The sequence below is a fragment of the Methylomagnum ishizawai genome (assembly GCF_900155475.1).
In the GTDB taxonomy this organism is placed as follows: Bacteria; Pseudomonadota; Gammaproteobacteria; order Methylococcales; family Methylococcaceae; genus Methylomagnum; species Methylomagnum ishizawai_A.
Map to the genome: position 1 here is coordinate 56,623 of NZ_FXAM01000003.1, position 115,343 is coordinate 171,965.

100 protein-coding genes and 2 pseudogenes (2 of these 102 only partly in view) are annotated in these 115,343 nt (G+C 64.0%); 72 read left to right on the forward strand and 30 right to left on the reverse strand.

The window, feature by feature from the left end; translation table 11 throughout:
- The 19 genes from B9N93_RS22320 to B9N93_RS22410 form a co-directional block, all read left to right on the forward strand.
- Positions 1–723 carry the end of a non-ribosomal peptide synthetase gene (locus B9N93_RS22320; RefSeq protein ID WP_125469173.1) on the forward strand. 7,851 nt of this gene lie to the left of the window's left edge, so 723 of the gene's 8,574 nt are visible here — the last part of the coding sequence; its start codon lies beyond the left edge, outside the window; its stop codon occupies positions 721–723.
- A gap of 123 nt (positions 724–846) precedes the next feature.
- Positions 847–1,308: a TonB-dependent receptor gene (locus B9N93_RS22325; protein ID WP_085216592.1), complete on the forward strand. Its 462-nt coding sequence runs from the start codon at positions 847–849 to the stop codon at positions 1,306–1,308.
- A gap of 20 nt (positions 1,309–1,328) precedes the next feature.
- A complete protein-coding gene (locus B9N93_RS22330) occupies positions 1,329–2,594 on the forward strand; it encodes a PepSY-associated TM helix domain-containing protein (RefSeq protein WP_254899510.1) in 1,266 nt (421 codons plus the stop codon).
- A gap of 158 nt (positions 2,595–2,752) precedes the next feature.
- Entirely contained in the window at positions 2,753–5,011 is a 2,259-nt protein-coding gene (locus tag B9N93_RS22335) for a TonB-dependent siderophore receptor (protein ID WP_085216594.1), read from the forward strand.
- Between the two features lie 29 nt (positions 5,012–5,040).
- Positions 5,041–6,249, forward strand: a complete 1,209-nt coding sequence (locus tag B9N93_RS22340; RefSeq protein WP_085216595.1) for a sulfotransferase — start codon at positions 5,041–5,043, stop codon at positions 6,247–6,249.
- Positions 6,250–6,254: 5 nt separating this feature from the next.
- The gene (locus B9N93_RS22345; protein ID WP_176225402.1) at positions 6,255–7,436 is read left to right on the forward strand and encodes a PepSY-associated TM helix domain-containing protein; all 1,182 of its coding nucleotides are present in this window, start codon (positions 6,255–6,257) and stop codon (positions 7,434–7,436) included.
- Entirely contained in the window at positions 7,436–11,857 is a 4,422-nt protein-coding gene (locus tag B9N93_RS22350) for a non-ribosomal peptide synthetase (protein WP_085216597.1), read from the forward strand. Before B9N93_RS22345 ends, B9N93_RS22350 begins: the two co-directional genes overlap by 1 nt.
- Positions 11,854–14,073, forward strand: a complete 2,220-nt coding sequence (locus B9N93_RS22355; protein WP_085216598.1) for an aminotransferase class III-fold pyridoxal phosphate-dependent enzyme — start codon at positions 11,854–11,856, stop codon at positions 14,071–14,073. Before B9N93_RS22350 ends, B9N93_RS22355 begins: the two co-directional genes overlap by 4 nt.
- 46 nt (positions 14,074–14,119) lie before the next feature.
- A complete protein-coding gene (locus tag B9N93_RS22360) occupies positions 14,120–15,451 on the forward strand; it encodes a nucleotide disphospho-sugar-binding domain-containing protein (protein WP_085216599.1) in 1,332 nt (443 codons plus the stop codon).
- Between the two features lies 1 nt (position 15,452).
- Positions 15,453–17,807, forward strand: coding sequence for a penicillin acylase family protein (locus tag B9N93_RS22365; protein WP_085216600.1), 2,355 nt, complete (start codon positions 15,453–15,455; stop codon positions 17,805–17,807).
- Between the two features lie 4 nt (positions 17,808–17,811).
- The gene (locus B9N93_RS22370; RefSeq protein ID WP_085216601.1) at positions 17,812–18,696 is read left to right on the forward strand and encodes a sulfotransferase family protein; all 885 of its coding nucleotides are present in this window, start codon (positions 17,812–17,814) and stop codon (positions 18,694–18,696) included.
- Positions 18,693–20,375 carry a cyclic peptide export ABC transporter gene (locus tag B9N93_RS22375; RefSeq protein WP_085216602.1) on the forward strand — a complete coding sequence of 561 codons (1,683 nt, stop codon included), beginning with the start codon at positions 18,693–18,695 and terminating at the stop codon, positions 20,373–20,375. The genes B9N93_RS22370 and B9N93_RS22375 overlap by 4 nt, the downstream gene beginning before the upstream one ends.
- Positions 20,372–21,772: a diaminobutyrate--2-oxoglutarate transaminase gene (locus B9N93_RS22380; protein ID WP_085216603.1), complete on the forward strand. Its 1,401-nt coding sequence runs from the start codon at positions 20,372–20,374 to the stop codon at positions 21,770–21,772. Before B9N93_RS22375 ends, B9N93_RS22380 begins: the two co-directional genes overlap by 4 nt.
- Positions 21,773–21,790: 18 nt before the next feature.
- Positions 21,791–23,170 carry an efflux transporter outer membrane subunit gene (locus tag B9N93_RS22385; protein WP_085216604.1) on the forward strand — a complete coding sequence of 460 codons (1,380 nt, stop codon included), beginning with the start codon at positions 21,791–21,793 and terminating at the stop codon, positions 23,168–23,170.
- Between the two features lie 157 nt (positions 23,171–23,327).
- Positions 23,328–24,503, forward strand: coding sequence for an efflux RND transporter periplasmic adaptor subunit (locus B9N93_RS22390; RefSeq protein ID WP_085216605.1), 1,176 nt, complete (start codon positions 23,328–23,330; stop codon positions 24,501–24,503).
- Positions 24,504–24,585: 82 nt separating this feature from the next.
- Positions 24,586–27,693, forward strand: a complete 3,108-nt coding sequence (locus B9N93_RS22395) for an efflux RND transporter permease subunit (RefSeq protein ID WP_085216606.1) — start codon at positions 24,586–24,588, stop codon at positions 27,691–27,693.
- A 781-nt stretch (positions 27,694–28,474) separates the two neighbouring features.
- On the forward strand, positions 28,475–29,287 hold the full coding sequence (locus B9N93_RS22400) for a molybdate ABC transporter substrate-binding protein (RefSeq protein ID WP_085216607.1): 813 nt from the start codon (positions 28,475–28,477) through the stop codon (positions 29,285–29,287).
- Positions 29,288–29,342: 55 nt separating this feature from the next.
- Positions 29,343–30,173, forward strand: coding sequence for a substrate-binding domain-containing protein (locus tag B9N93_RS22405; RefSeq protein ID WP_085216608.1), 831 nt, complete (start codon positions 29,343–29,345; stop codon positions 30,171–30,173).
- Positions 30,174–30,322: 149 nt separating this feature from the next.
- Positions 30,323–31,207, forward strand: a complete 885-nt coding sequence (locus B9N93_RS22410) for a molybdate ABC transporter substrate-binding protein (RefSeq protein WP_125469174.1) — start codon at positions 30,323–30,325, stop codon at positions 31,205–31,207.
- Between the two features lie 79 nt (positions 31,208–31,286).
- On the opposite strand, the gene B9N93_RS22415 is transcribed toward B9N93_RS22410, so the two are convergent.
- Complete coding sequence (locus B9N93_RS22415; protein ID WP_085216610.1) at positions 31,287–32,111, reverse strand: TOBE domain-containing protein; 825 nt, start codon at positions 32,109–32,111, stop codon at positions 31,287–31,289.
- A 795-nt stretch (positions 32,112–32,906) separates the two neighbouring features.
- Between B9N93_RS22415 and B9N93_RS22420 the strand changes: the two genes are divergently transcribed.
- Entirely contained in the window at positions 32,907–33,719 is an 813-nt protein-coding gene (locus B9N93_RS22420; RefSeq protein ID WP_085216611.1) for an amino acid kinase family protein, read from the forward strand.
- 11 nt (positions 33,720–33,730) lie between these two features.
- Complete coding sequence (locus B9N93_RS22425; protein WP_085216612.1) at positions 33,731–34,564, forward strand: amino acid kinase family protein; 834 nt, start codon at positions 33,731–33,733, stop codon at positions 34,562–34,564.
- Between the two features lie 24 nt (positions 34,565–34,588).
- Here B9N93_RS22425 and B9N93_RS22430 read toward each other — a convergent pair whose 3' ends face one another.
- The 5 genes from B9N93_RS22430 to B9N93_RS22450 all read right to left on the reverse strand — a co-directional run bounded on the left by B9N93_RS22430 (position 34,589) and on the right by B9N93_RS22450 (position 39,932).
- Entirely contained in the window at positions 34,589–34,996 is a 408-nt protein-coding gene (locus B9N93_RS22430; protein WP_085216613.1) for a group III truncated hemoglobin, read from the reverse strand.
- Between the two features lie 31 nt (positions 34,997–35,027).
- Positions 35,028–36,200: a molybdenum ABC transporter ATP-binding protein gene (locus tag B9N93_RS26745; RefSeq protein WP_085216614.1), complete on the reverse strand. Its 1,173-nt coding sequence runs from the start codon at positions 36,198–36,200 to the stop codon at positions 35,028–35,030.
- A 193-nt stretch (positions 36,201–36,393) separates the two neighbouring features.
- The gene (locus B9N93_RS22440; protein ID WP_217807384.1) at positions 36,394–37,218 is read right to left on the reverse strand and encodes a TOBE domain-containing protein; all 825 of its coding nucleotides are present in this window, start codon (positions 37,216–37,218) and stop codon (positions 36,394–36,396) included.
- 155 nt (positions 37,219–37,373) lie between these two features.
- Positions 37,374–37,715 carry a hypothetical protein gene (locus B9N93_RS22445; protein WP_085216616.1) on the reverse strand — a complete coding sequence of 114 codons (342 nt, stop codon included), beginning with the start codon at positions 37,713–37,715 and terminating at the stop codon, positions 37,374–37,376.
- Between the two features lie 1,086 nt (positions 37,716–38,801).
- Positions 38,802–39,932 carry an ISAs1 family transposase gene (locus tag B9N93_RS22450; RefSeq protein WP_085211327.1) on the reverse strand — a complete coding sequence of 377 codons (1,131 nt, stop codon included), beginning with the start codon at positions 39,930–39,932 and terminating at the stop codon, positions 38,802–38,804.
- A 307-nt stretch (positions 39,933–40,239) separates the two neighbouring features.
- Between B9N93_RS22450 and B9N93_RS22455 the strand changes: the two genes are divergently transcribed.
- Positions 40,240–41,372 (forward strand): IS630 family transposase gene (locus B9N93_RS22455; RefSeq protein ID WP_125468899.1). Its coding sequence is split into 2 segments (ribosomal slippage): positions 40,240–40,672 and positions 40,672–41,372, totalling 1,134 coding nucleotides; the frame shifts between segments, so codons are not numbered across the junction.
- 7 nt (positions 41,373–41,379) lie between these two features.
- Here the strand turns inward: B9N93_RS22455 and B9N93_RS22460 are convergent.
- The 18 genes from B9N93_RS22460 to B9N93_RS22545 form a co-directional block, all read right to left on the reverse strand.
- Entirely contained in the window at positions 41,380–41,571 is a 192-nt protein-coding gene (locus tag B9N93_RS22460) for a hypothetical protein (protein WP_085216617.1), read from the reverse strand.
- Between the two features lie 94 nt (positions 41,572–41,665).
- Positions 41,666–42,343 (reverse strand): fumarylacetoacetate hydrolase family protein, encoded by a 678-nt coding sequence (locus tag B9N93_RS22465; protein ID WP_085216618.1) that lies wholly within the window; start codon positions 42,341–42,343, stop codon positions 41,666–41,668.
- 91 nt (positions 42,344–42,434) lie between these two features.
- Positions 42,435–42,743: a hypothetical protein gene (locus B9N93_RS22470; protein ID WP_085216619.1), complete on the reverse strand. Its 309-nt coding sequence runs from the start codon at positions 42,741–42,743 to the stop codon at positions 42,435–42,437.
- Between the two features lie 39 nt (positions 42,744–42,782).
- Complete coding sequence (locus B9N93_RS22475) at positions 42,783–43,019, reverse strand: FmdB family zinc ribbon protein (RefSeq protein ID WP_085216620.1); 237 nt, start codon at positions 43,017–43,019, stop codon at positions 42,783–42,785.
- Between the two features lie 108 nt (positions 43,020–43,127).
- On the reverse strand, positions 43,128–43,388 hold the full coding sequence (locus B9N93_RS22480) for a BolA family protein (protein WP_085216621.1): 261 nt from the start codon (positions 43,386–43,388) through the stop codon (positions 43,128–43,130).
- A 4-nt stretch (positions 43,389–43,392) separates the two neighbouring features.
- Positions 43,393–43,740, reverse strand: coding sequence for a Grx4 family monothiol glutaredoxin (gene grxD, locus B9N93_RS22485; protein WP_085216622.1), 348 nt, complete (start codon positions 43,738–43,740; stop codon positions 43,393–43,395).
- Between the two features lie 131 nt (positions 43,741–43,871).
- A complete protein-coding gene (locus B9N93_RS22490) occupies positions 43,872–44,171 on the reverse strand; it encodes a 2Fe-2S iron-sulfur cluster-binding protein (RefSeq protein ID WP_085216623.1) in 300 nt (99 codons plus the stop codon).
- A 147-nt stretch (positions 44,172–44,318) separates the two neighbouring features.
- Positions 44,319–44,813 carry a hypothetical protein gene (locus tag B9N93_RS22495; RefSeq protein WP_085216624.1) on the reverse strand — a complete coding sequence of 165 codons (495 nt, stop codon included), beginning with the start codon at positions 44,811–44,813 and terminating at the stop codon, positions 44,319–44,321.
- Between the two features lie 2 nt (positions 44,814–44,815).
- Positions 44,816–45,142, reverse strand: coding sequence for a (2Fe-2S) ferredoxin domain-containing protein (locus tag B9N93_RS22500; protein ID WP_085216625.1), 327 nt, complete (start codon positions 45,140–45,142; stop codon positions 44,816–44,818).
- A gap of 148 nt (positions 45,143–45,290) precedes the next feature.
- Positions 45,291–45,635, reverse strand: a complete 345-nt coding sequence (gene nifW, locus B9N93_RS22505; RefSeq protein WP_085216626.1) for a nitrogenase-stabilizing/protective protein NifW — start codon at positions 45,633–45,635, stop codon at positions 45,291–45,293.
- Positions 45,632–46,822 carry a homocitrate synthase gene (nifV, locus tag B9N93_RS22510; protein ID WP_085216627.1) on the reverse strand — a complete coding sequence of 397 codons (1,191 nt, stop codon included), beginning with the start codon at positions 46,820–46,822 and terminating at the stop codon, positions 45,632–45,634. Before nifV ends, nifW begins: the two co-directional genes overlap by 4 nt.
- A 2-nt stretch (positions 46,823–46,824) precedes the next feature.
- On the reverse strand, positions 46,825–47,166 hold the full coding sequence (gene fdx, locus B9N93_RS22515; protein WP_085216628.1) for an ISC system 2Fe-2S type ferredoxin: 342 nt from the start codon (positions 47,164–47,166) through the stop codon (positions 46,825–46,827).
- A 1-nt stretch (position 47,167) separates the two neighbouring features.
- Positions 47,168–49,036 (reverse strand): Fe-S protein assembly chaperone HscA, encoded by a 1,869-nt coding sequence (gene hscA / locus B9N93_RS22520; RefSeq protein WP_085216629.1) that lies wholly within the window; start codon positions 49,034–49,036, stop codon positions 47,168–47,170.
- Complete coding sequence (hscB, locus tag B9N93_RS22525; protein ID WP_085216630.1) at positions 49,036–49,569, reverse strand: Fe-S protein assembly co-chaperone HscB; 534 nt, start codon at positions 49,567–49,569, stop codon at positions 49,036–49,038. The genes hscA and hscB overlap by 1 nt, the downstream gene beginning before the upstream one ends.
- 248 nt (positions 49,570–49,817) lie before the next feature.
- A complete protein-coding gene (iscA, locus tag B9N93_RS22530) occupies positions 49,818–50,141 on the reverse strand; it encodes an iron-sulfur cluster assembly protein IscA (protein WP_085216631.1) in 324 nt (107 codons plus the stop codon).
- 14 nt (positions 50,142–50,155) lie between these two features.
- Entirely contained in the window at positions 50,156–50,566 is a 411-nt protein-coding gene (gene erpA / locus B9N93_RS22535) for an iron-sulfur cluster insertion protein ErpA (RefSeq protein ID WP_085216632.1), read from the reverse strand.
- A 25-nt stretch (positions 50,567–50,591) separates the two neighbouring features.
- The gene (iscU, locus tag B9N93_RS22540) at positions 50,592–51,011 is read right to left on the reverse strand and encodes a Fe-S cluster assembly scaffold IscU (RefSeq protein ID WP_085216633.1); all 420 of its coding nucleotides are present in this window, start codon (positions 51,009–51,011) and stop codon (positions 50,592–50,594) included.
- 38 nt (positions 51,012–51,049) lie between these two features.
- A complete protein-coding gene (locus tag B9N93_RS22545; RefSeq protein WP_085216634.1) occupies positions 51,050–52,261 on the reverse strand; it encodes an IscS subfamily cysteine desulfurase in 1,212 nt (403 codons plus the stop codon).
- Positions 52,262–52,873: 612 nt separating this feature from the next.
- Here B9N93_RS22545 and B9N93_RS22550 point away from each other — a divergent pair.
- Complete coding sequence (locus tag B9N93_RS22550) at positions 52,874–53,548, forward strand: PEP-CTERM sorting domain-containing protein (protein WP_085216635.1); 675 nt, start codon at positions 52,874–52,876, stop codon at positions 53,546–53,548.
- Positions 53,549–53,884: 336 nt separating this feature from the next.
- Positions 53,885–54,136, forward strand: a complete 252-nt coding sequence (locus tag B9N93_RS22555) for a (2Fe-2S)-binding protein (RefSeq protein ID WP_085216636.1) — start codon at positions 53,885–53,887, stop codon at positions 54,134–54,136.
- Between the two features lie 242 nt (positions 54,137–54,378).
- On the opposite strand, the gene B9N93_RS22560 is transcribed toward B9N93_RS22555, so the two are convergent.
- On the reverse strand, positions 54,379–54,684 hold the full coding sequence (locus tag B9N93_RS22560) for a hypothetical protein (protein WP_085216637.1): 306 nt from the start codon (positions 54,682–54,684) through the stop codon (positions 54,379–54,381).
- Between the two features lie 664 nt (positions 54,685–55,348).
- Here B9N93_RS22560 and B9N93_RS22565 point away from each other — a divergent pair.
- The 18 genes from B9N93_RS22565 to B9N93_RS22650 all read left to right on the forward strand — a co-directional run bounded on the left by B9N93_RS22565 (position 55,349) and on the right by B9N93_RS22650 (position 67,545).
- The gene (locus B9N93_RS22565) at positions 55,349–56,689 is read left to right on the forward strand and encodes a (Fe-S)-binding protein (RefSeq protein WP_085216638.1); all 1,341 of its coding nucleotides are present in this window, start codon (positions 55,349–55,351) and stop codon (positions 56,687–56,689) included.
- Between the two features lie 29 nt (positions 56,690–56,718).
- On the forward strand, positions 56,719–56,943 hold the full coding sequence (locus B9N93_RS22570) for a hypothetical protein (protein WP_085216639.1): 225 nt from the start codon (positions 56,719–56,721) through the stop codon (positions 56,941–56,943).
- Positions 56,944–56,950: 7 nt separating this feature from the next.
- The gene (locus tag B9N93_RS22575) at positions 56,951–57,274 is read left to right on the forward strand and encodes a Rieske 2Fe-2S domain-containing protein (protein ID WP_085216640.1); all 324 of its coding nucleotides are present in this window, start codon (positions 56,951–56,953) and stop codon (positions 57,272–57,274) included.
- Between the two features lie 46 nt (positions 57,275–57,320).
- Entirely contained in the window at positions 57,321–57,602 is a 282-nt protein-coding gene (locus B9N93_RS22580) for a hypothetical protein (protein ID WP_085216641.1), read from the forward strand.
- A 33-nt stretch (positions 57,603–57,635) separates the two neighbouring features.
- The gene (rsxA, locus tag B9N93_RS22585) at positions 57,636–58,217 is read left to right on the forward strand and encodes an electron transport complex subunit RsxA (RefSeq protein ID WP_085216642.1); all 582 of its coding nucleotides are present in this window, start codon (positions 57,636–57,638) and stop codon (positions 58,215–58,217) included.
- A gap of 22 nt (positions 58,218–58,239) precedes the next feature.
- Positions 58,240–58,791 (forward strand): RnfABCDGE type electron transport complex subunit B, encoded by a 552-nt coding sequence (locus B9N93_RS22590; RefSeq protein WP_085216643.1) that lies wholly within the window; start codon positions 58,240–58,242, stop codon positions 58,789–58,791.
- A gap of 2 nt (positions 58,792–58,793) precedes the next feature.
- On the forward strand, positions 58,794–60,245 hold the full coding sequence (rsxC, locus tag B9N93_RS22595; protein ID WP_085216644.1) for an electron transport complex subunit RsxC: 1,452 nt from the start codon (positions 58,794–58,796) through the stop codon (positions 60,243–60,245).
- A gap of 3 nt (positions 60,246–60,248) precedes the next feature.
- Positions 60,249–61,331, forward strand: a complete 1,083-nt coding sequence (locus B9N93_RS22600) for an RnfABCDGE type electron transport complex subunit D (RefSeq protein ID WP_085216645.1) — start codon at positions 60,249–60,251, stop codon at positions 61,329–61,331.
- Entirely contained in the window at positions 61,328–62,047 is a 720-nt protein-coding gene (rsxG, locus tag B9N93_RS22605) for an electron transport complex subunit RsxG (protein ID WP_085216646.1), read from the forward strand. Before B9N93_RS22600 ends, rsxG begins: the two co-directional genes overlap by 4 nt.
- Entirely contained in the window at positions 62,044–62,733 is a 690-nt protein-coding gene (locus B9N93_RS22610) for an electron transport complex subunit E (RefSeq protein ID WP_085216647.1), read from the forward strand. Before rsxG ends, B9N93_RS22610 begins: the two co-directional genes overlap by 4 nt.
- A gap of 23 nt (positions 62,734–62,756) precedes the next feature.
- Complete coding sequence (locus tag B9N93_RS22615; RefSeq protein WP_085216648.1) at positions 62,757–63,044, forward strand: RnfH family protein; 288 nt, start codon at positions 62,757–62,759, stop codon at positions 63,042–63,044.
- Positions 63,045–63,094: 50 nt separating this feature from the next.
- Complete coding sequence (bfr, locus tag B9N93_RS22620) at positions 63,095–63,559, forward strand: bacterioferritin (RefSeq protein ID WP_085216649.1); 465 nt, start codon at positions 63,095–63,097, stop codon at positions 63,557–63,559.
- Between the two features lie 390 nt (positions 63,560–63,949).
- On the forward strand, positions 63,950–64,222 hold the full coding sequence (locus B9N93_RS22625; protein WP_085216650.1) for a BufA1 family periplasmic bufferin-type metallophore: 273 nt from the start codon (positions 63,950–63,952) through the stop codon (positions 64,220–64,222).
- Positions 64,222–65,106 carry an MNIO family bufferin maturase gene (gene bufB / locus B9N93_RS22630; protein WP_085216651.1) on the forward strand — a complete coding sequence of 295 codons (885 nt, stop codon included), beginning with the start codon at positions 64,222–64,224 and terminating at the stop codon, positions 65,104–65,106. The genes B9N93_RS22625 and bufB overlap by 1 nt, the downstream gene beginning before the upstream one ends.
- On the forward strand, positions 65,090–65,881 hold the full coding sequence (locus B9N93_RS22635) for an HvfC/BufC N-terminal domain-containing protein (RefSeq protein WP_176225404.1): 792 nt from the start codon (positions 65,090–65,092) through the stop codon (positions 65,879–65,881). Before bufB ends, B9N93_RS22635 begins: the two co-directional genes overlap by 17 nt.
- Positions 65,878–66,354, forward strand: a complete 477-nt coding sequence (locus B9N93_RS22640; RefSeq protein WP_085216652.1) for a DoxX family protein — start codon at positions 65,878–65,880, stop codon at positions 66,352–66,354. The genes B9N93_RS22635 and B9N93_RS22640 overlap by 4 nt, the downstream gene beginning before the upstream one ends.
- A gap of 19 nt (positions 66,355–66,373) precedes the next feature.
- Positions 66,374–66,895: a DUF1003 domain-containing protein gene (locus B9N93_RS22645; protein WP_085216653.1), complete on the forward strand. Its 522-nt coding sequence runs from the start codon at positions 66,374–66,376 to the stop codon at positions 66,893–66,895.
- Positions 66,892–67,545, forward strand: coding sequence for a protein-methionine-sulfoxide reductase heme-binding subunit MsrQ (locus B9N93_RS22650; protein WP_085216654.1), 654 nt, complete (start codon positions 66,892–66,894; stop codon positions 67,543–67,545). Before B9N93_RS22645 ends, B9N93_RS22650 begins: the two co-directional genes overlap by 4 nt.
- Positions 67,546–67,578: 33 nt before the next feature.
- Here B9N93_RS22650 and B9N93_RS22655 read toward each other — a convergent pair whose 3' ends face one another.
- From B9N93_RS22655 to nhaR, 3 genes are all read right to left on the reverse strand, one after another.
- Positions 67,579–68,550: a ParB/RepB/Spo0J family partition protein gene (locus tag B9N93_RS22655; protein ID WP_217807385.1), complete on the reverse strand. Its 972-nt coding sequence runs from the start codon at positions 68,548–68,550 to the stop codon at positions 67,579–67,581.
- Positions 68,547–69,251, reverse strand: coding sequence for a ParA family protein (locus tag B9N93_RS22660; protein WP_085216655.1), 705 nt, complete (start codon positions 69,249–69,251; stop codon positions 68,547–68,549). The genes B9N93_RS22655 and B9N93_RS22660 overlap by 4 nt, the downstream gene beginning before the upstream one ends.
- Before the next feature lie 236 nt (positions 69,252–69,487).
- Positions 69,488–70,384 (reverse strand): transcriptional activator NhaR, encoded by an 897-nt coding sequence (nhaR, locus tag B9N93_RS22665; protein ID WP_085216656.1) that lies wholly within the window; start codon positions 70,382–70,384, stop codon positions 69,488–69,490.
- 334 nt (positions 70,385–70,718) lie between these two features.
- Here nhaR and B9N93_RS22670 point away from each other — a divergent pair, with 334 nt between their 5' ends.
- The 8 genes from B9N93_RS22670 to B9N93_RS22705 are packed head-to-tail and all read left to right on the forward strand — an operon-like array spanning position 70,719 to position 81,558.
- Positions 70,719–71,381 (forward strand): carbonic anhydrase, encoded by a 663-nt coding sequence (locus B9N93_RS22670; protein ID WP_085216657.1) that lies wholly within the window; start codon positions 70,719–70,721, stop codon positions 71,379–71,381.
- A 13-nt stretch (positions 71,382–71,394) separates the two neighbouring features.
- The gene (ppc, locus tag B9N93_RS22675; protein WP_085216658.1) at positions 71,395–74,235 is read left to right on the forward strand and encodes a phosphoenolpyruvate carboxylase; all 2,841 of its coding nucleotides are present in this window, start codon (positions 71,395–71,397) and stop codon (positions 74,233–74,235) included.
- A 37-nt stretch (positions 74,236–74,272) separates the two neighbouring features.
- Positions 74,273–75,232 (forward strand): sulfate adenylyltransferase subunit CysD, encoded by a 960-nt coding sequence (gene cysD / locus B9N93_RS22680; RefSeq protein ID WP_085216659.1) that lies wholly within the window; start codon positions 74,273–74,275, stop codon positions 75,230–75,232.
- Positions 75,232–76,566, forward strand: a complete 1,335-nt coding sequence (locus B9N93_RS22685; RefSeq protein ID WP_085216660.1) for a sulfate adenylyltransferase subunit 1 — start codon at positions 75,232–75,234, stop codon at positions 76,564–76,566. Before cysD ends, B9N93_RS22685 begins: the two co-directional genes overlap by 1 nt.
- A gap of 42 nt (positions 76,567–76,608) precedes the next feature.
- Positions 76,609–76,983 (forward strand): hypothetical protein, encoded by a 375-nt coding sequence (locus tag B9N93_RS22690; RefSeq protein ID WP_125469175.1) that lies wholly within the window; start codon positions 76,609–76,611, stop codon positions 76,981–76,983.
- Positions 76,984–77,033: 50 nt separating this feature from the next.
- On the forward strand, positions 77,034–78,740 hold the full coding sequence (locus tag B9N93_RS22695; protein WP_085216662.1) for a peptidase domain-containing ABC transporter: 1,707 nt from the start codon (positions 77,034–77,036) through the stop codon (positions 78,738–78,740).
- The gene (locus tag B9N93_RS22700; protein ID WP_085216663.1) at positions 78,737–80,089 is read left to right on the forward strand and encodes an HlyD family secretion protein; all 1,353 of its coding nucleotides are present in this window, start codon (positions 78,737–78,739) and stop codon (positions 80,087–80,089) included. The genes B9N93_RS22695 and B9N93_RS22700 overlap by 4 nt, the downstream gene beginning before the upstream one ends.
- On the forward strand, positions 80,086–81,558 hold the full coding sequence (locus B9N93_RS22705) for a TolC family protein (RefSeq protein ID WP_085216664.1): 1,473 nt from the start codon (positions 80,086–80,088) through the stop codon (positions 81,556–81,558). The genes B9N93_RS22700 and B9N93_RS22705 overlap by 4 nt, the downstream gene beginning before the upstream one ends.
- A 23-nt stretch (positions 81,559–81,581) precedes the next feature.
- On the opposite strand, the gene B9N93_RS22710 is transcribed toward B9N93_RS22705, so the two are convergent.
- Both B9N93_RS22710 and B9N93_RS22715 read right to left on the reverse strand, forming a co-directional pair.
- Positions 81,582–82,331 (reverse strand): CpsD/CapB family tyrosine-protein kinase, encoded by a 750-nt coding sequence (locus tag B9N93_RS22710; protein WP_085216665.1) that lies wholly within the window; start codon positions 82,329–82,331, stop codon positions 81,582–81,584.
- A 27-nt stretch (positions 82,332–82,358) separates the two neighbouring features.
- Entirely contained in the window at positions 82,359–84,095 is a 1,737-nt protein-coding gene (locus B9N93_RS22715) for a hypothetical protein (protein WP_085216666.1), read from the reverse strand.
- 446 nt (positions 84,096–84,541) lie between these two features.
- Between B9N93_RS22715 and lhgO the strand changes: the two genes are divergently transcribed.
- The 22 genes and pseudogenes from lhgO to B9N93_RS22815 all read left to right on the forward strand — a co-directional run.
- Complete coding sequence (gene lhgO / locus B9N93_RS22720; protein ID WP_085216667.1) at positions 84,542–85,735, forward strand: L-2-hydroxyglutarate oxidase; 1,194 nt, start codon at positions 84,542–84,544, stop codon at positions 85,733–85,735.
- Between the two features lie 23 nt (positions 85,736–85,758).
- Positions 85,759–87,495, forward strand: coding sequence for an O-antigen translocase (locus B9N93_RS22725; protein WP_085216668.1), 1,737 nt, complete (start codon positions 85,759–85,761; stop codon positions 87,493–87,495).
- A gap of 70 nt (positions 87,496–87,565) precedes the next feature.
- The gene (locus B9N93_RS22730) at positions 87,566–88,087 is read left to right on the forward strand and encodes a polysaccharide biosynthesis/export family protein (RefSeq protein ID WP_254899511.1); all 522 of its coding nucleotides are present in this window, start codon (positions 87,566–87,568) and stop codon (positions 88,085–88,087) included.
- A gap of 86 nt (positions 88,088–88,173) precedes the next feature.
- The gene (locus tag B9N93_RS22735; RefSeq protein WP_085216670.1) at positions 88,174–89,421 is read left to right on the forward strand and encodes a TonB-dependent receptor; all 1,248 of its coding nucleotides are present in this window, start codon (positions 88,174–88,176) and stop codon (positions 89,419–89,421) included.
- Between the two features lie 233 nt (positions 89,422–89,654).
- Entirely contained in the window at positions 89,655–90,776 is a 1,122-nt protein-coding gene (gene wecB, locus B9N93_RS22740) for a non-hydrolyzing UDP-N-acetylglucosamine 2-epimerase (protein ID WP_085216671.1), read from the forward strand.
- A complete protein-coding gene (locus B9N93_RS22745; RefSeq protein ID WP_217807387.1) occupies positions 90,773–91,510 on the forward strand; it encodes a WecB/TagA/CpsF family glycosyltransferase in 738 nt (245 codons plus the stop codon). The genes wecB and B9N93_RS22745 overlap by 4 nt, the downstream gene beginning before the upstream one ends.
- Positions 91,511–91,575: 65 nt before the next feature.
- The gene (locus B9N93_RS25810) at positions 91,576–92,712 is read left to right on the forward strand and encodes a hypothetical protein (protein WP_176225405.1); all 1,137 of its coding nucleotides are present in this window, start codon (positions 91,576–91,578) and stop codon (positions 92,710–92,712) included.
- A 35-nt stretch (positions 92,713–92,747) separates the two neighbouring features.
- Complete coding sequence (locus tag B9N93_RS22750) at positions 92,748–93,614, forward strand: FkbM family methyltransferase (RefSeq protein ID WP_176225406.1); 867 nt, start codon at positions 92,748–92,750, stop codon at positions 93,612–93,614.
- The gene (locus tag B9N93_RS22755) at positions 93,611–94,684 is read left to right on the forward strand and encodes a glycosyltransferase family 2 protein (RefSeq protein ID WP_085216673.1); all 1,074 of its coding nucleotides are present in this window, start codon (positions 93,611–93,613) and stop codon (positions 94,682–94,684) included. Before B9N93_RS22750 ends, B9N93_RS22755 begins: the two co-directional genes overlap by 4 nt.
- 8 nt (positions 94,685–94,692) lie before the next feature.
- Positions 94,693–95,739, forward strand: coding sequence for a glycosyltransferase (locus B9N93_RS22760; RefSeq protein ID WP_085216674.1), 1,047 nt, complete (start codon positions 94,693–94,695; stop codon positions 95,737–95,739).
- A gap of 75 nt (positions 95,740–95,814) precedes the next feature.
- Positions 95,815–96,984, forward strand: coding sequence for a glycosyltransferase family 4 protein (locus B9N93_RS22765; RefSeq protein ID WP_085216675.1), 1,170 nt, complete (start codon positions 95,815–95,817; stop codon positions 96,982–96,984).
- 542 nt (positions 96,985–97,526) lie between these two features.
- Complete coding sequence (locus B9N93_RS22770) at positions 97,527–98,966, forward strand: undecaprenyl-phosphate glucose phosphotransferase (protein ID WP_085216676.1); 1,440 nt, start codon at positions 97,527–97,529, stop codon at positions 98,964–98,966.
- 248 nt (positions 98,967–99,214) lie between these two features.
- Positions 99,215–105,244, forward strand: coding sequence for a DUF4082 domain-containing protein (locus B9N93_RS22775; protein ID WP_085216677.1), 6,030 nt, complete (start codon positions 99,215–99,217; stop codon positions 105,242–105,244).
- A gap of 112 nt (positions 105,245–105,356) precedes the next feature.
- Complete coding sequence (locus B9N93_RS22780) at positions 105,357–108,554, forward strand: DUF4082 domain-containing protein (protein ID WP_085216678.1); 3,198 nt, start codon at positions 105,357–105,359, stop codon at positions 108,552–108,554.
- A gap of 23 nt (positions 108,555–108,577) precedes the next feature.
- Positions 108,578–109,117: an acyltransferase gene (locus B9N93_RS22785; RefSeq protein ID WP_085216679.1), complete on the forward strand. Its 540-nt coding sequence runs from the start codon at positions 108,578–108,580 to the stop codon at positions 109,115–109,117.
- Between the two features lie 163 nt (positions 109,118–109,280).
- Positions 109,281–110,309: a Gfo/Idh/MocA family protein gene (locus B9N93_RS22790; protein ID WP_085216680.1), complete on the forward strand. Its 1,029-nt coding sequence runs from the start codon at positions 109,281–109,283 to the stop codon at positions 110,307–110,309.
- Positions 110,310–110,313: 4 nt separating this feature from the next.
- Entirely contained in the window at positions 110,314–111,417 is a 1,104-nt protein-coding gene (locus tag B9N93_RS22795; RefSeq protein ID WP_085216681.1) for a DegT/DnrJ/EryC1/StrS family aminotransferase, read from the forward strand.
- 166 nt (positions 111,418–111,583) lie between these two features.
- Positions 111,584–111,997, forward strand: a pseudogene (locus tag B9N93_RS27020) (acyltransferase); the annotation flags it as partial.
- Positions 111,974–112,072: pseudogene (locus tag B9N93_RS27025) on the forward strand (N-acetyltransferase); the annotation flags it as partial. The pseudogenes B9N93_RS27020 and B9N93_RS27025, both read left to right, overlap by 24 nt.
- A 178-nt stretch (positions 112,073–112,250) precedes the next feature.
- Positions 112,251–112,874, forward strand: a complete 624-nt coding sequence (locus B9N93_RS26750; protein WP_085216683.1) for an acyltransferase — start codon at positions 112,251–112,253, stop codon at positions 112,872–112,874.
- Positions 112,875–112,908: 34 nt separating this feature from the next.
- Positions 112,909–113,871, forward strand: coding sequence for an NAD-dependent epimerase/dehydratase family protein (locus B9N93_RS22810; RefSeq protein ID WP_085216684.1), 963 nt, complete (start codon positions 112,909–112,911; stop codon positions 113,869–113,871).
- Between the two features lie 179 nt (positions 113,872–114,050).
- A protein-coding gene (locus B9N93_RS22815; RefSeq protein WP_085216685.1) for a flavin reductase crosses the window boundary here: on the forward strand, positions 114,051–115,343 show its 5' portion. It continues 105 nt past the right edge of the window; the window shows 1,293 of its 1,398 coding nt (coding positions 1–1,293); it begins with the start codon at positions 114,051–114,053; its stop codon lies beyond the right edge, outside the window.

A 115,343-nucleotide genomic window follows, 5' to 3' on the forward strand; every position in this document is an offset into this window, starting at 1 on the left:
CCCGATCCCTTCGGCCCGCCGGGCGGACGCCTCTACCGTACCGGCGACCTGGGCCGCTACCGGGCCGACGGCAATATCGAATTCCTGGGGCGGATCGACCACCAGCTCAAGCTGCGCGGTTTCCGCATCGAACCCGACGAGATCGAAGCCCAATTGCTGCGGCATCCCCGTGTGGCCCAAGCCCTGGTGATGGCGCGGGAGGATGGCCGGAGCGGGCGGCGCTTGGTGGCGTACGTGGTGAGTCCCGGCACCGATCCCGGAGCGGATTTGGCCCTGGCCGACGAACTCCGTGCCTGGCTGGGCGAGCGGCTGCCCAACTACATGGTGCCGGCCGCCTTCGTCCGGCTGGACGCCATGCCCTTGGGCGGCACCGGCAAGGTGGACCGCAAGGCCCTGCCCGCGCCCGACATCGCCGCCCAGCAGGAAGACCGCTATGTGGCTCCCAACACGCCCGCCGAAGAGACCTTGGTGGCCATCTGGCAGGAAGTGCTGGGCGTCGAGCGGGTCGGTATCCACGACAACTTCTTCGACCTGGGCGGGCATTCGCTGCTGGCGGTCCGGGTGCTATCCAGGGTACGCGCCGCCTTCGGCGTCGAGGTGCCGCTACGGGCGTTGTTCGAGGCGACCGATATCGAACAACTCGCCGTCGTGGTCGAGGAATACCTGATGGGGGAACTGGCCGGGCTGTCGGAAGAGGAGGCTCTGGCCTTATTGGCGTCGTAAACCTATCTCGGCTTTGAGCCTGCCAAGCCGGAGACCAATTCATAACAGGCGATAGCGATAGGTAATGAACAATAAAACAATTCGAAAAAACGCTTTCCAGGCTTGGCCTGCAATGGCTATTTAATGGGGATTAAAGCGTCCACCGCCGCAGTCGTACTGGACCCGATCACCGTGACCGGCGACACCGGAGATTCCGCGGACAGCAGGACTGCGGCCGAACAGTCGCTGCGGAAAAACTTCGCCGTCAAGCAGAGTTTCGCCGTCACCAAATCCAATGCGCCGGTCATGGAAATTCCGGTATCGGTCCAGGTCGTGCCCAGGGCGATATTGGACGACCGCAAGGCCAACTCCCTGAGCGATGCGGTACAGATCGTCAGCGGCGTGGGGTTCATGCTGGTGGACGGGGCGCTCGCCTATCGGTTCAAGCTGGCGGATTCGACTCTGACCGCGCAGCTCAACATGCAGAACCTCCTGGGCAAGACCTATTACGCGGGCGGCGACCTGGTCGATTCGGCAGACCCGCGCTTCGACATCATCCCCGGCGCGCCACGCAGCTTTCTGGGTTCGGTGCGGGTGGAGTTTTAAGCGGGCGCATAGGAAAAGTGATGGCAAGCACGATGCTGGACAAGGCCCCGAAGCGGTTCGACGGGATCGGCCCGTTGGACGCCAGGGCGCGGAGGCTGGCCCGCCTCAAGGCCCGCCGCAAGCTGTGGTTGAAAGTCCATCTCTGGCTGGGGCTGGGGTTGGGCCTGTTCCTGGCGTTGATCGGCTTGACCGGCGCGGTGTTGGTGTTCGCCCACGAGTTGGACGTGTGGCTGAATCCCGGCCTGTACGAAGCCGTGATGCCACCTGGGGCGGTACCGCAACCGCTGGCGGCGATCTTGACCGCCGCCGAGCGGGCCGCCCCACCGGGCTGGGAATCGGGCGGGGTGGAAATGCCGGACGCAGCCGGGATGAACTACGTGGTTGGCTTTTCCTATCCGCAACCTACGCCGCCGCCCGAAGAAGCCGTTTCGCTGAATATCGCCGTCAATCCCTATACGGCGGAAGTGGTGGGGCGGCGGGTTTTCTACCACGCCTGGAATCCGTTCCGGCATTGCTTCATCGGGTTCTTTTTCAAACTCCATTATTCCCTGCTGCTGTGGGATGCCGGAGTGGTCCTGGTCGGTGCCATGGCCGTGCTGTTCGTGGTTTCCGCCCTGACCGGACTCATTCTCTGGTGGCCGCTGGATGGCAAATGGCGACGGGTACTCACCCTTAAGCGCCGTGCCGGTCCCGTGCGTTTCAACCACGACCTCCATCAGACCGCGGGGTTTTACAGCCTGATCGTCCTCCTGGCGCTGCTGGTATCGGGCTTGTATTTCAACCTGCCCGGCCAGTTCGCCTGGTTGGTGGAACGCTTTTCGCCGCTGACGCCGGAACCCACGGTATCGGCACCCGCGCCGTATGCGCCCCAGGTCGATCTGGACACGGCCTTGGCCCAGGCCAGGGTCGGCTATCCCGGCGGCGTGCCGCAGTTCTATATGTTCTCCGCCCATACCAAGGGCTTGTTCAGAGCCTGTTATCGGGACGTTCCCGATCTCGGTCCCTATGTGCTGGATAGCCGTTGCTTGGTCATCGACCGCCACCGCGGACAACTCTTGCAAGTGCAAGACCCTGCCCATGGCAGCGGCGGCGACGTTTTTATGCAATGGCAATGGCCGGTGCATTCGGGGCAGGTGTTCGGCTGGACCGGTCGCATCCTGGTCTGCCTGACCGGCCTCGCCTGCCCGCTGCTGTTCGCGACCGGCCTGGTCCGCTGGCAACAAAAACGGCGGGCCGCGCATGGCAAAACACAACGGACCCGCCCCTCCTTTCATACGAGCTTATGAGATATCCCAATATGCCCATCATATAGAAACCCTTACCGCCATGGTCGATGAACGCTTCATCGGAGTATTGAAGGGGATTTCTGAAGAAGCCCCGGCGCTCCTGGTGCCATGAACCCGGATATTTTATTTTCTTAATATAAATAAACCCGTGATGAACGATGCAAGATAAAATAATTCGAAAAAACGCTTTTCCAGGCTTGGCCTGCAATGGTTATCTAGTGGGGATTTTGGCGTCCGCCGCCGCAGTCGCCGACACCACGGCGCAGGGGAGCGGCACCGCGGTCGTGCTGGACCCGGTCACCGTGACCGGGGAGTCCGAAGACGCCCGCCGCAACCAAATCGTGGAACAGGAAACCCGGCGCTATTACGTACCCGACGCGACCAGCGCCACCAAGACCGACACGCCGATCATGGATACTCCGGCGGCGATCCAGGTGGTGCCGCAAGCGGTGCTACGCGACCAGCAAGCCTGGCGGGTCGAGGACGCGGTCAAGAATGTCAGCGGCGTCCAACAGGTTTGGCAGGCGGGCGGGCAGCAACAGGATTTCGTCATCCGCGGTTTCGGCACCCAATACGCACGCTTCCGCAATGGCGTCAGGCTGTCGACCCTCACCTTCGACATGGCCAATGTCGAGCAGGTGGAAGTGTTGAAAGGCCCGGCTTCCATGCTCTACGGGCGGATACAGCCGGGCGGGCTGGTGAACACCGTCACCCGGAAGCCGCTGGATATCCCGTTCTATTCCATCCAGCAGCAGTTCGGTTCCTATGATTTCTACCGCACCACGCTGGACGCCACCGGCCCCATCACCCAGGATGGCTCGCTAGCCTACCGCTTCGATTTCGGCTACACCGACCGCAACTCGTTCCGCGATTTCGTCAGCCAGGACCAAAAGTTCGTCGCCCCGACCCTGCGCTGGCGGGCTTCGCCCGACACCGAGTTCAACCTCAGCGTGGAATATCTGGACCGCACCCTGCCCTACGACACCGGCCTGCCGGCGGTCGGCAAGCGCGTGGCCAATGTCCCCATCAGCAACAACTACGGCCAGCCCGGCTCGAAATTCAACAGCGACCCGGTCAATAGCGGCCTGGTGGATTTCAATTGGTCGCATAGCTTCAATGCCGACTGGAAACTGCAAAACGGCGTGGTCGCCAACTGGCAGGACACCCAATACCGGGAAATCCTGGTCGCCGTATTCCAGCCCAAGCTGGAAACCACATCCAATCCCCAGCAGGTGCGGCGCGGCGTCCAATTCGAGGACCAAAACCAGGATACCTACACCACTTATTTCAACCTGAACGGGAAATTCGAAACTTGGGGCTTGAAGCACACGCTCCTGGTGGGCGGCGATTATTTCAGCCAGAAAACCAACCAGAGCGGGTTTTTCGGTTTGAGCGCGCTGCTCGACCCGGTCAATCCGGTCGATTATTTCACCTACGTCAACCTCAACAACCCCCAATATCCAAATTTAAGCTACCAGTTTTTCGACAACCTGCGGAAAAACTCCCCGAACGACTTCAATACCCAAATGACCTCCTGGTACGGGTTGTATTTCCAAGACCAGATTGCCCTGCTCGACAATAAGGTTCAGATCATGGGTGGCGGGCGCTACGACTGGGCGAGGCAATACCAGGGAACGTCCAGCGAATCGTTCGACGACATCGTCCACAACCACCAAAGCGAGGGGCATTTCAGCCCACGGGTGGGTTTGCTTTACCGGCCTTGGTCGTGGTTGTCACTGTACGGCAATTATGTCGAGGGTTTTGGCGTCAACAACGGGCGTTCCGCGGATAACCAACCGCTTGCCCCGGAAACCGCCGAGCAATTCGAGGCCGGTCTCAAAACCGAAACCTTGGACGGGCGCTTAATGGCCAGCATGGCGTATTTCCACATCGACAAGACCAACGTCCTCGCCCTGGTCGGCGAGAACGTATTCAGCACCATCGGCGCCGCCCGCAGCCAGGGTATCGAGTTCGACAGCACCGGCCGGCTCACCGACGAACTCAGCCTGACCGCCAGCTACGCCTATACCGATGCGCGCATCACCCACGACGGCGAGGGCACCAACCAGGGCAACCGCCTGCCGAACGTGCCCGAACACTCCGGTAGCGTCTGGCTGAAATACGCCTTTTCCGACCCGGTCCTGCACGGGCTGAGCCTGGGCGTCGGTTCCTATATCTCGGGGCCGCGCCAGGGGGACAACGAGAACAGCTACACGCTGCCGGGCTATGTGCGGGCCGATACCTACGCGGCCTACACCCTGCCGGTCGGCCCGACCCGCCTGACCGCCCAACTCAATGTCAACAACGTTTTCGATAAGCGGTATTTCTACGCTGGCCAGCCCTATAACGCCAGCCGGGCTTGGAACGCGCCCGCCGACCCGTTGACGGTATTGGGATCGCTGCGCCTGGAATATTGAATCTAAGCCGAATATTAGGAAAATTAATTATGCGCCCTACGGAAAACCATCCAGCGACAGCACCGGTATTCATATTATCTTGCCCGCGCTCCGGCTCCACCTTATTGAGATGTATCGTCGATACCCACCCCGAATTCTGTAGCCCGGCCCAACTGGGCCTGGGTCCGGTCTGCGCGGGTTTGTTCAACGCGGCCTATTACTCGCTGGGGCAATTACCGGGGGTGGCCAACGAGGCCGAGCGGGAACGGATTGCCCTGGTCGAGGTCCGCCAAGCGCTGAGTTCCCTGATGGACCGCTATACCCTCGGCAAGGGCAAACGCCGTTGGTGCGAGAAAAGCACGGTGAATATCGACCATCTGGCCTTGCTGGACAAGGTATTCCCAGAAGCCCGCTATATCTGCCTTTACCGCAATAGCATGGACGTGGTCCATTCCTGTCTCAAATTCAGTCCCTTGGGGTTCATGCCGGAATTGATGCCCTATGTGGCGCGACGACCGGATAACTTGGTTGCGGCGCTGGCGGAACATTGGCTGGATCAGACCGGAAAACTATTAGCCTTCGAGGCGGAAACCCCCTCCCGTTGTTTCCGCATCGGCTACGAAGCGCTGGTAAGCGATCCGGGCCGGGTGTTGCCCGGTTTGTTCGCGTTCCTCGGTTCCGAGTGGGACGCGGGTTTGCTGGACTCGATATTCACCAGCCATCACGACCAGGGTGGCGGGGATATCAAGGTATGGTTATCGCGGGAAATCAGCCAGGATTCCCTAGGCCGGGGCGCTTCGATTCCCTCGGTGCATATCCCGGACAGCCTGCGCGGCACCATTGATGCGCTGCACGCCAAACTCGGCTATCCCACGCTGGCGGAGTATTACTCCGCGCCCTGCTGGGGTAGCCCTGCGGCGGGCGATATAGCGGCCCGGATCGACCAGTTCATGAGCCATGAACTGGGGGCGTTGCTGGCGCGGCAACGGGAAACCCAAACCTTGCCGAAAGGGGTTTGCCAACTCATTGTCCAAGGCGCGGCGGGCGGGGTTTGGTCCCTCGACCTGACCGGGCCGGAATCCCGGATCGGGATCGGCGAACGGCAGTCCGCCGATTGCACTCTCGCCTTGGCCGACACCACGCTGTGTCAAATCCTCGCGGGGGAAAAAACCGTGGCCGCAGCCTACGAGCAGGGCGAGATCGATGCTGGCGGGGATTTGGGTTTGGCGATCCAGTTCGGTCGCCTACTGCTGGGATGAGGCGGATGCGCTACGCCATTTCCAACCGTGGCAGGGCCGAACGCCGCAAAATGTGGCTGAACCTGCATGGTTGCTTGGGGCTGACCGCCGGGGCGGTGCTGGCCCTGGTTGGATTGACCGGCGGCGTCCTGGTGTTTTGGCAGGAACTTGACGAAGGTTTGAATCCAGGGCTGCGCAGGGTTGAGGCCACGCCCGGCGGCGGTTTCGCACCACTGGAGCGCATCCAGGCGGCGGCGGAACGGGCCTTGCCCGAGGGCGCGGTCTTTGGTTTCGCCTACTATCCCCGCCATGAACGGGCGACGTTCCAATTGTTCTATGACCGGCCCGCCGCTGCGGGCGGTGTCGATCACTACCGGGTGTTCGTGGACCCTTATACCGCCAGGACGACCGGTACCCGGCTGGTCCAGGCCGCCACCGATCCTTTCCCCAGGTCGTTCCTGCCCTTCCTGTTCCAGTTGCATTATGCCTTGTTGTTCCGCGGCGGGGCGGTGGTGGTCGCCGTGTTCGCGATATGCCTGCTGGTCGCGGTGCCCGTGGGGTTGTGGTTGTGGTGGCCATCCGCCGGGAAATGGCGTCCGGCCTTGACCTTCAAACGGGGGGCCGGCCCGGAGCGGCGCAACTTCGACCTGCACAAATTGGCCGGCGTGTATACCGCCATTCCGTTGGTGGTGGTGTTGGTATCCGGGGTATCCATGAACCTGCCGGGATATTTCCGGATGCTGGTGGCCTGTTTCTCGCCGCCGGTCGCGTTGGAACCCAGCCTAGCCCGGAGCGATGGTCCACCCATCGGCTGGGGCCGGGCGGCGGCGATCTTTGACGCCGACGCCCCGACAGGCCGTTTGATCTGGATACAAGCGCCCGAGGATGGTGCTTATCAGGCATGCAAACGCCTGGACGGCTGGCAAGGCTACCGCTGTGTTTGGGTGGACTCCGCCACCGGGGTCGTCCTCAAGCGGGTCGACGCGGTCGAGGGCAGTGCGGGCGACCGCTTTCTGCAATGGCAATGGCCTTTGCATTCCGGCCAGGCTTTCGGTTGGCCCGGACGGATTTTGGTCGGCCTGACTGGCTTGGCCTGCCCGGTGCTGTATGTCACTGGCTTCGCCCACTGGCGGCGGAAGCGCCACGCAATCCGGCGCAAACTGCCGGTTTCACAACGGTTTCCTTTCCCCAAGCATAGGACTCACTGATGCGGACCTTCCCGGATTCCATCCCGACAGGGCTGTCCCCGGCCAAACGGGCCTTGCTCGAAAAACGCCTGCGGGGGGGTGGCGGCCTCCCGGCCCAACACGGAACCATCGCCCGGCGCCCCCCCGGCGACCCGCCCTTGTCGTTCTCCCAACAACGCCTTTGGTTCCTGGACCAACTGGAGCGGGGCCAGGTCGCCTACAACATCCCGACGGCACTGCGGCTGGAAGGCCGTTTGGATGTCCCGGCCCTGGAGCGGGCCATCAACGAAATCGTCCGCCGCCACGAGGTCTTGCGCACCCAATTCGCCGACCACGACGGCCAGCCGGTACAGCGCGTGCGCCCAGACTTGCGGATCGCCATCGACCGGGCCGACCTGTCCGGCCTGCCCGAGGCCGAGCGCGAGGCGGAAGTCCTCCGCCGCGCCCGCGAGCAGGGCGGCAAGCCCTTCGCCCTGGAGCGGGAAGCCCTGTTGCGGGCCGAACTGCTCTATCTGGGGGAACGGGCGGACGGCGGCGAATATGTGCTGCTGTTCACCCTGCACCATATCGTTTCGGATGGCTGGTCGGCGGGCGTCCTGTTCGGGGAGTTCGCCGCCTTGTACCGGGCTTTCCGGGAAGGCCGGCCTTCGCCCTTGGCGGAATTGCCGATCCAGTACGGCGATTTCGCCCACTGGCAGCGGTGCTGGCTGAGCGGCGAGCGGCTGGAACGGCAATTGGCCTATTGGCGGCGGCGGTTGGCGGGTGCCCCGCCCTTGCTGGACCTGCCCACCGACCATCCCCGTCCCGCCGTGCAGAGCGGGCGCGGCGCGATCCATCTGTTCCGCCTGCCGCCGGGGCCGACGGAGCGCCTGCGCGGACTGTGCCGCGAGCGGGGCGCGACCCTGTTCGCGGCCTTGGTCGCCGCTTTCGACACCCTGCTCCACCGCTACAGCGGCCAGACCGACCTGTGCCTGGGTGTCGCGGTGGCCAACCGCATCCGCCCGGAACTCGATGGCCTGATCGGCTTGTTCGTCAATATGCTGGTGTTGCGGGCCGACCTGTCCGGCGACCCTCCCTTCACCGGGTTGTTGGCCCAGGTGCAGGCGCTGTCCTTGGCGGCCCAGGAACATCAAGACCTGCCCTTCGAGAAACTGGTCGAGGAACTGAACCCGGTGCGCGACCGTGGCTATACCCCGTTCTTCCAGGTCGTGCTGGTCCTGCACAACCTGCCGGCGCGGAGCTTCGCCATCCCGGAATTGACCGTGCGGCGGATGGAGGTCGATTTCGGGACGGCCAAATCGGACCTGACCTTGCACGTCACCGAGGACGACGGCTTGGAACTGGCGTTGGAATACAGTACCGACCTGTTCGAGCCGGACCGCATCGCCCGCATGGCCGGGCACTTCCAGTCTTTGCTGGTCGGGATCGCCGGACACCCCGACGCCCGGCTGGGCGAACTGCCGCTGCTGACCGCCGAGGAGCGCCGGTGTTTCGACGCCTGGAACGCCACCGACCGGGAACTTCACGCCCCGGCTGGGCTGCACGCGCTGCTGGAACGGCAAGCTGCGGCCCGGCCGGAACGGATCGCCGTGGTGTGCGGGGAACGTTCGCTGGGCTATGGTGCGCTGGAGCGGCAAGCCGCGGCCCTGGCGGGCCATCTGCGCGGACGCGGCGTAGGCCCGGAAAGCCGGGTCGGTCTGTGCCTGGAGCGCTCGGTGGAAGCCATCGTCGGCATCTTCGCCATCCTCAAGGCCGGGGGCGCTTATGTGCCGTTCGATCCCGCCACCCCCGCGGAGCGTATCGCCGAATTGCTGGCCGACAGCGGCGCGGCCTGGGTGCTGACCCTGGAACGGTGGGCGGGCCGGTTTCCCGCCGGGGTGGAGGCGATCTCCCTGGACCGGGAATTCCCGCCCGCGCCCGTGGCCGCATCCGCGCCGGTCCATCCCGGCCAGGCCGCCTATCTGATCTATACCTCCGGTTCCACCGGCCGCCCCAAGGGTGTGGTGGTCGACCATCGCAACGCCCTGGCCTCGACCCTGGCCCGCCGGGATTTCTATCCCGAACCGCCCGGCGTGTTCCTGATGGTGTCGCCCTTCGCCTTCGATAGCTCGGTCGCAGGGATTTTCTGGACCCTGGCCGAAGGGGGGCGGCTCTGCCTGCCTTCCGAGGCGGTCCACCGCGACCCCTTGGCCTGGGTCGATCTCATCCAGCGCGAAGGCGCGACCCATCTCCTCTGCCTGCCATCCCTGTACGGGCTGCTATTGGATTGCGCCGCGCCGGGACAACTCGACAGCCTGCGGGCGGTGATCGTCGCGGGCGAAACCTGCCCCGAGGGCTTGGCGGCGCGGCACCATGCCCGGTTGCCCACCGCCCGGCTTTACAACGAATACGGTCCCACCGAGGCCACGGTGTGGTGCAGCGCCCATGAAATCCCCCCGGTAATCCAGGGCGCGGTGCCTATCGGCGGTCCCATCGCCAACACCCGGCTCCATATCCTCGACGCCCGGTTGAATCCGGTTCCGGTCGGCGTGCCGGGGGAGTTGTATATCGGCGGGGCGGGCGTGGCGCGGGGCTATCATGCCCATCCGGGAGCGACCGCCGAACGTTTCCTCCCCGATCCCCACGCCCCGGCACAGGGTGCCCGACTCTACCGTAGCGGCGATTTGGCGCGGTTCCGCGCCGACGGGGCCGTCGAGTTCCTGGGCCGGGCCGACCATCAAGTCAAAATCCGCGGCCTGCGCATCGAACCGGGCGAAATCGAGGCGCGGCTACTCGGGCATCCGGCGGTCAAGGCCGCTGCGGTCGTCGCCCGCGAGGACCAACCCGGCCATCCGCGCTTGGTGGCCTATGTGGTCCCGGACCGGGCCGACGCCCCGGAAGCCGAACTGCGCCGTTTCCTAAAGGCGTGCCTGCCCGAACACATGGTGCCGGGCGCCTTCGTGATACTGGAATGCTTGCCATCGACACCGAACGGCAAGCTGGACCGTTCCGCCCTGCCCGCACCCGGCGGGAACGCCACGGTGGCCCCGCCGGTCGCCCCCCGCGATCCTTGGGAGCGGCAATTGGCCGGGTTGTGGCGCGAAGTGCTGGGCGGCGGACCCATCGGCATCCACGATAATTTCTTCGACCTGGGCGGTCACTCGCTGGCGGCCATGCGCCTGGTAGCCCGGCTGCGGGAACGGCTGGGCATCGCACTGCCGGTGGCGCGTTTGTTTGAGGCGCCCACCGTGGCCGAACTCGCCGCGTGGCTGCGGCAGGACACGCCGGAAGCCCCTCAGGCCGCCATCGATTGGCAACGGGAAGCCACGCTCGACGCCGCCATCGCGCCCGACCTCGCCGGTTGGACTTATCCCCAATCGCAACGGGCGGTGTTCGTGACCGGAGCCACTGGCTTCCTGGGCGCCTTCCTGGTGGATGCGCTGGTCCGGCGCACCCAGGCCCGCATCTATTGCCTGGTCCGCTCCCCCGGCAAGCTGGAGCAAACCTTCGCGGCCTATGGACTGGCCCTGGATGAGCGGATCGTTCCGGTCCTGGGGGATTTGGCCCTGCCCAGCCTGGGGATCGACGCCGTCCAATACCAGGAACTCGGCACCACCCTGGACACGATTTACCATAGCGGGGCGCTGGCCAATTTCGTCTATCCCTATTCCTTGTTGAAACCGGCCAATGTCGCGGGAACGGAGGCCATCCTCCGCTTAGCCTGTATAGGCAGGCCCAAGTCGGTCCATTATGTTTCCACATTGTCCATCCTAGGCGACGATCCAAGTCTTGACGAGGATGATTTCCCGCCTTCCGCCGCGCATTTGGCCGATGGCTACGCCCAGAGCAAATGGGTTGCGGAAAGCCTGGTCAGAACGGCTGCGGCACGCGGCCTGCCGGTCTGCATCTATCGGCCAGGCCAGATCGCCGGACACCGCCATAGCGGGGTTTGGAATACCGGGGATTACCTCTGCCGCATGTTGAAAGCCTATGTCGAGGCCGGTAGCGCCCCCCTGGAAGCGATGGCGCTCGACCTGGCCCCGGTCGATTATGTCAGCCAAGCCATCGTGGCCCTGGCTCACCGCGCCGAATGCCTCGGTAAAACCTTCCATCTGAACCATCCAGAACCGGTTTCGACCCATCTCTTCCTGGCGGCCCTGGCCGATGCCGGATTCCAGCTACGGCGGACTCCCATGCGGGAATGGCTAGGCCAGATGGTGGCGCGGGCCGAGGATAGGCCGGAACATCCTTTATATCCTTTGTTATCGCTGTTCCAGAACGGCACCGCCCAGGATGACCAGGGATTGGATACCCCACGGCGGGCTTGCGAGAAAACCCTGGAGATACTGAGGGAAGACGGAATCGAGTGCCCCCCGATGGATGCCGGAACCCTCGCGAACTATATCGCCTATTTCCTGAGTAGCGGCTTCCTGGAAGCCCCTCAACCAGCGGGATCGATATGAAGCCCAGTGGATTGCTTGAAACCCAGATATTGGATTATCCGGCCACGGACCCGGAAGGTTTGTACCAAGCCGCCAAACCGGCAACCCTGGACACCATCGCTCGGCGCAACCAAGCCGGGAAGGCGACTTTCCTATTGTCCTCGCAGCCGGTATTCGCGGAATCGGCGCAACTGGCCTTTTTGCTGTGCGAATACATCAACACTGCGCAAAAACTCCAGAACCGCATCGACTATAAAACTTTCTTTTGCAATTCCCGCATCGAAGCGCTGCATGGTGCCATCAAACTCTCCAGGCATCGCCTATGCCGGGAACATCCCGGCAGCAATGGCGCGGTATGGGTCTACGATAAAAACCATTTCTATGCCGCCTTGTTCGATCCGTTATCCCTGGGGCCGGAAAACGCCTTGGTGCCACAGGTCTTTTTCACCGCCGACCTTGATGCGGTGGTCGCCAATCCGGATGGCCGCGTCGGCGTGGTGGCCTGCCTATCCCCGTTGATAAGCCAGGCGGATTTGGACCGTATACAAAACCTATGCCGTCTGAAACACCAAGCCTTTATCCTCGATACTTCGCAGGCATCCAATAAGCTTATCGAGTCCAGCTTGGCCGAACTGCCTCATCCACCGGATATCGTGGTTTGGGGGGAGGATTTTGTGGATTATCAAGTGCCCTTCGGCGCTTTTTCGATGACCGAAGTGGCCTACCAACCCTGGTGTTTCGTGGACACCTGTTTCCTGCATTCCTCGACCTATGGCGGTAATAGTCTGGTAACCGCCCTGGCCCGCGACCGGCTGCTGGATCGAAGCGGCTTGGCGGCGGACCGCCCGGATATTGCGCGGCGGCTGCGGGATATTGCGGAAAGCCATCCCAAACGCCTCGCCGCGTTCCGTCGTTATATCAATCCCATCGCCCCCCTGATCTATGAAGCCGCCGGGTTGGATTTGGATATCGTCAAGGCCCAGGGTTGCCGGATCACGGTCAAGCGCCATGGGCACGAAATGGAGTTGCTGGATGGTATCGGCGGCGCGGGTAGCAATCCAAGGGGTTATAACCCTGCGGATATTCCGGGCCAGGTATTGGCCCGCCACGATACCCGCCACGATTATTGGTATGGGTTGGCCGCGAGGCTCTGTAGCCTGACCGGACTGGAGCGGGCGCTCCCGGCGGTCAGCGGCGCGTGCGCGGTCGATATCGCCTGGACCCTGGCCCTGCTGGCTAATCCAGGCAAAACCAAGATCGTGGTATTTCAAGGCAATTATGCCGGAAAGACCCTGATTTCCCTGAACGGCACCACGGATACCGCCATGCGGGAACCCTTCGGGCCGCTTTACCGGAATATAAGCTACGTGGACGTCCTGGCCGAGGATGGGGTGGAACGGCTGGGCAAAGCGCTCGAACCGGGCGACACCGCCTTGGTATGGTTCGAGTTCATGCAGGGCAACGACCTGGACCGGATACCGGAACATATCATGGATAAGCTGTTTTTGTACCGGGAGCGGTTCGGTTATTACATAGGCATCGACGAGATACTGAATGGTCTATTCAGGACTGGAGGGTTTTTATCGTTCGATCAAAGCCGTTACCAGCCGGATATCATCACTTTTTCCAAGGGTCTGAGCGACCTGAGTTTCCCGGTCTCCGCCACCTTGGTTGCGGAGCGGCTCCATCAGCGGGCTGTGCAGCGGAATCCGGGCTTGGTGGCGCGCTACGAGACTTTGTTCCGTAATCAATTGGGCGCGCAGATCGCCTTGAACGGCTTGGAACGACTGCTCGCGGCGTCCACCGGCGAGCAGGTCCACAGGGTAGGTGGTTTGTTGAAAACCGAACTGGAGCGGATCACAGCTTGGTCGCCCTTGTTAAAGGCAGTCCGGGGCGAGGGTTTGCATCTGCATTTGGTGTTGGATATGGGGAAATTCCCCCTGTCCTGGTTTGGCAAGAATATCGCCGAGTTATTGGTTTCCAGGTTATGCCTGGTCCGGGGCGGGGTTTTACAGTTCTTCTGCCGCTTATTGCCGGCCTTGGCGCTGACCGAGGCCGAGGCCGAGGCCATGGCTGTCGGCATAGCCAAGGCGTTCCGCATCAACCGGTTTTCGCTATTGCTCTTCGGCCTCCAGGCGGTCGGGGGATTTTTATATTTATTGGCGCTGGCCCAGGTCCGATCCGGGCTGTCGGGTTTGATGCGGCGGTTTTCGGTTGAGGAGAGTTCCGGTGGCTAGGATAGTTTTTTTCGTATATCCGAATATTGGCAGCCAAATCGCTTCCATGAAGCTGGCGGCGGATTTACTGGCCCAGGGCCATCGGGTTTGTTATCTGGGTATCAAGGATTCCGAGGCGTATATCGCCGCGCATGGGTTCGAGTTCATCCCGGTCTTCGAGCGGCATTTTCCACAGGGGTATCTGAAGCAGCAAATGCTGTTTGATACCCTGCCCATGGGGCGGCGCTACTTGGCGGGCCTACGCGAGATCGCCCTGGGTTTCAAGCGCTTCCTCGACGATCTGGGCGGGGAAGGCGGCGCGGAGTTCAAGGCGCTGTTGCGGGATTTACAGCCCGACCTCATGGTCTTCGCCTCGGCGGTGCCGCAAATCGAATGGGTGGCGACCGTGGCGTGTTCCTTGGGCATCAAGGCGGTGTATTTCCACGATATGGTGACACCTTCGGCGGCCCTGGGATTCCCCCCGCCCGGCTCGGACCTGATTCCTAGCCGTTCGCTCTGGACACGCGCCCGCATCCGCTGGGCCTGGTCGATGTTCAAACTGCGGGTTTGCTTGGACGACCTGCTCTATCGGTTATTTTGCGGTATCGACAACGACAAGGTCACCCAGGCTCTGGCGACCCGCCATGGTTATAAACCGGAGTTGATGCCCCGCGATATTTTCAAGCGGGATAGGTTGTTGCGGCTACCGGAAATCGTGTCTTTCCCGCCCGGTTTCGATTTCCCCGGCGCGGAACCGCCAGGCACTTACTATACCCAGCCTTATATTTTCCTGGAGCGGCGGCAGCCGCCGTTTCCCTGGGAGCGGCTGGAGGACGGCAAGCCGGTGATCTATTGCGCCCTGGGTTCGGTCTTGCCCATGGGGGACAAGACTAAAAGGGTCCGGTTCTACCGCAGTTTCGTCGAGGCTTCCGCCGTGCGGCCGGATTGGCATTGGGTCTTGGCCATCGGCGATAGCCTGAAGCCGGAGGATTTGGGGGCCGTGCCGGGGAACGTCCTAGTCGTCGCCCAAGCGCCGCAATTGGATTTATTGCGGCGCTCGGCCCTGATGATTACCCATGGCGGGGCCAACTCGGTCAAGGAATGTATTTATTTCGGCGTGCCCATGATTGTATTTCCCTTCCTGGCGGCCCATCCCATCACCACCGACCAGCCCGCCAACGCGGCCCGGATCGTCTATCACGGATTGGGGGTGCAGGCGGATATGGGCCGGCTGGACGCCGCCTATCTCGGGGGGCTGGTCGATACCGTGGACCGCGATCCTTATATCCGCGCCCAGATCGGTTTGATGCGGGCCAAGTTCCACGAGGCGGAATCCAGCGGTCCCGGCCTGCGCCTGATCGAGGCCTTGTTGGGCGGCCCGGCCCCCATGGGAGGCTGAGGTGCGCCGGGTCTTACTCTACGCCTTGCCTCTCCTGGCGCTGCCTTGCGCCTATGTCGTCTATCTCTTGTACGGTTCCTTGCCGGACGGCGCGGACGGGAGGGACATGGACCTGCCGGGTTTGACGGCTCCGGTCCGGGTCGCTTTCGATAGCTACGGCATTCCCAGCATCGAGGCCCGGAACCGGGAAGACGCCTTCGAGGCGCTGGGCTTCGCGACGGCGCGGGACCGGCTGTTCCAGATGGACTTGTTGCGCCGGAAAATGGCCGGTCGCCTGGCCGAGGTGTTGGGCGCGGGGCTGCTGAAACCGGACCGCTGGCACCGGACCATGGGTTTCGACCGGCTGGCCCCGGAAATCCTCGCCCGGCTGCCGGAACCACAGCGGCAGGTGGTGCGGGCTTATACCCGCGGCGTCAACCGGGCCATCCAGGACTTCAAAGTCCTGCCGTTCGAGTTCTTGCTGTTGGGCTACCGGCCCGAACCCTGGCGGGCCGAGGATAGCATCCTGGCGGTGCTGAACATGTATACGGCCTTGTCTTGGCGCGGCGACATTGAACGCTCGACCGCGGTCGTGCGGGCCGCCCTGCCGGCCAAGGTGGCGGATTTCCTGCTGCCCGACACCGACGCCTATACCCAGGCGCTGTTGGGGGAACCCGCGCCCGCCGAACCCTTGCCCACGGCGGAACTCGCCGCCCTGGCCGAACGCAACCGCGAGGCGTTCCAGAAAGCCCCGCGGCTGGTGAACGACGCCATGCCCAAGCGCGGCTCGAACGCCTGGGTGGTGGCTCCCGCCAAAACCGCCGATGGCCGGGCGATCCTGGCCAACGATATGCATTTGTCCCTGGGTGTGCCCACGCTGTGGTACCGGGCCGAACTGCATTACGGGGAGGTGCGGCTGGCGGGGCTGACCCTGCCCGGCCTGCCCTTGATCGTATCGGGCAGCAATCAAGGGATCGCCTGGGGTTTCACCGCCTCCGGCACCGACGTATCGGATTTCGTGCCCCTGGAGGTCGATCCCGCCAACTCCAAGCGCTACCGCGCCGGGGCGGGATTCCAGGATTTCGGCGAACGGGTCGAGACGCTCCGGGTGCGCGATGGCGCGTCCGAAACCCTGGTGGTGCGCACCACGCCGTTCGGGCCGGTGGCCCCGGAGCCGCTCCTGGGCAAGCCGGTGGCGGTGCGCTGGACCGCGCTCGATCCCGCCGCCACCAATCTCGACTACATGGACCTGGACCGGGTGACGACGGTCGAGGCCGCGTTGCCCGCGCTGAACCACGCGGGCGGACCGCCCTTGCACGCCTTCGTCGCCGACGCCGGCGGCAACATCGGTTGGACCCTGACCGGCCGGATTCCCCGGCGTCCACGGGGCGACCACAGCGCCGCTTGGCAGGACTACATCCCCGCCGCCGAATTGCCGCGCCGCTTCAATCCCCCCGAGGGCTTCATCGTCAGCGCCAACCAGCGCATGGTGGACGCCCGCTATCCCTATGCGGTGGACACCTACGACTGGCGCGGCTACCGCGCCTACCGCATCGCCGGACGCCTGCGGGAAATGCGGGATATCACCGAACGGGATATGTTCTCGCTGCAACTGGACGCCCAGACCGATTTCTACCGCTATTACTGGAACCTGGCCCTGGACACGCTGGGCGAAGAACGGCCCGGCGAAGCCCAGGCCATCGGCGAGGCCCGGCGTTACCTGCGGGCTTGGGATGGACGGGCCGATCTGGGCACGCCGGGCTTGGCCCTGGTGATCGAATTCCGCAAGGCCTTGTTGGAAACCGTGTTGTCGCCGTTGTTCGTGGGCTGCCACGCCTTGGATAGCGAGTTCGAGTACCGTTGGAACTATCCCGACGTGCCGCTGCGGCGCTTGATCGACGCCCGGCTGCCCGCCTTGTTGCCCATCGCCCCCGTTTATCCCGATTGGGATGCCCTACTCCGCGACAGCCTGCTACGGGCCGCCGCCGGGTTGAAGCAGCGGTATGGACTGGACCGGCTCGAAGACCTGACCTGGGCGCAGGCCAATCCCGCCCATATCGCCCATCCCTTGTCGGCGGCCCTGTCCTGGCTCGCCCCCTGGCTGGACATGCCGACCGACTCGCCGGCGGGCTGCGACGAATGCGTGAACAGCTTCGAATGGGATGGCGGTCCCAGCGAGCGCCTGGTGGTCGCGCCCGGCCACGAACCGCAAGGGTTCCTACACCTGCCGGGCGGCCAATCCGGCCATCCCCTCTCGCCGAATTACCGCGACCAATACCGGGCTTGGGTAACGGGCCGCGCCCTGCCGCTGCTGGTGGGCGCGCCGGCCACGGAACTCAGGTTCGCGCCGACCACCGATCCTTCATCCTTGGAGTAACCCTATGCGCATTACCCGCACCTTTCCCTGCTCGGTGGACCGGCGGCAATCCGCCGCGCTGTTCCGCGATATTGGCCGGTTGATCGACTACGCCTCGCCCGGTGGCGATATCGCGGCGACCACCGCAGACGGCCTCGACACCGCCGCCTGGAAAGACCTGCCGCCTTGGGTCCGCCGGATGTCGGTGGCCCGCCGGGGCGCGGACATCCGTCTGGAATTGGCGCTGGACCCGGCGGCTCCCACTACCGGGTCCGAACAGGTCGCCGGGAAATTGGGCCGGGCGCTGGAGGACTGGTTTTCCCAGGCGGTGCGCCCCTTTCCCCGCAAGGTGTTCTGTATCGGTTGGCAGAAAACCGGCACCACCAGCTTGACCGCCGCCTTGCGGCGGCTGGGGTTGTTGTCCTGGCATTTCGCGCCGTGGTTGATCGGCTGCCGCCACTTCCATAGCGATCCGGTCGCGGCGGTGCCGGATTTCGACAGCCTAGCGGACTACGCGGCGGTATCCGATCTGCCCGCCGCAGCGTTCTACCGGGAGTTGGACCGGGCTTTTCCGGGAAGCTTATTCGTTTTCACCGACCGCCCCCTCGATAGCTGGCTGGCCAGCGTCCAGGCCCATCTCCAAACCTCGCTGGCCGTGGACGGTCAACCGCATTCGGTCGACCGCTGGGCCTATGGCCAGGACCGCCCGGACGCGGCGGTCCTGCGCGAACGCTATCTGCGCCACCGCGGGGAGGTGTTCGATTATTTCGCGGGGCGGCGGGATTTCCTGGCCCTGGACCTCGGCCAAGGCAACCCCTGGCACCCCCTGTGCCGGTTCCTGGGATTGCCCGAGCCTTCGATCCCGTTCCCCCACCATAATCGGGGGGGGAACCCGGCAGGGACACTATGATCCGCTTGTTATTGCGCGAATCGCGCTGGATTTTGCTGGCTTCCCTGTTGACCGGCCTGGGCAGCGGCCTGGGCGGTGCGGGTTTGGTCGCGGTCATCAACCAAGCCTTGGAGCCCGGTGCGCCAGAAGGGCTGGTCTGGGTCTTCGTGGGGCTGGCCGTTTGGCTGTGGGCGGCCCGCACGGCCTCGGCGTTTTTCCTGGTCCGGCTCGGCCAGAACGTTGTGTTCGGCCTGCGCCTGAAACTCAGCCGCCAAGTCCTGGCGGCACCCTTCGCCCGGCTCCAGGCGCTGGGACCTTCGCGCATCCTGGCCTGCCTGACCCAGGATATCACCAATCTGGCCGAGGCTTTCCGCTGGCTACCCTTGATCTGCGTCAACGCCGCCATGATCGTTGGTTGCCTCGCCTACCTGGGGTGGCTGTCCGGGCCACTGGCGGCGATGGTGGGCGCGGCCCTGGCCTTGGGCATCGCCAGTTTCCGGCTGGCCGAAGCGCGGGCTTGGCGCGGCTTGAAATTGGCGCGGGAATGCGACGATGCCCTGTACGGCCATTTCCATAGCCTGGCCCATGGCATCAAGGAGCTCAAGCTGCACCGCCACCGTCGCGAAGCCTTCCTCGGCGAGCGGCTGGCGGAGACCGCCGCCCGCTATCGCCACCACTACCTGACCGGGACCGGGCTCAGCATCGTGGCCGGCAACTGGGGCAATAGCTTGTTCTATGTGGTGATCGGCCTGGTCTTGTTCGTGCTGCCGGACTACCAGGCGGTCGGATCGGAAGTGCTGCGCGGCTATTGCCTGACCATCCTCTATCTCATGTCCCCGGTCGGAGGGCTGATCGAAAGCCTGCCGGTGTTCGGACAGGCCGGGGTCGCCCTGAAAAAGCTCGAAATCCTGGAGCAGACGCCGGAGGAACCCGACAACCCCGCGCCGCTGTCCTCGCGCTTGTTCCCGAAACCCGCCCTGCTGGAACTGGTCGGCGTCACCCATCGCTACTACCGCGGGGAGGACGAGCGGAGCTTCACCCTTGGCCCGATCAATCTGAAACTACAGCCCGGCGAACTGGTGTTCCTGGTCGGTGGCAACGGCAGCGGCAAAACCACCTTATCGCTCCTGTTGGTGGGGCTGTACACCCCGGAACAAGGCGAAATCCGCCTGGGCGGGCGGCGCGTCACCGACGCCAACCGCGAGAGCTATCGCCAGCAGTTTTCCACCGTGTTTTCCGATTTCCACCTGTTCGACAGCCTGCTGGGTTTCCAGGGCCGCGAGTTGGACGCCGAAGCCCGGGCCTATCTGACGCAACTGCGGCTGGACCACAAGGTGCGGATCGAAAGCGGTGCCTTTTCGACCCTGGAACTATCGCAGGGCCAGCGCAAACGCTTGGCTTTGTTGGTGGCTTATCTGGAGAACCGACCATTTTATATCTTCGACGAATGGGCCGCCGATCAAGACCCGCCATTCAAAAATATTTTCTATACGGAGATTTTGCCGACCCTCAAAGCCCGGGGGAAAACCGTGATCGTGATTACCCACGACGACAGTTATTTCCATGTGGCCGACCGCTGCCTCAAATTGGAGGAAGGACAGCTTTTCGAAATGCCGACAGCCGAATGGAAGCAGACAAGAGCACCCGAAACCGACACGGGCCATGATTGGGGAAAAACCTATGCGGAGATATCGCTATGAAACAATCGCTTGTGCAGCCGAGCCTGGATTACACCGTGAATGAAACACCGTGGGCCGCGCCGTCGGACAATGCTTATTACCTGGACCGGCAGGCCAAATTCGAATCCAACGCCCGCAGCTATCCCCGACGGCTACCCATCGCCATCCGCCGGGCCGAAGGCATCTATGTGGAGGATACCGACGGACGCCGCTATATCGATTGCCTGGCAGGGGCCGGGGCGCTGGCCCTGGGCCACCGCCACCCGGTGGCGCTGGCGGCGGTGCGGGATATTCTGGCGGACGGCACGCCCTGGCAAACCCTGGACCTGACCACCCCGGTCAAGGACCGCTTCGTGGAGGAACTGTTCGCCACCCTGCCCCAGGAGTTCACCGACCACGCCCGCATCCAATTTTGCGGCCCTTCGGGCGCGGATGCCGTGGAAGCCGCGCTCAAGCTGGTCAAGACCGCCACCGGCAGGCGTTCCATCCTCGCCTTCCACGGGGCCTACCACGGCATGACCCACGGTGCCTTGGGGCTGACCGGCGAACTCGGCCCGAAGCTGGCGCTCTCCGGCTTGATGGCGGATGTGCATTTCTTGCCGTTTCCCCAGGCCTATCGCTGTCCGTTCGGGCTGGGTGGTAGCGGCGGCTGGCAGGCTTCCGCCACCTATATCGAGTACCTCCTGGACGATAGCAACAGCGGCATCGCTCCGCCCGCCGCCGTGATTCTGGAACCGGTGCAGGGCGAAGGCGGTGTCATCCCGGCCCCGGACCCCTGGCTCCGGGAAATCCGCCGCCTCACCCGTGAACGCGGCATTCCTTTGATCCTCGACGAGGTCCAGACCGGCATCGGCCGCACCGGGCGGATGTACGCCTTCGAACACGCCGACATCCTGCCGGATGTGCTGGTCCTGTCCAAGGCCATAGGCGGTGGCCTGCCCCTCAGCGCGGTGGTTTACCACGAGGTGCTGGATCGCTGGCAACCCGGTGCCCACGCCGGTACTTTCCGCGGCAACCAACTGGCCATGGCGACCGGTGTCGCGACCCTGCGCTATGTCCAGGAGCAGCGGCTCGACCGCCATGCCGCGGACATGGGCCAACGCTTGCAGGGACATCTCCGCCATATCCAGGCCGATTTTCCGATCCTGGGCGATGTGCGGGGCCGTGGCTTGATGATCGGTGTCGAGGTGGTCGATATCACCGCGCCGGACCGGACCGGCGCACCGCCGCCCTGCCGGGAACTGGCCCGCCGCATCCAAACGGAATGCCTGCGGCTTGGCCTGATCCTGGAACTGGGCGGACGCCAGGGCGGCGTGGTGCGCTTCCTGCCGCCCTTGATCGTCACGGCGGTGGAGGTGGACCAGATCGCCGAAATTTTCCGGGATGCGGTACAGGCCACGGCCCACCATGCCGGATAAAGCCAGCGGGAATCTAGATTGCGGCCTATCAAGCTAACGTACTGGACGGTCCTGGCCTGCCTCGGGCTGGGTGGCTGCAATACCCCGCCGGAACGCGGCCCGCAACTATCGGCGACGGGTTTCCCGGAACGGTGGCAGGGCGCGGCGGTGTCCGCCGAAGCCTTGGCCGGGCATTGGCTGGACACCTTCGCCGATCCCAAGCTCTCGGCCCTGGTGCGGGAGGCGCTGGCGGCCAATTACGACCTCAAAAGCGCGGCGGCGCGGGTCGACGCGGCGCGGGCGGAAGCCCGCATCGCGGGGTCCGGTCTTTGGCCGCAATTGGGCTTCGCCGCCGGGTACGAGCGGGCGCGGGTCTCGGACACCGGCTTCGGTTCGAGCGGCTATAGCGCCTTCGAGGCCGTGTTCAGCCTGGATTGGGAACTGGACGTGTGGGGCCGCCTCCGCGCCACCCGCGATGCGTCCTGGCGGGAAGCCACCGCCGTGGAGGCCGATTTGCGGGGGGCGCGGCTCTCGCTGGCGGCGCGGGTGGCGCAAACCTATTTCGAACTAGCCGAGGCGCGGCTACAAGCCGAAGTGGCCGAGCAATCCATCCGCGAACGCCGCACCATCGTCGAATTGGTGCGCGGGCGTTTCGCCCGCGGCCTGACCCGCGGCCTGGACCTGCGGTTGGCGCTAACCGACCTGGCCAACGCCGAAGCCTTGCTGGCCGACGCCCGCAACCGGGTCCAGGGCACCGCCCGGCGGCTGGAAGTGCTGTTGGGCCGCTATCCGTCCAACGCCCTGGCCGACCCCTCCCCGGCCCTGCCCGAACCGCCCACCGCCCTCCGGGCCGGGCTGCCCGCAGCCTTGCTGGAACGGCGACCGGACCTCGATGCCGCTTTCGGGCGCCTGAAAGCTGCCGATTCCCGCCTGGAAAGCGCCCAAAAAGCCCTGTTGCCCCGGATCGCCCTGACCGCCTCGGGCGGCACGCGCAGTCCGGCGTTGACCGAACTGGTCGATCCCAGGGCGGTGGTCTGGAATCTGGCGCTGGGATTGGCGCAACCGATTTTTACCGGCGGTCGCCTGCGCGGCGAAATCCGGCTGAACCAAGCCCAGGTGGACGCGGCGCTCAACCAGTACCGGAATACGGCGCTCAAGGCGTTCCAGGAAGTGGAACACGCCCTGGCCGCCGAGGACTGGCTGCGCCAACAAGAACGCGCCCTGCGGGAATCCGTTGAACAAACCCGGCAAAGCCGGACCTTGGCGGTCTATTCCTACCGCCATGGCTTCATCGAAATCCTCACCCTGCTGGACAGCTACCGCAGCACCCTGAGCGCCCAGAGCGCCCATCTGGCGGTCCGGCGGCAGTTGCTCAGCAACCGGATCGATTTGTATCTGGCGCTGGGCGGAGGCGTTTGAGCATGGCGGGCGGAAAAGGCGTCGCCCTAAAATACACCGGCCGGACCGGAGACCGGCGCATCCTCCGGCCCGCCCGCGGGTCCGGCGCATTTCCCTCCGCCCCCTTGCCACAAAGGGACCGGAGGCACGGCATCCCTCTACTTGATTCCACAGCCTGATGGCTAAAATCCTCCTCCCCATCCTCCTGCTGCTGGCCGGCATCGCCGGTACCTGGGCCTTGCTCATCCACCGCCCCCAGGCCGAACCCCAAGCGCCCCAAGCCGAGATTCCCCTGGTACGGACGCTGCGGGTGGAACCCCAAACCCTGCGCCTCGATGTGCATTCCCAAGGCGTGGCGACCCCGCGTACCGAGATCGACTTGGTGCCGGAAGTCGCGGGCAAGGTGGTGTTCCTGCATCCGGGCTTGGTCTCGGGCGGCTTCTTCGAGTCCGGCGACATCCTGCTCGGCATCGATCCCCGCGATTACGACCTCGCCATCGCCGAGGCCCAGGCCCGCATCGCCGAGGCCAAGCGCCAACTGGCTTCGGAAGAAGCCCAGGCGGAACAGGCCCGCAGCGAATGGCAAGCCCTGGGCGAGGGCCAGCCGACGCCCCTGACCCTGCACGAGCCGCAATTGGCCGAAGCCCGCGCCAAGCTGACGGCGGCGGAAGCCGATCTGGTCCGCGCCAAACTCCGCCGCGCCCGGGCCGATTGGCGGGTGCCCTTCGCCGGGCGGGTGCGTGAACGGCGGGTCGGCCTCGGCCAATACGTGCAACCGGGCGACAAGCTCGCCCGCCTGTATTCCACCGATGCCGTCGAAATCCGCCTGCCCATCGCCCCCGACCAACTGGCTTATCTGGACCTGCCCCTGGCCCGCGCAGGCCGGACCGGGGACGGTCCCAAGGTGATGCTCAGCGCCGAGCTGTCCGGCGCGGTCCAGCGCTGGGAGGGCCGTATCGTCCGGGTGGACGGCATGTTGGACGAAACCACCGGGATGCTTCACGCCATCGCCGAGGTGCGCGATCCCTACGCCCCATCCAAGGCCCGGCCTCCGCTGCTGGCCGGCTTGTTCGTGCAGGCGGATATCGCGGGCCGGGAGCAACCGGGCTTGTTCGCGCTGCCACCGGGCGCGGTCAACTCCTCCCAGGAAGCCATGCTGGTGGACGCGGACGGCCATTTGCACCTCCGCCGCCTGGGCGTGCTGCGTAACGAACCGAACCGGGTCCTGGTCCGGGACGGGCTCGCCGCCGGGGACCGGGTGGTGGTGGCGGGCGTCCAGGTGCCGGTGGAAGGCATGGTGGTCAGGCTGGCGGAAGATACCGCCGCGCCCGCAGGGGGGAAACCCCCGCCATGAACGCCGCCGCCCGGCCCTAAAGACACCCAGGGTGGACCCGCTGCCCACCCGCATGCCTAAAACCACCCCCCGACGGAATTCGATGACGCCGCCATCCCCGCACCCCCCCTCCTCCTTGATCGGCTGGTTCGCCGCCAACCCGGTCGCGGCCAACCTGCTGATGCTGCTGATCCTGATCGGCGGAACGGTCGGCGCCCTCACCATGGACAAGGAGGTTTTCCCCCGCTTCAGCCCGCAACTCGTCGAGGTCCGGGCGGTGTATCCGGGAGCCGGGCCGGTCGAGATCGAGGAATCGGTGTGCGTCCGCATCGAGGAGGCGATCTACGACCTGCCGGGCGTCAAGCGCCTGAACACCGAGATCACCGAGGGCGAATGCCTGGTCAAGGTGGCCATCCTGCCGGACCACGACAAACCGACGGTCATGGGCGCGGTGCGCGGGCGGGTCCAGGCGATTCCCCGGTTGCCGCCGACATTGGAAAAGATCGAGGTGCGCGAAGCCGTCCGCGACGGCGACGATGGTGTTATCTGGGTCGCCCTGCACGGGCCGACCGACCCCCTGACCCTGAAGCAAATCGGCGAGCGCGTACAAGGCGACTTGACCCGCATCCCCGGCGTGACCCGCGCCCTGAATTACAACGAGACCGCTTACGAAATCGCCATCGAGGTGGCTTCGGCCAAACTGCGCCAATACCGGCTGTCCCTGCGCGAGGTGGCGGAAGCCGTGCGCCGGGCGTCCTTGAACCTGGCGGGCGGCTTGGTGAAGACGCCGGCCGGGGAATTGTTACTGCGGGTCAACGGCCAGGCGGTGGATGGTGCCGCCATCGCCGCCTTGGTGCTGCGTACCGGCCCGGAAGGGTCCAAGGTACGGCTGGGCGATGTCGCCACCATCCGCGACGGCCTGGAGGAACGGCTGTCGGAATGGCACCACAACGGCGAAACCGGCCAGGGCTGGGAAGTCCACGCCGAACACGACACCGTCGCGGTGGCGCAGCGGATCAAAGCCTATGTGGCGGACCAATCCACACAGTTGCCGCAGGGGCTGGCGCTCACCACCTGGTGGGATGATTCCGAGGCCTACGAGGAACGGGTGCGGACCCTGGTGGAAGACGGCGTCAGCGGTTTCGCCCTGGTGTGCCTGGTGCTGACCCTGTTCCTGCGCCTGCGGGTCGCGCTCTGGGCCGGGGTCGGCATCCTCACCTCGATCTTCGGGGCGCTGTGGTTGATGCCGGTCTTCGGGGTCTCCCTCAACATGCTGTCCTTGTTCGGTTTCCTGCTGGCCATGGGCATCCTGGTGGACGACGCCATCATCATCGGGGAAAGCGTGCATAGCCAGCAGGAGTCTGGTGTTTCCAACTTGTCCGCAGCCGTCCGTGGCACCGAGGCGGTCGCCTTGCCGGTGGTGGTGTCGGTGCTGATCGCCCTGGCCGCCTTCCTGCCCGGTTTGTTCCTGCCCGGTTGGGCCGGCCAGATGATGCGGCCCATCTGCCTGATCATGATCCTGACCTTGGTGTTCTCCCTGGTCGAAGCCTTGCTGATCCTGCCGGCCCACTTGGCGGCCCCGTCCAAGCAGCGGCCCGCCGTCCCCTCCCGGTTGGAACGGCTGCGCGGCTGGCTCAACCGCGGCTTGGACCGCTTCGTCCTCCGGGTCTACCACCCCTTCCTGGAAACCGCCCTGGCCTGGCGCTATCTCACCGTGGCCGTCTTCGTGGTGCTGCTGTTGCTGTGTTGGGCCTTGGTGGCCAGCGACCGGGTGCGCCAATCCCTCAACCCGGATGTCACCAAGGACAGTTTCTGGGTCAGCCTGAGCGTGCCGCCGGGCACCCCCTACACCGAAACCCGCACCCTGGCGGGCCGGGTGGAGCGGGCCTTGTTCGGCTTGCGCGACGAGTACGACCGCCAGAACGGCGGAGCCAGCCCAAGCATCATCGTCAACCTGGAAACCATCGTCTGGGAACACGCGGCCGGGTTCTGGATCGAGTTCTCGCCGACGGGTCGCCAGCGCGTCGTGGTCGCCGATTTCGTCCGGGAATGGCGCAAGCGCATCGGCGACCTGGGCTCCGGCAAGATCGATTTTCTGTACCGGGAGGGCGATGTGCCCTACGACCTCGAATTCGACCTGGGCTCCACCAATCCCGCGCTGTTGACGCCCGCCGTCGAGCGGCTCAAGCAACGGTTGGCCGCCCAGGCCGGGGTATACGACGTGGTGGATTCCGCCGAACCGGGCAAGCCGGAAGTGCGCTTGACCCTGAAACCCCAGGCCGAGCGCTTGGGCTTGAGCCTGGAAGACCTGGCCGAACAAGTGCGCCGGGGCTATTACGGCGAGGAAGCGCAGCGTTTCCAACGTGGTCGCAACGAGGTCAAGGTGATGGTGCGCTATCCCCGCGCCGAGCGCGAATCCCTGGACAGCCTACGTGCCTTGCCGGTCAGCCTGCCGGACGGGGCGGCGGCTCCGCTGGGCACCTTGGCCGAAGTCGCCCTGGCCCCCGGCAATGCCAAGCTCATCCGGCAGGACCGCCGCCGCGTCCTCAAGGTGCAGGCGCGGGTCGATCCCCAACTGGCCGACGCCAACGCGCTGTACAAACAACTGGAAGCCGGCGAACTGCCTGAACTGCGGCGCGACTTCCCCGGCCTGGATATCGATATCGGCCAGGAACGCCAGGAAGAACAGGCCATGGCTTCGGCCCTGGGCCAGAACACGCTGATTTCGCTGGTGGTGATTTACGCGCTGATCGCCGTCCCGTTCCGCTCCTACCTGAAACCGCTGATCTTCCTGCTGGCCGCGCCGGTGGCGTGGTGCGGCGCGGTCTTGGCGCACTGGGCGGCGGGCTTGCCGCTGTCCATGGAGTCCATGGTGGGCATGATCGCCGCCAGCGGCGTGGTGGTGAACGATAGCCTGGTGCTGTTGGACTATATCCGGGAGCGGGAGCTCGACGAACCGGCGTCTAATCTCGTCCTCGAAGCCTGCACCGCCCGCTTCCGGCCCATCCTGCTGGCGTTCTTGACCAATTTCGCCGGTTTCCTGCCGACCTTATTGGAAACCAGCACCCAGGCCCAATTCCTGATCCCCATGACCCTGTCCTTGTCGGCGGGCTTGTTGCTGGGCATGGCGGCCAGTTTGGTGCTGACCCCGGTGGGCTATGTGATTTTGAACAGCCCTGGGGAGGCGGCTCCGGGGCGGGCTTCCGATTGAAATCCAGCCAATGTTCCCCAGCGGAATGGCCGTGGAAGCCCGCAATCCCATTCCGCCGGCTCCCTTCCCCATACCACCAGGACATCTGGACCGCCGGCCTTGGGGGGCAGTCTCCAGGTCGGCTCCACCCGGCCTACCCCATCTATAGGTAACACTCTGTAGCGATTCCGATGCTTTACATTGGGGAATCCACCGGGTAGCTTGTCGCTATTATTTTTTTATATAGCGTAGTGCCGATTCATTCGTATCCTGATGGTCACTTTGTGCAAATCTGGGCCAGCATATCGGCATCATTCCGGGCCGTGACGATCCATCCCGCTCGGATATAGGGCGATCATACGGCGATGCGGATGGTTTGATTGACGCGAGCGATGGTTGAATCTACGCTATATAAAATTTTTTATAGCGATGCTGATTTAAATCAGTCATAGATAACTACACCTCTCTAATTGTACGACTAGCTGTGGGAGGTGCTGTGTGCCTTGCGCAAGAGCGTGGAATGGAGCGGCGACATGGCGGCATAGACACCCGCTGTTTCGTGGGAAACCGTGTGGTAGCGCGTTTGCGGGCGGAACGGAAGCCGCCGAAACGGCGTCGAGCCAGCGCGGAAGTATTGGCGCGGCGTTGGTTGGAGGGGGGCGGGGCCGGGCAGGATGTGCGCGGTCGCGGAGTGAAGAGGTGTTCCGGTGTGGGCCGGCAGCCGTCGAGGCGGTGGTCCGGGTTCGGCCACCCGGTGCCGGTTTGATCTTTATTGGATTGTCAACCGATTAGAGGAATTCTGATGTTCGTAAGCAAGTTCAAGCATCTCGCGTTGGCGGTATCGGCCGCCATGCTGCTCTGCCCGTCCGCGCAGGCGGCGAGTTCGATCACCGTTTCGGTCACGCCCATCGCGGCGAATGCCGTCGCCGACCTCGTCTCCGACTTCCTGAATGCGTTTCCCACGTCAGGGTACAGTGTTTCCCTGAAAATCGTGTCGGATGCCGCCGCGAAAGACGGCATTGTCGCCGGTAACGCGCCGGTTCCCGACCTGTTCCTGTCGAAGTCTTTCGTCGCGCCGCTGGACCTGAAGCTGAACCATCCGACGCTTATCGTCGGCGATCCATTCCCCTACGCGGAGGATACGCTCGTCCTCTATTCCAGCGCGGACAAAAATATCGATATCAGCGGGGGCGTCCCGTCGTTCAGCCATCTCCAACCGTTCTCCATACCGACCCCCGCCACCTTGGACCCCTATGGCGTCGCCGCGGCCCTGGTGCTCAAGGGCACTTATTTGCGTGCCGTCAGGAATGGGCTGGTACTCAAAACGGAAGACGCCGCCGGTTCCTACGCGGCGGTCGAATATCTGACCACGTCCTATGGCTTCACCGGCAAATCGCAAATCTGTTCGGCCGTCGCCGGCGTCGAGGAATTCGAGCCCGGCAGCTTCCACCACGAGTTCACTAATACCACCCCCATCGTGCTGGCTGGCGTGAAGATCGCGAGCAGCACGCGTACGGCGGCGCAAGAGACCGAATTGACGGACTTCGTCAATTACCTGACCGGCACCGGCAGCGTCAACTTCACCCAACATTGTTTCAAGCTTCCGGGGGCCTAGGCCTTGTTACCACCCAACCCAAGGTCTCGAATCAAACCTTCCAAAGGAAACCCTAATGTCTAGCAGCAAGCTCAAAACCCTGGCGCTGTGCGCTTTACCGTTGACCGCTTTGGCAACCGCCCCCGCACAGGCGACCACCACGATTTATGTGGGTGTCGCGGCGAATTTCACCGCCACGATAAACGCCCTCATCACGACGTATAAATTGCTCCATTCCGGGACCGATATCATCCCCACCTCCGATTCGTCCGCCAATTTGCAGAGCCAGATCATCAACCACACGGCCACTTATGATCTGTTCCTTTCGGCCGACCAAACCCGTCCGCAACAACTCGCCACCAACTACCCGGCGCTCGTCATCGGCAGCCCTTTCAAATACGCCGTCGGCGAACTCGAATTGTGGTCGAAGACCGTCGATATCAGCGCGGGTCTGCCATCCACGCTCACCACCGATATAGTCCTCGCCGACCCGAACAAGGCGCCCTATGGCACCGCCGCCGCCCAGGTGCTGAGTTCGTCGCCCTGGTCCATCACCTGGCCCGCGAATCCCTATCCCCCGTCGGGTACCCCGCATGTCTTTACCCAGCCCAATATCAGTTCGACCTATTCGGCGATCAACGCCGGAACCTATGCCTATGGTTTCATTGCCCAGTCTTCGATTTGTAGGTTGGTGAGCAGCGTAAAGACATTCAATTCCGGCTACCACCACACCTATCCGTATAACGTGGCCCCGACCCACAACCGCATCGAGCAGTACGCGATCGAGGTCGTGAACACATCGCGCGCATCCGCCGAGGACGCGTTGCTGGCGGATTTCATCGACTTCCTGACGGTGAATACCACCGGCACGAACATCGTGCTGTCCTATTGCTATTCGCTGACCTGAGAAAAGACGTTGCCGCCGGGAAACCCGGCGGCAATGCCATGGCAGACCAGTACAAAACCCATATCGCGGCCTAGGGCCGCCTAATCTCATTGGCCTGGCCCATCGGGTCCAGGCAATTACAGGCAAGTATTCAAAAAAGAGGTATTACCATGTCACTTAAGAAAGTTTTAATTGGAATGTTGGGCGTGCCGTCCATGCTGTTGGTTACCGGGCCGGACGCTCATGCGGATATCTGGATCGGTGTCGATAATAGCTTCGGGAATGCCATGGTGGATTTGAGTACGTACTTCCAGTTGAACTACCCAAATTATCTGGATAAAGTACACGTAAAGATTGCCGGTTCCCCAACCTTCCGGGATGAAATATTGAACTCCGGGGCTAACGCATCGATCGACCTTTTTGTATCCCCGAGTTCGGACCCTTCCGACCTATATAACAAATATCAGTTCGACCAGACCAGCCTGCCGGTGAGTCCGCCCTTCCCAATCGCCACGGATTCCGTAGTGCTTTTTTCCGGAGGGTTTCTTGCTTCTGTGAAGGGGGCTATCGATGTCGGCACAGGTTTCCCCATGGACCAGGATTTCTTGATGGCCGATCCGGTCAAGGACCCCTATGGCGCGGTGAGCGCCCAACTGCTTTCGAAGGTAGTGCCTTTAAAGTCCAGGGCGACGATGCTCAGCCATGTCAAAACTGTGGATGAGATCGGGCAAGCCTACGCGGGTGTTGCATTTCTCCCGGACTTCCCGACCGTTGGATTCGTCGCGAAATCCGCCGTGTGCAGCGCCGGCTTTGGCTGGGAGCCCGGCTCATATCACTATGAATTCCCCGCCGACTTGCGGTTTAACCAAATTAAAATCACTGGCGTGGCGGTCAATAAAAACCGTTCCAAGGAAGACACGGCCCAGTTGAATGCCTTTATACAGTTCATCAAGGGTAAAGACTCCCATACCAAGGATAGGGAATTGGCCTTGAAGGGTTATTGCTATATGCCCAGCGGTTCCGGCACGTCCGGCACCGCCGACGCCGCTCTGTAACGGGCTTTGCCACCGTTCCCACGGGACGCGGGAACGGCGGCGCTCCCGCCGCCGGGCGGGACCGGCCCCCGCTGGCCGGTCACGGTTCCGCCACGGCCAGCACGACATCCTCCTCCTCGAAAACCGCCAGGGCGGAATCGCCCTCGCTCAGGTCCATCCGCGCCAAGCCCGCCTCGGTCACGATGGCCGCGAGCGAATCACCCCCAGGCAGGCGGATCACCACCTTGGTATTCACGCTGTCCGTCTGGATGCGCTCGACCTCGCCGCGCAATTGGTTGTGGGCGGACAGCCGGTAGCCGCCGTCCGCCTTAACCACCATCACGGCATGGGCTTTGACCAGGGCCATCGCCTCCTTGCCGGTTTCCAAGCCCAGGCCGTCGGCGGACCGGGTCGTGAGCGCCGCCACCAGGCGTTCGCCGCCCTTGGTCGCCAGGATCACCTTGGCCTCCCCCGCGTCGCGCTCGACCGCGAGGATCCGCCCGGAAAGCTGGTTGCGGGCGCTGGCCTGGACCGACAGGCGCTGGAAAAATTCCCGGAACTCCCCGTCCGCCAACAAGGCCGCGTTGAGCTCTTGCAAAAACCGCCGGTGTTCCCCCTTGATTTTCAGGAACAGCGCCAAGAGCTTCTGGCCGGTGGGGGTCAGATAGGCACCGCCACCCTGGCGGCCCCCGATCTCGGTCGCGACCAAGGCCCGGGGCGACAGGTTGTTGGCCCGGTCCAACATATCCCAGGCGCTTTTGTAGCTGATGCCGATCTTGCGGGCCGCCTGCGAGATGGAACCGGTCGCCACCACCGCCGCCAGGAAGTCGAAGAAGAGTTCGGTCAGGCCGCCGATCAGGCGTAATTCGGCGGCGACCGGCCCGCCGGACCGGTCCGCGTTGGATGCTTTCGGTTTTCTACCCACTCATTGCCCCTATGCCCTGGTTGATGACAGGGGCGCCTGGGGAATCGAGGATACCCGGCAACCCCGAGGCGACAGGGTATGCCATCTATGGGGTACGGGTAAATCGGGCGCGGCGTGGCGGGATGGCCAGCCGGAAAAGGGGATGCGTCGTCTTCAACCGTCGCCGGGCGGGTATCCCGATACCGGGCGGATAGCCCGCCTATTATTTGCCGACCATCGCCGGATAATTATCAGGGGTTGCCCAGGCAATCCCCGGTTATCCCGGCCACGGCGCGGACAATCCCTCCGGTATGGGCGTGAATTGGCCACTGCGTTTTTACTCTGGAATACCCGTTGTAACCCATGGGCCTCTCCGGTTAATAATCCGCCATGGCTGGGTGCGGGTGCGTGGATTTGGTGGTTGGCCAGATGTTTTTCAGGCGCGATGGACTCAAACGCTTTGAGTCATGATTGATATAAAAATCAATAGCTTGATTGGTCGTAAACCAGAATCAACTAACCTTGATGGCGGTCGGTTTAAGTCAATTTAAATACTTTTAAAACCCAAATCTTCCCGCCGCTATGTATGTATCTTGGATGCGATCCCCCCAACCGCCATGCCCAGGACGATCTGGATGATTACCCGAAAACAACGGTTGATCTTTATTTTTCCATAGGTCTATCATTTTAGCTTGATGTCGGCTCCGGGTTCTTCCGGTGGAGGCCAGGAAAACTGTCCGTCCCGACCCTGCCGAAAGTGGCTGCGGTCCCACCGCGCCATGCCTTGGTGAATAACAACGACAAAAGGTACCTACTATGACCCACTCGACAGCCGAGCTAGAAGAGCTCCTCATGCAGCGGTCGCTCACCGACCCGCAGCTGCAAGCGGCGGCGGCGGCGGCGGCGGATTTCCGCATCCTGCCCAACGCCACGGTCATCAAGATCGGCGGACAGAGCATCATCGACCGCGGTCGCGCCGCCGTCTATCCGCTGGTGGACGAGATCGTCGCCGCCCGCAAGGAACATCAACTCCTCATCGGCACCGGCGCGGGCACCCGGGCGCGGCACCTCTATTCCATCGCGGCGGGGCTGAACCTGCCGGCCGGTGTGTTATCGCAACTCGGCGACTCGGTCGCCGACCAGAACGCCGCGATGTTGGGCCAGCTCCTCGCCCAGTACGGTATTTCGGCGGTCAGCGGCGCGGCGTTGTCGGCGGTGCCGCTCTACCTCGCCGAGGTGAACGCCGTCATCTTCAGCGGGATGCCACCCTACAACCTGTGGATGCGCCCCGCCGCCGAGGGCGTCATCCCGCCCTACCGCACCGACGCGGGCTGTTTCCTCCTGGCCGAGCAGTTTGGTTGCAAGGCGATGATCTATGTGAAGGACGAGGACGGACTCTATACCGCGAACCCGAAGACCTCGAAGGACGCCAGCTTCATCCCCAGGATTTCGGTGGACGAGATGCTGGCGAAGGGCTTGCACGACTCGATCCTCGAATTCCCGATGCTCGACCTGCTCAAGTCGGCCCACCACGTCCGCCAAGTGCAGGTGGTGAACGGCCTCGTTCCGGGCAACCTGACCCGCGCCCTCGCCGGCGAACACGTCGGCACCATCATCACCGCCCGCTGAGGAACCCCGCCATGGCCGATTCCACCAATACCATCAAGCACGTCGCCTCGCCGCTGGCGCGCCAAACCCTCCTCGACAGCGAACTCACCCGCCCGGTCGCGGGCCGCAGGCCGATCCGGCTCCTACCCTGGCTGCAAGTCGTCAAGATCGGCGGGCGTTCCATCATGGACCGCGGGGCCGAGGCCATCCTGCCGCTCGTGGACGAACTGCGTAGGCTCCTGCCCGAGCACCGCCTGCTGCTCCTGACCGGGGCCGGCATCCGCGCCCGCCACCTCTACGGCGTCGGTCTCGACCTGGGCCTGCCGGTCGGGTCGCTGGCCCCGCTGGCCGCTAGCGAGGCCGGCCAGAACGGCCATATCCTGGCTTCGTTGCTGGCCCCGGAGGGTGTCTCCTACGTCGAGCATTCGACCATCGCCAATCAGCTCGCGATCCACCTCTCCGCCGCCCGCGCCGTGGTGGGGAGCGCCTTCCCGCCCTACCACCACCACGAGTTCCCCGGTTCGCGCATCCCCATCCACCGGGCCGATACCGGCGCGTTCCTGCTCGCCGACGCCCTGGGCGCCGCGGGCCTCACCCTCGTGGAGGACGTGGACGGGGTGTACACCGCCGATCCCAGGGCTGCCGGCGGGGAGCGGGGGGAACTCATCCGGGAAATCGACGCCGCCGAGCTCGCCCAGCGCCCAGGCACGCTGCCGCTCGACCCGGCCCTGCTCGAAGTCATGGCGACCGCCCGCCACTTGGAGCATGTGCAGATCGTGAACGGATTGGTGCCGGGACGGCTCACCGCCGCACTGCGCGGCGAACATGTCGGAACCCTCATCCACACCGGCGTGCGTCCCGCCTGAGCGGGTTTGGCGGGAAGCGATCTTTCAGGGCTTGACCGGATGCGCCAGGAGCGGGCCTTTACGTCCGGGAAAGGCGAACAGACCGGCCTTGAAGCTTTCCGCCATGTGTTCGGCGCGGGCGATGACCCGTTCCGCCGCCGCCGGGGGCAGGGTTTCCCCGGCGGCTTGCCGGAACAGCGCCAGCCAGCGCTCGAAATGGGCGGGTTGCAGCGGCAGGTGGGTATGAGCCTGATAGGGGCTGCCTTGGTAGCGCCGTGTTCCCAGCAGGACGTGGGACCAGAAATCCGCGACGGTGCGTAGATGCCCATCCCAATCGCCGATGGCGGCTTCGAACAAGGGGCCGAGTTCGCCGTCGGCGCGGGCGGAGTGGTAGAAGCGCCGTACTAATTCGGCGATTTGCGGTTCGGTGGCGTCCGGGACGGGTGCGTTCATGAGGATTCCTCGAAGGGGGAACGGGGCGTGGCTAATGCCGGGCGGGGTCGGACGGGACCGGCCCATTCACCCAGGCCGCTTCCCCGGCGGGATCGGACTTGGCCCAACCGGGCCGGGACGGTTCCGCCGCACCGCACAGGTAGGCGAAGGACTGGGTCTTGGCGAGACAATACACCACCTCGCCTTCCCGGAGGTCCAGCTCCCGGCAGGCGCGGGCCGTGATCGCGGCCAGCAAGGTGGTCCCGCAATCCACCTGCACCAGGACGTTCCCGCCGTTGGGGATCAAGGCGCAGATGCGTCCCTTCAACTGGTTCTGGATCGAAATGCCCGCGAGATAGTGCCGGGACAGCGCGATATCGCCGGAGCGGACCATCACATGGACCTGGCGGCCCGGTTCCAGGTCGGGCCGCAGCGGCAGGGTCAATTCGATGCCGAAGCTGGTGGCCAGGGTACAGCCGTCCTCTGCCTGGTGCCCGGCGACGGTGACCGGGAGGACGTTCTCGGCCTGCCCCAGCCCCAGCGCCTGGGTCGAACCGGCGTCGCGGAACAGTTGCCGCAAGGTGCCGCTGCCCAAAACCTTGCCGTTGTCCAGCACGATCAAACGGTCGGTCAAGCCGAGGATTTCCCCCAGCGAATGGCTGGCGTAGAGCGTGGGGATGCCGAGTTCGACCTGTACCCGCCGCAACAGGGGTTGGAGCTGGGCGCGGAAGCCCTGGCCCAGGGGCGCGAAGGGTTCGTCCAGGACCAGGAGCCGGGGCGATTTCAAAAGCGCCCGCGCCAAGGCGAGGCGCTGGGCCTCCCCGACCGACAACTCGTCCGTATGCCGGTCCAGCAAACGGCCCAGGTCCATCAGCTCGATCAACTGGCCCAGCCTGAGGATGCGCCGGGGCACCGGGACGCGGTCGTACAGGGCGTGCAGGCCGTTCCGAACCTTTTCCCCCGCCTCGGCGCGGTCGTTCTGCAACACGGCCCCCACGGGCCGTTGTTCCCTGGGCACCAGGATGCCCTTGCGGCTGTCGAACAGGATTTTCCCGTCCAAAACGATGCGGCCCTTCTGCGGCTGCAAGGTGCCGGCGATCAGGCCCAGCACGGTGCTTTTGCCCGCCCCGGACACCCCGAATACGCCGGTGCTGTCCTCCCGCATGGAGAGCTCGGTCGCCAGCGTGAATTTCCCCCGGCGCATGGTCACGTTCATTTCCAGCATGGATCGCGGCCCCTCCGCTATGGATTTTGATACATAACGGATGATGCAGGAATCGGACCATGCGCCACGAAAGGGACCGGCGTTCCGCCGTGGGCCTTCCCGCCCATGCAAACCAAGGACTTGGCCGCGCCGGGGGCGCACGGACCGAACCCACCGCTTGTCGCGATCCCGACAAGGACGGACCGGTCCGCCATCAAACCCCGCCTGGGCGGCCATCCAGGCCCAGCACGACCGACTCGGGATCGAACAGCGCCGTGACGGCATCTCCCGCCGCCAATTCCATGAGTTCCAGGCTCTCGTGGGTCATGACGCTGGCGATGACATCCCCGCCTGGAAGCTGGACCACGACCTCGGTATTGACCGCGCCCTTCCGGACGCGCTCCACGGTGCCGGCCAACTGGTTCTCCGCCGACAGGCGGTAGCCGCCGAATCCCTTCAACAGCACGACCTGGGGAGCCTTGATCAAGGCCACCACCTCCAGGCCTGGCCGTAGCTTCATGGTCCCGGCGGACAATCCGGTCACCCAGGCCACGAGGTTGTGCCCGCCCTTGATCCGCAGTTCGACCTCGGTCCCGGCGTCGCCGGGGCGCACCCGCTCGACCCGCCCGAACAACTGGTTGCAGGCGCTGATCCGCATTTCCAGGCGCCGGAAGAAAACGCGGAGTCCGGGATCGCCGAGCAACCTGGCGTTCATGTCCCGGAGGAATTGGCGGTGCCGCTCCCGCGCCTGGTTGAACAGGCCGAGCAATTCCCGGCCCGGCGCGGTCAATTGGGCACCGCCGCCGCGCCGCCCACCGACCTCGGTGTTGACCAGGACTTGCGGCGACAGGTTGTTGGCGCGTTCCAGCATTTCCCAGGCACCCTTGTAGCTCATGTCGATCTCGCGGGCAGCCCCGGAAATCGACCCGGTGGCCTCGATGGCCCCCAGGAGGTCGAACAGGCGTTCCGTCAATCCCCCGGCCAGCCTGAGTTCGGAATTCACGATCCTGGGGGAATGGGGTTCACGGGATGGGGGCATCGTTGGGGGGTGTGTCATCGATCATGGATGGACAGGGAAGGTCCGCGCCGACGGGCGGATGCCCGCTCCCGGCGCTTGCCGATCGTCCGGCCCCTGGTTTCCCAGGTCGGCGTTATGCGGATAGGGCGGCGCGATAACCCCGGCAATACCTGCGGTCAATGGAACTGGCCGGGAGACCTGGGTTCCCCCATGAGGGCGTCGATCTCCTCCATGGGCAGGCATTCCCCGTTGCATTCGGCCTGGAGCCAGCGCTCGCCGAATTTGAAGCGGCGGGTCCAGTAACCGTGGTTTTCGCGGAGGTTGGCCAGCCTTTGTCCGGGGTCGGAACCCAACGCTCCATGTCCTTCCAGGAAGGCGTTGGTGATTTGGATCAGCTGATGGGCCGAGTAGCGCAGCATGAACAGGCTCATCGGTTCGTGGGGCCAGCCCTCGCGGTCGTGGTATTCCTCCCAGCAATCGGTTTCCGCTTGAACCTTGGGCTTGCTTGTATCCGTCATCGTATGGTCTCTTGGATTGGAAAAGGAGGACGCCAGGGCGGCCATTCAACGCACCGAACCCGCCCCATGACCTGGGCGCGGGCACATCGATCCGTATCTGGAATGGATCGTTACCACAGCGCAACCCCTGGCGGTGAAAGCCCATCGCGGGCAGCGCTATAATCATTGCTATATAGCGTATCCGACATTATCACGCCCGGTTCATGGCTGTACAGGCCCGAGCGGGGCCGGATTGGAATCCAGGCGGGAAATGCTGAGTGCGATGTCTATGCGGGGCGGCGAGTTCGACGGCCACTCTCATGCCATGGATGTAATTTATCAGTAGTTTAAAACTTTTTTGGTTCAAATTTAAATTTGTAATTAAGATAAAAAATATAATCTTGTGCTATAAATATAAAAAACCCCTGGGAAAGCGATTATTGCTTTATAAAAGCCTAATTTAGCCCCGCCCTCAGCCCTATACCCCAGTCCTTTCAAAGTGTAAAAATAGCCCTTCTAAATCAATGGGTTGAAAAGGCCGTTTTTCTGTGTCGAAGCGTAGGACGCCACCAACGGCGACATGGGCCACAGCAAAATCAGGGGCTTACATAACCCGATTTCGCCAACCGGGTAAACCACTTTGAAAGGGCTGCCCTATACCCCTGTTGGCGAACGGAGGGTGCCACGGGTTGCGCCAGGGCCGGGCCTGAAAGCCGTCGACAACGGTGCCGTCACGGCATGGCCGCGCACCGACGATGTCCGGGATCACTGCGGTGATATTGGCCGGGAAGCATGCTTCCCCGCACTCCGTGCGGCCATGCCGCGCGGAGTGCGCACTAATCGCAAGCGTAGGCCATATGGAACAGCCACTCGTCCCCGTCGTAGGCGTCGCCCAAGGGATCGTCGGGAATGCGTGGGGAACCGGGCTAGTATCCCGTTCCCAACCCCCTCGCAGACGGTCGGAAGGCGTTCCAGCCATCCGATCCGGCGCGGGTAGTTCCGCCGATGTCTTAGGCCATACCGTGGTCATTGGTGTTCATCGCTTCTCCTCCACATGGGGTTTGCCGTGGGTTGGCGATCAAAATAGGTAGACACAGGGCAATCGCATCAAGCAAGTGTTTGAATTCCGAGGATATGTTGGCGGTACTCGTCGTTCCATCCGGCCAGCAACCGCCGGTTCTTGATGCCGGCCTTGGTGGTTTTGTCCTGGCGGAGCAGGTTGAGGGCGATGCGGCGCAGGATGGAGAAGTTCTCCGCCGAGTTGCCCTCGCGCATCCGGGCCTGGTCCTCGCCGAAGGCAATATCCAAAGACCAGTGCAGGCCATTCTCCACGCCCCAGTGTCCCCGCACGATTTCGCCCATACGGGCGGCGTCCACGCTCAGCGAACTGATGTAATACCTCCGCTCGCGGCTGGTGGTCCCGCCCACCTCGCGGATGGCCTCGACCATGGCGAGCGTCCTGACCCCCGGCCAGTCGGCGCGGTCCACCCGTCCGTCCACATCCTCTGCGACCACGCAGCGGCGGGTTTCGATCCGGCCATGGTCCTTCTCCACCCATTCGGCGTGGGTGTGGGGCCTGCCTTCCCAACCGTCGCGCCCGCCCTCGTCGAAGAAGCCGTCCAGGGCCGCCGCGAGGCCGGGCTGGTTGTTCTTCACGCTCAGCACGTAGTCGGCCTCCTGCCCCACGATCTTCGCGGCGATGGCCTTCTGGCAGCCCATGGCGTCGAGGGTCACGACGCAGCCCCTGAGCAGCAGGGCGTCCAGCAACTCCGGGATGGCCGTGATCTCGTTCGACTTCTCCGCCGTCCTCACCTGCCCCAACGCCAGCCCAAGCCCATGGGCATACGCCGACACCAAGTGCAGCGCCTTCCCGCCCGCCGACTTCGACCGCTTGGCCGTCTTGCCGTCGATGGCCACTTGCAGCCCCGCCAGCGCCCCGCACACCCCGCCCATCCAGGCGATGAACCGCTCCTCGAATCCCGCCGCGTCCAGCAGCGCGAACACCCGTCCGAACGTGTCGTGCGAGGCCACCCCGTTCTCGAACGGCAGGAACCGCCGCAGCCACGGCAGCTTGGCCCGGCCCCACAACGCCACCGCCGCCCAGCCGTCCGCTCCGCTCAATACCGCGCAGACCGCCACCAGCAGCAACTCCTTCAAATCATGTCGGGATTGGCGGGTGCGCGGGTCTTCCAGGTCGGCGAAATGCTCCAGCAGCGGCTTCTTCTCGGCGGTTTCCATCGGGGCTCCTTGTCCAAGGCAAAGACCCGCCATCAACCACTTATGGCCCTATGCTGTCAAGCTTTCCTTCGTGCGATTGCCCTGTAGGTAGACACCCCTGAACCCCTCCTGAACCCGGCCCATGCGGGCAAGGGATCGGGGAATACCGCCGACTCGGGAGCCATCCAGGCGGGCGATGCGTGATACCGAACGGTATCTTCTTGCCGGATTCACCGGAACGCCCTAGTGCAGCATCACGCCTAGGTTGCCGGGTCTAAGGCTTGAAGGTTTGGCGGGCATTGCCAAACCGAGGGACCGGAGGTGTGAGATGGCGAAGCGATACCGGGTGACGCTCACCGCCGAGGAGCGGGGCGATTTGAAGGGGTTGATCGGGAGTGGCAAAGGCGCGGCGCGGAAGCTGGCCCATGCCCGCATCCTGTTGCAGGCCGACGAGGCCGAGGGCGGTCCGGGCCGCACCGACGCCGGGATAGCGGAGGCGTTGAACGTGGACGTCCGCACGGTGGAGCGGGTACGGCAACGTTTCGTGGAGCAGGGCATTGAAGCCGCCTTGGTGCCCAAACCGACCGACCGGGTGTACGCCCGCCTGCTGGACGGGGAGCAGGAGGCGCGGCTGATCGCGCTGGCCTGTTCCGAGCCGCCCGGGGGCAAGCCGCGCTGGACGCTGCGGTTGCTGGCGGACCGGATGGTCGAACTGGACTACGCCGAAACCGTGTCCTACGAAACCGTGCGGCGCACGCTCAAAAAAACGAGCTCAAGCCCCACCTCCGCAAGATGTGGGTCATCCCGCCCAAGGCCTCGGCCGAGTTCGTAGCCGACATGGAGGACGTGCTGGAGGTCTACCGGCGGCCCTACGACCCCAGGCTGCCGGTGGTCTGCTTGGACGAGTCCTTCGTCCAGTTGGTGGGCGAGGTGCGCGAACCCCTGCCGATGGGGCCCGGCCAGCCGGAGCGCTACGACAGCGAGTACGTCCGCAACGGGGTGGGCAGCCTGTTCATGGCCTTCGAGCCCCTGGCGGGATGGCGCGAGGCCCGGGTCACCGAGGGCCGGACCCGCAAGGACTTCGCCGGAATCGTCCGGGACCTGGTCGATGGACGCTACCGGGACGCGGACAAGGTCGTGGTGGTCATGGACCAGTTGAACACGCACTCGGCGGCCAGCCTGTACGAGGCCTTCCCGCCGGAGGAAGCCCGGCGGATCGCCGAGCGCTTGGAGATCCACCACACGCCCAAGCACGGCAGTTGGCTGGACATGGCCGAGATCGAACTGAGCGCCCTGGCCCGCGACCTGCCCGAGCGCGTCGGCCAACGGGACGACCTGGTCCGCCACGTCGCCGCCTGGACAGAGCGCCGCAACCAAACCCAGGTCAAGGCCAATTGGCAATTCACCACCGCCGACGCCCGCATCAAGCTCCGCAAGCTCTACCCCACATTCGACGGGTGACAGAGCACTAGTCCTGGCCGAGGAAGGCCATATGGAGCGGCGATTCGCCGCCTTCGTCGTCTTCCTGCGGCTCAAGCCAACGTTGATAGCCGAATAGCGGACGGCTTCCCGCCGTGGACGGTTCCGGCGGGTGGATATCTTCCGGGGTTTTTCCGGCGCGGGGATGGCCGGTATGGATCGGCTTGGGGGAGGTGTGCATGGGGTCGCTCCTTGGCAACGGGGTTGATCGGACTCGGCGGTGAATATAGGGTGCCGAATCTGAATCCCGGCTTAAGGGCGCGGGGCGATGCGACCTAGCCGATGGTGATGGTCAAGGGTTCCAATCCCGCCACCGTGGCTTCGAGGACGTCGCCCTTGTTGACGGCGCAGACCTCGACCGGCGTGCCGGTATAGATCAAGTCCCCCGGACACAGCCGCACCAGGGCCGAGAGCCGGCTGACGATCTCGGGCACCTTCCAGATCATGTCGCCAAGATCGGCGGCCTGCCGGATTTCGCCGTTCACCTTGAGCTCGATCCTGCCCTTGGAGATCGCCCCGGAATAAAACTCCGGCGTGATGGCCGAACAGGGGGCCGAGTGGTCGAAGCCCTTCGCCAGGTCCCAAGGCAAACCCCGGGCCTGGGCCGCCCGCTGCATGTCGTACAAGGTCATATCGAGGCCGACGGCATAGCCGAACACATAATCGTACTCGACCTTGTCCGCCGGGATGTTCATGCCGCCCTTGGACAAGGCCACCACCAGTTCCACCTCCGGGCGCAGTTCGGCGGTGCCGGGCGGGTAGGGTAGCGTCCCGCCATTCTGGAGGAGGGCTTCCACCGGCTTGGTGAAGAAGAACGGCGTGCCGGGCTCGCCGGACACGGCCGGGTCGGGATAGTTGCCGCCCAGGCAGAAGATGCGCCGCACCGGGAAGGGATGGCTGGACATGGCCGGCAGGCTGACCACCGGCGCGGTGGGGAAAGCGTATTTTTGCATGGTTGATCCGTGGGTTGCGGGGGGACCGATGAAAAAGGCCGCGGGCGCGGCCTTTTGGCGTGTCGGGTGAGGACGGCGGAACGGCGCGGGTTCAGTCGCGGGCCACCAGCGCGGCCCGTTGGGCGTTGCGGATGCGCTCGGCGATGGCCTGGGGATTGGGGTCCACGACGGTTTTGCCCTGGGTCAGCGCGGTTTGCACGCTGGCGGCCTCGTCCGCCGATAGCGCCAAGCGACCGGCCATATGGGTGGCTTCGGGCACGGCGGTGATGATGGCGCGGACATTGGGGTGTTCCAGCACGGGAACCAGCCGGTCGGCTTCCGGCTTGCCGTCGAGGCACACGTAGGTACCAATGACCTCGACCTTGCGGCCATCCGCGGTGGTTTTGATGAAGGTGCTCATGGCGTATCGACCTCGATAGGAGAAATGGGGGGAACCGCGCTAAACCTTGAGCTTGGCGCGTTCGGCCTTGGAATAGTTGCTGAAATGGCCTTCCTTCGCCGCCTGGCCGCGGGCCTTGGCGATGATGCCGGGAATCTTGCCCTGGGGCGCGGTGAGGGACAGTAGTTTTTCCAGGTTCTGGCCGCCGCAATGGGGACAGGTGGGCACGCTGGAAGCGCTGACCAGGAGTTCGAATTGCTTATCGCATTGTGGGCAGTGGTAATCGTAGATCGGCATAAGGTTTTCCGTATTCGTGGGATTACGTCGATATTGGGAACGTGGGACGGGACGTCCCGCCGTGCCCGGTTCCAGGCTGGCCGGTGTGCGAAAACCTCGGAATGCGCCTTAGGCGGCGGGCGCGGCGTTGGCCGCTTCCCGTTGCCATTCGGGCGGGGTGTAGACCTTCATGCTGATGGCGTGCAGGGCGCCGGTGCCCAGGGGTTCCCGCACGGTTTCCAACACCCTTTGCTGGCGTTTGACCGGGCTCAAGCCCTCGAAGGCTTGGGAAACCACCACCACCGAGAAATTGCAGCCCTCGCCCTCGACCAGGGTTTCGCAGCCGGGCAGGCCGGTTTCGATCAGCGCACGGACTTCGGCGATTTCCATGGCCTTAACCCGCCGCCGCTTCCGCCGCCTGCTTGGCGGCCACGGCCTTTTCCATCATCGGTTTCAATTCGCCTTTCTGGGCGACATCGGCCACGATGTCGCTGCCGCCGACCAATTCGCCGCCGACGAACAACTGCGGGAAGGTCGGCCATTCCGAGATGCTGGGCAGCTTCTCGCGGATCGACGGGGCTTGCAGGATGTTGACATAGGCGAAGGGGATGCCGGTGGTTTGCAGCGCGGCCACGGCCTTGGCCGAGAAACCGCATTGCGGCATTTCCGGCACGCCTTTCATGTAGAGGATGACCGGATGCTCGGCGATCTGCTTGCGGATGATGTCTTCGATGTCGCTCATGGTTGGATACTCAGTCGGGGGTGAAGGTGGAACCCGTGGCCCGGAGGGAGCCGCGCGGAATCCTGGAGGATTTCCGGAGAACCCGGTCGCCGGGTTCCGCCGCGCTCCATCCGGGCCACCCAAGGGCCGGTTTAGACGAAGCTCAGCAGTTCCACGGTGATATCCTCGGTGCCCAGCACCTTGCTCTGGCAGGCCAGGCGCGATTTGGAACCGACGCCGACGATGGTGTCGAGCTTGGAATGCTCCGGGGCGGCGGGCCGCGAAACGCCCTTCTTTCCGGCTTGCAGGAAGATGTGGCAGCTACCGCACTGGGCGTTGCCGCCGCATTTGTGCATCAGGTTTTCGCCCGCGGCCAGGATGGCTTCCAGGAGGGTCATGCCCTCGGTGACTTCGACGGTCTTGCCGGAGGGCTGGATGGTCAGCGTGGTCATTGTTGTACCTCTGTACTTTACTTTTGGTGGTTGTAAGCCCGCTCCCGCATGGAACACAGGCATGTAGGGCGGGTGGGCCGGTACCCCGGCGTAACCCGCCGACTCTTGCAAACGGCGGGTTACGCTGCGCCAACCCGCCCTATCCGGCTATATCCCCGCCGCCAGCGCCCCGATCACCGAGCCACCCACCGTGTCGGCGCGGTCCAATTCCCCGAGCTTGCCGAGAATGGCCTCGCAGCCCAGGCTATCGCCCTGGCGCAGGCGGATGAAGGCCAGCGCCTTGAGCGAGAATAGGTAGAAATGTTGCGGGCTGTCGTGGCGGCTCCAATCGGTGGTGTCCGGGGTCAAGGCCGGATAATCGTCGGGGAATCCGCCCAGGCGGGCGGCGGTCGCCAGGGCCGCGCGGACGGCGGCCTCGGCGGCGGCCAATTTCCCCTTGTAGAAATAAAACTTGTAGATCGAGAAATACACCGCCAAGGCTTCCGGGGCTTGGCTCCGCGCCTTCAACAGCAAGGCCTCGGCCTTGGCCGTGTCGTGATAGGAACCCATGGCCTCTTCCAGCAGGCCGCCGACCTCGGGCGGTACGACGCTGGCGTAGAAGGTGTCGCGGGGCTTGGCGGAACCGATTTCCCGGATGTCCATGGTCAGCCCCAAACCGCCGCCGGGGCCAACAAACGCTCGACCGGCGCGCCTTCCTTGAGATGGCCGCTGACGATCTCGGCCACGTCTTCCGGCTTGACCTTGGCGTACATCACGGCATCCGGGTAGACGATCACGGTCGGACCCTGGTCGCAGGCACCCAGGCAGCCGGTGCTAGTGAGGGCGAACTGGCCGTACAACTGGCCTTGCTCGAATTGCTGGGCGAAGGTCTGCAAAACCTGGGCGCAGCCGAGTTGGGCGCAAGAGCCGCGGGGATGGCCCGGCGGGCGGGCCTGGGCGCAGACGAAAACGTGTTTTTGTGGCTTTGGCATGGTGGTGAATCCTCTGGGGACGGTGTTTTGTTATTCGTGTTCCGGCGGCAAGTTGTCCAAAGTCTCACGCAAAGGCGCTAAGGCACAAAGATTTTTGTGTGCTTTTTCCTTGGCGTGGGCAATAGGGACATCGATTACCGCCATACCCTTAGCCGGCCTTTTTGCGGCTGGCCGAGAGGCTGGTTTTCATGCTGTCGAGGGAGATGTTCTTGTTGCCATCCTGCTCCTGAAACACCTTGAATACCTTCTCTTGGGCGGCGGTGGATTTGACGAAATCGTTCAGCGCCTGGATCAGATGGCCCTTGCAGGTTTCCATGGCGGTGGTTTCGTCCATATCGTCCGGGATGGGCGTGCGGCTCAGGTATTGCCCGAAGCGCCGCATGATGTGCAGCCGGTTGACGTGGACCACGCCGGGGTCGTATTCAACGCCGAAGAAATCCAGGAATTGCTCGGTATCGGAGAATCCGGCGATGCGTTCCAAGACAGGGTTCATAAATTGGCCTCCATCAGTGTGGTTCCGGTGATGCGCCGCCGGGCCAGGCTGCCGGACGACTGGGCTTCGCCCGTCGCCTCGCGGTAGAAACCCCGCAGTTCGGCGGCGCTGGGCGTGCGCTTGGTTTGGTTGGCGTGGATGCGGATGCGGCGTAGCAGCACGGCGGCGGTGGTTTCGCTGAGGGCGATGCCGAGTTCGCGGTAGCGCTGGATCACGGCGCGGGAACCCGAGTGCTTGCCCAGCACCATGCGGTGTTCGCGGCCCAGGGTCTTGGGATCGACGCCTTGATAATTCAGGGGGTTTTTCAGAAGGCCATCGACATGGATGCCGGCTTCGTGGGTGAACACGGCCTCGCCGACGATGCTTTTATTCGGCGCGACCGGACGGCCCGAAGCCTGGGCCACCAGGGCGGAAATGGCCCGGAACCGCCCGACATCGATGCCGGTCGGACGCTGGTAGAGCTGATGCAAAGCCATCACGGTTTCTTCCAGGGCGGCATTGCCGGCCCGTTCGCCCAGGCCGTTGACCGTGGTGTTGACGTGGCTGGCCCCGGCCTGGATCGCCACCAGGGTATTGGCGGTGGCGAGGCCGAAATCGTTGTGGGCGTGCATTTCGATTTCGAGATCGACCGCCGCGGCTAAGCGGCGGATACGCTCGAAAGTGGCGATGGGATCGAGGATGCCCAAGGTGTCGGCGAAGCGGAAACGGCGGGCACCGGCTTTTTGGGCGGTTTCCAGTACTTGCAGCAGGAATTCGGGATCGGCGCGGGAAGAATCCTCGCCGCCCACGCACACGTCCATATCGGTCTCGCGGGCGCGGCGGACACAGCGGTCCACCGTGGCCAGCGCCCAGGCGCGGTCGCGGTTGAGTTTATGGCGCAATTGGATGTCGGACACCGGGATCGAGAGATTGACCAGATGGGCACCGCAGCCGGTGGCGGCTTCCAGGTCTGCCTCGCACATTCGGCCCCAGACCATCAGCCGCGACGGCAGGCGCAGCCCGGCGATGGCGGCGATGATGTCCCGCTCTTCCGGCCCCATCGCGGGGATGCCGATTTCCATCTCCGGCACCCCGGCTTCGGCCAGGGCTTGGGCGATGGCGAGCTTTTCCTCCGGATTGAAGGCCACGCCCGCCGTTTGTTCGCCGTCGCGGAGGGTGGTGTCGTTGATGACGGGGTCGCGCGCCATGGCTAGCCCTTCCTCTCTTTCGCCAGATTACGGCTATAGCGGGGGATTTCGACGGTCAGGTCTTCGCCCTTGACGAAGGCTTGGCAGGACAGCCGCGATTGCGCTTCCAAGCCCCAAGCCTTATCCAGCATGTCTTCCTCGTCCTCGTTGGGCCGGTCCAGGGAGTGGTAGCCCTGGCGCACGATGACATGGCAGGTCGAGCAGGCGCAGGCGTGTTCGCAGGCGTGTTCGATTTCTATCTCGGCGGCCAGCAGGGCTTCGCAGAGGGTCTGGCCTTTGCGGGCTTTGACCACCGCACCTTCGGGGCAGAGTTCGGCATGAGGCAGGACGGTGATGTTCGGCATGTCAAACCCCAAGTTCTTCGAGCTTCTGGCCGGTGAGGGCGGTTTTGATGCTTTGGTCCATGCGCTTGGCGGCGAAGGGCAGGCTGGCATCGTTGAGGGCGTCGGCGGCTTGCTTGATCGCCGCCCAATCGGAACCTTCGGTGGTGACGCGCAGGGCTTGCATCCCCTCGGTCAAGACCGCCAGTTCTTCCGCCGTCAGCAGGCCGCTGTCTATGGTCAGCGCCGCCTCGGTGGCTTCCAGCAAGCGGGCGGCTTCGACCTTTTGCTCTTGCAAGCGCCGGGCTTCAATGTCGTCCTGGGCGTGCTGGTAGGAATCCTCGATCATGCGGGTGATGTCGCCATCTTGCAGGCCATAGGAGGGTTTTACCTCGATATGGGCCGCGACTCCGCTGATTTGCTCGGCGGCGGACACGCTCAAAAGCCCGTCGGCATCGACCTGGAACGTGACCCGGACCCGTGCCGCGCCCGCCACCATCGGCGGAATCCCGTGCAACTCGAACCGCGCCAGCGAACGGCATTCGCTCACCAGTTCGCGCTCGCCTTGGACCACATGGATGCTCATGGCGGTCTGGCCGTCTTTCCAGGTGGTGAATTCCTGGGCGCGGGCGATGGGCAGGGTGGCGTTGCGGGGGACGATCTTCTCGGCCAAACCACCCATGGTTTCGATGCCCAAGGATAACGGGATCACGTCGAGCAGCAGCCAATCATCGTCGCCGCGGTTGCCCGCCAGCGCGTTGGCTTGCAGGGCGGCACCGAGGGCGACCACCCGGTCGGGGTCGAGGTTGATCAGCGGCGTCTGCTGGAAGAAATCGGCCACGGCCTTGCGGATGCAAGGCATCCGGGTGGCACCGCCGACCAGGACCACACCCTTCACATCCTCGATGCCCAGGCCGGCATCGCGCAGGGCTTTCCGCACCGGGGACAGCGTGCGCTTGACCAGGCCTTCGGTGAGGCCTTCGAACAGTTCGCGGGTCAGCGGACGTTCCATGGCGGCCCCGTTGGACATCCGCGCCGTGACCTGGGTTTGGGTTTGGTCGGACAAGCGTTCCTTGGCGGCGCGGGCGGCGGTCAGCAAGCGGCGCACATCGCCGGTGGTGGGCGATAGTTCGTTGCCGGTCTCCTTCAGCAGCCAATCGCAGATGGCATGGTCGAAGTCGTCCCCGCCCAGCGCCGGGTCGCCATTGGTGGCCAACACTTCGAACACGCCGCGGGTCAGCTTCAAAATCGAAATATCGAAGGTGCCGCCGCCCAGGTCGTAAACCGCGTATACACCTTCCGCGCCTTGGTCCAGGCCATAGGCCACGGCGGCGGCGGTGGGTTCGTTGAGCAAACGGTAGACTTCCAGCCCCGCCAACTTGGCGGCGTCCTTGGTGGCTTGGCGCTGGGCGTCGTCGAAATAAGCCGGGACGGTGATAACCGCGCCCGCGAGTTCGCCGCCCAAATCCTGTTCCGCCCGGACCTTCAACGCCTTGAGGATTTCCGCCGACACCTGGACCGGGCTGACGATGCCGGCCTGGGTCTCGAACTGGGCCATGCCGGGGGCATCGACGAATTTGTAAGGGGTGCCGGTGCGTTCGGGCAGGTCTTGGCGGGCGCGGCCCATGTAGCGCTTGACCGAGACGAAGGTGTTGGCGGGATCGTCGCTCTGCCAGACGGTGGCGTCGTAGCCCACGTCGATCCGATGGTCGGCGTGGTAATGCACCACCGAGGGCAGTAACACCCGGCCTTGTTCGTCTTCCAGCACGACGGTCTGGCCGTCCTTGACGGTGGCGACCAGGGAATGGGTGGTTCCGAGGTCGATGCCCACCGCGAGCTTGCGCGGTGGGGCTTTCGGCTTGGCACCGGGTTCTAAGATTTGCAGCAGGGCCATCAGTCCTCCAATTCAGCTTGGGCCTGGCCTATGTCGCGGCCTAGCTTTTCCAGGAACGCCAATTGGCGCACTACGTCCGCCGCCGTGGGGTGGCTGCGTTCCACATCGATCAGGGTCGAGAGCGAGGTGAACAAGGTGTCCATCTCTTTCCGCAAACGCGCCGCCAGCCGGTCCAGCCCTTCCAGGCTCTTGAGGGCGCGGGCCTGTTGCAATTCCTCGCGCCATTCGATCTGTTCCAGCAGGAACTCGGTCGGCATCTGGGTATTGCTTTCCTCGGCGGTGTCCACCCCTTGCAGGCGCAGGAGATACCGCGCCCGGTCCAGCGGTTTCTTGAGGGTTTGGTAAGCCTCGTTGGCGAGGGTCGCCCATTGCAGGGACAGGCGTTTTTCGCTGTCGCTCAGGTGCGCGGCCTTGTCGGGATGCACCCGCGCTTGGATTTCCCGGTAATGACGGTCGAGCTGGTCGAGGTCCAACTGGAACGAAACGGGCAGTTGGAACAATTCGAAGTAATCGCGGGTTGCCGCCGGGGTCATCGTCGCACCTTGGTTTTCATGCGGTCTGCGCGGGGCGGGTCGGCGTCGGCCTCACCCGCCCTATGCGCGGAATCGGCGGGTCGCGCCCCGCCCTATGGTCTGCGGCCTAGAGCGTTTCCGGTTTGGGGTTACGCTCAGCCGTAGGGTGGGCATGTATGCCCACTACTCCTGGGCTATCCCGGTGGGCGCGGAATACACGCCCACCGCTATCAATCACGTGAAAATGCCCTAGCGCCGGGGAAAAGGGTTCAAACGGTGAAGCTTTCGCCGCAACCGCACTCGCCCTTGACGTTGGGGTTGTTGAACTTGAAACCTTCGTTCAAGCCTTCCCGCACATAGTCCAGTTCGGTGCCTTCCATATAGGCGAGGCTCTTGGGGTCCACCAGCAGGGTGACGCCGTGGCACTCGAAGGTCTGGTCCTCGGGGGCGGATTCGTCCACGAATTCCAGGGCGTAGGCGAGGCCGGAACACCCGGAGGTCTTCACGGCCACCCGCAACCCCAGCCCGGAACCCCGGGCGTCCAGGTGTTTTTTCACCTGGCGGGCGGCTTTTTCGGTCAAGGTGACAGCCATGGGATGCGCTCCGCTTATTGGGTCTTGGAGGAACAGGTCGTGCCCTCGGCCACCGAGAACGAACTACCGCAGCTACAGGAAGACGCCGCGTTGGGGTTCTTGATGACGAAGCGCGAGCCTTCCAGCCCTTCCTGATAGTCGATTTCCGCGCCCATCAGGTATTGCAGGCTGGCGGCATCGACCATGAGGGTGACACCGTCGGTCTGGACCGTGGTGTCGTCCTCGTTGATGGCTTCCTCGAAGGAAAAGCCGTATTGGAAGCCGGAACAGCCACCGCCCGAGACATAGACCCGCAGCTTGAGATCGGGATTGCCTTCATCGGCGATGAGTTCGGCCACCTTGTTGGCGGCGTTGGCGGTGAAGATCAGCGCGGCGGGCGGCGGCGTCGGGTCTTGGAAATCGGCCAGGGCGTTGATGGCGGTCATGGTGACGGCTCCTAGGATTTGGGAATTAAGCGGCGGTCTTGCAGATGTCGTAGCCCGAGTCGTTGGTGTTGCTCTTGGCGCGGTAGTCGTTGACGGCGGCCTTGATGGCGTCTTCCGCCAACACCGAGCAATGGATTTTCACCGGCGGCAGGGCCAGGGCTTCGGCGATTTGGGAGTTTTTGATGCTGAGGGCCTCGTCGATGCTCTTACCCTTCACCCATTCGGTGACCAGGGAACTGGAGGCGATGGCCGAGCCGCAGCCATAGGTCTTGAACTTGGCGTCCTCGATGATGCCGGCGTCGTTGACCTTGATTTGCAGCTTCATCACATCGCCGCACGCGGGCGCGCCGACGACGCCTGTGCCCACGTCCGAGTCCTGGGTGTCGAGGGTGCCGACGTTGCGGGGATTTTCGTAATGGTCGATGACCTTTTCGTTGTACGCCATGATGGTTCTCCGGGATGGGGGGGTGTAAAGGGGGCCGCTTAGTGCGCCGCGGCCCATTGGACCGAGTTGATGTCGATACCGTCCTTGTACATCTCCCACAGGGGCGAGAGGTCGCGCAGACGCTCGACGGCTTTATGGATCAAGGAAATCGCGTAATCCACGTCCGCTTCGGTGGTGTAGCGGCCGAGGGTGAAGCGTATGGAGCTATGGGCCAGTTCGTCGGTGCGGCCCAGCGCCCTCAGTACATAGGAAGGTTCCAGGCTGGCCGAGGTGCAGGCCGAACCGCTGGACACGGCCAGGTCCTTCAGGGCCATCATCAGGGATTCGCCTTCCACATAGTTGAAGCTGACATTGAGGTTGTGTACGACGCGCTGTTCCAGGTCGCCGTTGATATAAACCTCTTCCATGCCCTGCACGGCGGACAGGAGCTTGTCGCGCAGGAAGCGGATGCGCTCGTTCTCGGCGGCCATTTCCAGGCGGGCCAAGCGGAAGGCTTCGCCCATGCCGACGATCTGATGCGGGGCCAGGGTGCCGGAACGCATCCCGCGCTCATGGCCACCGCCGTGCATCATGGCTTTCAAGCGGATGCGGGGCTGGCGGCGCACATAGAGGGCGCCGATGCCCTTGGGGCCGTAGGTCTTGTGGGCCGAGAACGACATCAGGTCCACCGGAAGCTTCTTCAGGTCGATTTCGACCTTGCCGGTGGATTGCGCCGCATCGACATGGAACACGATGCCGTTGGCGCGGCAGATTTCGCCGATGGCGGCGATGTCCTGGATCACGCCGATCTCGTTGTTGACGTGCATCACCGAGACCAGGATGGTGTCGAGCCGGATCGCGGCTTTGAAGGCGTCGAGGTCGATCAGGCCGTTGGGCAAGGGATCGAGATAAGTCACCTCGAAACCTTGGGCTTCCAGTTCGCGCATGGTATCCAACACCGCCTTGTGTTCGGTATTGACGGTGATGAGGTGTTTGCCTTTGGTTTCGTAGAACTGGGCCGCGCCCTTGATGGCGAGGTTGTCGGATTCGGTCGCGCCCGAGGTCCAGACGATTTCCTTGGGATCGCAATTCACCAGTTTGGCGATTTCCTCGCGGGCTTCCTCCACCGCTTTCTCGGCGGTCCAGCCGAAGCTATGGGAACGGCTGGCGGGATTGCCGAAGGCTTCGGTCAGATAAGGGATCATCTTGTCGGCGACACGCGGATCGACCGGGGTCGTTGCCGAGTAATCGAGATAAATCGGTAATTTCATGGGCTACTCCGGGATCGGTGGGCACAAGCGCCGGGCCATTTTTCTCGAACGGCCAGACTGGCTGGACTGACTTACCCGAAGCAATGGCTGTGCCATGCTTATATTTTATGTAAGCTTTTGATATTAAAGCATATTTTTAGATGTCGCGGGGGTGTGGGATTTGTCGGGTTCCCCACAATGGTGTGTGTGAATGTTGTTTATAGGGTCCGATGCCCACGTGCCGCCGGTCCGCTCCGGGGATGTCGGCGTCCGGGCGGCCCGGCACCGCCCAGGCCGCGGTTTCCCTTGCCGGATACAACCCTGGATTTTCCATCCGGCTACCAGATATGGGGTTTATATTGTGTGATCTATTTCAAATTTTTGTGCCTGGAGGCTGGTAGGAAGCGGGGTAATCGGGCGTTTATAGCATTGATATACGGTGTTTATCGTCAAATTGTATTTGCCGCAGTGCGCGTAGATTGCTATTCTGTATCGCGTTTTGACATAACGTATTTTTAAAGGCCGTGTAAGCGGTTTTATTTTGTCAAAAACCATATTTAAAATAGTCGAAATAGTTGTTTTTTAATACCACCTTATATTGGCGAACAGCCTCTCTTCTTTGGAGGATTGAAGATGAACAATGTAGACATGAAATCGCCCATCAAAACGAACAAGACCCTTCAAACAACCGGCGCTGTTTGTTCCATTTTGCTGGTGATGGCCACAGGTATGGGGACGGCGCGGGCCGGCCTGATTTTCACCTTCGAGGAGGTCGGCTCAGATGTCATGATGACCTCTTCCGGCTCGATCGATACCGCCGGGCTGGTCTCCACGTCTTTCGCGGACTGGGGAGGTACGGGCGTGTATACCGATGGGACGATTGGTTTGATAGGGGGTACGGACGCGGGAGGCATCAACACCAGCTATGCCTTCCACGCCGGGACCGACTTCACGCCTTGGACGACCGGCAACCCGTGGAATGCGTCGTTCTTTGCTTTCAGCTTCGTCGGAACCAAGGGTTTCGCCACCTTTGTGAACGCCGTTGGCGGTGGCTACGATCCGGGGCTGGCCATTAATACGAGCGATTTGGTGGGGTCCGTTTGGACGCCGGACCAGGACTGGACCGCCGCCGGGGAAACCTTCGCCTCCATCGGCCTCAATCCGGGAACCTACACGGTCACCGACAATGTGAGCGGGGAATTCATCACTTTCCAGATCGGCGCGGCTCCCGAACCCGCCACCCTCGCCCTGCTCGGACTGGGCACGTTGGCCTTCGGTATCCGCCGCCGGAGCCAGAATTGGTCCTGATGCCCGGTCTCCAAAAAGGTGCTTCGATCCGCGAGCCCCGGCGGGCCGCCCACGGTTCGCGGTCGAACGCCCCTTCATAGCAAGGACGCATCGGTCCTGGCCGGCCCGCTTGCCTCCATTCCCGCCCCGCTTGTCGGACTCCCGACAAAACCCCACAAACCATCCTGTTTCGTCGCTAACCCCACAGGCTTTCCCGGCCCCGCAAATGCGACGGATTCTCGTTAAGCCTTGATTTTCCAGGATTCGCGGTCTTTGGCACGCTTCCTGTTTATGTCGGATTCGCCGATAGGCCACACGCCCATCCGCACCCACCGTTCCCGACCCGAGGCTGACCGTATGTACATCTGCATCTGCAAGGCCGTGACTGAACGCCAGATCCGCGAGGCCATCGACTCCGGTGCCTGCACCCGCAAGGACATCAGTGCCTGCCTGAAGGCCGGCACGGGCTGCGGCAAGTGCAACCCCGAGATTAACAGCCTGTTGCGGCGCGGGCGTCCGGAGGCGAGGGATTCGTTGTTGGCGCGGGCGGCGGAAGCGGCGGCCTACCCATGGCGCATGGGCGGCGCTGTCCAGGAGGCGCTGTTATAGGAATTGGTCCGCTCCATCCGCTTGTGAAAGCCGGTGGGGTGGGATTGGCTCGTTTGGTTTGTTGACGTTACTGGTTTGGGCGAAAAGCTGCCGCCGTCCTTGGGCATTGGACGGCTAAGGTGTTCGCCACTCGCGCCGCGGTTCGGTTGTCAGGCTGCCGTTCCGCGGCTTTTTTTTGCCCGGACGCCGGACAAAAAAAAGCCGCCCAGGACCGGTCCCCGGACGGCTGCGCGGCCTGGGCCTCAGTGGTGGTGCTGGACGCCGCTATGCACCCGCGCCCCGACGGCGGGCGGCACCGCCCAGGCGAATTCGCCCGCCGGATCGGCGGGCGCGATGGCCTGTTCGGCGAGGAGCTGGTCGGCCAGGTCGGACAGCTTGCTATCGAGGCTCTGGGCCGGGTCGTTGCCGGGATCCTCGAAGCGGTCCAGGGAGATTTCCGGGCCTTCCTCGTCGTCCACCATGAGGATCAGGAACAATTCCTCGATGCCGGGACGGCCATGCACGGTGGCCCTGAAGGTTTCTCCCCGATAAGAAAACTCGCGTACCATGAAAATATCTCCTGATGAATGAAGCGTCGCGCTTGTTTTGTAATGGTTTTGTAACCTTGGCGGATTCCGCCGGGGCGGAATTCTAGCACTAAAAACACGGTTTATTGGAAGTTCCGTAAACGGTTTCCGCCCGGCGCGACCGATGGTTTGGCATAAGGCCCGCCACGGGTTTTGTCACCAATCCGACAAGAGCGACAAATTGTTGGGTTTACGACTAACATTGGCTGTTAATTTTCAATTAAGCTTTTGTTTTTTAACAGAAAATTTTGCTGTCTGATTTGGCATGGGCCATGCCAGTTTTATAAGTTTTGCCGTTAGAAACCACTTATCGGCCCGCTATCGCCCATACGCCTTGGAACCCCCCTGCGCGGACCGGCCCGTCCGGCACCCGCTTTCCGCCGATACCCTAGAGATAAGTATTTCCCATCCGGCCTGCGGCCAAACCGGCGGGATTCCGGCGCGTTGCCGATTCCCGCGGGAGCCTGCGGCCAGCGGAGGGGGAAAACCCTACTTATCGTCGTGTTTGTCGCGAACACTACAAGCCCCGGATTTCCGACAAGCCCCGCTTTCCGCTTTAAAAACAGTGGGATAGAGTGGTTTTTCGGCTAGGCATTGTTATTGCTAGGATGGAGCCATTCCCAGCTTTCCGATCCCGGCACACACGATGGACACCCAACTCGATTGGTCCGCCTACGACAGCTACGGCGATGGCGACGCCTACGCGGCCCTGCCCGCGACCGGCGGTGCCTTCGGCAAGGCGGCGGCGGTCTGTATCGGCAACCGCCAATGCCAGCGCAGCGAAAAAGGCGTGATGTGCCCGAGCTTCCGCGCGACCGGGGACGAGGCCCATTCCACCCGCCACCGCGCCGCCACCCTCAAGGCCGCGCTGAACGGCGAATATGGCGACAAGCCCTTCGTCGGGCCGGAACTCGAAGCCGCGATGGATTTGTGCGTGGGTTGCAAGGGCTGCAAGCGCGAGTGCCCCAACGGCGTGGATATGGCGTTGTTACGGGTCGAGACGATGGCCCAACGCTGGCTGGCCCAAGGCGGAGTGCCCTTGCGGGAGCGCATCCTGGCCAACCTGCCGCAGCTCGCGCCCTGGATGGCGGCTTTGAACGGCCTGATGCGGCTGCGCGAGAAGCTACCCTTTGTCGCCCAACTGGCGGAAAAGCTGTTCGGCATCGCCGCCCAGCGCTCGCTGCCCAAAGGCGCGGCCTGGAGTTTCCTGGGCACGGCCCCGCATGAAGCCGTCGGCGATACGGAAGGCCGCGAAGTGGTCTTGCTGGTCGATACCTTTTCCAACCATTTCGACCCCGAGACGGCGCAAGCCGCACTGGATGTGTTGGTGGCGGGCGGCTACCGCGTGCATATCGCCCGGCCCCCGGCGGGCCAACGGCTGTGCTGTGGCCGCACCTATCTTTCCCAAGGTTTGGTGGCCGAGGCGCGGGCCGAGGCGCTACGCATGGTCGAGACCCTGTGGCCCTATGTGGAACAGGGAATGCCGGTCATCGGCCTGGAACCTTCCTGCCTCCTGATGCTGCGCGACGAGTATTACGCGCTGGGCCTGGGGGCCAACACCGCCGCCGTCGCCAAGGCCGCGCTGCTGTTGGAAGAGTTCCTGGCCCGCGAACACGACGCCAAGCGCCTCAAGCTGGATTTCCAAAGCATGGACGGGGCGCAAGCCGTGATCCACGGCCATTGCCACCAGAAAGCCTTCGGCGCCCTGAAACCCCTGCGCAAGGTCTTGGGCCTGATCCCGGAACTCAAGGTGGAGTTCATCGAATCGAGTTGCTGCGGCATGGCGGGTTCCTTCGGCCTCGAAGCCGAGCATTACGCCATGTCCATGAAGATGGGCGAATTGTCCTTGCTGCCCGCCGTCCGCGCCGCCGCCCCCGAAGCGTGGGTGGTCGCCAATGGCAGCAGTTGCCGCCACCAGATCCGCGATGGCGCCGACCGCGACAGCGTGCATTTCGCCCGCTTGCTCAAGAGCGCCTTGGCCGCCTGAACTGAATAAACATCAATGAGGAAACCCGGATGACGGAGACGACTGGTTATTTCGTGGATTGGGGCGGCAATGCCCGCAGTACCGACACCCCCGGCGGCGGCTACCGCTGCGAGGTGGATATGGTGGCCCGTTATGTGGCGGTGATGTCCAAGAAGGGCGTGTTGATCCACGAAGGCACGTTCTACAAAACCCTCGACGACCTCGCCAAGGCCGGGATCAAGGCCCCGCTGGTCGACGAGTCGGTGCCCTGGTAACGCCGCCATGGCCTACGCCAGCGTTTGCAAACACCGGAATCTGGGCGAAGGGGAAATGGTGCCCTTCACCGTTGAAGGCCAGGAGATTATCTTGGTTTGGCCCGACGGCGGCGAGCTCAAGGCGTTCACCGGCGTGTGTCCCCATGACAACGGCCTGCTGAAATTCGGCGGTTTCAATGGCCGCTTGCTGACCTGCACCTTGCACAACTGGGTGTTCGATGGCCGCAATGGGGAAGGTTTAAGCCCCACGGGTTGCGCCCTGGAAGAGTATCCCCTGCGGATCGAGGAGGGCTGGGTCCAGGTCGACCTGCCCGCGACCGTGGCGGAATGAAATCGATTTTTTGTTCTGTGTTTTTTTAGGCTTAGGAGATTGTGTTGTGGCGACTTACCAAAAATTAAAAGACGACATGTCCGTGTGCGACGGCGATAGGATCGGGGGTTACGCGATGGCGTGCCGGGGCCAGGTCTACCGTTGCACCGCCTGCGGGGCCACCGGCTGCCGCCAGGCCAAGGACCACGCCTGTACCAAACAGGCTTTCACTGTTGCCTTCAAGTGCTACGCCTGCGGGGCCACCGGCCAATACGAAGCCCTAGCTTCCAACCACGCCGCCAGCAAGAGCGCTCCCAGCACGACGGAACGCCTCGCCAACACCGACTGATAGACCCCAAACAACCACGGAGGCGGGGTGGCCATGCATGAATACCTGATGTTGTTGCTGGGCACGGCGTTGGTGAACAACGTGGTGCTGGTCAAGTTCCTGGGGCTGTGCCCGTTCATGGGCGTGTCCAAGAAGCTGGACTCGGCGGTGGGCATGGGCCTCGCCACGACCTTCGTGCTGACCTTGACGGCGGTGGCGAGCTGGGCCATCGAGCGCTTCCTGCTCGATCCCTTCGGCATCGGCTTCCTGCGCATCCTGGCCTTCATCCTGGTCATCGCCGCCGTGGTCCAGTTCACCGAGATGGTGGTCCGCAAGACCAGCCCCGTGCTTTACCAAGTGCTGGGGATTTTCCTGCCGCTGATCACCACCAATTGCGCCGTGCTGGGCGTGGCCTTGCTCAATGTCCAGCAGGAATACGATTTTCTACATAGCGCGCTGTTCGGCTTCGGCTCCGCACTGGGGTTCACCCTGGTCATGGTGATTTTCGCCGGTATCCGGGAGCGGCTGGCCCTGATGAGCGTGCCGGAGGTTTTCGCCGGTTCGCCCATCGCTTTCATCACCGCCGGGATATTGTCCTTGGCTTTCATGGGATTCGCCGGACTCAATACCCACTAATACCCACTTGGAGGAGCCGATCATGTACATCTTGCTTGCCGTCATCAGTCTGACCGCCCTGGGGCTGGGCCTCGGGTTCTTGCTGGGTGCCGCCGCGCGTTACTTCAAGGTCGAGGACAACCCGCTGGTGGAAGAGATCGAACGCATGATGCCCGGTTCCCAATGCGGGCAATGCGGTTATCCCGGTTGCAAGCCGGCTGCCGAGGCTTTGGTGGCGGGGCAAGCTCCGGCCACCCTGTGCCCGCCCGGCGGCATGGCCCTGGCCGAGCAACTGGCGAACAAGCTGTCCCTCGACCTCAACCTCGCCGGGATGGAAGAATTGGTGCCGATGGTGGCCGGGGTCAGCGAGGCGACCTGTATCGGCTGCGCCCGTTGCTCCAAGGCTTGCCCGACCGACGCCATTGTCGGCGCGCCCAAACAGATTCACGCCGTGGTGGCCGATGCTTGCACGGCATGCGGCAAATGCGTGGAGGTCTGCCCCACCGAATGCTTGCAGATGCACCCGGTCAAGACCACGCTCCGTAACTGGCGCTGGGGTAAACCGGTGCTGGTGGAAGTCGGAGCCGGAGCTTGACCATGTTGCTCGACCTCCATTCGCTATGGAATGGACGCCGCAAGATCCGCGGCGGCGTCCATCCCGAAGCCCACAAGCAATCGACCGCCGATAAGCCCATCGTCACCGATTTCCCCTTGCCGGAACGGCTGTACCTGCCTTTGCAGCAGCATTTGGGGCAGCCCGCCGAGCCGGTGGTGAAGGTGGGCGATACCGTGCTGAAAGGCCAATTGGTGGCGGTGGCCCAGGGTCCGGTGTCGGCCCCGGTCCATGCTTCCACCTCCGGCATGGTGGTCGAGATCGCGGACTATCCGGCCCCGCATGTGTCGGGCTTGCCGACGCTGACCCTGGTCCTGGAGCCGGATGGCGAAGATAAATGGATCGAAACCACGGGCGTGGACGATCCCTTCGCCCTGACGCCGGACGAGATTTGCGCGAAGGTCAACGCGGCGGGCATCGTCGGCATGGGCGGCGCGGCTTTCCCCTCGGCCATGAAGCTGAACCTGGGCTGGAAGACCCGCATCCACACCTTGATCATCAATGGCGGCGAATGCGAGCCCTACCTCACCTGCGACGACCGCCTGATGCGCGAACGCGCCCAGGGCATCGTCGAGGGCACGGCCATCATGCGCCATGGCCTGGAAGCACCGAAAGCCGTGGTCGCCATCGAGGACAATAAGCCGGAGGCGTTCCAGGCCATGTCCGCAGCGGCGCGGGATTACCCCGGCGTCGAGGTGGTCCAGGTGCCTTCGCTCTATCCCATGGGCTGGGAAAAGAACCTTGCCACCCATATCACGGGCCTGGAGATTCCCGCCGGGGGCCGTCCGACCGATGTGGGCGTCTTGCTGCACAATGTCGCGACCGCCTATGCCGTGCGCGAGGCCGTCCGCTACGGACGCCCCTTGATTAGCCGGGTGGTCACGGTCAGCGGCCAAGCCCTGGACGAGCCCCGCAATGTGGAAGCGCCCTTGGGGACGTTGCTGTCGGAATTGCTGGATTTCTGCGGCCTGCAACCCGAACACGCCGAGCGCTATGTGATGGGTGGCCCGATGATGGGCGATCCCCTGCCCCGTATCGATGTGCCCGTGGTCAAGAAGACCAGCGGCATCCTGGCCCTGACGCCCGAAGAACTCCGCGCCAACGACACCCGGCCTTGCATCCGTTGCGGCCGTTGCGTCACGGCCTGTCCGGTCGGCCTGCTGCCCTTGGAAATGATGACCCGCATCCGCGCCGGGCAATTCGACGCCGCCGTCGGCTTCGGGCTCAAGGACTGCATCAGTTGTAGTTCCTGCTCTTATGTCTGCCCGTCCAGCATCCCCCTGGTGCAGTATTTCAAATACGCCAACGGCGAACTCATTTCCCGCCAGCAAACCCAGCAGAAGAACGACCACACCAAGCGTCTGGCCGAGGAAAAACAACAGCGGTTGGAACGCGCCAAACAGCGCCGCGCCCAGCCCAAAACGGCGGGAGCCTGAACCATGAGCGCCGTGCGACTCGCCCAGGAAGTCCTGGAAAAAACCGCAAGTCCGGTCCAATCCATCATGGTCCAGGTGGTCATGGCCTTGGTCCCGGCCACGGCCTTCGGCTTGGTGCTGTATGGTTGGCCGGCCTTGTACCTGTTCCTTTCCACCGTGCTATCGGCCCTGCTGTTCGAGGCGCTGTGCCTGAAACTGGCGGGCAAACCGGCTTCCGCCTTCGTCGGCGATGGCTCGGCCTTGCTCACGGGCTGGCTGTTGGCGATGAGCCTGCCGCCCTGGGCACCGTGGTGGATCGGTGTAGCGGGTTCGGCGCTCGCCATCGTGGTGGGCAAACAAGTCTATGGCGGCATCGGCCAGAACCTGTTCAATCCGGCCATGTTCGCGCGGGTGGCTTTACTGGTGTCCTTCCCGTTGGAAATGACCACCTGGGTCAAACCCACCCCGCCCTTCACCGAATTCGCACCGGGCTTGCTGGATGCCCTGTCCATCACTTTCGGCGGGGTCGCGCCCTACGACAGCGTGGCCAGCCCCACCTTGATCGGCTATACCAAAACCGAATTTTCCCAAGGCCGCACCCTGAGCGAGCTTTTAGCCACGGGCAACCTGGGCTTCTTGTCGGCGCTGTTCGGCTGGATGCCCGGCAGCCTGGGCGAAACCGGCTCGCTCTTGATCGCGGGCGGCGGCGCTTGGTTGTTGCGGCAGAAGATCATCACTTGGCAGATTCCGGCGGCCTTGCTGGGTACCGTGGCCTTGCTGTCCACGGGCTTCCATTTCGCCGATAGCGAACATTACTTGAGTCCTTGGCTGCACCTGACTTCCGGCGGCGTGATGCTGGCGGCGTTCTTCATCGCTACCGATTACGTGACCTCGCCCAGCAGCCCGAACGGGCAATTGATCTTCGGCGCGGGCTGCGGGCTGATTATTTTCGCCATTCGCACCTGGGGCGGTTTCCCCGAGGGCGTGGGTTTCGCCGTGCTGCTGATGAATTCCCTAACCCCGGTGATCGACTACTACGTCCGGCCCCGCATCTACGGGCGCGACCTCAAGGGCCGTCCCCTGAAACTCCCGGAGAACAAGCCATGATCGCCATCGACCGGGCGGCGGCGCGGGAATACGCCACCGAACTCTGGACCAAGCTACGCAAGCAATTCGACGACCTTGACGCCCTACGCCAGCGCCTGGATTATCAAACCTATATGTTGGCGGCTTGCGGGCTGGTCGCCAGCCTGTTGCTGGGTTTCGGGGATTTGGCGACCAAGGGTTCCATCGAACTGCGGCAAGCCGAGGACTTGCAGGCCACGCTGGGCCAAGTCTTGCCGCCCGAGCTTTACGACAACGACCTTCTGGCCCAACCGCGCACGCTGACCTCGTCGGTGGCGGAAACCGGCTCCGAATCGACCCAGGTCTATGTCGCGACGAAAGGCGGCGCAGTCACCGGCGTGGCCTTCAAGATGATCGCCCAGGGCGGTTATGCCGGTCCCATCACCCTGATGCTGGGCCTGGACCGCGACGGCAAGATTCTCGGCACGCGGGTCGTCGCCCACGCCGAAACCCCCGGCCTCGGCGATAAGGTCGAAGCCGCCAAATCCGACTGGATTTTCAAATTCACGGGCCGCTCCCTCGACAACACCCCGCCCACGGCGTGGAAGGTCAAGAAGGACGGCGGCGACTTCGACCAGTTCGCGGGCGCGACCATCACCCCCAGGGCCGTGGTCCGGGGGGTCGAGGGCGGTTTGAAATTCTTCGCCGCCCACCGCCAGGAACTCCTGTCCACCCCACCCGAGCAGGCCCAGCCATGATCGACAATTACAACCGGCTCGCCAAGGAAGCCTTGTGGAGCAACAACATCGTTTTCAGCCAGAGCATTGCGCTGTGCCCCCTGTTGGCGGTCACTGGTACGACCACCAACGGGTTGGGCATGGGGCTGGCCACCACCGCCGTCCTCATCGCCTGCAACGGCCTGATTTCCTATGCGCGGCGCTTGATCCCGCCGGAAATCCGTATTCCCGTGTTCGTGGTGATGATCGCCATGGTGGTGACTTTGGTGGACATGGTGATGAACGCCTGGATGCACGAATTGCACAAGGTTTTGGGCTTGTTCATCCCCTTGATCGTGACCAACTGCGCCATCCTGGGCCGGGCCGAAGCCTACGCCTCGCGCAATCCGGTGCCGTTGGCCTTGTACGATGGTTTGGTGATGGGGATGGGGTTTACCCTGGCCTTGGTGATCCTGGGCGCGGCGCGGGAAATCCTGGGCGCGGGCACTTTGTTCGCCAATGCCTCGCTACTGCTGGGCCAGGGTTTCGCCTGGCTGGAAACCACCCTTATCAAGGATTACCGCGGCTTCCTGCTGATGGCCTTGCCGCCGGGTGGTTTCCTGATGCTGGGCTTCATCCTGGCGGGCAAGAACCTGTTGGATCGACGCCTCGCCCAGAAACCCGCCCCGGTCGCGGTGGCCGAGCAACCGCTGGCCGGTTCCACTTGATTCCGACATAGAAGGAGGACGCGATGCAAATCGGCGTGTGTTACGCGCATGCGGAACAGCAAGTCTGGATGCGCCTGGATGTGCCAGAGAACATCCGGGTCGAGGAAGCCATCTTGAAATCCGGCATCCTCAAACGTTTCCCGGAAATCGATTTGAAGAAACAGAAGGTCGGCATCTTCGGCAAGCTGGTGAAGCTGGACGCCGAGGTGAAGGAAGGCGACCGTATCGAAATCTACCGCCCCATCACCGCCGACCTCAAGACCGTCAAGCGCCGCAAGTTCTCCGACGACGATGACGACGACGACGATTGAGACCCGCTCCCACCGGAATCATAAGAATATCCACAACAAACAGGCCCACCATGAAAGGCGATAGCAAAGTCATCGAATACCTGAATCGCGTGCTGACCAACGAGTTGACCGCGATCAACCAGTATTTCCTCCATGCCCGGATGTTCAAGCACTGGGGGCTGAAAAAGCTCGACGAGAAGGAATACCGCGAATCCATCGACGAGATGAAGCACGCCGACAAGTTGATCGAGCGCATCCTGTTCCTGGAGGGGCTCCCCAACCTGCAAGACCTCGGCAGGCTCAAGATCGGCGAGAACACCCAGGAAATGCTGGAATGCGATTTGGCCTTGGAATACGACGCGCTGCCGACGCTCAGGGAAGCCATCGTTTATTGCGAGCAGGTCCAGGACTTCATAAGCCGGGAATTGTTCGAGCATATCCTCGAAAGCGAGGAAGAACACGTCGATTGGCTGGAAACCCAATTGGAGCTGATCGTGAAGATCGGCATCCAGAATTACCAGCAGTCCATGATGTAACCGCTGTCATAGCGAAAAGGCGCATTCCGGGCGGCTTAGGCCGCCCTTTTTTTTGCCACGATTCATCATTCCGCGAAATTTTCCGGCCCAATCCCCAGGCATCTCTTTCGATTGGGGGACGCATCTACAGGATTCCAGGTTGGCCGGACTCTACTCTTCCTGGCGGGCGCTCCGCCGCCGCCTTCCCGCCAACTATGGCGGGCACCCTCAACTATTGGTGGCGGGCTGTTCGCGGCCATGGCTCCGCTATCTCCCCGCTGATAACGCAAGTTATTGTTTCAATAGACATTTTATCCTTGAACCGGGTTTGGCACGGGTTTCGCCCTATTATCCGGGTCGCGGCGATCACGCCGCGCCATTCAAACCACAAACCCGGCAATGGAGCCAAACATGAACCCCAATAAAACCTTCCTGACCTCCACCCTGGCCGCCGTCGTCGCCCTGGGCCTTTCCGCCAACGCCCAGGCCGCCGAGAAGAAGGCCGACGGCGAAAAATGCTACGGCGTGGTCAAGGCCGGCAAGAACGATTGCAAAACCCTGTCCAACGCCTGCGCCGGCCACGCTATGGAAGACGGCCAAAAGGACGCCTTCCTGGTGGTGCCCAAGGGCACTTGTGAAAGGATCGTCGGCGGCTCGCTGGAAGCCCCGCAAGGCGGCAAGTGATGGACGCCGTGGCGCAGTCCCTATCTATGCGCCGCGCCCCGGCAGCGATCCCGGCCCAAGCCGGGATCGGCCTCCGCGCCGAACACTGGCGGGAGGCGGCGGAAACCGCCCCCGCCGTGGGCTGGCTGGAAGTGCATAGCGAAAACTATTTCGGTGGCGGCGGGCCACCCCTCGCCAGTTTGGAGCGGTTCCGGGCCGACTATCCCATCAGCCTGCATGGCGTGGGCTTGTCGCTGGGTTCGGTCGATGCCCTGGACGAATGGCATCTGGCCCGGCTCAAGCGCCTGATCGGGCGGATCGAGCCGGGGCTGGTGTCGGAGCATCTGTCCTGGGGCGCGTTCGGCGGGCGTTTCCACAACGACCTGCTACCCCTGCCCTATACCGAGGAAGCGCTGGACCATTGCGTGGAACGTTTGCTCAGGGTCCAGGAGTTCCTGGGACGGCGGCTGTTGATCGAGAACCCGTCCAGCTATCTGGAATACACCCATTCCACCCTGGCCGAATGGGACTTCCTGGCCGAGGCGGCGCGGCGCTCCGGGGCGGGCATCCTGCTGGACGTGAACAACCTGTATGTGTCCTGCCAGAACCATGGCTGGGACGCCCACCAATATTTGCGGGGGATTCCCGGCGGCTGGGTCGGGGAAATCCATCTGGCCGGGCATACCCGGCAGCGCTTCCCGGAAGGCGACATCCTCATCGATACCCACGACCAAGCGGTCTGCCCCGAGGTCTGGACGCTGTACGCCGAGGCGTTGGCGCTCGCCGGTCCCAAGCCCACCCTGGTCGAATGGGATGCCAAACTGCCACCGCTGGCGGAACTGGTGGCCGAAGCCCATAAAGCCCAGCGCCTGCTGGAGGAGTCCGCCCATGCCCACGCTGCTTGAAGTGCAACGCGGCGTCTCCGCCGCCGTGTTCGACGGGGATGCTACAACCTTGCCCTGGATCAGGGAGAACGGCTGGGCGGTGGAACGGCGGCTCGCCGTCTACCGCAACAATACTTTCCTGGGCTTGATCGAAGCGCTGCGGGCGGTCTTCCCGGTGGTGCGGCGGCTGGTGGGCGGGGAATTCTTCGCGGCCCTGGCCCGGCACGGCGTGGCCTGGCATCCGCCGCGCTCGGGTTGCCTGCTGGATTACGGGGCGGAATTTCCCGGCGACATCGAGGCTTTCGACCCGGCCCGCGACCTCCCCTATCTGCCGGATGTGGCGCGGCTGGAATGGGCCTGGCACGGGGCTTTCCACGCCCCGGAATCGACGGTGTTCGGGCTGGCCGAACTGGCCGCGCTGCCACCGCGATGCCGGGCCGGGCTACGGTTGCGGCCCCGGCCCGGTGCCGCCTGGCTGGCCTCGGCCTGGCCGGTACTGCGGATATTCCATGTCAACCAGCCCGGCTATCCGGGCGATCCCGGCATCGACCTCTACCGGGAAACCGGCTGCCGGGTGCTGGTCCTGCGCGACGGGGCGGAGGTGGTGCTGCATCCGCTGTCCGCCGGGGAGTTTGCCTGCCTCGACAGCCTGGCGCGGGATGCCGATCTGGAACGCGCCTTGCGGGCGGGACCGGGGGCCGAACCCGGCTTCGACCCCGCCGCCAGCTTGGCTCGCTTGTTGGGCCTGAATGTGTTTTGCCACTATCCAACCCCCATCGCGGAGGTATCGCCATGATCGATTTTGTCGCCCATGCCCCGGCCAAACCCTGCTGGCGGGCATGGCCCGCCCGGCTGGGCGCGTGGTTGGATGCCGCCCGTCCGGCCGGGGATTTATTGCTGCGGCTATGGCTGGCCCAGGTATTCTGGGTGTCCGGCCAGACCAAAATCCAATCCTGGGACAGCACGCTCTACCTGTTCGAGAACGAATACGCCGTGCCCTTGTTACCGCCGGAATGGGCGGCCTATCTCGCGACCTCGGTGGAACTGGCGTTCCCGGTATTGCTGGTCCTGGGCCTGGGCGGGCGGTTCGCGGCCTGGGTCCTGCTGGTCTTCAACGGGGTGGCGGTCCTGTCCTATCCCGACCTGGGCGCGGCGGGCTTGGAACAGCACGGGGTCTGGGGTTTGATGCTGCTGGTGGCCTTGCTGCACGGGCCGGGCGCTTGGTCGCTGGACCATTGGTTGGGACGGCGCTGGCGGATGCCACGCTGAGCCGGGCCGGGAGGGTGCCATGCCTATCGAAACAGCGCGGTCCGCAGCCGACCTGGGCACGATCCTGTGCCCGGCCTGCGGTGGTGAAAATCCGGCGGACGCCATATTCTGCGGCAACCATTCATGCCACAAGGCCCTGGGCGAATTCCGCTATGTGTTGGAAGAACTGCGGGCGGCCCGCCACTGGATCGAACACTTGGCCGACCGGGTTTCGGAATTCGCCGGGCGTCCGCAATTCATCGCCCTGCATGTGTTTTGGTTTGCGGCCTTGATCGCCGCCAACTCGGGACGGGTGGCCTGGCTCGGCGTGTTCGACGCCTATCCCTACAGCTTGCTCGGCATCATGCTGTCGGTCGAAGCCATCCTGGTGACGGGCTTCCTGCTCATCAGCCAGAACCGCCAGCACGCCTATGCCCATATGCGGGCCGAGTTGGATTACGAACTGAATATCCGTTGCTATCGCAAGTTGCTGGAACTCGAACGGCGGCTGGACGCCCTGGTCGCGGCCCATCCTCCCTCCCCTCCGAGGACTCCCCTATGAAACCACGGCACACTCCCGGCCCGGTCTGGCTGCGCGGCCTGAAATCCCTGGTGTTCCTGTCCGGCTTGCTGCCCTTGGCGGGATTGCTCTGGGAAGGCTGGACCGATAGCCTGGGGGCCAATCCCATCGAGCGGATCACCCGTGCCACCGGCTGGTGGACCCTGGCCTTCCTGATGATCGGACTCGCGGTGACACCCCTGCGGAAAGCCCTGGGCCGGCCTTGGCTGGGCCAGTTCCGGCGGATGCTGGGCTTGTTCGCGTTCTTCTACGCTAGCCTGCACTTGGCGATCTATGTGGGGCTGGATCAATATTTCGCCTGGGGCGATATCCTGGCCGATATCGCCAAGCGGCCCTATATCACCGTGGGTTGCGCCGCCTTCATGCTGATGCTGCCGCTGGCCGCGACCTCGACCGATGGCATGGTCCGGCGGCTCGGCGGCCAGCGCTGGAAACGCCTGCACCGCTGGGTCTATCCCATCGCCCTGGCCGGGGTGGCGCATTTCTGGTGGCTGGTGAAGCAGGATATCAGCGAACCCCTGGTCTTCGCGGCGATCCTGGCGCTGCTGCTGGCCGCCCGTTTGCCGCCGCGTTGGGGTAAGGATGTCCCTTGGCCCAGGAAGGCGGTCGCCCCGCAGCCGGACCCGCCATGACTGCGGGAAGGTTCCGCGACCGGCCCACCCGCCTCATTCGACGGCATCCACCCCGAAACGGCGCTTGAGTTCCTCGATCAAAGCCGCGCGCTCCGCCACATCCGCCACCACCACATCCAGGGCGACCCGGCCCGAATCCCATTCCTTGATGGTCCCGATATGGGTTTCCCCAGCCCGGATTTTGTACTGGCGCGAATTCTCCTTGCGCTTGCGTTCCTTGGGGTGTTCATGGAGGGCGCGGAGTTCCCGCACTTCGCGGCGGCCCGCCTCGCCCTGGCCCAGCCGCTCGGCCATTTGCAAAGCCACTTCCAAACCGGCGCTGGCTTCCAGCAAGGCCAGTTCGTATAGCGCCGACATCGCGTAATCCTCGGGATTTTGCGAAACCCGTTCGATCACCGCCGCCGACAACCCGAGGATGCGCAGGGTCTTGTTGACCTGGGGCAGGGACATCCCGGTCGCCTCGGCCAGTTCGGTTTCCCCGGCGTAGACCCGCCGTTCCAAAAGATCGCGCCAGGCCAGGGCGTTGTCGAGCGCCGATTGCTGGTTGCGGTCGTTGTTCTCGCGGAAGCTGTATTGGTATAGCTCCTGGTCGCTCAAATCATCGTGGAGCATCAGGTCGATGCGCTCCAGCCCGGCCAGTTTGATGGCTTTCCAGCGGTAATGTCCGGCGATGAGGGTGTAGCGCCCCTCGCGCTGGGTGGCGATGGCGGGGATGAGCTGGCCGGTGGCGGCGATGCTACCCGCCAGTTCCTTGACCCGCTCGGGGCGGTAGATGCGGCGGGCGTTGTAGGGATTGGGGTCCACCTGGTCGATGGGCACGCTGGCGAAGCGGGCGGTCTTGCCGCGGCGGTCGGTGGTGGGTATGGCTTCCGGGCCGGGTTCCACGGCAACGGAAAAGCCGGTGGGTTGGCGCTCGACCACCGCCTGGGCGTGTTTGAAACGCTCGTCCAGGGCTTGCGCCGCCTTCTGCACACGGGACTGCATATCGCGTTTGGATTTGCTCATTTCGATTTCCCCCGCTGGGCGGCGCGGACGGCGGGTTTCTTCGGCTTGATTGCCAACAGGGCCAGCACCTCGTCGGCCAGGGCGTCGGCTTCCAGCGCCGCCGGGGATTTCTTGGCGATGCTGCCGACCACCGCGCCGTATAGCTGGGATTCGGCGAAGGCGTTGCGCAGCGAGAGATAGGATTCCAGCATCGGGATATCGGCGTCGTTCCTGAGTTCTTGCAGGCACAGGTCGAACAAGCGTCCGCGCCGGACCATCGAGGCCAGGTAATAGGCCCGCAAGGCCGGGTTTTCCTGCCGGGCCTTGAGCGCCAGTTCCTTGGCCTCGCGGGAGGCCCAGACATTGTCCATCACCGGGACCACCGGGATCAGGGCCAAGTCGGCCACGTTGAGCGCGGCCCAGGGGATGGGGCTGTCGATGGCGGGCGGGCAGTCGATGAACACCAGGTCGTAGAGCGGGGCGCGTTTGGCGAGTTCGCCGATCATCTTTTCCCTGAGCGGCGCGAGCGAGACGACCTCCGCCGGGAAGGGATCGTCCGCTTCCGCCTGGGCCGACCAGATCATGCTGGTTCCTTGGCGGTCCATGTCCACCACCAGCACTTTGAAGCCACGCATCCCCAAGGTGCCGGCCAGTTGCATGGTGGTCATGGTCTTGGCGCAGCCGCCTTTCTGATTGAAGACGGCGACGAGTTGGGCTGGCATGTGGACTCCTGTGACTTTCACGCGTGAAAGTGGATGGCTGGGTATGGGCGCAGACGTATGATAGGAATGAAAAAATATCCGGTAAATATTTTTCAAGCCGGATTTCGGCAACGCTGTGCTTGCGTCCTATCGCTCACGGCTTTCACGCGTGAAAGTCGCGGTGGGTAGCCCGGATGCGGAGAGCGGGCCGCCCGGACCGACACAAGGCCGCTTTCACACGTGAAAGCGACGCCCGATCAGCCTTGCTTGGCCTGGGCTTGTTCCAGGATGGCGACCACCGCCGGATGCTGGATTTTGCGCTGGGCCGAGATGGCGTAGAACCGCTCGCGCACGCCTCCAGCCACGCCCAGCAACTCGACCCGGTATTGCCGCCGGATTTCCTCCTCCACCAGGATCGGCGCGACGAACAACCCGACGCCCGCCCCGCCGAAAGTCTTGAGCAGGGCGCTATCCTCGATCTCGGCGCGGATATTGGGGCTGAGGTTCTCCGCGTCGAACCATTGGTCCAGCGAACGCCGCAGCGCCAAGCCGCCGCTCGGCAGCAGGAACGGCGCGCCATTCAATGAGCGCGGGAAATCCCGGACGTAGCGCTCCACCAAATCCTGGGTACCGAACACGCCGACCTCCGACTCCCCCAGCGGATGGTTGAAGACCCGGAGCCCCGCCGTCGGCGTGGCCGGCACGTCCGACAACACCAGATCGACGCCGTGCAGGGCGATTTCCGCCAACAGCCGTTCCGGCTTGTCCTCGTGGCAGATCAGGCGCAGGGGACCGACCAGGCGCAGGGCCGGTTCCAACAAACGGTAGGCCAGCAGCTTGGGCAGGCCGTCGGCGATGCCCACCGTGAGGCGCTGCATCGGTCCGCCGCCGCGGCCGTTGAGGAAGCCGGTCAGCTCGCGGCCCAGGGCGAAGATTTCATCGGCGTAATGGAACACCCCGCGCCCGGTCTCGGTGAGGGCGAGCTTGCGGGCGTCGCGGTGGAAGAGCTTCTCGCCGATGGTGCCCTCGAAGAGGGCGAGCTGGGCGCTGACGGTGGGTTGGGCCAGATGCAGCTTCTCGGAGGCGCGGGAAACGCTGCCTTCCTTGGCGACGGTCCAAAAATAAAACAAATGTTGGTAATTCAGGCGTTGCATTTTTATCCCCGATGGTTCCACGCCCCGGCTTTCACACGTGAAAGCGGAGCCCATTCCCGGCCACACGCATCCCGTCCACTTTCACACGTGAAAGTGGAATCCACCCCCGACCGGAACCACGCATCCTATCCACCCGTGCAAAACCGGAATCGCGACCCATGGCTAAAAAACCGGGCCATTCAGCCAAGGCGCGGCGGCGGATGCACTGGAAGCGGCCTCAAACATAGATTAAAGCTATGAATTTCTTTTAAACATCCTATTTTACTATGCTGTAACCGCCGCGTAGGCTACGCCCCGTCATCAGTCCGCTTCCAACGACAACGAGGCTCCAGCCATGCAAAAACTCATCGAAGGACTCCACCACTTCCAAACGGCGCTGTTCGGCTCCCAGCGCGAATTGTTCGAACGGCTGGCGGCGGGGCAAACGCCCGAGACCTTGTTCATCACCTGCTCGGATTCGCGCATCAATCCCAACCTCCTGACCCAGACCGAACCCGGCGAACTGTTCATCCTGCGCAATGCCGGCAATATCGTTCCGCCCTATGGCGCGGGGCAGGGCGGCGAGGCGGCGACCATCGAATTCGCCGTGGCGGGACTCGGGGTCAAGGACATCATCGTCTGCGGGCATTCGCATTGCGGGGCGATGAAGGGCTTGCTGGAACCGCCCCCGGCCCGCGATTTCCCGGCCCTGACCCAGTGGCTTGGCCACGCCGAATCCACCCGCCGCGTGGTGATGGACAAATACGGCGGGCGCGAAACCCCCGCCCTGCTCAACGTGACCATCCAGGAAAACGTCTTGGCCCAGATGGAAAACCTCCGCACCCATCCGGTGGTGGCCTCCGGGCTGGCGCGGGCAAGGCTCAAACTGCATGGCTGGGTTTACAAGCTCGAAACCGGCGAGGTCTTCGCCTACGACCCGGCCACCGGCCAATTCCACACCGCGACCGGGCAACGCCCGCCCCAACCCGAACGCCCACTCTCCCCCCTGGAAATTTAAGGAGGCCCCCCGGATGAACACCGCCACCAGCCAACACCCCGCGCCCGAACCCCCCACCGCGACCCTCCCGGACGACAAGGAACTACGCCGCTCGATCCTGTTACTCAGCTCGGTCTTGACGCGGGTCTTGAAAACCCAGGCCCGGCCCGGCATCGCCGCCACGGTCGATCAACTGCAACGCCGCTTCGCCGCCCTGCTGCGCGATGGCGGTCCCGCGCGGCGGCGGCAACTCTTGGAAACCATCGAAACCCTGGACCCCGAAACCCTGGGCGAGGTGGTCCGGGCCTTCAACCGCTATTTCAGCCTGTTGAACATCGCTGAGGAATCGCACTACCTGCGCCAGCGCCGCCGCCAGGCCGAGCGCGGCGGCCATTACTGGCCGGGCTCCTTCCACGACACCTTGCTGAACTTCAAGCAATCCGGCGTCGGCGTGGACCAACTCCAAGTGCTGCTGGACGAGTTGCTTTACCTGCCGGTGTTGACCGCCCATCCCACCGAGGCCAAGCGGCGCACGGTGAAGGGCGCTTTGCGCGAGGTGTTCCTGACCCACGACGCCGTGGCCGACAACCGGGTCAAGGGCTCGTTCCGGCGCGAGGCCATCGAGCGCCTGCAAAGCCAGATCCATGTGCTGTGGAAAACCGACGAGGTCCGCGCCCACAGCATGGGCGTGGCCGACGAGATCGAGGCCGGATTGTTCTATTTCCCCCTGTCCTTGTTCCAGGCCACGGCGCGGGTCTATCGGAATTTCGAGCGTTCCCTGGTCGATGTCTACGGCGAGGCGGCGGCGCGGCGGGTGCGGGTGCCGAGCTTCCTGCGCTTCGGTTCCTGGATCGGCGGCGACCGCGACGGCAATCCCAACGTCACGCCGGAAACCACGGCCCTGGCCCTGCGCCGCCAAGCGGAAGCCATCCTGCGCGAATACCTGCGCCGCCTCGACGAATTGCGCGGCCAGCTCTCGCATTCCCAGGGTTTCTGCGAATTTTCGGCGGCGTTCCTCAACAGCCTGGCCACCGACCGGGGCGAACTCGGCCCCGCCGTGGCGGCGCTGGAACGGCCTTATCTGCAAGAGCCCTACCGCCACAAGCTGAGCTTGATGCGATACCGTATGGAACGGTCCCTGGCACGGGTGGAACGGGCGCTGGCGGGCGAGGCCGACGCCGCCGACGGGTTGGCCTATCCGGGCGTGGCCGAATTCCTGGCCGATCTGCGCCTGATCGACGAATCCCTGCGCGGCCATGGCGACGAATCCATCGCCAATCTGGAACTCCACGACCTGATCCGGCTGGCCGAGACCTTCGGTTTCCACCTGATGCAATTGGATGTGCGCCAGGAATCCGGGCGGCATACGGCGGCGGTGGCGGATATTTTGAAAGCCGCGCTCGGGGTGGATTACCCGGCCCTGGACGAGGCGGAACGCCTGCACCTCCTGGGCGAGGCCATCGCCGCGCCGGGCGGCTTGGTCTACAACCGCGCCGATTTGGCCACCGCCACCCGCGAGACCTTGGAAGTGTTCGACGTGATGGCGCGGATGCGGCGCGAAATCGGCCCGGATTGCTTCGGCAGATACGTGATTTCCATGACCCACGCCGCCAGCCACATCATGGAAGTGATGCTGCTGGCGGCGCAGAGCGGCTTGGCGGGACGTTTGGCCGGGCACTGGCATTGCCATCTCGGCGTCAGCCCCTTGTTCGAGACCATCGAGGACTTGAACCACATCGAGGCGGTGCTGACCCGTTTGTTCGATACCCCGGCCTACCGCGAATTGCTGCGGGTGTCGGGCGAGCGGCAGGAAGTGATGCTGGGCTATTCCGATTCCTGCAAGGACGGCGGCATCCTGGCCTCGGCCTGGGGCTTGTACCGGGCGCAGCGCCAAGTCATCGACCTGGCCGCGGCGCGGGGGCTCAAATGCCGCTTGTTCCATGGCCGCGGCGGCACGGTGGGACGCGGCGGCGGACCCACCCACGAAGCCATCCTGGCCCAGCCACCCAACACGGTGCTGGGCCAGATCAAGTTCACCGAACAGGGCGAAGTCCTGTTCTACCGCTACAACAACATGGAGACCGCCATCTACGAGCTGACCATGGGCGCGACCGGCCTGCTCAAGGCCAGCGTGGGCCTGATCCAGCCGGGGCCGGGCGACCGCGCCGAGGATTGGGCGGTGATGGGCGAACTGGCGCGGATCGGCGAACACAGCTACCGCGAACTCACCGAGCGCACCGAAGGTTTCCTGGATTATTTCTACGAGGCCACCCCGGTCGGGGACATCGGCCAGCTCAACATCGGTTCGCGGCCTTCCCACCGCAAGAAGCAGGACCGCTCCAAGAACTCGGTGCGGGCCATCGCCTGGGTGTTCGCCTGGGCGCAGGCGCGGCAGACCTTCCCGGCCTGGTATGGCATCGGCGGCGCGGTATCGACCTGGTGCGCGGGCAAGCCGGAGCGGCTGGAAACCCTGCGCCGGATGTACCGGGATTGGCCGTTCTTCCGCAACCTGCTGGGCAATGCCCAGATGGCCCTCGGCAAATCCGATATGGAACTGGCCAAGGAATACGCCGGCCTGTGCGTCGATCATTTGGCCGGTAAGCGGGTGTTGGGCTTGATCGAGTCCGAATACCGGCGCGGCGTGGAATGGGTGCTGGATATCGCCCAAAGCGACCGGCTGATGGCGGAAAACCCGGCCCTAGCGGCCTCGCTCAGGCGGCGCGATGGTTTCCTCGGTCCCTTGAACTACATCCAGGCCTGGCTGTTGCGGCGGGTGCGGGAAGCCGACGCGGAAGCGGGCGGCGACAACCCCTGGCGCAAACCCTTGTTGCGGACCATCAACGCCATCGCGGCGGGAATGCGGAACACGGGTTGATTCTTTCCAGCGTTGTCGATTGACCGGGAGCATTGCCATGAACAGCCAAACCCAGCGGATCGCGGCCACGGACGGCATCCACGGAGCGCGGCGGGAAGCCGTCTATTTCAGCCATCTCGACGCCTTGGAAGCCGAGGCAATCTTCATCCTGCGCGAGGTCGCGGCGGAATGCCGCAATCCGGCCCTGTTGTACTCGGGCGGCAAGGATTCGGCGGTGGTGCTGCACCTGGCCTACAAAGCCTTCCACCCCGAGCGCATCGGTTTCACCCTGCTGCATGTCGATACCGGCCACAACTATCCCGAAGTCCTCGCCTACCGCGACCGCATGTCGGGGCGCTATGGCTGCACGCTGAAGGTGGCCGAGGTCGAGGATTCGATCCGGCGCGGCAGCGTGCGCCTATGCCACGACCTGGAACCGCGCAATCCCCATCAATCGGTCACCTTGCTGGAAGCCATCGCCGACCTGGAATTCGATGCCTGCATCGGCGGCGCCCGCCGCGACGAGGAAAAAGCCCGCGCCAAGGAACGCATCTTCAGCTTCCGCGACGAGTTCGGCCAATGGAACCCGAAACGCCAGCGCCCGGAACTGTGGGAGCTATACAACGCCCACGTCCGCCCCGGCGAAAACATCCGCGTCTTCCCGATTTCCAACTGGACCGAATTGGATGTCTGGCAGTACATCGAGCAGGAAGGGATCGAACTGCCCTCGATCTATTTCGCCCACGAGCGGGATGTGGTGCGGCGCGGCGACTTGCTGGTCCCGGTCACGCCGCTGACCCCGCCACGCCCCGGCGCAACCGTGGAGCGGGTCCGCTGCCGCTTCCGCACCGTGGGCGATATCACCTGCACCGCCCCGGTGGAATCGGCGGCGGCGACGGTGGCCGAGATCATCCGCGAAACCATCGAGACCCGCGTCACCGAACGCGGCGCGACCCGGCTCGACGACCAAGTATCGGAAGCCGCCATGGAACAACGCAAGAAAGAGGGGTATTTCTGATGAACGTGATTCCCATCGCCCGCGCCCAGGCCCAACCGACCCCGGCAGCCGAGGAGCCCACCCATACCGGATTGCTGCGCTTCATCACGGCGGGCAACGTGGACGACGGCAAAAGCACCCTGATCGGTCGCTTGCTGTACGACTCCAAAAGCATCCTGGCCGACCAGCTTTCCGCCATCGAACGGACTTCGCACAAACGCGGCTTGGCGGAAATCGATTGGTCGCTGCTGACCGATGGGCTACAGGCCGAGCGCGAGCAAGGCATCACCATCGACGTGGCCTACCGTTATTTCGCCACGGCCCGGCGCAAGTTCATCATCGGCGACGCGCCGGGACACGAGCAGTACACCCGCAACATGGTCACCGCCGCCTCGACAGCGGATGTGGCGGTGATCCTGGTCGATGCCCGCAAAGGCGTGGCCACCCAGACCCGGCGGCATTCCTATCTGGCCCGGCTGGTCGGCATCCCCCGCATCGTGCTGGCGGTCAACAAGATGGATTGCGTGGATTACGACCCGGCGGTGTTCGGGCGCATCGCCGCCGATTACCGGGCCTTGGCCGGGGAACTGGGCTTCGCCGAGGTCCGCGCCATCCCGCTGTCGGCGCTCAAGGGTGATAACGTGGTCGAGCGCGGCGCGGCCATGCCCTGGTACGACGGACCCACCTTGCTCGAATACTTGGACGGCGTGCCCGCCTTGCATGATGGTTCGGAACGGCCCTTGCGCTTCCCGGTGCAACGGGTGGCGCGGGTGATGCTCGGCAACCGCGCCATCGGCCTGGACGCCGCGTTTCCAGCCGAATTCCGCGGCTATCAGGGCACGGTGGCGGCCGGGGTGTTGCGGGTGGGCGATCCGGTGCGGGTCTTGCCCCTGGCCCGCACCACGCGGGTGAAAAGCCTGATGCTGGCGGGCCAGCCGCTGCGGGAGACAGCGGCGGATAGCGCGGTGGTGGTGGAATTGGAGGACGAGGTCGATATTTCGCGCGGCGACATGCTGGCGGCGGTGGACGCGCCGCCCCGCATCGCCAGCGAGATCGAGGCGGACCTGTGCTGGCTGGCGGAAGAACCCTGGATGCCCTCGCGCCGTTATTCGCTCAAGCACACCACCCGCACGGTGCGGGCGGTGGTGCGCGAGCTGGTCTATGCCGTCGATGTGAACACCCTGGCGCGGATACCCCAACCCGCCGCCATGGCGATGAACGATATCGTTCGCGCCAAACTCAAGCTGCAACAGCCCATCCTGGCCGATACTTACGCCGAGAACCGCGTCACCGGCAGTTTCATCCTCATCGACGACGCCACCCACGACACGGTGGCGGCGGGGGTGTTGGTCTAGAACCGGGGCGTGCGCGGCGGATTCAAGCTGGAGGAAGACATCATGCCTAGCCATAGCCTGAGCGAGCATCCCCTGTTTCCCATACCCCGCGCCTTGCGCCGCCTGTCCGGCAAATCATGGGCGTGGTCCCTGGCGGTCCTGGCCTTTATCGCCCTACTGCCCGACCTCGCCCTGGCCCTGGCCGGGCAGTTGGCCCACGCGGTTTGGTTCGTGATCCATACCGTGATCGGCGTCCTCGAACTCAGTATCGAGTGCCTGGTCGAGTGGGCCTTCCACACCAGCCGCCACACCGCCCAACTCATCACCGCCTGGATTTTATTGCTGATGTTCGTGCTGCTGCTGGTCTGGGTGACGCGGCGCTGGCTGCTCCCGGCCCTGCGCGCACCGGCCAGCGACGACGACACCGCCCCGCGCTGAGCGGGCGGGGCAGCCTTGGAAACCGGCCCGATCAAGATAAAAAAGCCCTCATGGACACCCCACACGCCCATCCCAGCCCGCAAGCGCGGCTCCGCCACCTGATCTGGCTGGAGCGGCGCGACCTCTGGACCGTGGTCGCCTTCGCCATGGGCGCGGGGCTGATGGCCCTGGCGACACCCATCGCCGTGCAATCCCTGGTCAACACCATCGCCTTCGGGGCGTTGCTGCAACCCCTGGTGGTGTTGGTGGTGATCCTGTTCGCCAGCCTCGCCTTCAACAACCTATTGATCGCCTTCCAGTTCTATGTGGTGGAGATGATGCAGCGGCGCATCTTCATCCGGCTGATGGGCGACATCGCCGACCGTTTGCAGAAGGTGGCGCGGGAAGCCTTCGATGGCCGCAACGCCCCAGAGTTGGTGAACCGCTTCTTCGATGTGCTGACGGTGCAGAAAAGCGCCGCCGTGTTGCTGCTGGACGGCCTCGCCTATGGGCTGCAAGCGGTGATCGGGATGTTGCTGCTGGCCTTCTACCATCCCATCCTGCTGGCCTTCGACCTGTTATTGATCGCGGCGGTGGCGTTCGTGTTCTTCGTGCTGGGACGGCACGGGGTGGCGACCTCCATCGAGGAATCCAAGGCCAAGTACGCGGTCGCGGCCTGGCTGGAGGAAATCGCCCGCAACCCCATGTTATTCAAATGGGCCGGCAGCCCCGGTTTCGTGGCGCGGCGCTCCGACGCCCTGGCCCGCGATTATCTGGCGGCGCGGGAAGCGCATTTCGGCGTGGTGTTGCGCCAACATCTGGGGGTGTTGTTCCTGCACACCCTGGCCAACACCGCGCTGCTGGGCCTCGGGGGCTGGATGGTGATCGAACGGCAATTGACCCTGGGCCAGCTCATCGCCGCCGAACTGGTGGTGAACGCCATGCTCGGGGGCTTGAGCCGTCTGGGGAAATCCCTGGAAAGCTATTACGACCTCGCCGCCGCCATGGACAAGCTCGGCCATCTGCTCGACCTGCCGCAGGAACGCGACGGCGGCGCGACCCTCGAACCCGCAGGCGGACCCGCCGCCGTGCGGCTCCACCAACTGGGATTCCGCTACGGCGATGGCCGCGAGGTGTTCCGCGCCATCGAGGCCGAGGCCCGGCCCGGCGAACGCATCGCCCTGGTGGGGGCCAGCGGTTCGGGACGGGGCACCTTGCTGGAACTGTTGTTCGGCCTGCGCACACCGACCCAAGGCGCGGTCTTGGTCGATGACTGCGATATCCGCGATGCGAGCCTGGACAGCCTGCGCCGGGAAACCGCCCTGGTCCAAGGCATGGAAATCCTCGAAGGCAGCGTATTGGACAACCTACGCATGGGCCGCCCCGAACCCGGCCTCGCCGCGATCCGCGACACCCTCGCCGCCCTGTGCCTGGCCGACGATATCCTGGCCCTGCCCGAAGGCTTGAACACGCGGCTGAACCACCTGGGCGCACCGCTATCCCCGGAGAAGACCCGGCGCTTGCTGCTGGCCCGCGCCGTGGTCGGCCAGCCGCGTTTGCTGTTGATCCACGAACTGCTGGACGGCATCGACGCCTCCATCCGCGGCGAAGTCATCGCCTGGATCCTCAGGCCCGACGCGCCCTGGACCGCCATCGTCGCCACCCAGAGCGCCGAGGTGATGGCCTGTTGCGACCGGGTCTGGCACCTGGAGGCGGGCCGCTTACAAGAAACCCGGATGCCGGTCCCGCAACCACCCGAGCCTGCCCCAATCCCATGAACGCCCCCCATTCAAACCCCGGCCCGGCCCTCCCGGCCCTGGCCCTGACCGAAACCGCCCCAGGGGTGCAAACCCTGGCCCGCTCCCTGGTCGGCCTGTTCTGCCTGCTGTTGGTGTTCCTGGGCTTCACGCCCTGGCAGCAGAACGTCGGCGGCCTGGGTCGGGTGGTGGCTTATGCGCCCCTGGAACGCCAGCAGACGGTGCAAGCCCCGGTCGAAGGCCGGGTTTCCCAATGGTGGGTGCGGGAAGGCACCAAGGTGAAGGCGGGCGACCGCCTCGCCGAAATCAGCGACAACGACCCCGAATTGCCGCGCCGCCTGGAAGCCGAATACCAAACCCTGTTGGGCCGCATCGCCACCATCGAAGGCCGGATCGGCGCGGTGGAAAACCAAGTCCGCATGGCCGGGCAATCCCGCGACATGGCGGTGGGCGCGGCGGAAGCGCGGGTCCGCATGGCCGAGGAACGCCTACGCGCCGCCCGCCAGGCGGTAGACGCCGCCCAGGCCGGACTCGCCACCAGCCAGCTCAACCTCGACCGCCAGCAAGCCCTGCTCGCCAAGGGCCTGACTGCGACCCGCACCTACGAACTGGCCCGGCTGGAACAAACCCAGCGCCGCACCGAACTCGAACGGGCCAAGGCCGCGCTCAAGGCCGCCGACAGCGAGGTCGAGGCCATCCGCGCCGACCGCCGCAAGACCGGGGCCGACACCGAATCCGGCGTGGAGAAAGCCAGGGCCGACCTCAACAAAAGCCGCGAGGAACTGGCCTATGCCCAGGCCGAGAAACTCAAACTGGAAACCCGGCTCAACCGCCAGCGCACCCAGGTTGTCACCGCCCCGCGCGATGGCACGGTGCTACGGTTGGCGGTCAGCTCCCATTCCGAATTGGTGAAGCCGGGCGACCCGCTGGCCGTGCTGGTTCCCGACACCCAGGAACGGGCGGTGGAACTGTGGGTGGATGGCAACGACGCCCCCTTGATCACGCCGGGGCGCAAGGTACGGCTGCAATTCGAGGGCTATCCGGCGGTGCAGTTCTCAGGCTGGCCGGAAGTGGCGGTGGGCACTTTCGGCGGGGTAGTGGGCCTGATCGACGCCACCGACAACGGCCAGGGCCAATTCCGCCTCCTGGTCGTGCCCGACCCCGCCGACACGCCCTGGCCGGGCGAGCGTTTCCTGCGCCAAGGCGTCCGCGCCAATGGCTGGGTCTTGCTGAACCAAGTCTGCCTGGGCTATGAATTCTGGCGTATCTTCAACGGCTTCCCGCCGACCTATCTGCCCAGCCATCCGCCCTGGGAGCAGAAAGCGGCCAAAACGGAAAAATCCGGCGACTACGGCAAGGAGGAAAAATGAAGCGCATCGCCCTGGCCTGGATAGTGGGCTTGCTGGTCCTGGCCTGGATCGGCGCGGCCCACGCCGAGCGTTCGGAGCGCTTCAAGCTGCCCAGGCCGGACCCGTCCGCCGTCCAGGACCAGGTGCCCGTGCTGACCCTGGAAGCCGTCACCGAGGCCGCGCTACTGAGCTTTCCAGGACTGGTCGCCGCCGAACAGCGCAAGGCCGCGGCCGACGGCGAGCAACTCGCCGCCGAGGGCGGTTTCGATACCCAGCTCAAACTGCAATCGCGCTGGTCCATCGCCGGGCTGTACGAGAACCGCAATTACGATGTCTCCATCGAGCAGCCCACGGGGTTGTGGGGCACCACGTTCTTCGGCGGCTGGCGGCGCGGCACCGGCAATTATCCCGTGTACGAAGGCAAAAGCCAGACCGCCGACGCCGGCGAAGTCCGCGCCGGGGTCAACATCCCGCTGTGGCGCAACGGACCCATCGACCGCCGCCGCGCCAGCCTGGCCCAGGCCGAACTGGCCCAGCTCATCGCCGGACACGATTACGACGCCGCCTTGCTGGAACTCAAGCGGGTGGTGGCCCAGCGCTATTGGGATTGGGTGTTCGCGGGACGCCGCCGGGCGGTGGCGCGGGAACTGCTGACGATTTCCGAACGCCGCGACGCGGGGCTGCGCCAGCGGGTCGCCGCGGGCGACGCCGCCGCCATCGAAGCCACCGACAACCAAAGGACCCTGCTCGAACGCCGCGAACGCCTGATCGCCGCCGAACGAATGCTGGAACAAATGGCGCTGCAACTCGCGCTCTACTGGCGCGATGCCGACGGCGAACCGCGCATCCCCATCCCGGAACAATTGCCGGAAGCCTTCCCGGAAGCCGTCCCGCCCGATATGCACGATCTGGCCGCCCTGGTCGAAGAAGCCCGCCAGCGCCGCCCCGAGTTGCGCAAGCTGGAACAACAGCGCAAACAAGTCGAGATCGAGCGCGATCTGGCCCGGAACCAACAAGCGCCCGGCATCGATATCGCCCTGATGGGGGCACAGGATTTCGGAACCGGCACCTCCAAGCTCATCAACCGCGAAGAATTCTATGCGGGCGTCACCCTCGACCTGCCCTTGCAGCGGCGGGTAGCGCGGGGCCGCACCCAGACCGCCGAAGCCAACCTCCAGCGCCTCGCCGCCGATATCCGGCTGGCCGCCGACCGGGTCGCGCTGGAAATCAGGGACGCCGGGTCGGCGCTCAAGGCGGCGCGGCAACGCATCGCCCTGGCCCGCGAACAACGCGCCACCGCCCGCCAATTGGCCGAGGCCGAACGCGACCGTTTCGAGTTGGGCGACAGCACCGTGTTGACGGTGGATTTGCGGGAATTGGCCGCGGGCGATGCCGCCCTGGCCGAAGCCGAGGCCATGGCCACCTTTTTCAAGGCGATGGCGGATTACCGGGCGGCGTTGGGATGGCTGGATACCCCGGCCAGGGATTGAAGCCTTGGGCCTGGACCGCGCTATCAATAATCCCGGTAGGAGATTTGGGGCCGGGGCGATGGCTGCCTGGATTTGTTCAATACCAAACCCAGCAGATTGGTTTGCTCCAAGATATGCAGGGCGTGCTGGATTTCGCCGGGGGTGTTTTCCTCGTCCTCCACCACCAAGACCGCCCCATCGACCTGGGCGATCAAAGATAAAGCGTCGTCGGCCACGAACAAAGGCGGCACATCGAAAATAATCATCCGGGCCGGATACCGGGTTTTGAGCTCCCCGATCAACTCGGCCATTTCCGGGGAAGACGCCAATTCCGAACACCCTTCCCGCGCTTCCCGCCCCGGCAAGACCACCAAGCGCTCGAACCCCGGATTCACCAGGATATTCTCCAAAGCCACCCTGCTTTCCAAATGGTCCACGATACCGGATTCGACCGTCATGCCCAAATATTCGGCCACCTTGGGACGCCGGAAATCGGCATCGACCAGCAATACGCTTTGGTTGGCCTCCAAGGCCATGGCAATGGCCAGATTCACCGCGACGAAGGTTTTCCCCGCCGCCGGCGTAGCGCTGGCGATGGCGAGGCTATTCCAACCATTTTCCCGCAACTGCCGGAGGATATGGGTCCGCAATATGCGGAAAATATCGGCCCTAGGCTCGTTATAAGTCCCCATGACGATGCGGTGTTCGCGCAAGGCATCATAATTGACCGGGACGGTTTTGGTACGGGTATACCGTATCGGTCCCAAGGGCTGTATCCGGGTGATTTCGTGCATGTCCATCTCCGTGGCTGAACCCAAAACTTATAGGAATTCGGCGAGCAACCAACTCTCCCGCATGGCCGGGAAAACCAAGAGGCAGATCAAAATGACAGCCAGCACCGCGCAGGCCGCCCCGGCTTGCAGGGCCAGTTTCCGGCGCTGGCGTTGGCGGAAAAATTTGGCCTCCACTTCGCCCGGCGATTCGATATAGGGAATCACCACCAAGGGCATCAAGCCGGTCAGTTCCGATAAAGCCATATATCCCCGCAGTTTGGGATTCAGCAATTCCGCTAACAAAGCCACGCCCAAACCCGCCATGATCCCCAAGACCGCCCCGCCCAGCGCAACTTTTTTACGCACGGTCTTATCGGGGTGGGTGGGTATCATCGGTGGTTCAAGCAAGGTCAGGGTTTGGCCGTGCTGTTCTTGTTCCAAGGTTTGCACCAAGCGGGCGTCGAGCAGCTTTTCCTTGAGCTGGTTATATTTGTTCACGCTATGATCGCGCTCGCGCACCAATTCGAGATAACCTTTTTCGACCTCGGGCGACAAGAGTATCCTATGATGCAGGGCATCGATTTCAGATTTCAGGAAAACGGTTTTTTGCTGCAAGGATTCGAGTTCGGATTGGCTGGATTTATATTGGGTTTCCACCGCCAGATACATGGGGTCCAAGCTTTCCGGCGCTGTTTCGGCAACCACCTGGGCCTTGTCATTGCCCAATTGCCGTTCCAGATGGGCGATTTCCTGGTTGAGCCGCTGCCTATCGGGATGCGGGTCGGGATATCCTTTCCGGTCCAGCGCTTCGCGCTTGCGGCGGGCTTCTCCCAGTTGCCTGCGCAGCGCCTCCAGGTCCGGGCCGGTAGCGCCCGCGGGGTCGAGCGAGGCGATTTGACGCTTGAGCCGGATCACATCGGGATGGGACGGACTATATAGGGCGGATAAGCGCAGATACTTGGCTTTCAACGTATCCAGGCTATCCAGCTTGGACAGCGGGTCGCGGGTATCGAGGGCGGCTGTACCGATACGACGGGCTTTGGCCAATTCCACGGTCAAAAAGCTCAGCCTGTCCTGGGTCAGGCGGATTTGTTGCCCGGTTTCCCGGAGCTCGTTTTCCTTACGGTCCAGCGCGGCCAGGTTGCCTTGCAATTGCTCGGGCAGATTATCCTTATACGCTTGTTTATACGCCGAAATCCGGCTGTCGATGGTTTCGATTTCCTTATTCAGCTTGTCCGCTTCTCCGCTTAGAAATTCCGTCACCTTGGCGGCGCGTTGGGTGCGCTCGATATCGTTTTGCTCGATGAATAACCGGGCCAAGCGGTTGGCGACCCGCTGCGCCGTGACGGGATTATCATAGGCAAAAGAAATATTGAAGGCGATGGCATCCACGGCCTCCTGTGCGGTCAATTCTGACTTGAGGATATGGATATCGGTATCCTTTTTGAAGAATTCGATGATTTCATCCTGGCCCATCTTGCCGGAGGATACCCCATAGAGGTCTTCTTCGTGGAGGATGGCGAGTAGATGGCTGGTGGTCATGACTTTCTGGGCAATCGCCCTGATCCGTTCGCCCGCGTATTCGGTGAAGGTGGATTGGACGCTGGCTTTCGATACCGGCACGTCCATCAACAGGACGGCGGAGGAACGGTAAACCTTGGGTAGGGAATAAGCCAGACCCAAACCCATGGCCGTCACCAGCAGGGCCACCGCGATGGAATAATGTTTATGCCGCCATACCAGATGGTAATAATAGCGCAGGTTGGTTTTGATATTAGGACTCATGGCCGGCGACACGGATAAGCATGGAAACACCGCCTAGCGGCGATGGCTCTGGGGAAATTGGGTGCCGTTCGCTGCCAAAATGCGCTCGGAAGCCGGGGAATACAGTCCATATTTATAAGAATCCATGAGGTATGTGCCGACAGCGTCCCGCCTATACGGCCCCGGGCCGCTTGGATGTGCGCCGACTGGGTATCAGGATCAATACGTAAGCATTTCTACTGATTGGCCAGGGCGGTGGTCGCCCGATGATGGCCGATATTAAATAGCCGATGTCCAAATTTTAATATGCAAAATCACTTATATCCTAGCGCCCCCCTCTATCCATTAAGCTACATGTATCGGGAAGGCATTCCACGGGCATCCAGCCACCCCGTTCTATGATCCCGTATCCGGCCCAAACTTGGCCGGTCGCTCGCCTGGATTCATCCAACCGCCACATTATTGTCATGCAAAACAAATCATATTTGATCGTGGGTGGGGGCATCGTCGGACTGGCCACCGCCTATCGTTTGTCGGAGCGGTTTCCAGGGGCGCGGGTCACGCTATTGGAAAAGGAATCCGCCGTGGGGATGCACCAAAGCACCCATAACAGCGGAGTGCTGCACGCGGGGCTGTACTATGCCCCCGGCTCGGCCAAGGCCCGGCTGGCGGTGGCGGGGATACGGCAGATGGTGGCGTTCTGCCGCGAGGAGCGCATCCCCCACGAGATTTGCGGCAAGCTGGTGGTGGCGACCGCGCCCGAGGAATTGCCGCGGTTGGACGAATTGCTGCGGCGCGGCGCGGCCAATGGCCTCAAGGGCTTGCGCAAGCTCGACGCCGGGGAACTCCGGGCCGTCGAACCCCATGCCCAGGGCATCGCCGCCGTCCATGTGCCGGAGGAGGGCATCGTCGATTACCGCGCCGTCTGCGACCGGCTGGCCCGGCGGGTGCAGGAGCGCGGCGGGCGCATCGTGACCCGCGCCAAGCTGGAACGCTTGGGCAAAACCCCCAGGGGTTGGCGGGCCGGCACGGCGGAGGCCGAATTCGAGGCCGGGTTCCTCATCAACTGCGCCGGACTCCATTGCGACCGGATCGCGGCCCTGGCGGGCGAAACCGCCACGGCGCGGATCGTCCCCTTCCGCGGCGAATATTTCAGCCTGCGGCCCGCCGCCCGGCGCTTGGTGCGGCATCTGATCTATCCCGTGCCCGACCCGAGCTTCCCGTTCCTGGGCGTGCATTTCACCCGCCGCATCGATGGCGGGATCGAGGCCGGTCCCAACGCCGTGTTGGCCTTCGCCCGCGAGGGCTACCACTGGTCCAAGATCGATGGCCGCGATTTGCTGGACGCCTTGTTGTTTCCGGGACTGCACCGGTTCTTGATCCACCATGCCGCGATGGCCCGGACCGAACTGGCCCAATCCTTTAGCAAGCGCCGTTTCTGCCGCGCCTTGCAACGGCTCGTGCCCGACCTAGCCCCGGACGACCTGGAACCCGGCGGGGCCGGGGTCAGGGCGCAAGCCATGACCCCGGCGGGCGAACTGGTGCAGGACTTCGCCCTCCTGGCCCGGCCCGACGCCCTCCACGTCCTCAACGCTCCCAGCCCGGCCGCGACCGCATCGCTCGCCATCGCCGGGCATATCCTCGACCGGATCGCGGCCTGATCCCCATGGCCGTGGCTAAGGCAATGGCCCGGAACCCTACCCTGGACGGCGCTTCGGAGGACACCCGCGACGCCCCGTCCTATGGCCGGATACTCAAGTCCTCGGCCTTGATCGGCGCGGCCTCGCTGGTGAACATCGGCATCGGCATGGTCCGCACCAAGGCCATGGCGCTGTTGTTGGGACCGTCCGGCGTGGGCTTGTTGGGGCTTTATAGCGCGATTTTCGACCTGGCCCAGAGCATCGCCGGCATGGGCATCGTCAGTAGCGGCGTGCGCCAGATCGCCGAAGCCGCAGGTTCCGGCGAAACCGCCCGCATCGCCCATACCGCCGCCGTATTGCGACGCACCACTTGGTTCCTGGGGGTGTTCGGCGCGGTCCTGCTGGCCGCCTTGGCAGTCCCGGTGTCGCGGCTGAGCTTCGGCGACGCCGACCATGCCGGTGCCATCGCCCTGCTGGCGCTGGCCGTGCTGTGCCGGGTGGTCTCGGACGGGCAGGGTGCCTTGATCCAGGGACTCCGGCGCATCGGCGACCTCGCCAAGCTGGGCATGTTGGCGGCGCTCTATAGCACCCTGATCGGCGTCCCCATCGTCTATGCGCTGGGCGAGGCGGGCGTGGTGCCGTCCCTGGTCGCGGTGGCCCTGGCCTCGTTCGCCACCTCCTGCTGGTATAGCCGCAAGGTCCGCTTTCCCGCCGTCCAGTTCAAGGCGCTACAACTGCGGCGCGAGCAAATGGCCCTGCTCAGGCTGGGCTTCGCCTTCATGGCCAGCGGCCTGATGATGATGGGCACGGCCTATTTGATCCGCATCCTGTTGTTGCGCCAATTCGGTCCCGCGGCGGCGGGCCTGTACCAAGCCGCCTGGACCCTGGGCGGCCTCTATGTCGGCTTGGTCCTGCAAGCCATGGGCGCGGATTTCTATCCCCGCTTGACCGCCGTGGCCCAGGACGATCCGCAGTGCAACCGGCTGGTGAACGAGCAAGCCCATGTCAGCTTGTTATTGGCGGGACCGGGGGCCATCGCCACCCTGGCCCTCGCGCCCTGGGTGCTGCATCTGTTCTACGCGGCGGAATTCCAGGGGGCGGTGGAAGTGCTGCGCTGGCTATGCCTGGGGATGATGCTGAGGATCGTGTCCTGGCCCATGGGTTTCATCATCCTGGCGAAAGGGGCGCAGGGCTGGTTCTTCTGGAGTGAAACCCTGTGGACCCTGGTCTACCTCGCCCTGGCCTGGCTGGGCGTGGAGCGCCATGGCCTGGCCGGGGCCGGCATGGCTTTCGCGTTGGCCTATGTGTTCCATTGCCTGATGGTCTATGCCATCGCCCGGCGGCTCAGCGGTTTCGCCTGGTCCGCCGCCAATGTCCGCGCCAACCTGCTGTATCTGCCCTTGATCGCCGTAGTGTTCGGTGGCTGCTACGGACTACCCGGCGACGCCGCCCTGGCTGTGGGCCTGGCTGCGACGGCATGGGGCGGAGCCTATTCGCTGCGGAGCCTGACCACCCTGGTTCCGCCGGACCGGCTGCCCCGGCGCTTCCGGCCCATCCTGGGCGGGTTGGACGCTTTGTCCGTCCGCCGCGCCCCGGCCCAAGTGGCCAAAACCCCCGCTTTCCTCGCCAAACTCGGTTTCGCCCTCATGATCGCCACGGTATTCGGCATGTGGGTACATTGGTATGGCCGGAATTATGACTGGACCCAGGACGAGGCTTGGCCCATCCTGGAATTACCCATAAGGTGGCAATCCGCAATCAAGGATGAATACTATGGCTAAATACACAAGTAAATACCCTATAAATTTCGTTCCAAGCGGCACATTATCGGGGCTGGCACTAGCGGTTTGCTTGCTATTATCGCTAGGCTCAAAATCCCAGGCCGATGGGGATTATCGACTGAATCCCGGCGATAAGCTGGAAATCACCGTCTGGCAGGAGGAAAACCTCCACGCCGAAGTCACGGTGCAACCCGATGGCACGGTGTCCTTTCCCCTGGCCGGGCCGATCCCGGCGGCGGGGAAAACCACGGCGGAATTCCTCGAAGCCTTGAAACAACGGCTGGCCCAATTCATCCCAGGTCCCGAGGTGAATGTCCGTTTGCTGGCGGCGGAAGGTAATATGGTTTATGTCACCGGCGAGGTGGCCCACCCTGGCGGTTTCACGCTGAAGCGGCCCACCGATGTGATGCAGGCCATCAGCCTGGCCGGTGGGCTGACCGAATTCGCCCGCAAAAACAGTATCGTGATCCTACGGCGCGAGGCGGGTGGGACAACCCAATCCCTGCCCTTCGCCTATGGCGATATCGAGGATGGCGAGGGCTTGGAAGCGAATATCCAATTGCATAGCGGGGATACCATCGTCGTGCCCTGAAAAGCCGGTTTCATCACCCATACAACCGTGGGGCGATGAGCGATAGCGTAACCCTCCCTCTCCAGTAGGAAAATAAAAATAACAACATGGACGATAAACAACGGTGGGGTCATTGGGTGTGGTTGGGTTTGGCCTGTTACGGGGTGCCCGGTTATGCCCCGGCGGCGCAATGGGCGCTTTCGGGCGATCTGACCCAGCAACTACAATATAACGACAACATGAATTTCACCGCCACCCAGAAGGATACCGAATTCGGCTATCGGCTCCTCCCGGCGCTCAAGGCCGGGCTGAAAACCCTGGCTTGGAAGACGGAATTCCTGGGGCAGGGCGATATACGCCGCTACGACCATCCGCGCTGGGATTGCGATGCCTATCTTTTAGGGCTGGATAACCATTATTCGGTCCGGCGCAATCGCTTCTCACTGGCCGGGGGCTATAGCTTGAGTTGTGCCTATCAGCAACAGTTGACCGATACCGGCATCCTGGTCCCCAACACCCAGGTGGAAAACTTCCGGGTAGCCCCGTCTTGGCAGTGGCGCTGGACCCGCCGCAGCGAAATCTCCTTGGAAACCGGCTATTCCAAAACCAATTATGGCAAGACCAACCTAGCCACGCTCCCGACCAATGGCTCCACGCCGGATAACCCCCTGTCCACGGGGTTCATCGGCAATAAATCCTATTCCCTGCGGCTGGGTGCCAACCACCGTTGGAACCGCCAAATCACCGTGAATGGCGGGACTTATTTTTCGCGGGTCGAATACGCGGAGCCGGGCACGGCGACCCAGGAAATTTATGGCTTCCAATTCGGGGTCAATTATGCGCCACACCGGCGTTGGCTCCTGAGTTTGGGGGCCGGGCCGCGATGGACCCATTTCGAGGCCGTCAACCTTCTAGGTGCCGAGCAGTCCGCGCATACCGTGACCGGGAGCGTCGGCAATATCAGCCTGAATTATAAGGACCGGGAACAGCGCTATTCCATCGGCTATTCCAATTCGATCAGCCCCAGCGCCATCGGTCAGGTGCAGGACTATCACAATGTCTTTTTCGATTATGCCTACCGGGTTTCCCGGCGGGTCGTGGTGGAGACCACGGTCAATTTCCTGCATAGCGAGGCCGTGGACCCAGGCCGGTCTGGAAGTTCGGCGGATAATTTCAAGCGCGATTATGTTTCCGCCAGCGCCGCCGTGTCTTGGGAGTTCGCCAAGGATTGGCGTTTGCAGGCGGGTTATACCTATCGCTGGCAGGAATATCGGCAAACCAGCGCCACCATAGAATCGAATACGGCGATGCTTTCTATCAGTTATTCATGGGGGGGTTTTCAGGGTTCTATATAGGCCATTCAGGTGGGCCAGGAAACGCGCCCACCCTACAGCGTTTCGGAGTCCAAGGCTGGCCTTGGCCGATGCGGAAAACCAGTTATTATCCGGGCTTTTACCGGCTAGGTAAAACCCCTTATTTACAGGATATAATAATCCCAACAATATCACGCCCCATAATTTGGACCCCACCGCCCGCTATGCCCGAATAAGGCGGCTTTATAACTCCATGGACGATAGGAAACCCACCGATGGCAACGCAACATGCCCCCCGCCCGGAACTCGATCTGGTCGCGGGCGCCCGGCCCAATTTCATGAAAATCGCCCCCATCATCCGCGCCCTGGAACGCCGGGCTTCCGGCCTGGGTTGGCGTTTGATCCACACCGGCCAGCACTACGACCGGGAGATGAGCGGGGTTTTCTTCGAGGAACTCGGCATCCCGGCCCCCGATCTCGCGTTGGATGTGGGCAGCGGTTCCCATGCCGAGCAGACCGCCAAGGTCATGGTGGCTTTCGAACGGGCCTGCCTGGAACGGCGTCCGGCGGCGGTGGTGGTGGTGGGCGATGTCAATTCCACCCTGGCCGCCGCCCTGGTCGCCAAGAAGCTGGGCATCCCGGTGGCCCATGTCGAAGCCGGCCTTAGGAGCCGCGATTGGTCCATGCCGGAGGAGGTGAACCGGGTCGCCACCGACGCCATCGCCGACCATTTGTTCGTCACCGAGCGCAGCGGGGTCGATAACCTCCGGGCCGAAGGCAAGCCGCCCGGCAGCATCCATTTCGTCGGCCATGTGATGATCGACAACCTGTTCTTCCAACTCGGGCAATTGGAACGGGCGGACCGGACCGGCTGGGTTTCGACCCACTTCAAACGCGAGTATCCGCGCTACGGCGTGGCCACCCTGCACCGCCCCGCCAATGTGGACGATCCCGCCACCCTGTCCAGATTGCTGGGGGCTTTGGGCGAGATCGCCAAGGACTTGCCCCTGCTGTTCCCGGTGCATCCGAGGACACGGCGCAACCTGGAGGCGCTGGGCATCGCCCTCCATCCCGCCATCCAACTGGCCCCACCCCTGGCCTATATGGATTTCCTCAACCTGTGGAAAGACGCGGCCCTGGTCCTCACCGACAGCGGCGGCTTGCAGGAGGAAACCACGGCCCTGGGCGTGCCCTGCCTGACCCTGCGCGACAACACCGAACGCCCCATCACCCTGACCCAGGGCACCAACGTCCTGGTCGGCACCGACCACGCCGCCATCATGCGGGAAGCGCGGCGGGCCTTGGCCGGCGGCACCCGGCCCGGCGCCTGCCCGGAGTTGTGGGATGGCCGGGCCGCCGAGCGCATCGTCGATATCCTGGCGGAGCGGCTGTCATGAGGCTCCATTTCATGGGCTGCGCCATCGACAACCTGAGCATGGACGAAACCTTGGACCGCATCGCCGAGTTCGTCCGCGACGGCAGGCCGCACCAACATGTGGTGGTCAATGTCGATAAGCTGGTGAAAGCCGCCCGCCAGCCCGCGCTGCGCGACATCATCAACCGCTGCCATCTGGTCAATGTCGATGGGATGCCAGTGGTCTGGGCCGGGCGTTTGCTGGGACTCCCGATCAAGGAGCGGGTGGCGGGGGTGGATTTGTTCGAGCGCTTGCTGGGCCACGCCGCCCGCCAGGGTTGGGGCGTGTATTTCCTGGGGGCCAGGCCCGAAGTGGTGGCGTGGGTGGCGGAATTGGCCCCCCGCCGCTTTCCGGGCTTGAAGGTGGCGGGCTGGCGCGACGGCTATTGGCGGCCCGGACAAGAGGCCGAGGTGGTCGCCGCCATCCGCGCCGCCGCGCCGCAAGTGCTGTTCGTCGCCATTTCCTCGCCCAAGAAGGAGGAATTCCTGGGGGCGCACCAAGCGGCCATGGGCGTGCCCTTCGCCATGGGCGTGGGCGGCACCTTCGATGTATTCGTCGGGGCGGTGCGGCGGGCGCCCTTGTGGATGCAGCGCTCGGGGCTGGAATGGTTCTACCGCTTCCTGCAAGAGCCCCGCCGCATGTTCCGGCGCTATTTCGTGGAGGACGCCTATTTCTTCTGGCTGTTGCTGCGCGAACTGGTCTACGCCCGCCGCTGAACCCCAGGCCGGGGCGGCATCGGAACCGCCGCCTCCCCACCCACACACGATAGGGAAATCGAACCATGGAAGCCCAAATATCCCTGCCCCGAGAACTGCCCCAGGCCACCCGCCCGGTCTCGCTGACCGACGCCCGCCTGCTCGCCAAGCTGCGCGGACTGGCGGTGGACGCCCTGCGCCAGATGTACCAACCCCAGGCGGGATTGTTCGCGTTCCGCCTGCGTTTGCGGGATGGACGCCCGGTCCCGGAGGGACTGAGCCCACGCTACACGGCCATCACCCTGCTGGGATTGGTCCACGAATATCCCGATGCCGTGAGGAGCACCCTGCATGGCGACGATCCCCTGGCGCTGTGCGAACGCCTCGCCACCCAGGTGATCCAGGGCGGCAACCTGGGCGATGTGGCCCTGACCCTGTGGGCCGCGACCCTGTGGGGCCAGGACCGTCCGGCCGAGGCGCTCCGGCGGCGGCTGCTGGCCTTGCTGCTCCCGGAAGGCGGTTATCCCACGGTGGAACTGTCCTGGGCGCTGATGGCGGCCACCCTGGACCCGGTGTTGATCCGCAATGGCTGCGCGGAGCGGTTGGCCGGGCGTTTGCTGCGGGCCTTCCAGCCCGACAGCGGCCTGTTCCCCCACCGCGTCGGCGGGGACGGCGGCATGCGCGGCCATGTCGCCTGCTTCGCCGACGTGGTCTATCCCATCCAGGCGCTTTCGACCTACCACGCCCTGACCGGCGAAGCCGCCGCTCTCGCCGCCGCCCGGACCTGCGGCGAACGGGCGGTGCGGAACCAGGGACCGGACGGGCAATGGTGGTGGCATTTCGACTACCGGACGGGCGAGCCGCTGGAACGCTATCCGGTCTACACCGTGCATCAGCACGGCATGGGACCGATGGCGCTGGCGGCCCTGGCCGACGCCGGCGGCCCGGCCTTCCCGGCGGCGGTGTCCAAGAGCCTGGGCTGGCTGGCTTATACCCCGGAGATCGACGGCTCCATCATCGACTGGGACCACCAACTGATCTGGCGCAAAGTGGCCCGCCGCGAACCCCCGAAACTCGCCCGCAAACTGCAAGCCGGGCTGAGCTATCTGCACGCGGGCCTGAGGATGCCGGGGCTGGATGGGTTGCTGCCGCCGAGGACGGTGGATTTCGAATGCCGCCCCTACGAATTGGGCTGGCTGCTCTACGCCTGGCCCGCCGAGTGAACCCCACCGCGCCAACACACACCGAGGACAACACCATGGACAACCGCATCGCCCGGGCCGACATCATGGCGCGGCGCTTGGCTTGGGGTGCCCGCCAAGTGGGGATCGCCCGCACCTTGACCGGGCTGGCGCGGCTGGCCGCGCTGCGGCTCCGCCATCCCGCCCAGGGCCGCATCAGAACCTGCGTCGGCGGCTTGGATATCTTCTTCAACTATCCCTCCCAACTCATGCCCATGCTGGTGGTGTTCCAAGACCTGTTGGAACCCGAGTTGGCGATGGTGGCGGACTGCCTGGGACCGGGCCGGGTCGCCATCGACGTGGGCGCGTCCATCGGCACCTGGACGCTGTGCGCGGCCCGGACCGGAGCCTTGGTCCATGCCTGCGAACCGGACCCCGAGAACTTCGCCAGCCTCGGCCAGAATCTCGCCCGCAACGGGCTGGAATCCGGGGTGCGGCTCTACCGCCAAGCGCTGGGTTCCGGCGAGGGCTGGGGCGTCAACGCCCCGGAAGACCGGCTGTATCTGAACCAGGTCAGGCTGGCCGACGCCAGCGCCGCGGGCGGCACCGGGACGCGGGTACAGACCCTGGAAGGTTTCGTGCGCGATCTGGGCCTGGACTCCGTGGACCTGTTGAAAGTGAACACGGCGGGCTGCGAAAGGGAAGTGCTGGCCGGCGGCATGGCCTTGTTCCGCCAACGGCGGATCGGCCTGGCGATGTTCCTGGACGGGCTGGCGGTGCGGCCCTGGTTGGACGAACTCAGGGCGTTCGCCTACACCCTGGGGGTCCACGACGGGCGGCGTTTCATCCCGGTGGCGTCCAGCCACGACCTGGACCGGGTCCGGCCCGGCCCGATGAGCCGCTATGTGGTGGTCCAGCGCGACGCGGCACAGGCGGCCCGATGAACCCGGAAGCAGGAGGCCCGCCGCCCGCCATCGCCACCGTGCTGGTCAACTGGCAAGGGGCCGACGACACGGTCGAATGCCTGGAAAGCCTGTTCGCCAGCGATTATCCCGGCCAATCCGTGGTGGTGGTCGATAACGGTTCGCCCGACGATTCCCTGGCCAAACTGGTGGCCTGGGCCGAAGGGCGCTACCCGGTGCCGTTATCCGCGCCCGCCGCCGACGGCCCGCCGCCCGCGCCTTGCCCCAAGCCGGTGTCCTATGCCCGGCTGGATTTGGACACGGCGGCCCTGGGGCGCGGCTGGCTGCCGGGCGTCCGGCTCTACCTGATCGCGGCGGGCAGGAACCATGGTTTCGCCGGTGGCGTGAACATCGGCCTGCGCTTCGCCCTTGCCAACCCGGCCCTGCGCTATGCCTGGGTGTTGAACAACGACACGGTGGTGGCGCGGGATTGCCTGTCGCGGATGGAGCGGCGGATGCGCGACGCGCCCGCCGCCGGGATGTGCGGCTCGCGCATCCTGTTCTACTGGCAGCCGGAAACGGTGCAGGTTTTGGGCGGGGCCGCGTTCCGGCCCTGGCTGGGCACGAGCCGCCTGCTCGGCCATCGCTGGGCGGCGGCGCGACAACCCGACCCCCGGCAACTGGAACGCGATTTCGACCATCTCAGCGGCGCGTCCATCCTGGTGTCGCGCCGCTTCCTGGAAGACGTGGGCTTCATGGACGAGGGCTATTTCCTGTATTTCGAGGAAATGGACTGGGCCATGCGCGGCAAGCGGCGCTATGGGCTGGTCTACGCCGACGACGCCCTGGTTTATCACAAAGAAGGCGCGTCTATCGGTTCCAGCCACCGCCACCAGAAACGCAGCCCGCTGTCCGTGTTCTTCATGGTCCGCAGCCGCTTGCGCTTCACCCGCAAATTCTTTCCCTGGGCCTTGCCTTCGGTGCTGGCCTATTCCCTCGCCACCGCCCTCCGCGCCCTGTGCCAAGGCCGACGCGCCCAGGCGCGGGCCATGTTCTCGGCCCTGTGCGGCCTGAGTCCCCAACGAGCCTTGGGCTGGACGCCCGACCCATGAGGAAGCCTATGGATATCATCCCACCCGTCGCGACCCCTCCGCGTTCGGTTTTCATCGCCTGGACGCCGTTCCAGCGGCGGCAACTGTCGATGGCCCCGCTGTTGGGCTTCGAGCCGGTGTTCATGCCGCTGGGCCAGGGACCGCGCCCCCTGCGGCCCTTGCAATATCTCCATCACGCCCTGGCCACCCTGGATTTCCTGCGCGGGCGGCGGCCCGAGACGATCTGGGTGCAATTGCCGCAGGTGCCCTTGCTGAGCGCGGCGCTCTGGCATCGGCGCTGGGTGGACCCGAAGGTCCGCATCATCGCCGATTGCCATAACCGCATCCTCAACCCGCCCTGGAACCGCTGGCCCGGACTCAAGGCGCAGCTGAACGCCTGCGACGCCGTGGTGGTTCACAACCGCACGGTGCTGCCCAAGGTCGAGGCCCTGGGCATCCACCCCGGACTGCTGCGCATCCTGGAAGACCCGCCCGCCCTGTTGCGGCGGGTGGCGCGGTCCGCCGCGCCCTATCCCAAGCCTTGGGTGTTGTTCCTCGCCAGTTTCAACCCGGACGAGCCGATCCAGGAACTGTTCGCGGCGGCGCGGTTGGCCCCGGATATCCATTTCGTGCTGGCCGGGGAGTCCGGGCGGGCCAGTGGCCGCCACGTCCTGGCCGATCCACCGCCCAACGTGGTCCTGCCGGGCTATCTGAGCGGTGAGGCGCTGGATACGGCCATCCTGGAAGCCGACGCGGTGCTGGCCCTGACCAAGCTGGAGGACGCGCAACTGAGCAGCGCCGCCGAGGCCATCGGCGCGGGACGGCCCATGGTGCTGTCCGACACGCCGGTGACGCGGGAGATGTACCACCAAGGCGGGGTGTTCGTGGATACCTACGATCCGGCTTCCATCGTGCGCGGCTGCCAGACCGCCATCGCCGAGGCCGGGCGGCTGGGGGCCGAATCCCAGGCGCTGCGGGAAGAGCGCTACCGGCGCTGGTGGACCCAGGCCGCGGCCATCGGGGATTTGCTGGACCTGGACCGGGTGCCGCCGGACTCCGCCCCGGTGGTTGTGTGATCCACAGCCCGCCGGGGCGCGAACCCAGGTCCGCGCGGACCGGCCCCAAGCCTTAGAACCACAAGGAAAACCGTGATGCGTGTCTTTTTCTCCACGCCCATACCGCTGGGCAGCGTGGGCGTCGGCGCGACCGCCCTGGAACAGGTGCGCGGCGCCGCCGAAAACGGGGTCGAGGTGGTGGTCTGCACCACGGGCGTGGACCCCAGGGCCGAAATCCCGCCAGGGGTGCGGATCGTCCGCAGCCTGGGACTGGGCCGCTGGCGCGTCCCCCACCGGGCCTTGGGCCTGGAGCGGGCCTTCCGCTGGAACGATTACATCGGCGCCAGCCTGCTCCGGCGGCGGGGACCGGGCGGCTTCGACCTGGTGCATTGCTGGCCGGGCTGGGCGCAGGGCACGCTGACGGCGGCGGCGGAACTCGGCATCCCCAGCCTGCGCGAAGCCCCCAGCGCCCATACGGCGGAAGCCCTGGCCCAGGCGGCGGCGGAGCAAAGCGTCGTCCCTATCCCGCTCGCGGCCCGCGATCCCTTCCGCAACGATCCGGCCAAAATCCGCCGCGAGGAGATCGATTACCGGCTGGCGAGCGCGGTGTTGACACCCTCGGCCTACGTGGCGGAAACCTTCGCCCGGCGCGGCCATCCCGAAAGCCGCTTGATCCGCCACCGCTACGGCTATAGCCCCGAGCGCTTCCCCCATCCAGCCCCTCCCCAGGCCACGCCGGGGCGGCCCTTCACCGTATTGTTTGTGGGCCTGTGCCAACCGCTCAAGGGAGTGCATTACCTGCTGGAGGCTTGGTACCGCTCGGGCGCGTACCGGCACGGACGGCTGCGCCTCGTGGGCGGCTGGGTGCCGGGCTACCGCGAAGCCCTGGCCGAACGCTTGGCCCACCCGTCCATCGAGGTGTTGCCCTTCAGCCCGGAGGTCGCCGTTCATATGCGGGAGGCCGATGCCTTCGCCCTGTCTTCCGTGACCGAGGGCAGCGCCATTGTCACTTTCGAGGCCCAGGCCATGGGCTTGGCCTTGTTGGTGTCGGATGCCACCGGGGCCGATATGGCGCATGGGGTCCAAGGCTTCCAGCACCCCGCCCGCGATGTCGAAGCGCTGGCCGGTCATTTGGCCTTGTGCCTGGACCAGCCCGAATTGCTGCTGAGGATGCGCCGGGCCGGTTTCGAGCGTCGCGACGCCTTGTCGTGGCGTGAGGCCGGGCGGCGGCTGGCCGACATCTACCGGACGGTCGCCCAGGATTGAGGCGATTTGGCTCCCGGCCCTGACCACCCCACCGGTAGTGATCCCGGTCGCGAAGGATTCGGAATCTCGCCGCTCCGGGCAGATCCGCATCGCCGCCAGCGCGGGGTATTGGGAACGCCGTGGCGCGGTTCCCAAGGTCCCGCCTTGGTATTAACTTATTCCAAGCCGCCATGTTCCCGGCAAAACACTCCCAGCCGGTTATCGATAATTCCTGCCCTCTGGATTCCCAAGCCCAGGCAAAAAACCGGAAACATGGTCCAGCCCGGACCCCCGTAGGTATATTTAACTATTGTCAATCAGCAAGAGCCTATTGGACAATTCGGTATATACAATGCCCCGCATAGCCCATCACGGACCGTCGGATTGCTTAATCGGATAAGCAGTACGGCGCAAGGATTCCGCCGGGTGTATTGGATATTGGCTCAAACCCTGACCTTAGCGCCAAGATCGGAGGTATTTTCCAGTGGGGTGGCTTGGCGGTTCCAACGGATGGAAACGCCATCGAACGACCAAGTTCAACAACAAAACAAGGAAGTCTCGCCATGAAGGACCGACGCAGGCAGGGAACCGTCAGGCTTAACTATACCAAACTCCTCGCTTTGATCCGCACCGTCGATAGCCTCATCATCGTGTTATCCCTTGAACTGGCGATAAGGTTAGTGAACCAAACCCTTGATACCTGGTATGTTCTCAACGATGGCCATAGATATTGCGCCTTGGCCGGAGTTTTACTATTCCAGTTTTTCGCCGATTATTACGAAGTCTATTACGCTTGGCGCGGAGCCTCGCAGGATAACGAATCGGTCCGGCTGGGCTGGTCCTGGTTCTGCGCGATGGCAGCCATCATGGCACTGTTGGCCTGCTTCAAATCGGGCGTCGAGCTGTCCTTGTTCGTCACGGCGGCATGGTTCTGCGTTTCCTTCCTGGCCTTGATCCTGGTCCACGAACTGGGCCGCGGTTGGCTGGCCTTCCTCAGGCGGCGCGGCCTGAATTCGCGGCGGGTGGTGATCGCCGGGGCCAACGACCTGGGGGCGCGGCTGGCCGGGGCCTTCGCCGCCATGCCCTGGCTGGGGTATTGCTTCGCGGGCTACTACGACGACCGCGGTTTCCAGCAGGGCCGCCGGCTCGCCTGCCCGGAGCGGCTGTACGGCGGCGATTTCAACACCCTGGTCCAACGCGCCCGCGACGGCGAAATCGACGAAATCTTCATCGCCATGCCCATGCGCTCGGAACAGCGGGTCGCGGAACTGATGAACCTCCTGTCCGACACCACGGCCAGCGTGTATTACGTGCCGGACGTGTTCGTGTTCAACCTGGTCCGCTCGCGCCTGGACATGGTCCAGGGCATCCCCTGCATCACGGTCCATGGTTCGCCGTTCAAGCATCAGCCCGTCGATGGCTTCCTCAAGCGGGCGGAGGATGTAGTGCTCTCCTTCGCCATCCTGGCCCTGATCGCCGTCCCCATGGTGTTGATCGCCACCGCCGTCAAGCTGGACTCGCCCGGCCCGGTCCTGTTCAAGCAGAAACGCTACGGCATGAGCGGCGAACCCATCGAGGTCTGGAAATTCAGGACCATGACCGTGCAGGAAAACGGCGCGACCGTGACCCAGGCCACCCGCAACGACGCCAGGATCACCCGCCTGGGCGGCTTTTTACGCCGCTATTCCCTGGATGAGTTGCCGCAATTCATCAATGTATTGCAAGGCCGTATGTCCATCGTCGGACCCCGGCCCCACGCCGTGGCCCATAACGAGTATTACCGTAAGCAGATCAACGGTTATATGCTGCGGCATACCATCAAGCCGGGGATTACCGGGCTGGCCCAGATCAATGGTTGCCGGGGGGAGACCGATACCCTGGACAAGATGGAACGGCGGGTGGTCTACGACCTGGAATATATCAGCCATTGGCAGGTATGGCTGGACCTCAAGATTATCTTCCTCACCATTTTCAGGGTGGCGCACGATCCGAATGCGTATTAGCGCATCCCGCCGGTCACAGGTCCGGCCAGCTTGGGAAGCAGGGAATCAAGCAGACCAATATACTTAACCACGGCGATGGTTCCGCGCCAGGGATCAGTATGAATACCTAACGGGTTCACAGCCCATGGATTTACCCGTAAACTGCGGACAAGCTGGCTGATCCTTGGAGGATTTTCCAAGGCGGCGAAAAAGGGATAATCAATAAATCGCGCGGGCCGGAATGCCCGCCGGAAAAGGAGTTTCACCGGATGAGCAGGACGTCATCGAAACCGCGGGGCGGGCGCTCCGGCCTGACCTGGGCGATGGCTTGGGGATTGGCCGCGCTGATTTCCTATAGCCACGCCACCGGCCAAGCCCCGTCCATCCCGGACGCCTCGGGCTTGAACCAAGCCCTGGCCGCGCGTCACGACCTCACCCTCACCGCCGCCAGCCCCGACGGGCGTTGGCTCGCCAGCGTCAGGCCGGATGGCTGGGTCGAGCTACACGATCTCGCCACCGACCAGACCCCGGCGACCCTGCTGGGACGGGCCGGTGCCCGCGTCACCGGCCTGGCCTACAGCCCCGACGGCGCGACCCTGGCCGGCGGCCTGGACGATGGCCATATCCTGCTGTGGGACCCGGCCACGGGACAGGAGCGGCGGGTGTTGCCGGCGGGGCAGGGCGGCACCATCGAACTCTTGAGCTTCAGCCCCGGCGGCCGCCTCATCGCCAGCAGCGCCCAGGACCATCTCATCAAGTTGTGGAACACCCCCACCGGTACCTTGAACCACGTCCTGTCCGGCCACGCGGGCGCGGCCCTCTCGACCCTGGCCTTCGAGGCCGACGGCCATACCCTGGTCAGCAGCGGCGGCAATCAGATCAAGCGCTGGGACGCGGTGTCCGGGCAAGAAATCGCCGTGGCTTCCGGTCTCGCGGCCCTGCCCGGCAATGTCGATACCCGCCCCGGCGGTGGGGTGGCGGGCATCGCCCAGAACGGTCAGATCGGCCTGTGGCAATTCGACGGCGGCGGACTCCAGCCCCGGCCCGGACTCTTGCCGGAACAGGAGGGGGTGGAGCAACACGCCGTGGCCTTCAGTGCCGACGGTGCCCATGTGGCCGGAATCGGCGCGGACAACCGGGTGCGGATTTGGGATAGCGCCAACGGCGCCTTGCGGCAAACGCTGGCGGCGGGGGCGGGCGTGCATTTCACGGCGGCGGCTTTCGATCCAGGCGGCGGCGTATTGGCCCTGGGGGCGGACAACCAGACCCTCACCTTGTGGGATATCGGCACCGGAGCCTTGGTCGCGGCCCCGATCCCGACCGGCGACACCCTCGCCACCCTGGCCTATACCGCGGGCGGAGCGGAGTTGATCGGCCAGGGCCAATCCGGGCGGATCGCGGTATGGAGCCTGCCCAATGGCGCACCGCGCTATGCCGCCCAGGGCGCGGCCCCGGTCGCGGGCGGTGCCTGGAACATGGCCGCGGCCAGCACGGCCAATCCGGTCGGCCCGGCCCCGTCCAACGCCGCCGCAACGGCCCGCGCCGCCACCCAAACAGCCCCGGCGGCGGGCATCCCAGCCCTGGCGAACCCAAACCGGAAGCCTGGCAAATTCTCGAAGAAAGCCCAGTGGAAAGGCATCACGGCCCTGACGATCAACCGGGACGGCAGCCTGTTGGGCGCGACCGGCCGGGGCGGCACCCTGCGCATCCTCGGCAGCGATGGCAAGCGGCGCTGGACCTTGCGCGGCCACCACGGCCAGAACGTCACCGGAGCCGCCTTCCTGCCGGATGGCAAGCGCGTGGTCAGCATCGGCCGCGACAGCGAAGCCACGATCTGGGACACCACCAGTGGCCGGACCACGGCGGTGCTGCGGGGCGCGGAGCAAGCCCCCAGGGCGGTGGCGACCGCCCCGGACGGCCATATCGCCGTGGCCGGCGAGGACACCCGCATCCTGTACTACAACGGCCAGGGCAAGCTGGAACGCATCCTCAAGGGCCACCGCGATTTCGTGAACAGCCTCGCCTTCAGCCCGGATGGCCGCATCCTCGCCAGCGGTTCCGCCGACACCGCCCTGATCCTGTGGTCGGCGGACACCGGGCAAGCCCTGCGGACCCTGCCTTGCGGGGCCGAGATCAACGCCCTGGCATTCAGCCCGGACGGGAAACAGGTGGCGGTGGGCACCGCCGACGGCCTGGTCGGCCTATGGGAAACCGGCGGGCGCTTGGTGCGGGTTTTCTCCGGGCATAGCGCCGCCGTCAGGAGCGTGGCTTTCAGCCGCAACGGCCAGCGCTTGGCCAGCGGGGGCGAGGATGCCAAGGTGGCGATCTGGTCCCTGCCCGACGGCAAGCTCCGCAAAGTCCTGGCCGAAACCAGCCCGGTCAACGGCTTAGCCTTCGGCCAGGGCCGGCACCTGTTCACCGGCGGCGAGGACGACCGGCTCGACGATTGGGATACCGATAGCGGCGGCAAGTTCAAGACCTCCCAGGCCGAACCGCGGGCCGCGCTGATCTGGCTGGGCCGGGTGTTGGACTGGTTGGTGCCACCCGCCGAGGCGGCGATTCCCGCAGCGCCCGGCGGTCCACTCCTCATCATCACCCCGGACCCGCCCGCCAACCCCGCCCGCGTCAGCCCCGATTTCAGCGCCTATTACACCGAAATCCTCCGCGCCGAAGGACTCAACGAATTCGCCGTCAGCCCGATGGGGTCGGTCAACGCCGCCCTGCTCGCGGCCTACGACGTGGCGATCCTCGGCCCCATGGCCCTGACCGCCGCCCAGGCCACGCTGCTCGATACCTGGGTCAACGACGGCGGCAACCTCATCGCCATGCGCCCGGACCCGCTGTTGGCGGGCCTGCTGGGCATCACCCCGGCCGGGACCGGCCTCGCCGACGGCTATCTCCTGGTGAACTACGGCCAGTTGCCCGGCAACGGCATCGGCAACGACGGCCAACCCATGCAGTTCCACGGCACCGCCGATCCCTACACCCCCACCGCCGGGACCGGCACCGTCGGCGTCGCCCGGCTCTATAGCGATTTCTCCACCCCGACCGCCTATTCCGCCATCACCCTGCGCGGCGGCATCGGCGCGGGCGGCGGTTTGGCCGCGGCCTTCGGCTACGATCTCGCCACCGCCATCGTCTACAGCCGCCAGGGCAATCCGGCCTGGGCCGTCCAGGAGCGCGACGGGTTATCGCCGATCCGTTCGGACGACAAGTTCTACGGCAACGCCAGTTTCGATTTCCAAGCGGACTGGGTCGATCTGCTGCGCGAGGTGGCTGTGCCCCAGGCCGACGAACAGCAACGCCTGTTGGTCAACCTCATCCTCGCCATGAACCAGGCCAAGAAACCGCTGCCGCGCTTCTGGTACCTGCCCTTCGGCAAGAAGGCGGCGGTGGTGATGACCGGCGACGACCACGCCAACGGCGGCACCGCCGGGCGTTTCGACCAATTCATCTCGTTGAGCCCCCAAGGCTGCAACCTCGACAATTGGGAGTGCGTCCGGGGCACGTCCTATCTCTATCCCGATTCGCCCTTGACCGGTGCCCAGGCCAGCGCCTACGCCGCCCAGGGCTTCGAGGTCGGGCTCCATGTCAACACCAATTGCGCCGATTTCACCCCCGCCACGCTGGAAGCCTTCTACGTCCAGCAACTCGCCGCGTTCCAAACCCGCTATCCGGGGATCGTCCCGCTCACCCAGCGCCATCATTGCATCGCCTGGAGCGATTGGACCACCGGGGCCACGGTCCAGGTCAACCACGGCATCCGCCTCGATACCAGCTATTACTTCTGGCCGCCGATGTGGGTGCAGGACCGTCCGGGCTTCTTCACCGCCTCGGCCACGCCCATGCGCTTCGCCGCCCCGAACGGCGGCCTGATCGACAACTACCTGGCGGTCAGCCAGATGACCGACGAATCGGGCCAGACCTATCCCTTCACCATCAACACCCTGCTGGACCGGGCCATCGGTCCCGAGGAAGACTATGGCGCCTACACCCTCAACGCCCATACCGACACGGCGATAGAAACCGAATCCACCACCGCCGTGGCCTCGGCCCAAACCCGCGGCATCCCCGTGGTGACTTCCGCCCAGATGCTGGGCTGGCTGGACGGCAAGAACGGCGCGGCCTTCACCGCCCCGAGTTGGAACGCCACCAGCGGGCAGTTGACCTTCGGCGTCGCCCTGCCCGGACTCGACGCCCAGGGCAAACAACCGGCCAACGGCCTGCAAGCCATGCTCCCGCTCCATTTCGCCGGCCAGACCTTGGCCGGGCTCACCAAGGCGGGGGCGGCGGTGGCCTATTCGGTCAGGCCAGTCCATGGCGTGGAATACGCCCTATTCACGGTGGCGACCGGCGCGACCCGGCCCACCGATTTCAACACCTATGTCGCCCGTTACACGGCGGACACCACACCGCCCCAGACGGGCCAGTTGTCCCCCGCGGCCGGCGGCACCGCCAAGCAAACCGCCGTGGTCAGCGTGGCTTTCAATGAAGCCATGGACCCGGCCAGCATCAACGCCAGCAGTTTCCGGCTGCGCGACGGCAACGGGGCGGCGGTGGCGGCGCGGCCCCGCTATTCGGCCTATACCCGCACGGCCAGCCTGACGCCGACCGCGCCCTTGGTGGCCGCGACCAATTACACCGCCACCCTCAGCGGCACCGGCACCACGCCCGCCACCGACCTGGCGGGCAATCCGCTCGGAGCCGACCGGGTTTGGTCCTTCACCACCGAAACCGCCCCTTGCGCCGCCCAGCCGTGCAGCCTGTGGGACGCCACCACCCGGCCCGGCATCGCCTCGATCAACGATCCGAACCCGGTGGAACTGGGCGTGCAATTCAAATCCGACGCCAACGGCTGGATCACCGGGCTCCGCTTCTACAAGGGCGCGGGCAATACCGGCACCCATATCGGCAGCCTGTGGAGCGGCGGCGGCCAACTCCTAGCGCGGGCCAATTTCGCCAACGAAACCGCCAGCGGCTGGCAACAAGTCGATTTCGCCAACCCGGTGGCGGTCACGGCGGGCACGACCTATGTCGCCTCCTATCACGCGCCCAACGGCTTCTACGCGGGCGACAACAATTTCTTCACCGCCAGCGGGGTGGACAATCCGCCCCTGCACGCCCCGACCAACGCGGCGGTCCAGCCCGGCAACGGGGTCTATGCCTATGGCACCACCCCGGTCTTTCCGAGCGACAGCTACCAGGCCACCAATTATTGGGTGGACGTGGTGTTCTCCAACCCGGTGCCCGGCCCGCCCACCATCACCACCACGAACCTGGGCCCGGCGACGGTGGGCCTCGCCTACACCGCCAGCTTGGTGGCCAGCGGCGGCTTGCCCCCCTATGCCTGGTCGATCAGCGCCGGAGCCCTGCCCACCGGGATCACCCTCGACTCCGCCACCGGCAAGTTGACCGGCCTCCCGACCATGGTGGGCACGGCCAGCTTCACGGTGCGGGTGGTCGATGCCACCGGCACCGTGGCCAACCGGGCCTTCAGCCTGATGGCGCAACCCGGCCCTCTCAACATCCTCACCGGCAGCCTGCCCGACGCCACCGTGGGCGCGGCCTATGCGGCGACCCTGACCGCCGCCGGAGGCAGTCCGCCCTATACCTGGTCCCTGGCCACCGGGAGCGGCCTGCCCGCCGGGCTGAGCCTGGATAGCGGCAGTGGCGTCATCGGCGGCGTGCCCGGCACCGCCGGAACCTATAGCTTCACGGTGCGGGTGACCGCCGCCGAAAGCAGCGCGACCCGGACCCTGGGCATCAAGGTGGGGGCCACGCCGTCGAGTTTCTCGATCTGGCCCGCCACGGCGGTACCGGGGCGGGTGGATTCGGGACCGGATCGCCCGGTCGAACTGGGGGTGAAATTCAAATCCGATGTGGCGGGCGCGATCAGCGGCATCCGTTTCTACAAGGCCGCCGCCAACACCGGCCCCCATGTCGCCCATCTCTGGAATGGCGGCAATGGCAACCGGCTGGCGACGGCCAGCTTCGCCCATGAAACCGCCTCGGGCTGGCAACAGGCGGATTTCGCCACGCCGGTCGCCATCGCCGCCAACACGGTCTATGTGGCGTCCTACCACACCGGCACGGGCCATTACAGCGAAGACATCAACTACTTCCAGGCCGGCGGCGTGGACGCGCCTCCGCTCCATGCCTTGCGGAACGGTGCCTCGGGCCCGGATGGGGTGTTCGTATACGGCAACGGCGGGGTGTTCCCGAACCGGGCGGCCACTTCGACCAATTACTGGGTGGATGTGGTGTTCACCCGGACGCTGGCCAGCAAGCAGGGCCGGTGATGGTGGCGGGTCAGCCGGCGGCGCTTGGCCATCGGTATCCCCGCATGCATAGCGGAAACGCGCCGGGCGGACGGGCATGGACTCGAAGCCTCCAACAACCAGAGGAACAACGATGATGGAAAGATCGAACACCAGGGGGGAAGGCCGGCTGCCGGGCCGGGCCGGAGCCGTGCGGCTTGGGCTGTTGTGCTATGCCCTGGCCGGGCCGGGGAGCGGAGCCTGGGCGGCCTGTACCGGCAATCCCGTCGCCGTGGAGAATTGCCTGTCCGGCGCTTCGGGCTGGGATATCGACGGGGCGGGCGACGATTCGATCCAGGGTTTCGCCGACAATATCAGCGTGAACCTGGGCGGGACGGTCAATTTCAAGGTCAAGACCGCCGCCCGCGCCTACCGCCTGGATATCTACCGCATGGGGTATTACCAAGGGAACGGGGCGCGGCGGGTCGCGACGTTGCGGCCTCCGGCCGGCCGCCTTCCGCAAACCCAGCCCCCCTGCCTCACCGAGGTCGGCACCGGGCTGTACGATTGCGGCAACTGGGCGGTTTCCGCCACCTGGACCGTGCCCGCCAGCGCCGTTTCCGGCATTTATTTCGCCAAGCTGGTCAGCGAGGACGCGACCACGCCCGGTGCCAGCCATATCTTCTTCATCGTGCGCGACGACGCCCGCCACGCCGATATCCTGTTCCAGGCTTCCGACACCACCTGGCAAGCCTATAACGACAGCATCAACGGCCAGAACCTCTACACCGACACCCGTTGCGGGCAATGGGTCGCCTCTTGCCGCGCCTACAAGGTGAGCTATAACCGGCCTTTCCATACCCGCGTGTTCGAATCCAACGATTGGGTATTCAACGCCGAATACCCGATGGTGCGCTGGCTGGAGGCCAACGGCTACGACGTGGCCTATTCCACCGACACCGACACCGACCGCAACGGCGGCCTGATCCTGAACCACAAGGTTTGGATGTCCAACGGCCACGACGAATATTGGTCCGCCGGGCAGAAAACCAACGTCGAAGCCGCCCGCGACGCCGGGGTCCATCTGGCGTTCTTCAGCGGCAATACCTTGTTCTGGAAAACCCGCTGGGAGAACAGCCTCGACGCCAGCGGCACGCCCTACCGCACCCTGGTCTGCTACAAGGAAACCTATGGCGACATCACCGATCCCAAGGATTCCCCGGCCGGCGGTTTCGTCTGGACCGGCACCTGGCGCGACCCCAGTTCCAGCCCGCCCGCCGACGGGGGCGAACCGGAGAACGAGGTCAAGGGCAATATCTTCCGCCTCAACGCCGGCAACTACGCCATCAGCGTGCCCGCCGCCGAGGGCAAGCTGCGGTTCTGGCGCGGCACCCATGTCGCGACCCAGACCAGCGGCGCGATGGCCCTGGCCCCCGGCAGCCTGGGGGCCGAGATCGATGTGCCCGAAGACAACGGCGTCCAGCCGCCGGGCCTGGTCCGGCTGTCCGCCAACCCCATCACCGACGGTTCCAACTTCCTGCTCGATTACGGCGTGACCTACGGTGGCGGCACCACCACCCACGCCATGACCTTGTACCGCGCCCCCAGCGGCGCCCTGGTGTTTTCCAGCGGCACCTACCAGTGGTCCTGGGGCTTGGACAACCACCACGACAATACCGCCCTGGGTGCCACCACCCATGCCGCGATGCAGCAAGCCACGGTGAACCTGTTGGCGGACATGGGGGCGCAACCGGCCAACCTACAGGCGGGACTCGCGGCAGCCACCGCCTCGACCGACCATACCGCGCCCAGTTCGGCCATCACCGCCCCGGCCAACGGGACGAACGTCGCCAGTGGCGGCACCGTCACCATTTCCGGCACGGCGACCGACAGCGGCGGCGGCGTGGTGGGCGGGGTCGAGGTTTCGACCGATGGCGGCGCGACTTGGCATCCCGCCAGCGGGCGCGGTAGCTGGAGCTACGCCTGGACCGCCACCGGCAGTGGCGCCCACAGCCTCCGCAGCCGCGCCGTGGACGACAGCGGCAACCTGGAAACCCCCGCGGCGGGCGTCGGCGTAACCGTGGGCGGTGGCGGCGGCACACCGACCTGTCCCTGTACGATCTGGCCCGGCACCGCCGTGCCCGGCGTCGCCGCCGATAGCGATGCCGCCGCCGTCGAACTCGGCGTGAAATTCACGGCGGACGTGGATGGCGTTATCACCGGCATCCGCTTCTATAAAGGCACGGGCAACACCGGCACCCATGTTGGCAAGCTGTGGAGCGGCGGCGGCACTTTGTTGGCCTCCGCCACCTTCGGTGCGGAAACCGCCTCCGGTTGGCAACAAGCCAACTTCGTCACGCCGGTGGCGATCACGGCGGGTATGACCTATGTCGCCGCCTATTTCGCGCCCAACGGCCATTACGCCGCCGACGCAGGCTATTTCGCCAGTTCCGGTCGCGACAACAACCCCTTGCACGCTTTGAGCGGCACGACCGCGGGCGGCAACGGCGTATACACCTATGGCGCGGCCGGGGGCTTCCCCAGCAGCAGCTACGCCTCGACCAATTATTGGGTGGACGTGGTGTTCACGCCCGGCCCAGCGCCGTTATCCATCGGCACCGCCAGCCTGCCCAATGGCACCACCGGGACGGCCTATTCGGCCACGTTGACGGCCAGCGGCGGCACCGCGCCCTATACCTGGTCTCTTGCCGGTGGCGCGTTGCCGCCCGGCCTCGCGCTCTCCGGCGGCGGCGCGATCTCCGGCACGCCCACCACGGCGGGCGGCTACGGCTTCACGGTGAAGGCCACCGACAGCCGTTCCTTAAGCGCGAGTCAACCCCTCAGTATCACCGTCGCCGCCCCGGCGGCGAACACCAGCTTGTTCGGGGCGGCGGTGCCGGGCGTGGCCGATGACGGCCCCGACAGCGCCGTGGAATTGGGCGTGCGCTTCAAATCCGATAGCGCGGGCCGGATCACCGGCCTCCGCTTCTACAAAGCCGCCACCAATACCGGCACCCATACCGCCCACCTCTGGTCTGGCAGTGGCGCCTTGCTGGCTTCGGCCACCTTCAGCGGAGAAACCGCCTCCGGCTGGCAGACGGTGAATTTCGCCGCCCCCGTGGCCATTGCGGCCAATACGGTTTATGTGGCCTCCTACCATACCAATACCGGCCACTATAGCGCCGACCAGGGTTATTTCGCCAACCAGGGCCAGGATAGTCCGCCCCTGCACGCGCCCGCGAGTACGATATCCGCAGGCAATGGCGTCTACGCCTATACCACGACCCGCAAATTCCCCAACCTCACCTGGAATAATACCAACTATTGGGTGGACATCATTTTCATCCCTTGAATAATAACCCCTGGATAAAAACCATGATAAGTGATAACGTTAAACTAGAAATCGGCGTCAGCATACCCCAACCAGACCTCGTCAATCTCTACGGTTGCGAAATCGGCAAGAATACCAAGATCGGCACTTTCGTAGAAATCCAGAAAGGGGCCAGCATCGGTGCTTATTGCAAGATATCCAGCCATAGTTTCATCTGCGAGGGCGTGGCTATCGAGGATGGGGTTTTCATCGGCCATGGCGTGATGTTCATCAATGATGTCTACCCCAAAGCGGTGAACGAGCATGGGGAGTTATTGACCGAGGCCGAATGGCAAGTCGTCCCCACCCGGATCAAAACCCGGGTTTCGATAGGCAGCAACGCCACGATACTTTGCGGCATCACCATCGGCGAAGGCGCATTGATCGGGGCCGGGGCGGTAGTGACCCGCGATGTGCCGCCTTATAAGATCGTGGCCGGGGTGCCCGCCGAAATCATCGGAGATGTGCGGGAAAAAAACCGTATGGGGATCGGCAAGGATAGTATTAAATCAGGGGGGTTCCGTATCAGCGACCGGCAGCCTTAAACCTATTCAACCAAGCTAGGGTGGGCATGGAATAACTGCCAACCCTAGCAATCACTGACGATGGCAAACGCATCGTTCGAAAGCGCTGAGCAGGTTCAGCGCATCCTACCGGGATATCCTTTTCTGGAAATTGCCTAACCATCACAAAGGAGCTGTGATAAAGATGAGCATCAAGATAGGCATTATCGGCTATGGCTATTGGGGACCGAACCTGGTCCGCAACTTCTCGGAAACCCCGGAATTCAAAGTCACCTGGATCAGCGATATCAATCCCAAACGGCTGGCCCTGGCCGCAGCCCGTTATCCCGCCATCAAAACTAGCGCCGACGGCCAAACCCTGTTCGACGATCCTAATCTCGACGCCGTGGCGATAGCGACCCCGGTATCCGCCCATTTCGAGCTGGCTTTGCGGGCTTTGCGGGCTGGAAAACATGTCTTCATCGAAAAACCCCTTACCGAAACCGTGGAACAGGCCGAGCGCCTGATCGAGGAAGCCCGGAAACGCAACCTGATTCTACAAGTAGACCATACCTTCATCTATACCGGGGCGGTGCGGAAAATCCGCGATTTGGTGCGCGAGGGGGTATTGGGCGATCTTTATTATTATGATTCGGTACGGATCAACCTCGGCCTGTTCCAGCCCGATATTAGCGTGCTATGGGATTTAGCGGTGCATGATTTGTCGATCATGGATTATGTGTTCCCGGCGGCCCCGGTCGCGGTCTCGGCCACCGGCATCAACCATGTCGAGGGCCAGCCGGCCAATATCGCTTTCCTGACCGTGTTTTTCGAAAACAGCGCCATCGCCCATTTGCATGTGAATTGGCTGGCCCCGGTGAAAATGCGGCGGACCTTGATCGGCGGCAGCCGCCGGATGGTGGTGTACGACGATTTGGAGCCCAGCGAGAAAATCAAGGTTTACGATAAAGGAATCACCCTGAACGGTACCAATGGCAATAAGGAGAATATCTATCAAGCCCTGATCGATTACCGCTCCGGCGATATGTGGGCGCCCCGGCTGGAAATCGCCGAAGCCCTGCGGGTGGAGGCGCAAGGCTTCGGACACTCGATCAACCAGGGCGAAGCCTCGCCCAGCGACGGGGCAGCGGGCCTGAGGGTGGTCCGCATCCTCGAAGCCGCCACCCGTTCGCTGCGCGAGCGCGGCAATCCCGTCGAACTGGCCCGGAGCTAAGCCCATGATTCCCTTCCTCGACCTGAAAACCCAATACCACAGCATCCAAAACGACATCCAAGCCGCCGTGCTGGCGACCCTGGATAGCGCCCAATACACCCTGGGCCGGGACGTGGCCTGCTTCGAGGAGGAATTCGCCGCCTATTGCGGGGCGACCTTCGGCGTGGCAGTGAATTCCGGGACCAGCGCCCTGCACCTGGCCTTGTTGGCGGCGGGGGTCGGCCCTGGCGACGAGGTCGTCACCGTGGCTTGCACCTTCGTCGCCACCGTCGCCGCCATCGAATACGCGGGCGCGACCCCGGTGTTCGTGGACGTGGACCCCCTCACCCAGAACATGGACCCCCAACGGATCGAAGCCGTCCTCACCGATAGCACCAAGGCCATCCTCCCGGTGCATCTCCATGGCCAACCCGCCGATATGGACCCGATCCTGGCCATCGCCCGCCGCCGGGGCCTGGTGGTGATCGAGGACGCGGCCCAGGCCCACGGGGCCGAGTACAAGGGTCGCCGGGTCGGTGCCCTCGGCGACCTGGGTTGCTTCAGCTTCTATCCCGGCAAGAACCTGGGCGCTTATGGCGAGGCCGGGATGGTGGTCACCGACAACGAGGACTACGCCCAAACCCTGAGGATGCTGCGCGACTGGGGCCAGGAGCACAAATACCGCCATGTCATCAAGGGGTTCAATTACCGGATGGAGGGTCTCCAGGGCGCGGTGCTGCGGGTGAAACTGCGCCATCTGGACGATTGGACGGCGGCGCGGCGGCAATGGGCGGCGCTGTACGGCCAATGGCTGGGCGATTGCCCGGTCGAAACCCCGGCGCTCACGCCCTGGGGCCGCTCGGTCCACCACGTCTACGCCATCCGCAGCCCCAGGCGCGATAAGCTGCTGAAAGCCCTGCAACAGCGCGAAATACAGACCGGCATCCATTACCCGGTGCCGGTGCATCTGCAACCGGCTTATTCCAATCTCGGCTATCAAGCCGGGGACTTGCCGACGACCGAGCGCATCGCCCAGGAAACCCTGTCCCTGCCGATGTTCCCGGAACTGGGGACGGCGCGGGTCGAGGCGGTGGCGGCGGCGGTGTGGGAGGCCCTGGCCCATGGCTAGCGGCACCGCCCGGATCATCAAAGCCGTGCATGGCCTGAGGGAAAACCTACCCGATCCCGCCTATGTCGCGGCCTTGGCCGAAGATTTGCGGGCCGGTCATAGCCGCGAAGCCTTGTTGGAACTCTATGGCCGCTTCGCCTACGGCTACGGCGGTTTCGATGTATTGATGCGGCGGGTGTTCTGGCGGGCGCTGGCCCTGGATTGCGGCGACAACCTGCGGGTGGAACCGGGCGTGGGTTTCAAGCACATCGAAACCTTCGAGATCGGCGAGGGCGTGTTCATCGGTGCCCAAGCCTATCTGCAAGGCCGCTGCGATGGCCGTTGCCGGATCGGCGACCAAGTGTGGATCGGCCCGCAAAGCTATTTCGACGCCCGCGACCTCGTGCTGGAAGACCATGTGGGCTGGGGACCGGGCGCGAAGGTGCTGGGTTCGGCCCATACCGGCCTGCCGTTGGACATCCCGGTGATCCAGACCGACTTGGAAATCAAGCCGGTGCGGGTGGAAGCCTGGGCCGATATCGGCACCAATGCCTGTTTGCTGCCCGGCGTCACGGTCGGGCAGGGGGCCATCGTCGGGGCCGGCGCGGTGGTGAAGCGCGACGTACCACCCTTCGCCAAGGTGGCGGGCGTCCCGGCCAGGGTTATCGGCTGGCGCGACGGAGAAAACGGCGGAAACCCCATGGACAATCCGGCGGAATAACCCACACCGCCACTCCACCGGCCCCCAAGCCCCGCTTGTCGAGAGGCGAAAGCCCTTTTCCAAGCCAAGCTTGGGATATAACGCACAACGCAGTTTGAAGCTGCGGCATCGAGTTTAATTTGAAGGTTTCAAAATGGTCCTCTTCATCTTGAAAAACCTCAACCATATCGCCGTCATCGACACTTTGCAGATCAACTTCCTCAATCAAAACACCTTTAAATTCCTGGTTTTCAGGAAAGCCCTAGTCACCATTAAAAGGACAGCCCGTCTCCAAGGCGGGGGCCGGCTATTCATCGGCGTCAAATGGCCCGCCTACGGCCTGCTCCAAAGCGTATTTTCGATTTGGGATCAAGCGAGCGTGAGCGTGGACGGCGATTTCCGGTTTTATACCGGTTGCCGGGTGGTGGTCGATCAAGGGGCCAAATTGGAACTTGGCAGCGGTTATGTCAACAGCAATAGCTCGATAGCCTGTTTCAGCCATATCAAGATAGGCCACGACGTCGCCATCGCAGAAAACGTCACTATCCGGGATTCTGATAACCATTCAATAATGAATTTTACCCACGCCAAAACCCAACCAATCACCATCGGCAACCATGTATGGATCGGCATGAACGCCATCATCCTCAAGGGCGTGAATATCGGCGACGGTGCCGTCATTGCTGCCGGAGCAATAGTCAATAAAGATGTCCCAGCCAAGGCCTTGGTAGGAGGTATTCCCGCCAGAGTCATCAAAGAAAATGTGGAATGGGCTTAGTTCTTCTGGGAACGCCTATCAAGGAGCATAAATTATGAAATTACAAGATAAAAAAATCCTGGTCACGGGTGGGGCAGGCTTCGTCGGTTCGCATATCATCGACCTGTTGAGCCGGGAGGGCTGCGCCCAAATCGTGGCGGTAGACAATATGGTCCGTGGCCGCCCGGAAAACCTGGCCACCGCTTTGACCCAAAACACGGTGCGATTGGTGGAAGGGGATATCCGCGACCGGGGCTTGATGGAAGAATTAGTCAGCGATAGCGATATTATCTTCCACCAAGCCGCTCTCAGGATCACCCAATGCGCGGAGGAACCCAGGGCGGCGCTGGAAACCATGGTGGATGCCACTTATGAGCTTTTGGAAATGTGTGTCCGCCATCGCGTGCAAAAAGTCGTCGCGGCCTCCTCGGCCTCGATTTATGGTATGGCCGACGAGTTTCCCACCACCGAATCCCATCATCCCTATCATAATCGCACGCTATATGGTGCCGCCAAGGTTTTCAATGAAGGTTTGCTCCGAAGTTTCCACGAAATGTACGGCCTGGATTATATCGCCCTACGCTATTTCAATGTCTACGGACCACGCATGGATATTTATGGAGTGTATACCGAAGTATTGATCCGCTGGATGGAACGCTTGGCGGCGGGCGAACCGCTGCTGATTTTTGGCGATGGCTCGCAAACCATGGATTTCGTCTATATCACCGACGTGGCCCGCGCCAATGTATTGGCCGCCGCGAGCGATGCCAGCGACGAGGTATGCAATGTGGCGAGCGGTATTGAAACCAGTTTGGCCGAATTGGCGGCGGCCTTGACGCGGGTTATGGGTTCGACGGTACCCACCGAATGTTTACCGGAACGCAAGGTGAATCCGGTGCGGCGGCGCTTGGCCGATATTCAAAAGGCGCAAGCGGTTTTGGGATTCGAGGCACAAATCCGCCTGGAACAGGGTTTGGCCGAATTGGTGGAATGGTGGCGGGCGCAGCGGGCTTTTTAAAATCCCGCCACGGCGGCGCTTGATCGAAAGGCTAATGATTGGGGCCGATGGAAAATTGGTATTCCCAGCTCCCACTAGAGCATTTTCGGTTTGGATGTATGTTCAGCCATCCCGCTGGGTACCGAATACGCACCCACCTTACAAATAACGTGAAAATGCGCTAGAAACCGAGGATCGTGATGAATGCTTTAAAGGATTATCGATATATCTGGCCCCAGCCCGAATCCCTCAACACCGATCAATGGCGAAAACTCCAAGACGACGACGCTTATATCCGTACCATGCCGGAAGCTTTGGAGGAATTATCCGAGGATAGCCGGTGGCCTGCTTTCTTCCCATCGCCCATCGCCTTGGTCACTACAGCGGATGGCCCGGTAGCCGGATTGGAAAAAGTCGTGGGCGCATCCATCGTCAACCGTTTCCCTTATGTGATCGCCCTGAGTTTCTGTAAGCAAAGCTTATCAGACCGCCATTATGCCCGCAGCGTATTCACGGAAATACTGGAATCTGGAAAAGGCGTCGCCGTGCAATTCTTAGCTCCTGGCCGGGCCTTGGACGCCACCATGCGAGCGATAGCCACGGTTCCAGACCTGGAAACAGATACCAGGATTAAAGCGACCGGGAACCCCACGCGTAAAGCCCTTACCAACAATGCACCGGTATTCAAAGAGGCTTATTTGGTCTATGAAGCCGTCTTGGTGAAGCCCGGCAAGGATTTCGATCAGCAACCCATTTATCCAGAACCCTGGGTCGATGTCGGCAGTCACCGGGTTTATTTCCTGGAAATCACCGCGATCCAATTACGGCAAGATATCGCCGATGGCAGGAATAAAATCATATGGCGCAGCCTCCCGGATTGGAACCATCCCGTTGAGAAACAAGGTTTCAATGGCGGCGGAGCCGACATAGGAAGAGATCGCTACCGCAAAGGCTATACCCCACATTATACCTTCCCTTCCGCTGGAACCATTGCCTTCGAGGCCGATTTGGTCAAGGACGGCATGGCGGTTAAATACCTGCCACCCTTGCCCGAGGATCAAATCGAGGTGGATAACGATCGGGCGCGTTGGCCCTGTTTTTTCCCTTCCTCAGCGGGCATGATTACTTCATGGATGGAAAATGGTACCCCGAATATCATGCCTTGCGGTTCCACCACCATTATTAGCCGCCATCCCTTGGTGGTCGCGCCCTGTATCTCTTATGCCAAGATCAATGAGCGCTACGCCCCTAGGGCCAGTTTGGACATTATCAGGATCGGCGGTAAATTCGGTTGCGGCGTGCCCTTCATCAACCCGGTTGTCACCAACGCTATCAGGTATACCGGTAATATCTCAATCACGAACGATCCCCATAAAGCGGAGCGTAGCGGCCTTAGGATCGGGAAAAGCCCGTGGGCTCCCGTATTATACGATTTACCCATACATTACGATTGCAAAGTCATCGGGGAAATCAAACTCGGTACCCATATTATG

What these genes read in the sequence shown, in the direction of transcription:
- B9N93_RS22470 (WP_085216619.1), bottom strand. Translation starts at nt 42,743, where the DNA reads ATGAGCACCTTCATCAAAACCACCGCGGATGGCCGCAAGGTCGAGGTC.
- B9N93_RS22565 (WP_085216638.1), top strand. Translation starts at nt 55,349, where the DNA reads ATGGACACCCAACTCGATTGGTCCGCCTACGACAGCTACGGCGATGGC.
- grxD (WP_085216622.1), bottom strand. Translation starts at nt 43,740, where the DNA reads ATGAGCGACATCGAAGACATCATCCGCAAGCAGATCGCCGAGCATCCG.
- ppc (WP_085216658.1), top strand. Translation starts at nt 71,395, where the DNA reads ATGAACACCGCCACCAGCCAACACCCCGCGCCCGAACCCCCCACCGCG.
- B9N93_RS22380 (WP_085216603.1), top strand. Translation starts at nt 20,372, where the DNA reads ATGAAACAATCGCTTGTGCAGCCGAGCCTGGATTACACCGTGAATGAA.
- B9N93_RS22695 (WP_085216662.1), top strand. Translation starts at nt 77,034, where the DNA reads ATGGACACCCCACACGCCCATCCCAGCCCGCAAGCGCGGCTCCGCCAC.
- B9N93_RS22710 (WP_085216665.1), bottom strand. Translation starts at nt 82,331, where the DNA reads ATGCACGAAATCACCCGGATACAGCCCTTGGGACCGATACGGTATACC.
- hscB (WP_085216630.1), bottom strand. Translation starts at nt 49,569, where the DNA reads ATGACCCCGGCGGCAACCCGCGATTACTTCGAATTGTTCCAACTGCCC.
- B9N93_RS22345 (WP_176225402.1), top strand. Translation starts at nt 6,255, where the DNA reads ATGCGCTACGCCATTTCCAACCGTGGCAGGGCCGAACGCCGCAAAATG.
- B9N93_RS22495 (WP_085216624.1), bottom strand. Translation starts at nt 44,813, where the DNA reads ATGGACATCCGGGAAATCGGTTCCGCCAAGCCCCGCGACACCTTCTAC.
- B9N93_RS22705 (WP_085216664.1), top strand. Translation starts at nt 80,086, where the DNA reads ATGAAGCGCATCGCCCTGGCCTGGATAGTGGGCTTGCTGGTCCTGGCC.
- B9N93_RS22690 (WP_125469175.1), top strand. Translation starts at nt 76,609, where the DNA reads ATGCCTAGCCATAGCCTGAGCGAGCATCCCCTGTTTCCCATACCCCGC.
- B9N93_RS22755 (WP_085216673.1), top strand. Translation starts at nt 93,611, where the DNA reads ATGAACCCGGAAGCAGGAGGCCCGCCGCCCGCCATCGCCACCGTGCTG.
- B9N93_RS22655 (WP_217807385.1), bottom strand. Translation starts at nt 68,550, where the DNA reads ATGAGCAAATCCAAACGCGATATGCAGTCCCGTGTGCAGAAGGCGGCG.
- bfr (WP_085216649.1), top strand. Translation starts at nt 63,095, where the DNA reads ATGAAAGGCGATAGCAAAGTCATCGAATACCTGAATCGCGTGCTGACC.
- rsxA (WP_085216642.1), top strand. Translation starts at nt 57,636, where the DNA reads ATGCATGAATACCTGATGTTGTTGCTGGGCACGGCGTTGGTGAACAAC.
- nifV (WP_085216627.1), bottom strand. Translation starts at nt 46,822, where the DNA reads ATGGCGCGCGACCCCGTCATCAACGACACCACCCTCCGCGACGGCGAA.
- B9N93_RS22635 (WP_176225404.1), top strand. Translation starts at nt 65,090, where the DNA reads ATGCCCACGCTGCTTGAAGTGCAACGCGGCGTCTCCGCCGCCGTGTTC.
- rsxG (WP_085216646.1), top strand. Translation starts at nt 61,328, where the DNA reads ATGATCGCCATCGACCGGGCGGCGGCGCGGGAATACGCCACCGAACTC.
- erpA (WP_085216632.1), bottom strand. Translation starts at nt 50,566, where the DNA reads ATGACCGCCATCAACGCCCTGGCCGATTTCCAAGACCCGACGCCGCCG.
- B9N93_RS22725 (WP_085216668.1), top strand. Translation starts at nt 85,759, where the DNA reads ATGGCCCGGAACCCTACCCTGGACGGCGCTTCGGAGGACACCCGCGAC.
- B9N93_RS22330 (WP_254899510.1), top strand. Translation starts at nt 1,329, where the DNA reads ATGGCAAGCACGATGCTGGACAAGGCCCCGAAGCGGTTCGACGGGATC.
- B9N93_RS22500 (WP_085216625.1), bottom strand. Translation starts at nt 45,142, where the DNA reads ATGCCAAAGCCACAAAAACACGTTTTCGTCTGCGCCCAGGCCCGCCCG.
- B9N93_RS22410 (WP_125469174.1), top strand. Translation starts at nt 30,323, where the DNA reads ATGTCACTTAAGAAAGTTTTAATTGGAATGTTGGGCGTGCCGTCCATG.
- B9N93_RS22545 (WP_085216634.1), bottom strand. Translation starts at nt 52,261, where the DNA reads ATGAAATTACCGATTTATCTCGATTACTCGGCAACGACCCCGGTCGAT.
- nifW (WP_085216626.1), bottom strand. Translation starts at nt 45,635, where the DNA reads ATGAACCCTGTCTTGGAACGCATCGCCGGATTCTCCGATACCGAGCAA.
- cysD (WP_085216659.1), top strand. Translation starts at nt 74,273, where the DNA reads ATGAACAGCCAAACCCAGCGGATCGCGGCCACGGACGGCATCCACGGA.
- B9N93_RS22340 (WP_085216595.1), top strand. Translation starts at nt 5,041, where the DNA reads ATGCGCCCTACGGAAAACCATCCAGCGACAGCACCGGTATTCATATTA.
- B9N93_RS22325 (WP_085216592.1), top strand. Translation starts at nt 847, where the DNA reads ATGGGGATTAAAGCGTCCACCGCCGCAGTCGTACTGGACCCGATCACC.
- B9N93_RS22670 (WP_085216657.1), top strand. Translation starts at nt 70,719, where the DNA reads ATGCAAAAACTCATCGAAGGACTCCACCACTTCCAAACGGCGCTGTTC.
- wecB (WP_085216671.1), top strand. Translation starts at nt 89,655, where the DNA reads ATGGCAACGCAACATGCCCCCCGCCCGGAACTCGATCTGGTCGCGGGC.
- rsxC (WP_085216644.1), top strand. Translation starts at nt 58,794, where the DNA reads ATGTTGCTCGACCTCCATTCGCTATGGAATGGACGCCGCAAGATCCGC.
- B9N93_RS22700 (WP_085216663.1), top strand. Translation starts at nt 78,737, where the DNA reads ATGAACGCCCCCCATTCAAACCCCGGCCCGGCCCTCCCGGCCCTGGCC.
- iscA (WP_085216631.1), bottom strand. Translation starts at nt 50,141, where the DNA reads ATGGCTGTCACCTTGACCGAAAAAGCCGCCCGCCAGGTGAAAAAACAC.
- B9N93_RS22475 (WP_085216620.1), bottom strand. Translation starts at nt 43,019, where the DNA reads ATGCCGATCTACGATTACCACTGCCCACAATGCGATAAGCAATTCGAA.
- B9N93_RS22360 (WP_085216599.1), top strand. Translation starts at nt 14,120, where the DNA reads ATGAAGCTGGCGGCGGATTTACTGGCCCAGGGCCATCGGGTTTGTTAT.
- B9N93_RS22715 (WP_085216666.1), bottom strand. Translation starts at nt 84,095, where the DNA reads ATGAGTCCTAATATCAAAACCAACCTGCGCTATTATTACCATCTGGTA.
- B9N93_RS22795 (WP_085216681.1), top strand. Translation starts at nt 110,314, where the DNA reads ATGATTCCCTTCCTCGACCTGAAAACCCAATACCACAGCATCCAAAAC.
- nhaR (WP_085216656.1), bottom strand. Translation starts at nt 70,384, where the DNA reads ATGCAACGCCTGAATTACCAACATTTGTTTTATTTTTGGACCGTCGCC.
- B9N93_RS22640 (WP_085216652.1), top strand. Translation starts at nt 65,878, where the DNA reads ATGATCGATTTTGTCGCCCATGCCCCGGCCAAACCCTGCTGGCGGGCA.
- B9N93_RS22770 (WP_085216676.1), top strand. Translation starts at nt 97,527, where the DNA reads ATGAAGGACCGACGCAGGCAGGGAACCGTCAGGCTTAACTATACCAAA.
- B9N93_RS22550 (WP_085216635.1), top strand. Translation starts at nt 52,874, where the DNA reads ATGAACAATGTAGACATGAAATCGCCCATCAAAACGAACAAGACCCTT.
- B9N93_RS22405 (WP_085216608.1), top strand. Translation starts at nt 29,343, where the DNA reads ATGTCTAGCAGCAAGCTCAAAACCCTGGCGCTGTGCGCTTTACCGTTG.
- B9N93_RS22390 (WP_085216605.1), top strand. Translation starts at nt 23,328, where the DNA reads ATGGCTAAAATCCTCCTCCCCATCCTCCTGCTGCTGGCCGGCATCGCC.
- B9N93_RS22650 (WP_085216654.1), top strand. Translation starts at nt 66,892, where the DNA reads ATGAAACCACGGCACACTCCCGGCCCGGTCTGGCTGCGCGGCCTGAAA.
- B9N93_RS22555 (WP_085216636.1), top strand. Translation starts at nt 53,885, where the DNA reads ATGTACATCTGCATCTGCAAGGCCGTGACTGAACGCCAGATCCGCGAG.
- B9N93_RS25810 (WP_176225405.1), top strand. Translation starts at nt 91,576, where the DNA reads ATGGAAGCCCAAATATCCCTGCCCCGAGAACTGCCCCAGGCCACCCGC.
- B9N93_RS22375 (WP_085216602.1), top strand. Translation starts at nt 18,693, where the DNA reads ATGATCCGCTTGTTATTGCGCGAATCGCGCTGGATTTTGCTGGCTTCC.
- B9N93_RS22450 (WP_085211327.1), bottom strand. Translation starts at nt 39,932, where the DNA reads ATGGAAACCGCCGAGAAGAAGCCGCTGCTGGAGCATTTCGCCGACCTG.
- B9N93_RS22660 (WP_085216655.1), bottom strand. Translation starts at nt 69,251, where the DNA reads ATGCCAGCCCAACTCGTCGCCGTCTTCAATCAGAAAGGCGGCTGCGCC.
- B9N93_RS22445 (WP_085216616.1), bottom strand. Translation starts at nt 37,715, where the DNA reads ATGACGGATACAAGCAAGCCCAAGGTTCAAGCGGAAACCGATTGCTGG.
- B9N93_RS22645 (WP_085216653.1), top strand. Translation starts at nt 66,374, where the DNA reads ATGCCTATCGAAACAGCGCGGTCCGCAGCCGACCTGGGCACGATCCTG.
- B9N93_RS22810 (WP_085216684.1), top strand. Translation starts at nt 112,909, where the DNA reads ATGAAATTACAAGATAAAAAAATCCTGGTCACGGGTGGGGCAGGCTTC.
- B9N93_RS22790 (WP_085216680.1), top strand. Translation starts at nt 109,281, where the DNA reads ATGAGCATCAAGATAGGCATTATCGGCTATGGCTATTGGGGACCGAAC.
- B9N93_RS26750 (WP_085216683.1), top strand. Translation starts at nt 112,251, where the DNA reads ATGGTCCTCTTCATCTTGAAAAACCTCAACCATATCGCCGTCATCGAC.
- B9N93_RS22560 (WP_085216637.1), bottom strand. Translation starts at nt 54,684, where the DNA reads ATGGTACGCGAGTTTTCTTATCGGGGAGAAACCTTCAGGGCCACCGTG.
- B9N93_RS22610 (WP_085216647.1), top strand. Translation starts at nt 62,044, where the DNA reads ATGATCGACAATTACAACCGGCTCGCCAAGGAAGCCTTGTGGAGCAAC.
- B9N93_RS22750 (WP_176225406.1), top strand. Translation starts at nt 92,748, where the DNA reads ATGGACAACCGCATCGCCCGGGCCGACATCATGGCGCGGCGCTTGGCT.
- B9N93_RS22370 (WP_085216601.1), top strand. Translation starts at nt 17,812, where the DNA reads ATGCGCATTACCCGCACCTTTCCCTGCTCGGTGGACCGGCGGCAATCC.
- B9N93_RS22480 (WP_085216621.1), bottom strand. Translation starts at nt 43,388, where the DNA reads ATGGAAATCGCCGAAGTCCGTGCGCTGATCGAAACCGGCCTGCCCGGC.
- B9N93_RS22765 (WP_085216675.1), top strand. Translation starts at nt 95,815, where the DNA reads ATGCGTGTCTTTTTCTCCACGCCCATACCGCTGGGCAGCGTGGGCGTC.
- B9N93_RS22785 (WP_085216679.1), top strand. Translation starts at nt 108,578, where the DNA reads ATGATAAGTGATAACGTTAAACTAGAAATCGGCGTCAGCATACCCCAA.
- B9N93_RS22780 (WP_085216678.1), top strand. Translation starts at nt 105,357, where the DNA reads ATGATGGAAAGATCGAACACCAGGGGGGAAGGCCGGCTGCCGGGCCGG.
- B9N93_RS22575 (WP_085216640.1), top strand. Translation starts at nt 56,951, where the DNA reads ATGGCCTACGCCAGCGTTTGCAAACACCGGAATCTGGGCGAAGGGGAA.
- hscA (WP_085216629.1), bottom strand. Translation starts at nt 49,036, where the DNA reads ATGGCCCTGCTGCAAATCTTAGAACCCGGTGCCAAGCCGAAAGCCCCA.
- B9N93_RS22735 (WP_085216670.1), top strand. Translation starts at nt 88,174, where the DNA reads ATGGACGATAAACAACGGTGGGGTCATTGGGTGTGGTTGGGTTTGGCC.
- B9N93_RS26745 (WP_085216614.1), bottom strand. Translation starts at nt 36,200, where the DNA reads ATGCTGGAAATGAACGTGACCATGCGCCGGGGGAAATTCACGCTGGCG.
- B9N93_RS22420 (WP_085216611.1), top strand. Translation starts at nt 32,907, where the DNA reads ATGACCCACTCGACAGCCGAGCTAGAAGAGCTCCTCATGCAGCGGTCG.
- B9N93_RS22460 (WP_085216617.1), bottom strand. Translation starts at nt 41,571, where the DNA reads ATGCACACCTCCCCCAAGCCGATCCATACCGGCCATCCCCGCGCCGGA.
- B9N93_RS22600 (WP_085216645.1), top strand. Translation starts at nt 60,249, where the DNA reads ATGAGCGCCGTGCGACTCGCCCAGGAAGTCCTGGAAAAAACCGCAAGT.
- B9N93_RS22335 (WP_085216594.1), top strand. Translation starts at nt 2,753, where the DNA reads ATGCAAGATAAAATAATTCGAAAAAACGCTTTTCCAGGCTTGGCCTGC.
- lhgO (WP_085216667.1), top strand. Translation starts at nt 84,542, where the DNA reads ATGCAAAACAAATCATATTTGATCGTGGGTGGGGGCATCGTCGGACTG.
- B9N93_RS22615 (WP_085216648.1), top strand. Translation starts at nt 62,757, where the DNA reads ATGCAAATCGGCGTGTGTTACGCGCATGCGGAACAGCAAGTCTGGATG.
- fdx (WP_085216628.1), bottom strand. Translation starts at nt 47,166, where the DNA reads ATGCCGAACATCACCGTCCTGCCTCATGCCGAACTCTGCCCCGAAGGT.
- B9N93_RS22590 (WP_085216643.1), top strand. Translation starts at nt 58,240, where the DNA reads ATGTACATCTTGCTTGCCGTCATCAGTCTGACCGCCCTGGGGCTGGGC.
- B9N93_RS22430 (WP_085216613.1), bottom strand. Translation starts at nt 34,996, where the DNA reads ATGAACGCACCCGTCCCGGACGCCACCGAACCGCAAATCGCCGAATTA.
- B9N93_RS22440 (WP_217807384.1), bottom strand. Translation starts at nt 37,218, where the DNA reads ATGCCCCCATCCCGTGAACCCCATTCCCCCAGGATCGTGAATTCCGAA.
- B9N93_RS22570 (WP_085216639.1), top strand. Translation starts at nt 56,719, where the DNA reads ATGACGGAGACGACTGGTTATTTCGTGGATTGGGGCGGCAATGCCCGC.
- B9N93_RS22760 (WP_085216674.1), top strand. Translation starts at nt 94,693, where the DNA reads ATGGATATCATCCCACCCGTCGCGACCCCTCCGCGTTCGGTTTTCATC.
- B9N93_RS22490 (WP_085216623.1), bottom strand. Translation starts at nt 44,171, where the DNA reads ATGACCACGCTGACCATCCAGCCCTCCGGCAAGACCGTCGAAGTCACC.
- B9N93_RS22355 (WP_085216598.1), top strand. Translation starts at nt 11,854, where the DNA reads ATGAAGCCCAGTGGATTGCTTGAAACCCAGATATTGGATTATCCGGCC.
- B9N93_RS22625 (WP_085216650.1), top strand. Translation starts at nt 63,950, where the DNA reads ATGAACCCCAATAAAACCTTCCTGACCTCCACCCTGGCCGCCGTCGTC.
- iscU (WP_085216633.1), bottom strand. Translation starts at nt 51,011, where the DNA reads ATGGCGTACAACGAAAAGGTCATCGACCATTACGAAAATCCCCGCAAC.
- B9N93_RS22425 (WP_085216612.1), top strand. Translation starts at nt 33,731, where the DNA reads ATGGCCGATTCCACCAATACCATCAAGCACGTCGCCTCGCCGCTGGCG.
- B9N93_RS22745 (WP_217807387.1), top strand. Translation starts at nt 90,773, where the DNA reads ATGAGGCTCCATTTCATGGGCTGCGCCATCGACAACCTGAGCATGGAC.
- B9N93_RS22350 (WP_085216597.1), top strand. Translation starts at nt 7,436, where the DNA reads ATGCGGACCTTCCCGGATTCCATCCCGACAGGGCTGTCCCCGGCCAAA.
- B9N93_RS22465 (WP_085216618.1), bottom strand. Translation starts at nt 42,343, where the DNA reads ATGCAAAAATACGCTTTCCCCACCGCGCCGGTGGTCAGCCTGCCGGCC.
- B9N93_RS22775 (WP_085216677.1), top strand. Translation starts at nt 99,215, where the DNA reads ATGAGCAGGACGTCATCGAAACCGCGGGGCGGGCGCTCCGGCCTGACC.
- bufB (WP_085216651.1), top strand. Translation starts at nt 64,222, where the DNA reads ATGGACGCCGTGGCGCAGTCCCTATCTATGCGCCGCGCCCCGGCAGCG.
- B9N93_RS22395 (WP_085216606.1), top strand. Translation starts at nt 24,586, where the DNA reads ATGACGCCGCCATCCCCGCACCCCCCCTCCTCCTTGATCGGCTGGTTC.
- B9N93_RS22685 (WP_085216660.1), top strand. Translation starts at nt 75,232, where the DNA reads ATGAACGTGATTCCCATCGCCCGCGCCCAGGCCCAACCGACCCCGGCA.
- B9N93_RS22400 (WP_085216607.1), top strand. Translation starts at nt 28,475, where the DNA reads ATGTTCGTAAGCAAGTTCAAGCATCTCGCGTTGGCGGTATCGGCCGCC.